At 67.3% G+C, this 113249-nt stretch carries 104 protein-coding genes, 1 tRNA gene and 1 pseudogene (1 of these 106 running past the window's edge); 48 read left to right on the forward strand and 58 right to left on the reverse strand.

Features of this window, described 5'->3' with window-relative positions; translation table 11 throughout:
- Positions 1 to 278: 278 nt before the first annotated feature.
- From CSC62_RS08365 to CSC62_RS08375, 3 genes and pseudogenes are all read left to right on the forward strand, one after another.
- A pseudogene (locus tag CSC62_RS08365) lies at positions 279 to 914 on the forward strand (TetR/AcrR family transcriptional regulator); the annotation flags it as partial.
- 176 nt (positions 915 to 1090) lie between these two features.
- The gene (locus CSC62_RS08370) at positions 1091 to 1753 is read left to right on the forward strand and encodes a protein-L-isoaspartate O-methyltransferase family protein (protein ID WP_162405729.1); all 663 of its coding nucleotides are present in this window, start codon (positions 1091 to 1093) and stop codon (positions 1751 to 1753) included.
- 94 nt (positions 1754 to 1847) lie between these two features.
- Positions 1848 to 3215: a TolC family outer membrane protein gene (locus CSC62_RS08375; protein WP_162405730.1), complete on the forward strand. Its 1368-nt coding sequence runs from the start codon at positions 1848 to 1850 to the stop codon at positions 3213 to 3215.
- A 188-nt stretch (positions 3216 to 3403) separates the two neighbouring features.
- On the opposite strand, the gene waaA is transcribed toward CSC62_RS08375, so the two are convergent.
- Positions 3404 to 4732: a lipid IV(A) 3-deoxy-D-manno-octulosonic acid transferase gene (gene waaA / locus CSC62_RS08380; RefSeq protein WP_162405731.1), complete on the reverse strand. Its 1329-nt coding sequence runs from the start codon at positions 4730 to 4732 to the stop codon at positions 3404 to 3406.
- A 60-nt stretch (positions 4733 to 4792) separates the two neighbouring features.
- On the opposite strand from waaA, the gene CSC62_RS08385 reads away from it, so the two are divergent.
- On the forward strand, positions 4793 to 5731 hold the full coding sequence (locus CSC62_RS08385; protein WP_162405732.1) for an LpxL/LpxP family Kdo(2)-lipid IV(A) lauroyl/palmitoleoyl acyltransferase: 939 nt from the start codon (positions 4793 to 4795) through the stop codon (positions 5729 to 5731).
- Between the two features lie 180 nt (positions 5732 to 5911).
- Here the strand turns inward: CSC62_RS08385 and CSC62_RS08390 are convergent, their stop codons facing one another.
- The 5 genes from CSC62_RS08390 to CSC62_RS08410 form a co-directional block, all read right to left on the reverse strand.
- On the reverse strand, positions 5912 to 7228 hold the full coding sequence (locus tag CSC62_RS08390) for an O-antigen ligase family protein (RefSeq protein ID WP_162405733.1): 1317 nt from the start codon (positions 7226 to 7228) through the stop codon (positions 5912 to 5914).
- Positions 7209 to 8327 carry a glycosyltransferase gene (locus CSC62_RS08395; protein ID WP_162405734.1) on the reverse strand — a complete coding sequence of 373 codons (1119 nt, stop codon included), beginning with the start codon at positions 8325 to 8327 and terminating at the stop codon, positions 7209 to 7211. The genes CSC62_RS08390 and CSC62_RS08395 overlap by 20 nt, the downstream gene beginning before the upstream one ends.
- A gap of 31 nt (positions 8328 to 8358) precedes the next feature.
- The gene (locus tag CSC62_RS08400) at positions 8359 to 8556 is read right to left on the reverse strand and encodes a zinc-finger domain-containing protein (RefSeq protein WP_162405735.1); all 198 of its coding nucleotides are present in this window, start codon (positions 8554 to 8556) and stop codon (positions 8359 to 8361) included.
- A gap of 382 nt (positions 8557 to 8938) precedes the next feature.
- Positions 8939 to 9517 (reverse strand): YceI family protein, encoded by a 579-nt coding sequence (locus tag CSC62_RS08405; RefSeq protein WP_162405736.1) that lies wholly within the window; start codon positions 9515 to 9517, stop codon positions 8939 to 8941.
- Positions 9518 to 9596: 79 nt separating this feature from the next.
- Positions 9597 to 10184 carry a malonic semialdehyde reductase gene (locus tag CSC62_RS08410; protein WP_162405737.1) on the reverse strand — a complete coding sequence of 196 codons (588 nt, stop codon included), beginning with the start codon at positions 10182 to 10184 and terminating at the stop codon, positions 9597 to 9599.
- Positions 10185 to 10326: 142 nt separating this feature from the next.
- Here CSC62_RS08410 and CSC62_RS08415 point away from each other — a divergent pair, with 142 nt between their 5' ends.
- On the forward strand, positions 10327 to 11307 hold the full coding sequence (locus CSC62_RS08415) for a mitochondrial fission ELM1 family protein (RefSeq protein ID WP_162405738.1): 981 nt from the start codon (positions 10327 to 10329) through the stop codon (positions 11305 to 11307).
- 119 nt (positions 11308 to 11426) lie between these two features.
- Here the strand turns inward: CSC62_RS08415 and glnE are convergent, their stop codons facing one another.
- The 9 genes from glnE to CSC62_RS08460 all read right to left on the reverse strand — a co-directional run bounded on the left by glnE (position 11427) and on the right by CSC62_RS08460 (position 22782).
- Positions 11427 to 14270 carry a bifunctional [glutamate--ammonia ligase]-adenylyl-L-tyrosine phosphorylase/[glutamate--ammonia-ligase] adenylyltransferase gene (gene glnE / locus CSC62_RS08420; protein ID WP_162405739.1) on the reverse strand — a complete coding sequence of 948 codons (2844 nt, stop codon included), beginning with the start codon at positions 14268 to 14270 and terminating at the stop codon, positions 11427 to 11429.
- Between the two features lie 354 nt (positions 14271 to 14624).
- Positions 14625 to 15701 (reverse strand): 3-deoxy-7-phosphoheptulonate synthase, encoded by a 1077-nt coding sequence (locus tag CSC62_RS08425; RefSeq protein ID WP_162405740.1) that lies wholly within the window; start codon positions 15699 to 15701, stop codon positions 14625 to 14627.
- 317 nt (positions 15702 to 16018) lie between these two features.
- Positions 16019 to 17659: a chaperonin GroEL gene (gene groL, locus CSC62_RS08430; RefSeq protein WP_162405741.1), complete on the reverse strand. Its 1641-nt coding sequence runs from the start codon at positions 17657 to 17659 to the stop codon at positions 16019 to 16021.
- 53 nt (positions 17660 to 17712) lie between these two features.
- Entirely contained in the window at positions 17713 to 18003 is a 291-nt protein-coding gene (gene groES / locus CSC62_RS08435) for a co-chaperone GroES (protein ID WP_162405742.1), read from the reverse strand.
- 218 nt (positions 18004 to 18221) lie between these two features.
- Complete coding sequence (locus CSC62_RS08440) at positions 18222 to 20600, reverse strand: hypothetical protein (protein ID WP_162405743.1); 2379 nt, start codon at positions 20598 to 20600, stop codon at positions 18222 to 18224.
- 47 nt (positions 20601 to 20647) lie between these two features.
- Positions 20648 to 21394, reverse strand: a complete 747-nt coding sequence (locus CSC62_RS08445; protein WP_162405744.1) for a PilW family protein — start codon at positions 21392 to 21394, stop codon at positions 20648 to 20650.
- Positions 21391 to 21840 carry a hypothetical protein gene (locus CSC62_RS08450; RefSeq protein WP_162405745.1) on the reverse strand — a complete coding sequence of 150 codons (450 nt, stop codon included), beginning with the start codon at positions 21838 to 21840 and terminating at the stop codon, positions 21391 to 21393. The genes CSC62_RS08445 and CSC62_RS08450 overlap by 4 nt, the downstream gene beginning before the upstream one ends.
- Positions 21824 to 22360: a prepilin-type N-terminal cleavage/methylation domain-containing protein gene (locus CSC62_RS08455; RefSeq protein ID WP_162405746.1), complete on the reverse strand. Its 537-nt coding sequence runs from the start codon at positions 22358 to 22360 to the stop codon at positions 21824 to 21826. Before CSC62_RS08455 ends, CSC62_RS08450 begins: the two co-directional genes overlap by 17 nt.
- On the reverse strand, positions 22357 to 22782 hold the full coding sequence (locus CSC62_RS08460) for a type IV pilin protein (protein WP_162405747.1): 426 nt from the start codon (positions 22780 to 22782) through the stop codon (positions 22357 to 22359). Before CSC62_RS08460 ends, CSC62_RS08455 begins: the two co-directional genes overlap by 4 nt.
- Before the next feature lie 243 nt (positions 22783 to 23025).
- On the opposite strand from CSC62_RS08460, the gene cutA reads away from it, so the two are divergent.
- The 14 genes from cutA to CSC62_RS08530 all read left to right on the forward strand — a co-directional run bounded on the left by cutA (position 23026) and on the right by CSC62_RS08530 (position 35472).
- Positions 23026 to 23349, forward strand: coding sequence for a divalent-cation tolerance protein CutA (gene cutA, locus CSC62_RS08465; RefSeq protein WP_162405748.1), 324 nt, complete (start codon positions 23026 to 23028; stop codon positions 23347 to 23349).
- 7 nt (positions 23350 to 23356) lie between these two features.
- Positions 23357 to 25657, forward strand: coding sequence for a protein-disulfide reductase DsbD family protein (locus tag CSC62_RS08470; protein WP_162405749.1), 2301 nt, complete (start codon positions 23357 to 23359; stop codon positions 25655 to 25657).
- The gene (locus CSC62_RS17775; RefSeq protein WP_170298359.1) at positions 25654 to 26247 is read left to right on the forward strand and encodes a TlpA family protein disulfide reductase; all 594 of its coding nucleotides are present in this window, start codon (positions 25654 to 25656) and stop codon (positions 26245 to 26247) included. The genes CSC62_RS08470 and CSC62_RS17775 overlap by 4 nt, the downstream gene beginning before the upstream one ends.
- A 114-nt stretch (positions 26248 to 26361) precedes the next feature.
- Complete coding sequence (gene aroQ / locus CSC62_RS08480) at positions 26362 to 26802, forward strand: type II 3-dehydroquinate dehydratase (RefSeq protein WP_162405750.1); 441 nt, start codon at positions 26362 to 26364, stop codon at positions 26800 to 26802.
- A gap of 63 nt (positions 26803 to 26865) precedes the next feature.
- Positions 26866 to 27354 carry an acetyl-CoA carboxylase biotin carboxyl carrier protein gene (gene accB, locus CSC62_RS08485; RefSeq protein WP_162405751.1) on the forward strand — a complete coding sequence of 163 codons (489 nt, stop codon included), beginning with the start codon at positions 26866 to 26868 and terminating at the stop codon, positions 27352 to 27354.
- Between the two features lie 27 nt (positions 27355 to 27381).
- Positions 27382 to 27831, forward strand: a complete 450-nt coding sequence (locus CSC62_RS08490) for a four helix bundle protein (protein WP_162405752.1) — start codon at positions 27382 to 27384, stop codon at positions 27829 to 27831.
- Positions 27821 to 29188, forward strand: a complete 1368-nt coding sequence (gene accC / locus CSC62_RS08495) for an acetyl-CoA carboxylase biotin carboxylase subunit (protein ID WP_162405753.1) — start codon at positions 27821 to 27823, stop codon at positions 29186 to 29188. The genes CSC62_RS08490 and accC overlap by 11 nt, the downstream gene beginning before the upstream one ends.
- A gap of 7 nt (positions 29189 to 29195) precedes the next feature.
- Entirely contained in the window at positions 29196 to 30113 is a 918-nt protein-coding gene (gene prmA, locus CSC62_RS08500) for a 50S ribosomal protein L11 methyltransferase (protein WP_162405754.1), read from the forward strand.
- A gap of 63 nt (positions 30114 to 30176) precedes the next feature.
- On the forward strand, positions 30177 to 30959 hold the full coding sequence (locus CSC62_RS08505) for a DUF3426 domain-containing protein (RefSeq protein ID WP_162405755.1): 783 nt from the start codon (positions 30177 to 30179) through the stop codon (positions 30957 to 30959).
- Positions 30960 to 31063: 104 nt separating this feature from the next.
- On the forward strand, positions 31064 to 31339 hold the full coding sequence (gene fis / locus CSC62_RS08510; RefSeq protein WP_162405756.1) for a DNA-binding transcriptional regulator Fis: 276 nt from the start codon (positions 31064 to 31066) through the stop codon (positions 31337 to 31339).
- Positions 31340 to 31430: 91 nt separating this feature from the next.
- Entirely contained in the window at positions 31431 to 33017 is a 1587-nt protein-coding gene (gene purH, locus CSC62_RS08515; RefSeq protein ID WP_162405757.1) for a bifunctional phosphoribosylaminoimidazolecarboxamide formyltransferase/IMP cyclohydrolase, read from the forward strand.
- Between the two features lie 87 nt (positions 33018 to 33104).
- Positions 33105 to 33614, forward strand: coding sequence for a GNAT family N-acetyltransferase (locus CSC62_RS08520; RefSeq protein WP_162405758.1), 510 nt, complete (start codon positions 33105 to 33107; stop codon positions 33612 to 33614).
- Between the two features lie 57 nt (positions 33615 to 33671).
- Complete coding sequence (gene purD / locus CSC62_RS08525; protein WP_162405759.1) at positions 33672 to 34967, forward strand: phosphoribosylamine--glycine ligase; 1296 nt, start codon at positions 33672 to 33674, stop codon at positions 34965 to 34967.
- Positions 34968 to 34977: 10 nt separating this feature from the next.
- The gene (locus CSC62_RS08530; protein ID WP_162405760.1) at positions 34978 to 35472 is read left to right on the forward strand and encodes an acyl-CoA thioesterase; all 495 of its coding nucleotides are present in this window, start codon (positions 34978 to 34980) and stop codon (positions 35470 to 35472) included.
- A gap of 13 nt (positions 35473 to 35485) precedes the next feature.
- On the opposite strand, the gene CSC62_RS08535 is transcribed toward CSC62_RS08530, so the two are convergent.
- The gene (locus tag CSC62_RS08535) at positions 35486 to 36802 is read right to left on the reverse strand and encodes an amidohydrolase (RefSeq protein WP_162405761.1); all 1317 of its coding nucleotides are present in this window, start codon (positions 36800 to 36802) and stop codon (positions 35486 to 35488) included.
- A gap of 55 nt (positions 36803 to 36857) precedes the next feature.
- On the reverse strand, positions 36858 to 37715 hold the full coding sequence (ygiD, locus tag CSC62_RS08540; protein ID WP_162405762.1) for a 4,5-DOPA-extradiol-dioxygenase: 858 nt from the start codon (positions 37713 to 37715) through the stop codon (positions 36858 to 36860).
- Between the two features lie 125 nt (positions 37716 to 37840).
- On the opposite strand from ygiD, the gene CSC62_RS08545 reads away from it, so the two are divergent.
- From CSC62_RS08545 to CSC62_RS08560, 4 genes are all read left to right on the forward strand, one after another.
- Positions 37841 to 39766: an MFS transporter gene (locus tag CSC62_RS08545; protein ID WP_162405763.1), complete on the forward strand. Its 1926-nt coding sequence runs from the start codon at positions 37841 to 37843 to the stop codon at positions 39764 to 39766.
- Between the two features lie 93 nt (positions 39767 to 39859).
- A complete protein-coding gene (locus CSC62_RS08550) occupies positions 39860 to 40153 on the forward strand; it encodes a CD225/dispanin family protein (protein WP_425502002.1) in 294 nt (97 codons plus the stop codon).
- A 61-nt stretch (positions 40154 to 40214) separates the two neighbouring features.
- On the forward strand, positions 40215 to 40562 hold the full coding sequence (locus tag CSC62_RS08555; RefSeq protein WP_162405764.1) for a CD225/dispanin family protein: 348 nt from the start codon (positions 40215 to 40217) through the stop codon (positions 40560 to 40562).
- Positions 40563 to 40569: 7 nt separating this feature from the next.
- Entirely contained in the window at positions 40570 to 40983 is a 414-nt protein-coding gene (locus CSC62_RS08560) for a DUF2752 domain-containing protein (protein WP_162405765.1), read from the forward strand.
- A 45-nt stretch (positions 40984 to 41028) separates the two neighbouring features.
- On the opposite strand, the gene CSC62_RS08565 is transcribed toward CSC62_RS08560, so the two are convergent.
- From CSC62_RS08565 to CSC62_RS08585, 5 genes are read right to left on the reverse strand one after another with little or no spacing between them, the layout of a single operon-like run.
- On the reverse strand, positions 41029 to 41919 hold the full coding sequence (locus CSC62_RS08565) for a hypothetical protein (RefSeq protein WP_162405766.1): 891 nt from the start codon (positions 41917 to 41919) through the stop codon (positions 41029 to 41031).
- A 49-nt stretch (positions 41920 to 41968) separates the two neighbouring features.
- Positions 41969 to 42907: an NAD(+) diphosphatase gene (gene nudC / locus CSC62_RS08570; protein WP_246194299.1), complete on the reverse strand. Its 939-nt coding sequence runs from the start codon at positions 42905 to 42907 to the stop codon at positions 41969 to 41971.
- 22 nt (positions 42908 to 42929) lie between these two features.
- Positions 42930 to 43301: an iron-sulfur cluster insertion protein ErpA gene (gene erpA / locus CSC62_RS08575; RefSeq protein ID WP_162405767.1), complete on the reverse strand. Its 372-nt coding sequence runs from the start codon at positions 43299 to 43301 to the stop codon at positions 42930 to 42932.
- A gap of 31 nt (positions 43302 to 43332) precedes the next feature.
- Complete coding sequence (locus CSC62_RS08580; protein WP_162405833.1) at positions 43333 to 43770, reverse strand: bactofilin family protein; 438 nt, start codon at positions 43768 to 43770, stop codon at positions 43333 to 43335.
- Positions 43771 to 43772: 2 nt separating this feature from the next.
- The gene (locus CSC62_RS08585; protein WP_162405768.1) at positions 43773 to 44501 is read right to left on the reverse strand and encodes a DUF6776 family protein; all 729 of its coding nucleotides are present in this window, start codon (positions 44499 to 44501) and stop codon (positions 43773 to 43775) included.
- 113 nt (positions 44502 to 44614) lie between these two features.
- Here CSC62_RS08585 and CSC62_RS08590 point away from each other — a divergent pair, with 113 nt between their 5' ends.
- From CSC62_RS08590 to CSC62_RS08600, 3 genes are read left to right on the forward strand one after another with little or no spacing between them, the layout of a single operon-like run.
- Positions 44615 to 45226 carry a DUF4126 domain-containing protein gene (locus CSC62_RS08590; RefSeq protein ID WP_162405769.1) on the forward strand — a complete coding sequence of 204 codons (612 nt, stop codon included), beginning with the start codon at positions 44615 to 44617 and terminating at the stop codon, positions 45224 to 45226.
- 58 nt (positions 45227 to 45284) lie between these two features.
- Positions 45285 to 47162, forward strand: a complete 1878-nt coding sequence (locus tag CSC62_RS08595; protein WP_162405770.1) for an EAL domain-containing protein — start codon at positions 45285 to 45287, stop codon at positions 47160 to 47162.
- 3 nt (positions 47163 to 47165) lie between these two features.
- Positions 47166 to 49646, forward strand: a complete 2481-nt coding sequence (locus tag CSC62_RS08600) for a hybrid sensor histidine kinase/response regulator (RefSeq protein ID WP_162405771.1) — start codon at positions 47166 to 47168, stop codon at positions 49644 to 49646.
- Here CSC62_RS08600 and bfr read toward each other — a convergent pair.
- From bfr to CSC62_RS08615, 3 genes are all read right to left on the reverse strand, one after another.
- Positions 49619 to 50089, reverse strand: a complete 471-nt coding sequence (gene bfr, locus CSC62_RS08605) for a bacterioferritin (RefSeq protein WP_162405772.1) — start codon at positions 50087 to 50089, stop codon at positions 49619 to 49621. The two genes, CSC62_RS08600 and bfr, sit on opposite strands and share 28 nt — an antisense overlap.
- Positions 50090 to 50201: 112 nt before the next feature.
- Complete coding sequence (locus CSC62_RS08610; protein WP_162405773.1) at positions 50202 to 50399, reverse strand: (2Fe-2S)-binding protein; 198 nt, start codon at positions 50397 to 50399, stop codon at positions 50202 to 50204.
- 101 nt (positions 50400 to 50500) lie between these two features.
- The gene (locus tag CSC62_RS08615; RefSeq protein ID WP_162405774.1) at positions 50501 to 51103 is read right to left on the reverse strand and encodes an RNA pyrophosphohydrolase; all 603 of its coding nucleotides are present in this window, start codon (positions 51101 to 51103) and stop codon (positions 50501 to 50503) included.
- A 112-nt stretch (positions 51104 to 51215) separates the two neighbouring features.
- Here CSC62_RS08615 and CSC62_RS08620 point away from each other — a divergent pair.
- A tRNA-Met gene (locus CSC62_RS08620) sits at positions 51216 to 51292 on the forward strand.
- Positions 51293 to 51468: 176 nt separating this feature from the next.
- Positions 51469 to 52725, forward strand: coding sequence for a tyrosine-type recombinase/integrase (locus tag CSC62_RS08625; protein ID WP_162405775.1), 1257 nt, complete (start codon positions 51469 to 51471; stop codon positions 52723 to 52725).
- A gap of 36 nt (positions 52726 to 52761) precedes the next feature.
- Here the strand turns inward: CSC62_RS08625 and CSC62_RS08630 are convergent, their stop codons facing one another.
- From CSC62_RS08630 to CSC62_RS18170, 4 genes are all read right to left on the reverse strand, one after another.
- A complete protein-coding gene (locus tag CSC62_RS08630) occupies positions 52762 to 53874 on the reverse strand; it encodes an IS30 family transposase (protein WP_162405776.1) in 1113 nt (370 codons plus the stop codon).
- A 134-nt stretch (positions 53875 to 54008) separates the two neighbouring features.
- Positions 54009 to 55304: an ATP-binding protein gene (locus CSC62_RS08635; RefSeq protein ID WP_162405834.1), complete on the reverse strand. Its 1296-nt coding sequence runs from the start codon at positions 55302 to 55304 to the stop codon at positions 54009 to 54011.
- 35 nt (positions 55305 to 55339) lie between these two features.
- Positions 55340 to 56002 carry a response regulator transcription factor gene (locus CSC62_RS08640; RefSeq protein ID WP_162405777.1) on the reverse strand — a complete coding sequence of 221 codons (663 nt, stop codon included), beginning with the start codon at positions 56000 to 56002 and terminating at the stop codon, positions 55340 to 55342.
- Complete coding sequence (locus CSC62_RS18170) at positions 56002 to 56304, reverse strand: PepSY domain-containing protein (protein WP_162405778.1); 303 nt, start codon at positions 56302 to 56304, stop codon at positions 56002 to 56004. The genes CSC62_RS08640 and CSC62_RS18170 overlap by 1 nt, the downstream gene beginning before the upstream one ends.
- A 159-nt stretch (positions 56305 to 56463) precedes the next feature.
- Here CSC62_RS18170 and CSC62_RS08650 point away from each other — a divergent pair, with 159 nt between their 5' ends.
- The 4 genes from CSC62_RS08650 to CSC62_RS08665 all read left to right on the forward strand — a co-directional run bounded on the left by CSC62_RS08650 (position 56464) and on the right by CSC62_RS08665 (position 59205).
- On the forward strand, positions 56464 to 57132 hold the full coding sequence (locus CSC62_RS08650; RefSeq protein ID WP_162405779.1) for an OmpW/AlkL family protein: 669 nt from the start codon (positions 56464 to 56466) through the stop codon (positions 57130 to 57132).
- Positions 57133 to 57194: 62 nt separating this feature from the next.
- The gene (locus CSC62_RS08655; RefSeq protein ID WP_162405780.1) at positions 57195 to 57548 is read left to right on the forward strand and encodes a NirD/YgiW/YdeI family stress tolerance protein; all 354 of its coding nucleotides are present in this window, start codon (positions 57195 to 57197) and stop codon (positions 57546 to 57548) included.
- Between the two features lie 301 nt (positions 57549 to 57849).
- Positions 57850 to 58431: an NADPH-dependent FMN reductase gene (locus tag CSC62_RS08660; protein ID WP_162405781.1), complete on the forward strand. Its 582-nt coding sequence runs from the start codon at positions 57850 to 57852 to the stop codon at positions 58429 to 58431.
- A gap of 54 nt (positions 58432 to 58485) precedes the next feature.
- Positions 58486 to 59205, forward strand: coding sequence for an SDR family NAD(P)-dependent oxidoreductase (locus CSC62_RS08665; protein WP_162405782.1), 720 nt, complete (start codon positions 58486 to 58488; stop codon positions 59203 to 59205).
- Positions 59206 to 59693: 488 nt separating this feature from the next.
- Here the strand turns inward: CSC62_RS08665 and CSC62_RS08670 are convergent, their stop codons facing one another.
- The 5 genes from CSC62_RS08670 to CSC62_RS08690 all read right to left on the reverse strand — a co-directional run bounded on the left by CSC62_RS08670 (position 59694) and on the right by CSC62_RS08690 (position 66592).
- A complete protein-coding gene (locus CSC62_RS08670) occupies positions 59694 to 60443 on the reverse strand; it encodes an SDR family NAD(P)-dependent oxidoreductase (protein ID WP_162405783.1) in 750 nt (249 codons plus the stop codon).
- Between the two features lie 399 nt (positions 60444 to 60842).
- Entirely contained in the window at positions 60843 to 61403 is a 561-nt protein-coding gene (locus CSC62_RS08675; RefSeq protein WP_162405784.1) for an acyloxyacyl hydrolase, read from the reverse strand.
- A gap of 92 nt (positions 61404 to 61495) precedes the next feature.
- On the reverse strand, positions 61496 to 62158 hold the full coding sequence (locus CSC62_RS08680; RefSeq protein ID WP_162405785.1) for a TetR/AcrR family transcriptional regulator: 663 nt from the start codon (positions 62156 to 62158) through the stop codon (positions 61496 to 61498).
- Between the two features lie 105 nt (positions 62159 to 62263).
- Positions 62264 to 65407: a multidrug efflux RND transporter permease subunit SmeE gene (gene smeE / locus CSC62_RS08685; RefSeq protein ID WP_162405786.1), complete on the reverse strand. Its 3144-nt coding sequence runs from the start codon at positions 65405 to 65407 to the stop codon at positions 62264 to 62266.
- A 12-nt stretch (positions 65408 to 65419) separates the two neighbouring features.
- Positions 65420 to 66592, reverse strand: coding sequence for an efflux RND transporter periplasmic adaptor subunit (locus tag CSC62_RS08690; protein WP_162405787.1), 1173 nt, complete (start codon positions 66590 to 66592; stop codon positions 65420 to 65422).
- A 141-nt stretch (positions 66593 to 66733) separates the two neighbouring features.
- On the opposite strand from CSC62_RS08690, the gene CSC62_RS08695 reads away from it, so the two are divergent.
- The gene (locus tag CSC62_RS08695; protein WP_281353295.1) at positions 66734 to 67489 is read left to right on the forward strand and encodes a TetR family transcriptional regulator; all 756 of its coding nucleotides are present in this window, start codon (positions 66734 to 66736) and stop codon (positions 67487 to 67489) included.
- 142 nt (positions 67490 to 67631) lie between these two features.
- On the opposite strand, the gene CSC62_RS08700 is transcribed toward CSC62_RS08695, so the two are convergent.
- The 7 genes from CSC62_RS08700 to CSC62_RS08730 all read right to left on the reverse strand — a co-directional run bounded on the left by CSC62_RS08700 (position 67632) and on the right by CSC62_RS08730 (position 76906).
- The gene (locus CSC62_RS08700) at positions 67632 to 68927 is read right to left on the reverse strand and encodes an MFS transporter (protein WP_162405788.1); all 1296 of its coding nucleotides are present in this window, start codon (positions 68925 to 68927) and stop codon (positions 67632 to 67634) included.
- Positions 68924 to 71095 carry a TonB-dependent receptor gene (locus CSC62_RS08705; RefSeq protein WP_162405789.1) on the reverse strand — a complete coding sequence of 724 codons (2172 nt, stop codon included), beginning with the start codon at positions 71093 to 71095 and terminating at the stop codon, positions 68924 to 68926. Before CSC62_RS08705 ends, CSC62_RS08700 begins: the two co-directional genes overlap by 4 nt.
- A gap of 233 nt (positions 71096 to 71328) precedes the next feature.
- On the reverse strand, positions 71329 to 72225 hold the full coding sequence (mmsB, locus tag CSC62_RS08710; RefSeq protein WP_162405790.1) for a 3-hydroxyisobutyrate dehydrogenase: 897 nt from the start codon (positions 72223 to 72225) through the stop codon (positions 71329 to 71331).
- Positions 72222 to 73403 carry an enoyl-CoA hydratase/isomerase family protein gene (locus CSC62_RS08715; RefSeq protein ID WP_162405791.1) on the reverse strand — a complete coding sequence of 394 codons (1182 nt, stop codon included), beginning with the start codon at positions 73401 to 73403 and terminating at the stop codon, positions 72222 to 72224. Before CSC62_RS08715 ends, mmsB begins: the two co-directional genes overlap by 4 nt.
- Positions 73400 to 74197, reverse strand: a complete 798-nt coding sequence (locus CSC62_RS08720; RefSeq protein ID WP_162405792.1) for an enoyl-CoA hydratase — start codon at positions 74195 to 74197, stop codon at positions 73400 to 73402. The genes CSC62_RS08715 and CSC62_RS08720 overlap by 4 nt, the downstream gene beginning before the upstream one ends.
- Complete coding sequence (locus CSC62_RS08725) at positions 74194 to 75351, reverse strand: acyl-CoA dehydrogenase family protein (protein WP_162405793.1); 1158 nt, start codon at positions 75349 to 75351, stop codon at positions 74194 to 74196. The genes CSC62_RS08720 and CSC62_RS08725 overlap by 4 nt, the downstream gene beginning before the upstream one ends.
- A gap of 19 nt (positions 75352 to 75370) precedes the next feature.
- Complete coding sequence (locus CSC62_RS08730; RefSeq protein ID WP_162405794.1) at positions 75371 to 76906, reverse strand: CoA-acylating methylmalonate-semialdehyde dehydrogenase; 1536 nt, start codon at positions 76904 to 76906, stop codon at positions 75371 to 75373.
- Between the two features lie 131 nt (positions 76907 to 77037).
- Between CSC62_RS08730 and CSC62_RS08735 the strand changes: the two genes are divergently transcribed.
- Positions 77038 to 78453: a short-chain fatty acyl-CoA regulator family protein gene (locus tag CSC62_RS08735; protein WP_162405795.1), complete on the forward strand. Its 1416-nt coding sequence runs from the start codon at positions 77038 to 77040 to the stop codon at positions 78451 to 78453.
- A gap of 83 nt (positions 78454 to 78536) precedes the next feature.
- On the opposite strand, the gene CSC62_RS08740 is transcribed toward CSC62_RS08735, so the two are convergent.
- From CSC62_RS08740 to CSC62_RS08750, 3 genes are all read right to left on the reverse strand, one after another.
- On the reverse strand, positions 78537 to 79235 hold the full coding sequence (locus tag CSC62_RS08740) for a dienelactone hydrolase family protein (RefSeq protein WP_211368957.1): 699 nt from the start codon (positions 79233 to 79235) through the stop codon (positions 78537 to 78539).
- A gap of 78 nt (positions 79236 to 79313) precedes the next feature.
- Positions 79314 to 80246 carry a fumarylacetoacetate hydrolase family protein gene (locus tag CSC62_RS08745; RefSeq protein ID WP_162405797.1) on the reverse strand — a complete coding sequence of 311 codons (933 nt, stop codon included), beginning with the start codon at positions 80244 to 80246 and terminating at the stop codon, positions 79314 to 79316.
- A 3-nt stretch (positions 80247 to 80249) separates the two neighbouring features.
- Positions 80250 to 80750 carry a VOC family protein gene (locus tag CSC62_RS08750; protein WP_162405798.1) on the reverse strand — a complete coding sequence of 167 codons (501 nt, stop codon included), beginning with the start codon at positions 80748 to 80750 and terminating at the stop codon, positions 80250 to 80252.
- A gap of 369 nt (positions 80751 to 81119) precedes the next feature.
- Between CSC62_RS08750 and CSC62_RS08755 the strand changes: the two genes are divergently transcribed.
- A complete protein-coding gene (locus CSC62_RS08755) occupies positions 81120 to 81668 on the forward strand; it encodes a gamma carbonic anhydrase family protein (RefSeq protein ID WP_162405799.1) in 549 nt (182 codons plus the stop codon).
- 44 nt (positions 81669 to 81712) lie between these two features.
- On the opposite strand, the gene CSC62_RS08760 is transcribed toward CSC62_RS08755, so the two are convergent.
- The 4 genes from CSC62_RS08760 to CSC62_RS08775 form a co-directional block, all read right to left on the reverse strand.
- Entirely contained in the window at positions 81713 to 83377 is a 1665-nt protein-coding gene (locus CSC62_RS08760; protein WP_162405800.1) for an AMP-binding protein, read from the reverse strand.
- Between the two features lie 66 nt (positions 83378 to 83443).
- Positions 83444 to 84484, reverse strand: coding sequence for a 2Fe-2S iron-sulfur cluster-binding protein (locus tag CSC62_RS08765; protein WP_162405801.1), 1041 nt, complete (start codon positions 84482 to 84484; stop codon positions 83444 to 83446).
- A gap of 15 nt (positions 84485 to 84499) precedes the next feature.
- On the reverse strand, positions 84500 to 84874 hold the full coding sequence (locus CSC62_RS08770; protein WP_162405802.1) for a nuclear transport factor 2 family protein: 375 nt from the start codon (positions 84872 to 84874) through the stop codon (positions 84500 to 84502).
- An 8-nt stretch (positions 84875 to 84882) separates the two neighbouring features.
- Positions 84883 to 85377: an acyl-CoA thioesterase gene (locus CSC62_RS08775; RefSeq protein WP_281353296.1), complete on the reverse strand. Its 495-nt coding sequence runs from the start codon at positions 85375 to 85377 to the stop codon at positions 84883 to 84885.
- Between the two features lie 545 nt (positions 85378 to 85922).
- On the opposite strand from CSC62_RS08775, the gene CSC62_RS08780 reads away from it, so the two are divergent.
- From CSC62_RS08780 to CSC62_RS08790, 3 genes are all read left to right on the forward strand, one after another.
- On the forward strand, positions 85923 to 87137 hold the full coding sequence (locus tag CSC62_RS08780) for a CaiB/BaiF CoA transferase family protein (RefSeq protein WP_162405804.1): 1215 nt from the start codon (positions 85923 to 85925) through the stop codon (positions 87135 to 87137).
- A 15-nt stretch (positions 87138 to 87152) separates the two neighbouring features.
- On the forward strand, positions 87153 to 88082 hold the full coding sequence (locus tag CSC62_RS08785; RefSeq protein WP_162405805.1) for a hydroxymethylglutaryl-CoA lyase: 930 nt from the start codon (positions 87153 to 87155) through the stop codon (positions 88080 to 88082).
- 217 nt (positions 88083 to 88299) lie between these two features.
- Positions 88300 to 89220, forward strand: coding sequence for a TetR/AcrR family transcriptional regulator (locus CSC62_RS08790; RefSeq protein ID WP_211368958.1), 921 nt, complete (start codon positions 88300 to 88302; stop codon positions 89218 to 89220).
- 27 nt (positions 89221 to 89247) lie between these two features.
- Here the strand turns inward: CSC62_RS08790 and CSC62_RS08795 are convergent, their stop codons facing one another.
- From CSC62_RS08795 to CSC62_RS08810, 4 genes are all read right to left on the reverse strand, one after another.
- Positions 89248 to 90426: an FAD-dependent monooxygenase gene (locus CSC62_RS08795; protein ID WP_162405806.1), complete on the reverse strand. Its 1179-nt coding sequence runs from the start codon at positions 90424 to 90426 to the stop codon at positions 89248 to 89250.
- 4 nt (positions 90427 to 90430) lie between these two features.
- A complete protein-coding gene (locus tag CSC62_RS08800) occupies positions 90431 to 90685 on the reverse strand; it encodes a hypothetical protein (protein WP_162405807.1) in 255 nt (84 codons plus the stop codon).
- Positions 90682 to 91281: a VOC family protein gene (locus tag CSC62_RS08805; protein WP_162405808.1), complete on the reverse strand. Its 600-nt coding sequence runs from the start codon at positions 91279 to 91281 to the stop codon at positions 90682 to 90684. Before CSC62_RS08805 ends, CSC62_RS08800 begins: the two co-directional genes overlap by 4 nt.
- 107 nt (positions 91282 to 91388) lie before the next feature.
- The gene (locus tag CSC62_RS08810; RefSeq protein WP_246194303.1) at positions 91389 to 92660 is read right to left on the reverse strand and encodes an alpha/beta fold hydrolase; all 1272 of its coding nucleotides are present in this window, start codon (positions 92658 to 92660) and stop codon (positions 91389 to 91391) included.
- 227 nt (positions 92661 to 92887) lie between these two features.
- Between CSC62_RS08810 and CSC62_RS08815 the strand changes: the two genes are divergently transcribed.
- The 6 genes from CSC62_RS08815 (at position 92888) to leuD (ending at position 100795) form a co-directional block, all read left to right on the forward strand.
- Complete coding sequence (locus tag CSC62_RS08815; RefSeq protein ID WP_162405809.1) at positions 92888 to 93190, forward strand: antibiotic biosynthesis monooxygenase; 303 nt, start codon at positions 92888 to 92890, stop codon at positions 93188 to 93190.
- 91 nt (positions 93191 to 93281) lie between these two features.
- Positions 93282 to 95972, forward strand: a complete 2691-nt coding sequence (mdeB, locus tag CSC62_RS08820) for an alpha-ketoglutarate dehydrogenase (RefSeq protein WP_162405810.1) — start codon at positions 93282 to 93284, stop codon at positions 95970 to 95972.
- Positions 95973 to 96034: 62 nt separating this feature from the next.
- A complete protein-coding gene (locus tag CSC62_RS08825; protein WP_162405811.1) occupies positions 96035 to 97336 on the forward strand; it encodes a dihydrolipoyllysine-residue acetyltransferase in 1302 nt (433 codons plus the stop codon).
- A gap of 187 nt (positions 97337 to 97523) precedes the next feature.
- Positions 97524 to 98711: an acetyl-CoA C-acyltransferase family protein gene (locus CSC62_RS08830; RefSeq protein WP_162405812.1), complete on the forward strand. Its 1188-nt coding sequence runs from the start codon at positions 97524 to 97526 to the stop codon at positions 98709 to 98711.
- A gap of 3 nt (positions 98712 to 98714) precedes the next feature.
- Positions 98715 to 100181 carry a 3-isopropylmalate dehydratase large subunit gene (gene leuC, locus CSC62_RS08835; protein ID WP_162405813.1) on the forward strand — a complete coding sequence of 489 codons (1467 nt, stop codon included), beginning with the start codon at positions 98715 to 98717 and terminating at the stop codon, positions 100179 to 100181.
- A complete protein-coding gene (gene leuD, locus CSC62_RS08840; protein WP_162405814.1) occupies positions 100178 to 100795 on the forward strand; it encodes a 3-isopropylmalate dehydratase small subunit in 618 nt (205 codons plus the stop codon). Before leuC ends, leuD begins: the two co-directional genes overlap by 4 nt.
- 36 nt (positions 100796 to 100831) lie before the next feature.
- Here leuD and gltS read toward each other — a convergent pair whose 3' ends face one another.
- From gltS to CSC62_RS08870, 6 genes are all read right to left on the reverse strand, one after another.
- Positions 100832 to 102061 carry a sodium/glutamate symporter gene (gene gltS / locus CSC62_RS08845; protein ID WP_162405815.1) on the reverse strand — a complete coding sequence of 410 codons (1230 nt, stop codon included), beginning with the start codon at positions 102059 to 102061 and terminating at the stop codon, positions 100832 to 100834.
- Entirely contained in the window at positions 102058 to 104085 is a 2028-nt protein-coding gene (locus tag CSC62_RS08850; protein WP_162405816.1) for an esterase/lipase family protein, read from the reverse strand. Before CSC62_RS08850 ends, gltS begins: the two co-directional genes overlap by 4 nt.
- An 8-nt stretch (positions 104086 to 104093) precedes the next feature.
- Positions 104094 to 105131: an Lnb N-terminal periplasmic domain-containing protein gene (locus tag CSC62_RS08855; protein ID WP_162405837.1), complete on the reverse strand. Its 1038-nt coding sequence runs from the start codon at positions 105129 to 105131 to the stop codon at positions 104094 to 104096.
- A gap of 144 nt (positions 105132 to 105275) precedes the next feature.
- Positions 105276 to 105704: an organic hydroperoxide resistance protein gene (locus tag CSC62_RS08860; protein WP_162405817.1), complete on the reverse strand. Its 429-nt coding sequence runs from the start codon at positions 105702 to 105704 to the stop codon at positions 105276 to 105278.
- Positions 105705 to 105760: 56 nt separating this feature from the next.
- Positions 105761 to 106450 carry a DsbA family oxidoreductase gene (locus CSC62_RS08865; RefSeq protein WP_162405818.1) on the reverse strand — a complete coding sequence of 230 codons (690 nt, stop codon included), beginning with the start codon at positions 106448 to 106450 and terminating at the stop codon, positions 105761 to 105763.
- An 18-nt stretch (positions 106451 to 106468) separates the two neighbouring features.
- Positions 106469 to 107584: an alkene reductase gene (locus CSC62_RS08870; RefSeq protein WP_162405819.1), complete on the reverse strand. Its 1116-nt coding sequence runs from the start codon at positions 107582 to 107584 to the stop codon at positions 106469 to 106471.
- Positions 107585 to 107708: 124 nt separating this feature from the next.
- Here CSC62_RS08870 and CSC62_RS08875 point away from each other — a divergent pair, with 124 nt between their 5' ends.
- From CSC62_RS08875 to rbbA, 4 genes are all read left to right on the forward strand, one after another.
- Positions 107709 to 108113, forward strand: a complete 405-nt coding sequence (locus CSC62_RS08875; RefSeq protein WP_162405820.1) for a winged helix-turn-helix transcriptional regulator — start codon at positions 107709 to 107711, stop codon at positions 108111 to 108113.
- Positions 108114 to 108544: 431 nt separating this feature from the next.
- Entirely contained in the window at positions 108545 to 110137 is a 1593-nt protein-coding gene (locus CSC62_RS08880; protein WP_246194305.1) for an efflux transporter outer membrane subunit, read from the forward strand.
- A 10-nt stretch (positions 110138 to 110147) separates the two neighbouring features.
- On the forward strand, positions 110148 to 111239 hold the full coding sequence (locus tag CSC62_RS08885) for an HlyD family secretion protein (RefSeq protein ID WP_162405821.1): 1092 nt from the start codon (positions 110148 to 110150) through the stop codon (positions 111237 to 111239).
- A gap of 3 nt (positions 111240 to 111242) precedes the next feature.
- Positions 111243 to 113249, forward strand: the 5' portion of a protein-coding gene (gene rbbA, locus CSC62_RS08890; protein ID WP_162405822.1) for a ribosome-associated ATPase/putative transporter RbbA. The gene runs 750 nt beyond the window's last position; 2007 of the gene's 2757 nt are visible here — the first part of the coding sequence; its start codon is at positions 111243 to 111245; the stop codon falls past the right edge of the window.

The raw sequence follows: 113249 nt of genomic DNA on the forward strand, positions 1-113249 counted from the left end.
TCGTCGCCCTCCTCTCTTAGCACTCGTGACCTTGCCCTCCGTCGTTACTGTCGATACCCATCTCTGTCCTCTTTTTTTTTTTTCAAATACCGCGCCCACCAGGAACACCCCCGTTTTTTTTTGGGCGGCGGCGTCAGGTGTGTAAAAGAGACACCCCTTCTTCATTGGCCGGCTCCCCGTTGCCGTTTTGGAAAAAAAGTGAACCGCCCGGTAGGGTATAAAAAGAAACCCAAGTAGTATAGTATGCCCGCAGGACCCGCAGGCCTCCCGCCCCAGCCCCCCGCCAGGAGCCCCAGAAGAGCGCCGGACCCGGCCGCCCGAAGGACCTGGGCAAGCGCGCGTCGATCCTCGATGCGGCCAAGCGTCTGTTCCTGGAACAGGGCTACCAAGGCGTCAGCATGGACCAGATCGCGGCCGCCGCCGGCGTCTCCAAGCTGACCGTCTACAGCCACTTCGGCGACAAGGAGACCCTGTTCGCCGAGGTCATCAGCGCCAAGTGCCAGGAGGTGCTGCCGGACGAGCTGTTCGTGCGCCCGCCCGAAGGCCCGCTGCGCGAGCAGCTGCGCACCATCGGCCATGCCTTCTTCGCGCTGATCACCAGCGACGAAGCGATCAACATGCAGCGGATGATGAACACCCCCGGCACGGCGGAAAGCGGCTTGCGCGAGCTGTTCTGGAACGCCGGCCCGCGCCGCCTGCAGGAGGTGTTCGGCCAGTTCCTGCAGGCCCGTGCCGACGAGGGCAAGCTGCGGATCGAGGACGTGCCGCTGGCCGCCTCGCAGTTCTTCTCCCTGCTCAAGGGCGAACTGCACCCGATGCTGGTCTGCGGCCTGTGCCTGGACCACAGCGAGGCCGAGGTCGCCCGCCACATCGACAACACCGTCGAGTTCTTCCTGCGCGCCTATGCCCGCTGACCGCCCCACGGCACGGTCCATGCCGGCGCCGAGCGGCCGGCACCGGAGGTCGCGGTGACTTCCGGCACTGCGCCGGCCGCGACCGCCACGGCGATCCTGTGCGCCTGCCCGGAGCCGTGGGGGCCGAGCGCCCCGGTAGTAGAATGCCCGGTCCCCCGAGCCCGATGACCGAAGCCATGACGATCGATTACGCCCGCGCCCGCGAACTGATGGTGGAACAGCAGGTCCGCCCCTGGGACGTGCTGGACATGGCCGTGCTGGACGTGATCGGCCGGCTGCCGCGCGAGGCGTTCGTGCCCGAGGCGCAGCGCGCCCTGGCCTATGCCGATCTGGAACTGCCGCTGGGCCACGGCGCACGGATGATGAAGCCGGTGCTCGAGGGGCGCATGCTCCAGGCCCTGCAGCTGCAGCCCGGCGACAGCGTGCTGGAGATCGGTACCGGCAGCGGTTACGCCGCCGCCTGCCTCGCCGCCCTGGCCCGGGAAGTGGTCAGCCTGGAGATCGTGCCGGAGCTGGCCAGCGCCGCGCGCGCCCGGCTGGACGCGACCGGCCTGGGCGTCAACGTCCGGATCGAGACCGCCGACGCCCTGCAGTACGAGCCCGGCCGCCAGTTCGATGCGGTCTGCGTGACCGGTGCGGTGGCGCAGGTGCCGGCGCGGTTCCTGTCCTGGCTGCGTCCGGGCGGCCGCCTGTTCGTGGTCCGCGGCCAGGCCCCGGTGATGGAGGCCGTGCGCCTGGGCGCCGGCGACGGCGTCAACCCCGGCGCCGCCGAATCGTTGTTCGAGACCGGGCTGGACTACCTGCAGGGAGCCGAGCCGGTCCCGCAGTTCCGTTTCTGACCGCCGTGCCCCGCGGCGCGGCATCCCATTCCTGAAAGCCCCACGTCGGCCCGGATCGCGATCCGGGTCCAACCCGAAGATAAGGAAGCCGCTGATGATCCGCCGTACCCTCGCCCTGGCCCTGGCGGCCGCCCTGGTCCCCGCCTCCGCGGGCGCCGCCGACCTGCTGCAGACCTACGAGATGGCGCGCAACGGCGACCCGACGCTGGCCATCGCCGAGTCCAACAGCCTGTACACCAAGGAAGGCCAGGTCCAGGCCCGCGCCGCCCTGCTGCCGCAGCTGTCCGGCGACGCCAGCCTGCGCCGCAGCCGCACCGAGATCGAGGGCATTTCCGGCACCCGCGAGAGCACCGCGCGCAGCTACGGCCTGAGCGCCAGCCAGACCCTGTTCAACTGGGGCCAGTTCTCCTCCCTGCGCGCCCAGCGCTCGCTGAGCGCGGCCGCCGACCAGACCCTGGACGCGGCCAACGACGACCTGATGGTGCGCACCGCCGCCGCCTACTTCGACGTGCTGGTGGCGATCGAGTCGCTGGCCGCCGCCGAGACCGCCGAGGCCGCAGGCAAGCGCCAGTTCGACTACGCCGACAAGCGCCTGGAAGTGGGCCTGGCTCCGATCACCGACGTGCACGAGGCCCGCGCCCAGTACGACGACGCCCGCGCCAGCACCATCCTGGCCCGCAACGCCCTGGACGACGCCTACCGCGCGCTGGCCGAGCTGACCGGCCAGCCGGTGCAGGAACTGCGCGCCTTGCCGGCCGACTTCCGCCCGGAACTGCCGACCGTGCGCACCGACGCCAACGCCTGGGTGGCCGCGGCGATCGACCAGAACCCGTCGCTGCAGGCCACCAAGCTGCAGGCCAACGCCGCCGAGACCAGCGTGGAGACCGCGCGCGCCGGCCACTACCCGACCCTGTCGCTGGGCGGCAGCTGGGGCAAGGACGCGGCCTGGGGCGACACCGTCGCCACCAGCGGCGGCAGCAACGGCGAGACCACCGGCAGCAGCATCGGCCTGACCCTGAGCGTGCCGATCTTCGCCGGCGGCGCGACCCAGTCGCGCGTGCGCCAGGCCATCGCCCAGCGCGACATCGCCCAGGACCAGTACGAGCAGCAGCGCCGCGCCCTGGACCGCAACACCCGCAGCATCTACCAGGCCCTGGTCGCCGGCGTGAGCGAGGTCGAGGCCCGCCGCCTGGCGGTGGTCTCGGCGCAGAGCGCGTACGACGCCTCGCAGGTCGGCCTGGAAGTGGGCACCCGGACCGTGCTGGACGTGGTCCAGAACCAGCGCACCCTGTTCACCGCGCAGGTCGCCTACGCCCAGTCCAAGTACAACTTCCTGCTCAACCGCCTGCTGCTGTCGCAGGCCACCGGCGAGCTGGACGTGGACGCCCTGCGCCAGGTCAACGCCCTGCTGACGGTCGAGGCCGAGGCGCAGCTGGCCAATCCGGCGGGCAGCGCGCAGTAACGGCGGACCGCCAATCGCTGCTCCAAGCTGCCATGGTACAGGGCCGCCTTCGGGCGGCCCTGTCGTTTCCGGCCATCGCTGCGCCCTGTAGGAGCCGGTCTTGCCGGCGACCGCGGAGGCGGACGAATCACTGGCAACCGGTTCCGCGCAGGCGCCCGCGTCATGGCGGTCGCCGGCAAGACCGGCTCCTACAACGGCGTGCCCGCGGAGGGTGCCGGCAGGTCCACGTCGATCAGCTCCAGCGTGCGCCGCAAGGCGCCACGGCCCTGCTCCACCAGCTCGCAGCCGGCGCGCACCATCGCCCGGCGCGCATCGGCATCGGCCAGCAGCGTCTCCAGCGCATCGCCCACCGCGGCCACGTCGGCGCCGACCCGCAACGCCCCGGCCTCGTCCAGCCGCCGCGAGATCTCGGCGAAGTTGTGCAGGTGCGGCCCGGTCACCATCGCGGTGCCGACCGCCGCCGGCTCGAGCAGGTTGTGGCCGCCGATCGGCTGCAGGCTGCCACCGACGAAGGCGACGTCGGCGCAGGCGTAGAACGCCATCAGTTCGCCCAGGGTGTCGACCACGAACACGGCGTCGTCCGGCCGCGGCCAGCCGTCGCGCTGGCGGGTGCCGACCTGCCAGCCGGCATCGGCGGCCAGCGCCTGCACCCGCGCGAACCGCTCCGGATGGCGCGGTGCCCACAGCAGCAAAAGGTCGGGCCAGCGCGCGCGCAGGCGCCGGTGCAGGGCCACCACGTCGGCCTCCTCGCCCTCGTGGGTACTGGCCGCGATCCATACCGGGCGCGGCCCGCCCAGCGCATCGGCGAATCCCGCACGCAGAGCCTCCAGGCCGTCGGGCACGGTCACGTCGTACTTGAGGTTGCCCAGCACCCGCACCTGCGCGGCACCGGCGCCCAGCATCTGGAAGCGGCGCCCATCGGCCGCCGACTGCGCGGCCACGCAGGCCACCGTGCGCAGGGCGCGGCCGATCAGCGGCCGCAGCAGGCGGTAGCCGCGCAGCGAGCGCGCCGACAACCGCGCGTTGAGGATGTACACCGGGATGCCCAGGTCGCGGCAGCCGAACAGCATGTTCGGCCACAGCTCGGTCTCCATGATCAGCGCCAGGCTGGGACGGAAGTGCTGCAGGAAGCGGACGACACTGCCGGGCAGGTCGTAGGGCAGGTAGACGTGCTCGACCCGCTCGCCCCACAACGCCCGCACCCGCTCCGAGCCGGTCGGAGTGATGGTGGTGATGACCCAGCGGATGTCGGGCCGCTGCTTCATCAGCGCGTTGACCAGCGGCGCGGCGGCGTTGACCTCGCCCACCGAGACCGCGTGCAGCCAGATGCACGGCCGCCCGGGCTGGGCACCGTAGGCGGCGTAGCGCTCGTCCCAGCGGCGGAAGTACTCGCGCACGCGGAACCCGCGCGAGACCAGGTGGTAGAGGGTGAACGGTGACAGCAGGTACAGGGCCAGCGAATACAGCGCGCGCACCGCGGTTTCGCCCAGGTCCCTGCGCTTGGCTTGGTTGCGCATCGGCGGAGCATAGCCGAGGCCGCGGCTCGCGGCGGTGGACGAGGCCTTAGAATCGGCGGCATGACCGCGCCCGATGCCGTCCCGCCGCGTCCTCCCTTCAGCCCGCGCCTGTGGCCGGCCTGGCTGGGCCTGGGCGCCGCCCTGCTGGCCGCACGCCTGCCGTGGACGTGGCAGCGCGCGCTCGGCCTGGGCGTGGGCCGGATCGCCCTGCGCCTGGCCGGCACCCGCCGGCGCGCGGCGCAGGTGAACATCGCGCTGTGCTTTCCGCAGGAATCGCCGCAATGGCGCGCACGGTTGCTGCGCGACAGCTTCGACGCGCTGGGGATCGGCCTGTTCGAGTTCGCCCGCGCGTGGTGGGGCGACGACCAGCCGATGCGCCGGCAGATGCAGATCGAGGGCGTCGAACATCTGCAGGCCCTGCAGGCCCAGGGCCGCGGCGTGCTGCTGGTCTCCGGCCACTTCATGACCCTGGAGATGTGCGGCCGGCTGATGTGCAGCCGGGTGCCTCTGTCCGGGATGTACCGCCGCCACCGCAACCCGGTGATGGAGTGGGCGGTCAAGCGCGGCCGCCTGGGCTACGCCGACGCGATGTTCGGCAACGGCGACATCCGCGGCGCGGTCCGCCACCTCAAGCGCGGCGGTTTCCTCTGGTACGCGCCGGACCAGGACATGCGCGGCAAGGACACGGTGTTCGCGCCGTTCTTCGGGATGCCGGCCTCGACGATCACCGCGACCCACCAGCTGGCGCGGCTGACCGGCTGCGCGGTGGTGCCGTTCTTCCACCGCCGCGAGGGCGGCCGCTACGTGCTGCGGGTGGCGCCGCCGCTGGCCGATTTCCCCAGCGAGGACGCGGTCGCCGACACCGCCAGGGTCAACGCCGCGATCGAGGCGATGGTGCGCGAGGCGCCGAGCCAGTACCTGTGGATCCACCGCCGCTTCAAGCGCCAGCCGCAGGGGCGCAGCGACTACTACGACCGAGGGCGAGCGCCTTCCCCGTAACTCCGGCGCGAACCGCCATGTAGGGCCATGCACTTGTGCTGTAGGAGCCGGTCTTGCCGGCGACCGCCATGGCGATGCGTCTGCGTGAAACCGGCTGCCAACGATGCGTCCGCCTCCACGGTCGCCGGCAAGACCGGCTCCTACAAGGAAGCGGCATCAGAGTCTGGATGGAACACCGCGCTAGGCGTCCTGCCCGTCGCGGCCATGCAGCGCGCCGGCATACAGCCCCGCCAGCAGCAAGGCCAACCCGCCCCAGAAGGTCGAGTAGAACGCCAGGTGGGTGTTGAACGGGAACACCGTCGCCGCCAGCGCCAGCAATGCCGGCCTGGCGCGCGCGCGCGCCGCGGCGTCCGCCCGCCGCCATTCGCGCCACACCACCCACGCCGCCGCCAGCCACAGCAGCAGGCCGACGATGCCGGTCTCGCTCAGCAGCTCCAACACCAGCTGGTGCGCGTGGTAGGCCTCGCCTCCGCCCCAGGCCGGTGGTCGCTCCGGCGCGGGATCGCACTCCGGCCAGGCCACCCGGAAACCGCGCACGCCCACCCCGTTGAACGGGTGCGCAGCGGCCATGCAGGCCGCGCCGCTCCAGATCCGCCCGCGCCCGGACAGCGCGCCATCGACCCCGGCGGCATCGCCGCGCAAAGCCAGCGCCGTGCGCCCTACCCTCTGCTGCAGCTGCGGCGAGACCGCCACCAGTGCCGCCAGCGCGACCACCGCCGCCAATGCGAAGGCCAGCAGCCGGCGCGCGCCCAGCACCCTCCAGCCGGACACCAGCGCCACCAGCGCGAATACCAGCCAGGCCGCGCGTGCGCCGCCCAGCAGTACCGCCACGCCCAGCCCGGCCGCGGCCAGGATCCAGCCGGACGCGCCGCCGCGCCGCGCCGCCGCCTCCAGCGCGAACGGCGACAGGCTGGCCAGCACCAGTCCCAGCTTGAGGTTGCAGGGGCCGAACACGCCGCCGAGGCGGTCAGCCGCCAGCATCTCGGCCGCGCTGCAGAAGCCTTCGCCGCCGGCCGCGCGCTTGAGCGCATCCAGGCTCCAGAACAGCGGACTGGTGCCCAGCGCAGCCTGCAGCAGGGCATCCACGGTCCACGCCGCCACGATCACGGCCAACCCACCCATGACCATGCGCCGCCCACGCGGCGCGCTCACCGCGATCGCCACGCCCCACAGGAACGGCAGGTAGCGCAGGTCGGCGGCGACCTCCTTCCAGGCCCGGCCACGGTCAAGCGCGTCCGGCGCCGACAGCAGTTCCGGCAACCAGTAGGCAACGAACAGCGCGCTCGCCAGCCCGGCCGCGCGCCGGTCCAGCGGCATCGTCCGGCCGCGCGCCAGCACGAGCAGGAGCATGGCCGCCACCGCCAATGCGCCCAGGGCCAGTACGCCCTCCGCCGGTCCCGGCAGCGGCCACAGGGCCACGAACGCCAGCACCCAGGCCGGCGTCCAGGCGAAGGCGCGCGCAGGCACGCAGGCGTGCTCAGCCGGCCAGTTCGGCATACAGCTCCAGGGTCGCCCGCTGCATCGCCTGCAATGTATGGGGGACGGTTTCCGGCATCCGCGGCCGCACCCGCAGCAGGTCGGCCGCGGTGGCGGCCAGCGCCTCGGCATCGAATGGCGCGACCGCGCCGCGCGGCTGCAGCCCGGCCAGCAGTTCGCCGACCCCGCCATGGTTCCAGCCCAGCACCGGGCGGCCGACCGCCAGCGCCTCGACCACGGTCCGGCCGAAGGCCTCGGGCTTGCGCGACAGCTGCAGCACCAGGTCGCTGGCGGCATAGGCTTCGGCGATCCGCGCGGTCGGCGCGGTGAACAGCACCGCGTCGGCGATGCCGAGCGCGGCGGCTTGCGCCTCGAGTTCGGTGATGTAGTCGCCACGGGACGCCTCGCGCGCACCCGGTAACCACAGCTTGGCCTGCGGGAATCCATCCGCCCGCAACCGGGCCAGCAGCCGCAGCGCATCGGCATGGCCCTTGAGCCGGGTGCCGCGCCCGGGCAGCAGCAGCAAGGGACCGTCGCCGGCCAGCGAAGGATGCTCGCGCACCAGCGCCGCGCGTGCCTCAGGATCCGGCCACGGCCGGCGCGGGAACTGCGCCGGGTCGATCCCGCGCGGGATCACCCGCAGGCGCCACGGATCGACCCGCGGGTAATGCCGCAGCACGTACTCGCGCACGGTGGCGGAGACGCAGACCACGCGCTCGCCACTGGCCATCACCGCGCTGTAGCGGCCCGGCGAGTTGAGCCCGTGCACGGTGGTGACCCAGTGCGGGCGCGAAGCGGCCGGCAGGCTCGCCAACGCCATCCGTCCCAGCCAGGCCGGCAGCCGCGAGCGGGCGTGGACGATGTCCGCGCCTGCCTCGCGCAGCAGCCGGCGCAGTGCGGACACATGGCGCAGCACCGCCGGCGACTTGCGGCCGATGTCCAGGGCGACGTGCTCGGCACCGGTGGCGGCCAGCGCCGGCAGCAGCCGGCCGCCGGCGGAGACCACGATGGCGCGGTGGCCGGCGGCGACCAGGGCCGCGGCGATCTCGAGGGTGGAACGTTCGACCCCGCCCGATTCCAGGGCCGGCAACAGCTGGACCACGGTCAGGCGGCGGGTCACCGGGAAGCCGGTCGGCGCGCGCCGGGCAGGCTCAGTCAACCAGCTGGTAGACCGCGCCGCAGTAGGGGCACTGGGCCTCCAGGCCCGGCTCGTCCTGGATCGGCAGGTACACCCGCGGATGCGAGTTCCACAGCGCCATCTCCGGGGTCGGGCAGCTCAGCGGCAGGTCGCTGCGGTGCACGGTGTAGCGCTTCTCGGCGTTGGCGGGCGCGGCGGAGGTGGTGGTCATGGCGGGCGTGGGGCTGGCGGAATCAGGCCGCGATTCTAGCAGCGCGGCCGTGTCGTGGCCGGCGCCCTGCCCCGCTGGCCACGACAGGTTCTTCGCTCACCTGAGGGGACGCATGCCGTCTGCCGTCGGCGGAAAGCAGGGGGCGGGAGGCTAGGTCGAGGCGGTGCGGCACGATGCCTGCTGCCGCTCATGTCCCCCGGCATCGGCCGCTGGCCGATGCCTCCTCCTTTACTTCCCGTCAGCAGGCATCGCACCGCACCGCTTCACGGTCATCGGCCACCGAGCGAAAGTCCAAGGCCGACGCATAGATCACGGGCCGGCGCGCGGGGATCGGGGGAGGAGCATCCCCGCGGGTCGGGTCGGGCGGGCCGGGCGGCCCGGCTTACTTGGCCTTGGGCACCGAGCCCTCGGTGGTGATGCGCAGGGTGACCTCGTCGCCCACGTTCGGCACGTAGGCGCCGACCCCGAACTCCGTGCGGCTGATGGTGGCGGTGGCGTCGAAGCCGATCGCCGCGGTCTTCAGCATCGGGTGGTCGGCGGCCTTGTTCAGGGTCACGTCCAGCACCACCGGCTTGGTGACGTCCTTGATGGTCAGGTCGCCGGTGACGCGCAGCTTGCCCTCGCCGGCGGCCTCGACCTTGGTGCTCTTGAAGGTCGCGACCGGGTACTTGGCGGCGTCGAAGAAATCGGCCGCGCGCAGGTGCTCGTTGAACTTGGCGCTGAACGCTTCCAGGCCCGACAGCGGCAGGGTCACCTGCACGCTGGAGGCGCCGACGTTGGCGGCGTCGTAGACCAGGGTGCCGTCGACGTCGCCGAAGTTGGCGAACGGATGGGAGAAGCCGAAGTGGCTCCACTGCGCCAGCACGTTGGTGTGGGTCGGGTCGAGCTTGTAGGTGACCGGGGCGGCGAAGGCGGTGCCGGCAAAGGCGAGCAGGACGGCGGCGAGCAGGGTCTTGCGCATGGTGGGACTCCTCTTGGGGATGCCGGGGTGGCGGCGTGGGTGCGGGCGAAGCGTGCGGGATGGCCGTGGCGGCCGGGCGTCACTCGACCCGGGCGGCCTCGTCGAACGGCAGCCGCGGCGAGCGCGGGTACAGGCTGGCCGGGTCGCCGTGGCCGAGGTTGATCAGGATGTCGGACTTGATGGAGGTGCCGGCGAAGAATGCCGCATCCACCTTGGCCGCGTCGAAGCCGGTCATCGGGCCGGCGTCCAGGCCCAGCGCGCGCGCGGCCAGGATCAGGTAGGCCGCCTGCAGCGAGGAATTGCGCAGCGAGGGCTGGCCGCGGCCCTCGCGAGGGCCGTCGAACCAGGCCTTGGCGTCGACGTGCGGGAACAGGTACGGGAGCTTTTCGTGGAAGTCCTCGTCGCGGCCCACGATCACCGTCACCGGCGCGGCCATGGTCTTGGCGTAGTTGCCCTCGGCCAGCGCCGGGCCGAGCTTGGCCTTGGCTTCGGCCGACTTCACGAACACGAAGCGCGCCGGCGTGGTGTTGGCCTGGGTCGGCCCCCACTTGAGCAGGTCGTAGAGCTGGCGCAGGGTGTCCTCGCTCACCTCGCCACCGAAGGCGTTGTAGGTGCGGGCGGTGCGGAACAGCTGGTCGAGCGCGACGTCGTTCAACGGATGCGGCATGGTCGAGGGATCCCCGGGTTGGCGTGGTCGCGGGCCGTGCGTGGATCGGAGGAACTGGATCCTTCGTCGCCGGCCTCGCGGGCAGGGCGCCAGTGTAGAGTGTTGCAGTTATGGTTTTGCAAACCCATTCCGGAACGAATTGATGTCGTTTCCGCAACAAAATGCCGGCCTCTCGGCTTGGCTGCTCACCGACGGCCATGCCGGCAACCTGCGCCAGGCCGAAGCCCTGGCGCGGGCACTGGGGATTATCGATGCGCGGATCCCGGAGCTGACGCCGGCCGCGCCCTGGCGCTGGCTGGCGCCACGGCGCCTGCCCGGCGCGTCGCAGGCCTTCGGCCCCGGCTTCGCCCGCCTGCTGCAGCGATCGCCCCCGCCCCCGCCCGCGCTGGCGATCGGCTGCGGCCGCCAAGGTGCGCGGGCCACCCGCCTGCTGCGCGCCCGCGGCGCGCGCGCAGTGCAGATCCTCGACCCGAGGATCGACCCGCGACACTGGGACCTGATCGTCGCGCCCACGCATGACGGCCTGCGCGGGAGCAACGTCGTCCCCGTGCTGGGCAGCCTCAATCCGGTCGACGACGCCTGGCTGGCCGATGCCGCGGCCCGCTTCCCGACCGTGCTGGCCCTGCCCCGCCCGCGCGTGGCGCTGCTGGTCGGCGGCCCCACCCGGCATGCGCCCTGGAGCGCGGCACGGATGGGCGAAGCGGCCGCGGCGCTGCGACAGCAGGTCCTGGCCGAAGGCGGCAGCCTGCTGGCGACGGTGTCGCGGCGGACCCCGGCGGAGGTCCGCGAGGGCCTGCGCGACCAGTTGCGCGGCCTGCCCGGCCTGTTCTGGGCCGGCGACGGCGCCAACCCCTACCCGGCCCTGCTGGCCGCGGCCGACCGGCTGGTCTGCACCCCCGACTCGGTGAACATGGTCTCCGAGGCCTGCGCCACCCCCGCGCCGGTCTTCGTCCTGGACCCGGACCGCGCCGGCGGCCGCATCGCCCGCTTCCTGCAGGCCCTGGTCGAGCGCGATCGCATCCGCGCCTTCGATGGCGGACTGGATGCCTTCCCGGTCACTCCGCTCCGAGAAACCGCCCGGGTCGCGGCCGAAGTCCGCGCGCGCCTGGACCTGCCTTTGTAGGAGCCGGTCTTGCCGGCGACCGCCATGGCGGAAACGTCTGCGTGAAACCGGGTGCCAGCGATCCGTCCGTCTCCACGGTCGCCGGCAAGACCGGCTCCTACAGGACAGCGGGCCGCGGGTCAGGCCGGCGGCGGCTCGAAATCCAACCTGTGGCCCAGCACCGCGGCGGTCACCGCCGCGCGCGCGCGCTCCACCGCCTCGTCCGGCGGCGCCAGCCGCGGACGCCGGTCCAGGGTGCAGGCCAGGCCGACCTCCAGCAGGGTCGCGTGCGCCTGCTGCAACGCCTGCCCGGTGGCCGCGTCCAGCCAGCCGCAGGCCGCCAGCGCGGCGACCAGCCCCGGGGTGTCGCGCGGCTGCAGCAGGGCCGGCTCGACGGCGGCCGTCGCCAGCACCCCGTACTGCAGCAGGAACTCCAGGTCGACCAGGCCGCCGGCGCCTTGCTTGAGGTCGAAGCGCGCCGCGTCGCTGCGGTCCAGCTCGGCGCGCATGCGCCGGCGCATCTGCGCCACGTCCGCGGCCAGCGCCTGGACGTCGCGCCCGCGCCACAGGGTCTCGGCCCGGACCCGCTCGAAATCGCCGCACAGCGCCGCGTCGCCGGCGACCGCGCGGGCCCGCACCAGGGCCTGGTGTTCCCAGGTCCAGGCGCGCTCGCGCTGGTAGTCGGCGTAGCCGGCCAGCGAGGACACCAGCAGGCTCTTGCCGCCGTCCGGGCGCAGGCGCATGTCGGTTTCGTACAGGCGCCCGGCGCTGGTCACCGCGCCGAGCAGGGCGACCACCTTCTGCGCCAGGCGCGCATGCCAGCGCCCGGCCTCCAGCGGCCGCGGCCCGTCCGAGACCGCCGCGGCGTCGCCATCGAACAGGAACACCAGGTCCAGGTCCGAGCCGAACCCCAGCTCGCGCCCGCCCAGGCTGCCGTAGCCGACCACCGCGAAGCGGCCGTCCGGCAGCGGTCCGTGCGCGGCGGTGATCTCCGCCTGCGCCATCGCCAGCACCTGCTCCACCACCGCGTCGGCCAGCGCCGCCAGCTGGCGCGCGCTGTCCTCCGCCGGCTGGCGGCGGTCCAGGGTGGCCAGGGCGATGCGGAAGCTCAGCGCCAGCCGCACCTCGTTGAGCGCGCGCAGAGCGCCTTCCGGATCGTCGCCTTGGGCCCGCACCGCGGCCGCGCAGGCCGCGCGCATCGCCGCTGCGTCCGGCATCGGCCCGGCCACGCGGGTGTCGAGCAGTTCGTCCAGCAGCAGCGGATAGGCGGCGATCCGCTCAGCCAGCAGGGCGCTGCGGGCGAGCACGTCCACCAGCCGGGCCAGGGCGCTGGGCTGCTCGTCGAGCAGGGCCAGGTAGCTGGCCCGGCGCAGGACCGCCTGCAACAGGCCGAGCAGGCGCCGCAGCGCGGCATCCGGCTGGGCCGAGCGCGCCGCCGCGCCGAGCAGCGCCGGCACCACCCGGTCCAGGCGCGCGCGCGCGGCATCCGACAGCGCGCGCACGCCGTTGCCGCGGGCGAAGTCGCGCAGCGATGCATCGGCGCCCTCGGCATCGCCGAAGCCTGCCTCGGCCAGGACCGTCGCTTCGCCTCCCTGCGGCAGGGCACGCCAGTAGCCGCTGAGCGCGTCCGGGGCGGCCTGGCCGCGGCGCGGCACCAGCAGTGCGTCGAACTCGGCCGAGACCTCGGCCCGCCGCGCCGCCAGTTCGCGCTCCAGTTCCGGCCAGCCGGAACAGTCCAGGGCCAGCGCCAGGCGCTCGCGCTCCTCCGGATCGCCGGGCACGGCGTGGGTCTGGGCGTCGCCCAGCATCTGCACCCGGTTCTCCAGCCGGCGCAGGAACCGGTAGGCGTCGGCCAGCGCCCTGCCGTCCTCCGCCGCGACCTGGCCGGCCTGCACCAGCGCGGCCAGTGCCGGCAAAAGGCTGCGCCCGCGCAGGGCCGGCTCGCGGCCGCCGCGGATCAGCTGCAGCGACTGCACCAGGAACTCGATCTCGCGGATCCCGCCCGGACCGCGCTTGAGGTCGTCGATCATGTCGCGGCGCTGCATCTCGGCCACGATCGCCGCCTTCATCGCGCGCAGCCCGTCCAGCGCGGTGTAGTCGAGGTAGCGGCGGTAGACGAACGGCCGCAGCGTCTCCAGCCAGGCTTCGCCGGCCTCGACGTCGCCGGCCACCGCGCGCGCCTTGAGCCAGGCGTAGCGCTCCCAGTCGCGGCCTTCGCGCTGGAAGTACTGGTCCATCGCCGCGAACGACCACGCTACCCGCCCGGCATTGCCGAACGGGCGCAGGCGCAGGTCGACGCGGTGGCAGAAGCCGTCGCCGGTGACCTCATCCAGCAGCCGCGCCAGGCGCTGGCCGAGGCGGGCGAAGTAGTCCTCGGCGGCCAGCGCGCGGCGGCCGTCGGACTCGCCGTCGTGCGGATAGGCGTAGACCAGGTCGATGTCGGAGGAGAAATTCAGTTCGCCGCCGCCAAGCTTGCCCAGGCCGAACACCACCAGCCTTTGCGCGGCGCCGTCGGCACCACGGACCACGCCGTGGCGCTCGGCGAATTCGCGCTCGACCGCGTCCAGGGCGATGCGCAGGCAGTCCTCGGCCAGCCGGGTGCTGCCGTCCAGGGTCGCCTCGACCGCATCCAGCCCGAGTACGTCGCGCCAGACCAGGCGGGTGGAGCCGGCACTGCGGTACAGGCGCAGCTGGGTCGGCCAGGCCAGGGGCTGCGAAGGATCGAGCACCGGTTCGGCGACGGGCGGCGGATCGGCGACGGCCAGATGTTCGAGCAGGGCCGGCTGCCGGCGCAGGGTGTCGATGGCGAAGTCGCTGGCCAGCGCCACCCGCGCCACCTTCGCGGCCAGCGGCGGATCCTCGAGCAGCTGCGCATGGCGCGGCGATGCGCTGCGCAGCGAAGACAGCGCGCGTGCGGCGATGCGTTCGCGCAACGCGTCGCCGGCGACGTGGTCATGGGGGTGGAGCGGGTCGGGCGTGTCCATCGCAGGATTGTGGCACGCGCTTCGCGGGGCGCTGGCGCGTTGCGCCGTCCGCGGCCGGCTGCGGATCGACGGCGATGCTTCGCGCCGTCGCCCCGCCGGGTAAAGACTCGCAGGCACAAAAAAGCCCGCTTGCAGCGAACTGCCAGCGGGCCTGCTCCCTCCCCCACGTCGGGATGCGGGGCCATCGTGAAGAGCCTTCCGGGGCTTTGCACGCTGCACTGCAAAACAGCACCGGAAGGTTCAATTTCTGCGGCTTTTCCGGCAAAAACTGAATACGCGGATTCGCGGATTGACACCGGTGACAGGTGACGCAGGAAGAGGGGCCCGACCGGTGAACCAGCAAACCGGCTGCGTTCAGGCCGCCACGACCTCGCGCTTGTGCGCACGGCGCGTGCGCACCGCCGCCGCCAGCCGCTCCAGCACCTCCACCGAGCGCTCCCAGCCGAGGCAGCCGTCGGTGATGCTCTGGCCGTAGGTCAGGGCGCAGCCGTCGACCAGGTCCTGGCGTCCGCCGACCAGGTGGCTCTCCACCATCACCCCGATGATGCGCTCGTCGCCGCCTTCCACCTGGCGGGCGATGTCGTCGACCACCGCCGGCTGGTTGTCAGGGTTCTTGCCGCTGTTGGCGTGGCTGGCGTCGATCATGATCCGCGCCGGCAGGCCGGACTTGGCCAGCACATCGGCCGCGGCCTGCACGCTGGCGGCGTCGTAGTTGGGCGCCTTGCCGCCGCGCAGGATGACGTGGCTGTCCGGGTTGCCGCGGGTGGCCACGATCGCGGTGCCGCCGCCCTTGGTGACCGACAGGAAATGGTGCGGATGCGAAGCCGCGCCGACCGCGTCGGCGGCGATCTTCACGTCGCCGGTGGTGCCGTTCTTGAAGCCCACCGGGCAGGACAGGCCGGAAGCCAGCTCGCGGTGCACCTGGCTCTCGGTGGTGCGCGCGCCGATCGCGCCCCAGGCCACCAGGTCGGCGATGTACTGCGGCGAGATCACGTCGAGGAACTCCACCCCGGCCGGCAGGCCCAGGCGGTTGATCTCCTCCAGCAGGCCGCGGGCCACGTGCAGGCCCTTGTTGATGTTGAAGCTGCCGTCCAGGTCCGGGTCGTTGATCAGGCCCTTCCAGCCCACGGTGGTGCGCGGTTTCTCGAAGTAGACGCGCATCACGATCTCCAGGGCGTCGCCGAGGCTGTCGCGCAAAGGGCGCAGGCGACGCGCGTACTCGATCGCCGCGCCCGGGTCGTGGATCGAGCACGGGCCGATCACCACCGCCAGGCGGTCGTCCTGGCCGTGCAGGATCCGGTGCAAAGCGCGCCGCGAGTCGGCCACGGTCTCGGAAGCCTGCTCGGTGCAGGGAAGCTCGGCGATCAGCTGCGCCGGAGGGACCAGCGCGTCGATGCGGCGGATGCGGAGGTCGTCGGTATGGGGGGCCATGGGATGGTGCTCCTTTGAGCGTTGTGCGTGTCCCCGCCCGGAATCCGGCGACAAAAAAGCCGCCAGGTTCGCTGGCGGCTTTCGGGGGTGTCTCGTTGCTCTCGAACTGCTAGAGCGCGCCTACCCCTTCCTCCGCCTGTGGCTTCGGAAAGTAGTACCAAAAGTAGAAAGCGGCGCGCTGCGTGTTCACGGCGCCATTGATACCAGCCGATTCCGGGGCGCGCAACCGTTTCAGCGGCAACGTGGAACGGAGGCCCAAAAGGAAACCCCGCCATGCGGCGGGGTCTCCTGTGTTGCGGTGTCGCGTTGGCGCCGGATCAGAAATCCATGCCGCCCATGCCGCCCATGCCACCGCCCGGCGGCATCGCCGGCTCGTCCTTCTTCGGGGCCTCGGCCACCATCGCTTCGGTGGTGATCATCAGGCCGGCGATCGAGGAAGCGTTCTGCAGCGCGGTGCGGGTCACCTTGGTCGGGTCCAGGATGCCGAACTCGACCATGTCGCCGTACTGGCCGTTGGCCGCGTTGTAGCCGAAGTTGCCCGAACCGGCCTTGACCTGGTTCACCACCACCGACGGCTCTTCGCCGGCGTTGGCGACGATCTCGCGCAGCGGGGCTTCCATGGCGCGCAGGGCGATCTGGATGCCGTGGTTCTGGTCCTCGTTGGCGCCCTTCAGGCCCTCGATGGCGGCCTTGGCACGGATCAGGGCGACGCCGCCGCCCGGGACCACGCCCTCTTCCACCGCCGCACGGGTCGCGTGCAGGGCGTCTTCGACGCGGGCCTTCTTCTCCTTCATCTCGATCTCGGTCGAAGCGCCGACCTTGATCACCGCCACGCCGCCGGCCAGCTTGGCCACGCGCTCCTGCAGCTTCTCGCGATCGTAGTCCGAGGAGGTCTCCTCGATCTGGGCCTTGATCTGCTTGATCCGCGACTCGATGGCCGAGGTGTCGCCGGCGCCGTCGATGATGGTGGTGTTCTCCTTGGAGACCTGCACCTTCTTGGCACGGCCCAGGTCCTTGATCGTGGCCTTCTCCAGCTGCAGGCCCACTTCCTCGGAGATCACGGTGCCGCCGGTCAGCACGGCCATGTCCTCCAGCATCGCCTTGCGGCGGTCGCCGAAGCCCGGGGCCTTCACGGCGACAACCTTGACGATGCCGCGGATGGTGTTGACCACCAGGGTCGCCAGGGCCTCGCCCTCGACTTCCTCGGCGACGATCAGCAAAGGCTTGCCGGCCTTGGCCACGCCCTCGAGGACGGGCAGCAGGTCGCGCACGTTGGAGATCTTCTTGTCGTGCAGCAGGATGAACGGATCATCCAGGTCGGCGCTCTGCGACTGCTGGTTGTTGATGAAGTACGGCGACAGGTAGCCGCGGTCGAACTGCATGCCCTCAACCACATCCAGCTCGTTGTCCAGGCCCGAGCCTTCCTCAACGGTGATCACGCCTTCCTTGCCGACCTTCTTCATCGCCTCGGCGATGATGTTGCCGATCGACTCGTCGGAGTTGGCCGAGATGGTGCCGACCTGGGCGATCGCCTTGTCGTCGGCGGTCGGCTTGGACAGCTTCTTCAGCTCCTCGACGGCGGCCTTCACGGCCTGGTCGATGCCGCGCTTGAGGTCCATCGGGTTCATGCCCGCGGCCACGGCCTTGGAGCCTTCGCGGATGAAGGCCTGGGCCAGCACGGTGGCGGTGGTGGTGCCGTCGCCGGCGTTGTCGGAGGTCTTGGAAGCGACTTCCTTGACCATCTGCGCGCCCATGTTCTCGAACTTGTCGGCCAGTTCGATCTCCTTGGCGACGGACACGCCGTCCTTGGTGATCGTCGGGGCGCCGAAGCTCTTCTCGAGCACGACGTTGCGGCCCTTCGGGCCCAGGGTCGCCTTGACGGCGTTGGCGAGCACGTTCACGCCGCGCACCATGCGCGAGCGGGCGTCTTCACCGAAACGGATTTCCTTGGCAGCCATTGCTGAAATACCTCAGTAGTTGGATTCGTTGGGGATGCGGCGAAGCGGCGGGCTCAGCCCAGCACGGCGAAGATGTCGTCTTCCTTCACCACCAGATACTCGGTGCCGTCGAGCTTGACCTCGGTGCCGCTGTACTTGCCGAACAGCACCTGGTCGCCGACCTTGACCTTCGGCGCGCGCACGCTGCCGTTGTCCAGGACCTTACCCTCGCCCACGGCGACGACCTGGCCCTTGATCGGCTTCTCGGTGGCCGAATCCGGAATCACGATGCCACCGGCGGAGACCTTCTCTTCCTCGGTGCGCTTGATGACGACGCGGTCGTACAGCGGCTTGATGTTGCTCATTTCAATCCCTCTTAAGTGATTGATTGGGTTGGAAAACGGGCGGCGATTCTAGCACTCGCCAATGGCGACTGCCAGCGCCCCGGGCAGGAACCACCCCGGACCGGCCGGGGGGGGATGGCACTCAGGTTGGGGCGGCTGGACGGCTTTCAAGGGGCCCGAATGCGAAACGGCCGCCCGGGGGCGGCCGTTTCGGACCACTGGCCGAGGCGGCCGCCAGGTCAGAGATAGCGGCTCCAGCGCACCGTCGCCGTCGGGACGCCCACCACCACCGGCGCAGGAGGCTCGCAGACCGGCAGGGGCGCGAAGCCACCGCTCCCGGTGGGAACGCTGACCTCGATGCCGCCCGCATTGATATTGGTATCGCTGAACTGGTTGCTGCCCACGGTAACGCTGCCCTGCACGGTGACCTTGGAGCCGCCCGAGCTGATGCTCCCGCCCAGCAGGACGTTGCCCTTGATGCTCCAACCGTGGGCCTGCATGCCGCCTTCGGTGAGGACAGCCGAGTTTCCGATGGGCATTCCGGTGTGTGTGTTGCCGTCCCCGTCCTCCCAGGTCGCGAAGGCGGTGGGGCTGTCGCACAGGTTGGCCGGGTAGTAGTCGGCGCCACACACGGTGGCCACCGGGCCCATGTTGGGAGCGACAAGACTCTTGCTTCCGCCGCCCTCGCCGAGCTCGACATTGCCGCCCTTGTTGACGATGGTGTTGTAAAGCACCGCCGGGTTCTGCCTCACGACCACCGGGCCATTGAACCAGACCACTCCGGGCGGGAATTTCACCGGCGTGAGCTCCCAATAGCTGCCCTTCCACACTTTGGTACAGCCCTTGTCGCCACCCCAGTCGCAACTCATCAAGGCAGCCAGAACGGCCGCCTGCGCCGTGCTGAGCGAGGTGAGCGGGTAGACGCCATCGATGGAAACCCCTGCCTTGCTCTTGACGTTCTGGATGGTCAGCTGGGGTTGGCCGCCAATCATCTCGTAGATGTAGTTGGCATCGGGCTTGAAAGCCTCGGCATCGATCGGCTTGGGGCGCACGTCGCAGTAAGGCAGGCCAGGCAGGCCCGGCGAGGTCGTGACCTGCTGGGTCGTCACGTTGACGCCACTCGGACTCGGACCCGAATAGACGGTCTTGGAAACGCCGTAGTACAGCCGGCCGGCCAGCCGGCCGGTCGCCTTGGGGAAGCCCGAACCATTGGCCTGCCCCGAACGCGCCCAATAGTCACCACCGCCTTCCAACTGGCCGATGGTCACGCCCTGGTACTGGAAGTTGAGATGGCCATTGGCACGCACGTTGTCATAGGTGCGGCTGTCATTGAGCAGCGACACAGCATGCGCCCAGACCTCCTTGGCGTTGACCGTGGCTCCGGAGTTCTGGGTGAATCCTCCCCCATGGATGCCGGTAGCACGGAACGTCAGGGTGGCGCTGGCCAGCGACGGGTACGCCTCGCCGTCCAGGAACTCCAGCGCAGCGCCCAGCCCGGACACGGCCCCACTGGATGCGATCGTCACGCCCGATGCCCCCAGGTCGAGCAGATAGGTGGCCGCGTTGGCAGCGCCCTTGTTGATCTGGAGCTGCACCGGATAGCCATTGTCCGCCGGCACGAGCTGGCCGGTGGTACGCGGCAGCGCCGTGATCGAAGCATCAGGAACCAGGGTGCCTGCGACGATCGCTTCGCCGATCTTGTTGCCGCCGCTATAGATGTCGGCCTGGAACCCACCGGCCTTGATGCTGGCGAACGGACCGCCGCTGCCTCCGTTGAGGGTGACGGCCTTGCCCCACAGGCGCGTATTGGCCGGGAACGCGATGCTGCCGAAGGTGATGTCGCTTTCGGAGTAGATGTGGCCGCCGTTGGTGATGCCGCCGCCGGTGATGTTCACCGTGCCCTTCACGCAGCCGGACACCTTGGACTGCCCACCGGTCACCGACAGGTTGCCCGCCACCAGGATGTGTTCGTAGTCGCCGGCGTAATCGACCACGCCCGTGCCGCCACCGGTCAGGTTCACGTTGCCGTTGAAGACCATCGGCGCCGCGGGCTGGGAGGCACACGTGCCCGGGGTCCCGGACGAAGTCGAGGTGGACCCCACTTCGTAGACGACCTCGAGCACGGAAGTGGCCAGCGGCTCGATGACGCTGCCGGCGGCCTGGCCGGTGACCCTGACGGTCACTTCGTACGCATGCCAGGTGGCGGTGCGGCGGACATTGGTGATGGCCGCACCGAATCCCAGCTGGGAATCGAGGTCGAGGACCTGATCGCTGGACAGGGGAGAGGTGCCCGGCTCCCAGTCGGCGGAGGCGTCCCAGGAGGGCAGCTCGTCGAAGACGCCACCACAGGCGCCCTCGCCGCTGGCCGGGATGCAGCCTCCGCTCGGCGGTGCGCCGTAGGACAGGCTGTAGAGCACCTTTTTGCCATCATCGGTCTGGACCATGCCTTCCAGCACGTCGCGCACGAATTCCACGCCGCGCCAGGCCGAGGCCTGAGCGGTGGTCACCGAATGCGTCGCCAGTTGGCGCTGCTGGTTGCTGCGCAGGCTGTAGGCGACCGCCAGCGCGGTGACGACCACGGCCAGGCCCACCAGCAGCAGGATCAGCAGGGTGGCCACGCCGCGCTGGCGCGCCCGTGGGCTTCTGGATCTCGGCATGGTTCCGCTCATGTGCCACTCCCGCTGGCTGGCGCGCCGGCCTTGCGCATCGCCACGATGTTGGACAGGCAGGCGGAGAACAGTTCGCGCCCGCCGCTCTCGAGCACGATCCGAGGCGACTCGGTCAGGCTGTCCGCCTTGGCCTGCTGGGCATACGGCAGGGTGCAACGGTCACCGTCGGTATTCACGATCCGGAAGCCGGAATTGCTCGCATCCGCGGCCATGTCCAGGTACGTGCCGCTGGCGGCATCGGTCGCCGCGTTGCCGTCGCGTTCCTTCCAGGGCTGCCCGTAGGCGACGAGGACCTGCTTGCCTTCGGCCCAGCTGGCGGACGGGATGTCCGCGCAGGGTTCCGGCTTCTGGTAATACACCGTCACGCTGCGGTCGTTCCCCGGCGCGATCTCCAGGCGCGCGCAGCCTTCGGAGCTGCGCCAGGTCACGTTGCGCTTGTCCGCCGCATCGACGGCGATGGCGTACAGCCCGATCTGGGCGGCGTCGGCGGCCTCGCCCTCGGAGAGCTCGGGCAGCTCCAGAACGCCGTAGCCGGCTTCGTGGAGTTCAATCTGCGCCGCCAGCAGGCCGGATGCGACCTGGCCGTCGCGCAGCGAATCGGCCGAGGCGCGCCCGGACACCTCCACCACCATCTTGTAGACCGCAAGCATCGCCGCGATCGTCAACAGCGAGATGACCAGCCCGACCATCAGGCTGATCAGTGTGTAACCGCACTGGCGCGCCTTGAGCTTCGCGCTTTTCATTCGCCGTCCTCCATCGGGGCGACGACGCTGCTGACCGCGAGCACCTCGGCATCGCCCTTGGACGCGGCCAGCTGAACCACCGGAGGCAGCGTGCCTTGGAAGGACACCCCGCCGATCTGGACCGATGCGTCAGTCGCCGCCTCGCACGACCCGCTCCCGGACTTCGCGCTGAGCGTGACGTCGCTCTTGAGCGCGGCCGGCAGTCCATTCTTATGGTCCAGCGGCGTGGCGTCGACGCACAGGTCGACGCCGGAAAGCTGCATCACGTTGCGCAGCTCGTTCACCACCAGCGTATCCACGGCGGTGTCGTGCTGGTTGTTAACGATCCGCGCGGTGACATGCGCCATCCCGGCGCCGATGAGGGCGGTGATCACCACCCCGACCAGCGCCTCGAGCAGTACGTCACCGCGCTGGGCGTTCCCGGGATTGCTAGAGAAGGGCGACATCCATGGCCTCCTGGCTGCCGACTTTGATGAATACCGTCGCGGCCGAGCCGGCCGACGGCGCGATGCAGGCCGATCCGCCGAAGCTCGAGGCCACCAGTATGCCGCGCGTGTCGTAGGCGGCGCAGACGAACGTCTCGGCGGCGTCGTCGGCGCCCGATTCCAGGCTCAGGTCCCCAGGATTGGCGATCTGGCCGCGCCAGTGGCCGGTGCCGCACATGTTCCAGGCTGTGCCGTCGGCATTGCGCGGCACCACGCACAGGGTATGGGTGGCACTGTCGTAGACCACCGCGGCGGCGCCCTGCGCCGCCTCCGCCGCAGTCAATGCCTGCGGATTGCGCATCGCCAAGGCACGCGCCTGACCGACAGCCTCCAACAGGTTGCTGCGCGCGCGTACCTGGCGGGTGCCGTCGACCCAGCTCTGGGTGAACGGAGCGGCGGCCAGCAGCAACAGCGCCATGATCGCGATGGCGATCATCAGCTCGATCAGGGTGAAGCCGCCGGCGCGGCGGTCGGAGGTCACCATGTGACGTCGCCGAAGCTCTTGCAGCCATCGCCGGTGGTCCGGGTGTTGTCCGCAGTGAGGGTCAGGGTGCAGCTGCTGAGCTTGCCGCCGGCTCCGGTCGCGGTCACGGTGTAGCCCGAGGCATTGGAATACGAAAAACCGAAGTCAGCCGCCTTGGAAGCGGGGCTCCAGCCGGGGAACGCGGCCTTGACCGCGCTGGTGTCCGCGGCCGCGGACGACGGGAAGCTCAGCGTCCGCTGCCGGTGGTTTTCCACCGCCGCGCTCAACGCCTGCAGATCGGCCTGCGCGGTGCGGATCTTGCTGCGCACGACGTAGTCCAGATAGGAAGGCAGCGCGATCGCGAGCAGGATGGCGACCACGGCGACCACGACCATCAGCTCGATCAAGGTGAAGCCTGTTGCGGTTCGCGCGGTGCGCATGGTTGTGCTGTTCCGTGTTGTCTCACCTGCCGGCCTGTCGTGGGCCGGAGGTCCTAAGCGGATATCGGCCCGGGGGCCTTCGGCCTTCAGGAACGAAGCCATGACGTTTTCGCCTTGCAGGTATTACATAAAGGAATGTAATTGCACGGGAATTATACCTCTGGTGGATAAACCACACACGTTCAAGACGCGCAAGACAACGATGTCATCAGATATCCTGCAGTCATTTCCCGGAATCGCGCCATGAATATCCACCTGGTCTTCTGCAGCTGCCCCGACCGCAACCAGGCCGACCGCCTGGCCCGGGTCCTGGTCGAGGCAAGGCTGGCGGCCTGCGTCAGCGTGGTACCCGCGGTCGGCTCGGTCTACCGCTGGAGGGGGCAGGTCGAGCGGACGGAGGAGGCCCTGCTCCTCATCAAGACGGAAGCAAGTCGCGTGCCAGCACTGGCCGCACGGATCCAGGCACTGCATCCTTACGAACTCCCGGAAGTGCTGGCGGTCGAAGCGGCCGGCGGCCTGCCCGCCTATCTGGCCTGGGTGGCCGAACAGACCCGCGAGAACGACTGAGAATCCGATGCCAGCACCGCACCGCCCCTTCCTGACTGCCCTGCTGGGGCTGTTGCTGACCTGCCTGGTCACTCCGGCGGCCCACGCGGTTAACAAGGCCGACCTGCTTCCGGTCGACCAGGCCTTCGTCCTGGAAGCCAGCGCCGCGATGCCCGACCGGATCGAGGTGCGCTGGAAGATCGCCGACGGCTACTACCTGTACCGGCACCGCACCGCGGTCAAGGCCACTGCCGGGTTCGAAGCCGGAACCCTGCAGCTGCCGGCCGGCGACCGCCACGTGGACGAGTTCTTCGGCCCGGTGGAAACCTATCGCGGCGCCCTGCTGGCGACCCTGCCCGGTCGCACCACCGGCACCGCCGCCTCGCTGGAGATCCGCTACCAGGGCTGCGCCGACGCCGGCATCTGCTACCCGCCGCAGACGCGCAGGCTGCAGGTGGCGCTGCCCGCGGACGGCGCCCCGGAATCGCCGGGCGGACTGGCGGGCCTGGCCGGGTTGCCGGCCGCGAACGGCAAGGGCATCGCCGGCCTGCTGCAGGGCCGGCAGGCGCTGCCCGAGCAGCAGGCTTTCGCCGTCGACGCCATCGCCGACGGCGGCAACCGCATCCTGGTGCGGCTGCAACCGGCGCCCGGCTACTACATCTACCGCGACCGCGCCCGTTTCGAGCTGGAAGGGGATGCGGGCACGCAGCTGCTCGCCCCACGCTGGCCTGCCGGCACCCGGCACCGCGACGAGCACTTCGGCGAGGTCACTGTCTACTTCCAGACAGCCGAGGTCCATCTGCCGGTGCGGCGCAGCCATGACCGGCCGGTACGGGGGACCCTGGTGGCCACCTTCCAGGGCTGCCAGGACGGCGGGATCTGCTATCCGCCGCTGACCCGCCGGGTGCCGGTCTCGCTGCCGGCCGGCGAAGTCGCGACGGCCGATGCGCCGGCCCCGAGCTCTACGCCACCCGTCACGGCGGACGCCAGCAGCACGACGGCCGTCGAGGATGCGGCAGGCGCAAGTCCGGACCTGCAGGCACCGCCACCCGCGGTCGCCGCCCCGCCGCCTCCGGACGCCTCCGCCGGCAACGCCCTGCGCAGCACCGCACCGCCGTCGGGAGGGTTTTCCGGACTGGCCGGCGCCCTGTTGCTGGCCCTGCTCGGCGGCCTGGTACTGAACCTGATGCCCTGCGTGCTGCCGATCCTTTCGCTCAAGGCCCTGGGCCTGGCCCAGAGCGGCGAAAGTCGGCAGCACGCGCGCAGCCATGCGCTCTGGTACACCGCCGGGGTGCTGGTCGCCTTCGCCGCGGTCGGCGCGCTGGTGGTGGCCTTGCGCGCGGCCGGGCAGGCGGCCGGCTGGGGCTTCCAGCTGCAGCAGCCGTGGTTCGTGGCGGGGCTGGCCTACCTGATGTTCGCGGTGGGCCTGAGCCTGTCGGGGGTGTTCACCCTGGGCGCCGGCGTTGGCGGCGGCCTGGCCGCCAGTCGCCAAGGGCCGGCCGGCGATTTCCTCACCGGTGTGCTGGCGTGCGTGGTCGCCAGCCCGTGCATCGCACCGTTCATGGGGCCGGCGCTGGCCTATGCCTTCGCTGCGCCGGCCGCGGCCGGGCTGCTGGTGTTCCTGGTGCTGGGTCTGGGACTGGCCCTGCCGTTCCTGCTGATCGGCTTCGTCCCGGCGCTGGCGCGGCGGCTACCCAGGCCGGGGGCATGGATGGAGACGCTCAAGCAGCTGCTGGCCTTCCCCATGTACCTGACCGCGGTCTGGCTGCTGTGGATCCTCGGCCGCCAGCGCGGAGTGGACGCGATCGCGCTGTTCCTGGCTGGTGCGGCCTTGCTGGCGCTGGCCTTGTGGTGGTTCGAGCGCAACCGCTGGCAGGGACAGCGGACCGGACGCGCGCTGGCGCTGCTGCTGGCGGTCGCGGCCCTGACGCCCGTCTGGGCGGTGACCCGGCTGGCGCCTTCGGCCGCCGCCGCGCCGACCGAGGGCGCGCTCGCCTATTCGGCCGAGGCGCTGGACCGGCTGCGCGCCGAGGACCGGGTGGTGTTCGTCAACATGACCGCCGACTGGTGCGTGACCTGCAAGGCCAACGAGCGCAACGTGCTGGCCCGGGACGATTTCGCCGCCCTGCTGGCGCGCACCGGGGCGGTGTACATGAAGGGCGACTGGACCAATGCCGACCCGGCGATCAGCGCCTTCCTCGAACAGCACCAGGCCGTGGGCGTGCCGCTGTACGTGGTCTACGGTCCCGGCGCGCCGCCGGCAGTGCTGCAGCCGGTGCTGACCCAGGCGATCGTCGAGGACGCTTTGCTGCGGGCGGCCGCGCGTTGAAGCCGGCGACGCGACTGCTGCTGGTCGCGGTGGCCGCCGGCGTCCTGGGCGCGCTGGCCGGGCGCTGGTACGGCCACAACCACGATCGGCTGGCGGACGAGGCGCCCGCGGCCGGCGCGCTGCCGCAAACCTCCCCCGCGGCCTCCGCTGGCGCCATCCCGGCGCGCCCGGGCGATCCGCTGGCGGACATCCGTGTGGCGGACCTGGACGGAACCCTCGTCGAACTGGCCGGCATCGCGCCCGGGCGGCCGTTGCTGGTCAACGTCTGGGCCAGCTGGTGCGGGCCCTGCGTCGAGGAGATGCCCGAGCTGCAGCGCTACGCCGCACGCCAGGGCGAGACCGGGATCCAGGTGGTCGGCCTGGCGCTGGATACGCCGGAAGGCGTGCGTGCCTTCCTGGAACGGGTACCGGTCGGCTATCCGATCCTGCTCGACCAGCCCGGCCCGGCCGATGCCAGCGTCTGGCTGGGCAACACCCAGGGCCTGCTGCCGTACACCGTCCTGATCGATGCGCAAAGGCGGGTGGTGCGGCAGAAGCTGGGGCCGTTCGCGGCCGGGGAGATCGAGGCCTGGGTGGGCCAGCCCCTGTAGAATCGGGGCCGGACGAAATTCAAGCAAATGCTTGAAACGCTGTCATCTTCGCCGAACTGGACAGTAATGAAGCCATCGCGCAGACTGCCGCCCTTTCAGGCTGCACCCGCTCCGATGGCCAAACTGCTGGTCCTGCACGGCCCCAACCTCAACCTGCTCGGCACCCGCGAGCCGGAGGTCTACGGCCATACCACCCTGGCCGACATCGATGCCGCCCTGGCCGCGCAGGCCGCGGCCGCCGGGCACGCCCTGGAGTCGTTCCAGTCCAACGCCGAGCATGCCCTGGTCGACCGGGTGCAGGCGGCCCGGAGCGACGGCACCGCCTTCGTCCTGATCAACCCGGCCGCCTTCACCCACACCTCGGTCGCCCTGCGCGACGCGCTGGCGGCGGTGGCCATCCCCTTCATCGAGATCCACCTGTCCAATCCGCACGCCCGCGAACCGTTCCGCCAGCACAGCTACTTCAGCGACAAGGCGGTCGGCGTGGTCTGCGGCTTCGGCGCCGACAGCTACCGCTATGCCCTGGATGCGGCGCTGGCACGGCTGCCGGGCTGACCCCTTCCCACCCTTCCCATGAAACCGCGTCCGCCGCGACGGACACCCATTCCCGGAGGCCCCATGGACCTGCGCAAGATCAAGAAGCTCATCGACCTGCTGGAAGAATCCAACCTCGCCGAAATCGAGATCAAGGAAGGCGAGGAAAGCGTGCGCCTGTCGCGCATCCCGACCGGCGTGGCCGTGGCCGCCCCGGCCGCCGCGCTGGAAGTGCGCGGCCCGGTGGCCGCCGCCCCGGCCGCCGCGCCGATGCCGATGAGCTCGCCGACCGAATCGGCCACCGGCGGCAGCGCCAAGGCCGGCGCCGACCTGCCCCCGGGCCACGTGGTCCGCGCGCCAATGGTCGGCACCTACTACTCGGCCCCGGGCCCGGACAAGCCGGCCTTCGTCAGCGTCGGCCAGGCGGTCAAGGCCGGCGAGACCCTCGGCATCATCGAAGCGATGAAGATGTTCAACCCGATCGAGGCCGACGTCGGCGGCACCGTGGTCGCGATCCTGTGCGAGAGCGGCCAGCCGATCGAGTTCGACCAGCCGCTGTTCGTGATCGGCTGACGCCGGTTACGAAGGGATTGGTGATTCGTGATTGGTGATTCGAAAGAGCGGCCGCATCAACGCCTGGAAGTTTGGCGCGATGCGATGGACCTTGCCGCCCTGGTGTACGCACACTCGGCGGCGTTCCCCGCCGAGGAACGGTATGGCCTGACGTCGCAGATGCGCCGGGCCGCTGTCAGCGTGCCGTCGAACATCGCCGAAGGCGCCGCGCGCCGATCCCCTGCCGAACTCGTCCGCTTCCTGCTCATCGCGCGTGGGTCGCTGGCGGAGCTGGACACGCAGCTGGCCCTGGCCTCCCGACTCGGCCTGGCCGAGGCAAACCCGGCCTTGGCGGAGTTGCTCGACCGCACCTTCGCCCGCCTCAACGCATTGATCAAGTCGAGGGAAGGCACGGCCCCCGCGGTACGCGAGGAACCCGCCCCCTACGGATCACCAATCACGAATCACGAATCACGGCCCTTATCCCATGCTCGATAAAGTAGTAATCGCCAACCGCGGCGAGATCGCCCTGCGGATCCTGCGCGCCTGCCACGCGATGGGCATCCGCACCGTCGCCGTGCACTCCACCGTCGACCGCAACCTCAAGCACGTGGCCATGGCCGACGAGTCGGTCTGCATCGGTCCTGCGCCGTCGTCGGACAGCTACCTCAACATGGCCTCGATCATCGCCGCGGCCGAGGTCACTGACGCCCAGGCGATCCATCCCGGTTACGGCTTCCTCTCCGAGAACGCCGACTTCGCCGAGCGGGTGGAGCAGTCCGGCTTCGTCTTCATCGGCCCCAAGGCCGACACCATCCGCCTGATGGGCGACAAGGTCGAGGCGATCCGGGCGATGAAGGCCGCCGGCGTGCCCTGCGTGCCCGGCTCGGGCGGCCCCCTGGGCGAGGACATCGTCGCCAACACCAAGATCGCCCGCGAGATCGGCTACCCGGTGATCATCAAGGCCGCCGGCGGCGGCGGCGGCCGCGGCATGCGCGTGGTCCACGCCGAGGCCGCGCTGAAGGCCGCCATCGAGACCACCAAGACCGAGGCCAAGGCGGCATTCGGCAACGGCGAGGTCTACATGGAGAAGTTCCTGGAGAACCCGCGCCACGTGGAGATCCAGGTGCTGGCCGACGGCCAAGGGAATGCCATCCACCTGGGCGAGCGCGACTGCTCGATGCAGCGCCGCCACCAGAAGGTGGTCGAGGAGGCGCCGGCGCCGGGCATCAGTGTCGAGCAGCGCGCGCAGATCGGCAAGGTTTGCGTGGAAGCCTGCATCCGCATCGGCTACCGCGGCGCGGGCACCTTCGAGTTCCTGTACGAGGGCGGGCGCTTCTACTTCATCGAGATGAACACCCGCATCCAGGTCGAGCATCCGGTCACCGAAATGGTCACCGGCATCGACCTGGTCGCCGAGCAGCTGAAGATCGCCGCCGGGCAGAAGCTGTCGATCCGGCAGGAGGACGTGGTCCTGGAAGGCCACGCGATCGAATGCCGGATCAACGCCGAGGACCCGGAGACCTTCATCCCCAGCCCCGGCCTGATCCAGCACTTCCACGCCCCGGGCGGCCCGGGCGTGCGCGTGGACACCCACATCTACGAAGGCTACCGGGTGCCGCCGAACTACGACTCGATGGTCGGCAAGCTGATCGTCTACGGCCCGGACCGCGAGACCGCGATCTGCCGCATGCGCGTGGCCCTGAGCGAGATGGTGGTGGACGGGATCAAGACCAACATCCCGCTGCAGCAGCGGATCATGCGCGACAAGGGCTTCCAGGCCGGCGGCCAGAACATCCACTACCTGGAAAAGCGCCTGGCCGAGCGCAAGAACAAGTCGATCGCGCTGGGCTGAGGAACGCATGCCCTACCTGGAACTGAGCCTGCGCAGCACCGAGGCCGAACAGCCGCGCTACGAGCGCGCGCTGGAGGATGTCGGCGCCTTGTCGGTGACCCTGCTCGACGCCGACGCCGACACGCCCAACGAGCGCGCCATCCTCGAACCCGGCGTCGGCCAGACCCCGGTGTGGAAGTCGCTGGTGCTGACCGCGCTGTTCGACGCGCAGGCCGACGCACTGGCCCTGCTGGCCGCACTGGAGGCCTTCGACCCGGAACTGGACTGGGCCGGCGCCTCATTCCGCCAGGTCGAGGACCAGGACTGGGAAAGGGTGTGGCTGGACCAGTTCCAGCCGATGCGTTTCGGCCAGCGCACCTGGATCGTGCCCTGGAACCACGAGCTGCCCGCCGAGGCCGACGTGCCCGGCGCGGCGGTGGTGCGGCTGGACCCGGGCCTGGCATTCGGCTCGGGCACCCATCCGACCACCGCCCTGTGCCTGCGCTGGCTCGACGGCCTGACCGGCGCCGGCATGCTCCAGGGTGCGCGCGTGCTCGACTTCGGCTGCGGCTCGGGGATCCTCGCCCTGGCCGCGCTCAAGCTCGGCGCCGATGCCGCGGTGGGCGTGGACAACGACCCGCAGGCCCTGCAGGCCAGCGTCGACAACGCCGGACGCAATGCGGTCGGCGCACGCCTGGCGGTGTACCTGCCGCAGGACGAGCCGCAGGCCACCTATCCGGTGGTGGTGGCCAACATCCTGGCCTCGGCCCTGGACACGCTGGCCGAGACCCTGGCCACGCGCGTGGCCTCCGGCGGGCGGATCGCCCTGTCCGGGATCCTGCGCGGGCAGGAAGGCGAACTGCTGCAGCGCTACGCGGCCTGGTTCGACGAGCTGCAGGTAGATACCGAGGAAGACTGGGTGCGGATCGAGGGCGTGCGCCGCTGAGGGCGGCACGACGCCGCGGTCGACGGCCTGCGCGGCGGGCGCGGCTCATGCTTGAATAGCGCCATGTTCGTTCCCTGCCCGCACTGCCAGTTCCTCGTAGCCCACCATCCGCAGCTGCGGCCGCTGCCGGACGCCTGCCCGCGCTGCGGCCGGCCGTTGCAGGAAACCGACGATGCCGGTGGCGACGATGCGCCACCGCCGGCAGCGGCTCCCGATGGAAGCGCAGCGGTCGAAGCGGTCGCCGTCGATCCTGCGGCGCAGGACGTCCCGGCGATCGCCGAAGCCGCTTCCGCCGCAACCGCCGTTTCCACGCCCGGGAACAGCGAACCACCGCCGGCCCTGCAATCGCCGGCGACGTCCGCGCCCACGCGCGCGCCTGCGCCGGCGCGCGACCTCGCACGCTGGCGCTGGCCGCTGGTCGCATCGCTCGCGGCGTTGCTGGTCCTGCAGATTCTGCTCGCCGACCGCGACCGCCTCGCCGCCGATCCGCGCTGGCGGCCGTTGATGGAGAACGTGTGCGCGCTGGTGCGCTGCGACCTGCAGCCCTGGCGCGAGCCGTCGGCGTTCAGCATGCTCGATCGCAAGGTGCGCCCGGCGACGCCCGGCACCCTGCGCGTGGACGCCACCTTCCGCAACGACGCACGCTGGGCGCAGCCCTGGCCCGCGCTGCAGCTGGCCCTGGCCGACGCCGACGGGCGCATCCTCGGCAGCGGCGTGTTCGCACCGCAGCAGTACCTGGGCCAGGCCCCGGGAACTTCGCTGTCGCCGGGACAGAGCGCGCAGGTCACCTTTCTGGTGCAGGAGCCGGCGCCGGGCACGGTCGCGTTCTCGTTCGAGTTCCGCTGAACCGCGGACCGGGCGGCGAAGCATGCTGGCGGCCATGGCAGCGGTCCGGATCCCGCGCTAGACTCCCCTGCCCGCTCGAACGCGGCGCACCTTCCGGATCCCCCGTGCAGCAGAACGCCACTTCCCGCGCCGATACCGCGCGCACCGCTTCCCGTCCGCCGCTGCGCGAGCACGTGGCCCAGTCGGTGCGCCGCTACCTGCGCGACCTGGACGGCGTGGACGCCAACGACGTGTACGAGATCGTGCTGCGCGAGATGGAGATCCCGCTGTTCGTGGAAGTGCTCAACCACTGCGAGGGCAACCAGAGCCGCGCCGCCGCACTGCTCGGCATCCACCGGGCGACGTTGCGCAAGAAACTGAAGGACTACGGCCTGGCCTGAGCCGGCCGCACCGCCGCGGCAGCGGCCGCACCTCCGGGGAAGTAGCGCCGGGCGGCTATAATTCCGCCTCTTTCCGCACCGCCCTGTTCCCATGACCGCCGATTTCCTGCCCGTGCGCCGGGCATTGCTGTCCGTTTCCGACAAGACCGGCCTGATCGAACTGGCCCGCACCCTGGCCGCGCGCGGCGTCGAGCTGCTCTCCACCGGCGGCACCGCCAGGGCGATCCGCGAGGCCGGGCTGGCGGTGAAGGACGTGTCCGACGTCACCGGCTTCCCGGAAATGATGGACGGCCGGGTCAAGACCCTGCACCCGCTGGTGCACGGCGGCCTGCTTGGCCGCGCAGGTGTCGACGACGCGGTGATGGCCGAGCACGGGATCGGCGCGATCGACCTGCTGGTGCTCAACCTGTATCCGTTCGAGTCGGTCACCGCCAGGGCCGATTGCAGCCTGGCCGAGGCGGTGGAGAACATCGACATCGGCGGCCCGGCGATGCTGCGCTCGGCGGCCAAGAACTTCGCCCGCGTGGCGGTGGCGACCGACCCGGCGCAATACGCCGGCCTGGTGGCCGAACTCGACGCCAACGACGGCGCGCTGTCGGCGAAGACGCGTTTCGCGCTGTCGGTGGCCGCGTTCAACCGCGTGGCCCAGTACGACGCCGCGATCAGCAACTACCTCTCCGCGATCACCGACGCCAGCGGCGACGTGCCGGTGCGCGCGGATTTCGCCGCCCAGGCCAACGGCAGCTTCGTCAAGGTCATGGACCTGCGCTACGGCGAGAACCCGCACCAGAAGGCCGCGTTCTACCGCGACCTGCATCCCGCGCCCGGCTCGCTGGCGACGTTCGAGCAGCTGCAGGGCAAGGAACTGAGCTACAACAACATCGCTGACAGCGACGCGGCCTGGGAATGCGTGCGCCAGTTCGACGCGCCGGCCTGCGTGATCGTCAAGCACGCCAATCCCTGCGGCGTGGCGGTAGGCGCGGCCTGCGGCGACGCCTACGAGCAGGCCTACGCCACCGATCCGACCAGCGCGTTCGGCGGCATCATCGCCTTCAACCGCACGCTGGACGCGGCCACGGCGAAGGTCATCCTCGACCGCCAGTTCGTCGAGGTGCTGATCGCCCCGGACTACGCGCCGGACGCGCTGGACTACGCACAGAAGAAGGCCAACGTGCGCGTGCTGCGCATCCCGTCGGCACCGGCGTCCCGGGGCTTCATCGACACCAAGCGCATCGGCTCCGGCCTGCTGATGCAGACCGCCGACGACCGCATCGTGACCCGCGATGAGCTGAAGGTGGTGACCCGGTTGGCGCCGACCGAGGCCCAGTTCGCCGACCTTCTGTTCGCCTGGAAGGTGGCCAAGTTCGTCAAGTCCAACGCCATCGTCTACGCGAAGGACAACCGTACGATCGGCGTGGGGGCCGGGCAGATGAGCCGGGTGTACTCGGCCCGGATCGCCGGGATCAAGGCCGCCGACGCCGACCTGGTGGTCGAAGGCTCGGTGATGGCCTCCGACGCCTTCTTCCCGTTCCGCGATGGCATCGACGCCGCCGCCGCCGCCGGGATCAAGGCGGTGATCCAGCCCGGCGGCTCGATGCGCGACGCCGAGGTGATCGCCGCGGCCGACGAGCACGACATCGCCATGGTGTTCACCGGCGTGCGCCACTTCCGCCACTGAGGCGTGGGCGTGATGGCGTGCGGCCTTGATCCCGCCCGCACGCCGGCCGTGCCAGGCTTGCGGCCAGTCCCGCAGGAGGAGACGGCCATGTGGATCCGCGAGGAAGGCCCGGACGACGTCGACGCCATCGGCGCCGTGGTGCTGGCCGCGTTCGCCGGCGGCGTGCCCGGCGATGGCCGGCTGGAGACCCGGATCGTCGACGCCCTGCGCGCCGACCGGGCGCTGGCGGTATCGCTGGTGGCCGACATTGACGGCCGCATCGCCGGGCATATCGCGTTCTCGCCGGCGAGGCCCTCGCGCGACGGCGACGGCTGGTATGTGCTGGGCCCGGTTTCGGTGGATCCGGCGCACCAGGGCCATGGCGTCGGCTCGGCCCTGGTCCGCGCCGGCCTGCGGTTGCTGCAGGAACAGGAGGCCAACGGCTGCGTCGTGCTCGGCGACCCGGCCTGGTACGGCCGCTTCGGCTTCCGCGCCGAGCCGGCGCTGACCCTGCCGGGCGCCCCGGCGGAGGCCTTCCAGGCTTTGCGCTTCACCGACGCAGCCTCGGCCGGCGTGGTGGTGCTGCATCCGGCGTTCGGGCACCACGAGAAGGGATGACGCTCGCGCGGGCAGGCTAGAATCGCGCTCCCGTCCGCACTTCCCATTGCCCCAGCCATGTCGAAAGTCCTTGTGATCGGTTCCGGCGGCCGCGAGCACGCCCTGGCCTGGAAGCTCGCCCAGTCGCCGCGCGTGAGCGAGGTGATCGTGGCCCCGGGCAACGCCGGCACCGCCACCGAGGCCGGTTGCCGCAACGCGCCGGTCAAGGTCACCGACCTCGACGGCCTGCTGCAGCTGGCCCGCGACGAAGGCGTGGCGGTCACCGTGGTCGGCCCGGAAGTGCCGCTGGTGGCCGGCGTGGTCGACCGCTTCCGCGCCGCCGGCCTGCGCATCTTCGGCCCCACCGCCGCGGCCGCACAGCTGGAAGGCAGCAAGGCCTTCGCCAAGGACTTCCTCGCCCGCCACGGCATCCCCACCGCGTTCTACGCGGTGCATACCGGGATCGACGCCGCGCTCGCCTACATCAGGGAGAAAGGCGCGCCGATCGTGGTCAAGGCCGACGGCTTGGCCGCCGGCAAGGGCGTGATCGTGGCCATGACCCTGGAAGAAGCCGAGGCCGCCGTGCGCGACATGCTCTCCGGCAACGCCTTCGGCGACGCCGGCGCGCGGGTGGTGATCGAGGAATTCCTCGAAGGCGAGGAGGCCAGCTTCATCTCCATGGTCGACGGCCGCACCGCGCTGCCAATGGCCACCAGCCAGGACCACAAGCGCGTGGGCGACGGCGACACCGGCCCCAACACCGGCGGCATGGGCGCGTATTCGCCGGCGCCGGTGGTCACGCCGGACGTGCATGCGCGGGTGATGCGCGAGGTGGTGGAGCCGACCGTGCAGGGCATGATCGCCGACGGCGTGCCGTTCACCGGCTTCCTCTACGCCGGGCTGATGATCGACGCGGCCGGCGCGCCCAGGGTGATCGAGTTCAACGTGCGCTTCGGCGACCCGGAGACCCAGCCGGTGATGCTGCGCCTGCAATCCGACCTGCTCGACCTGGTCGAGGCGGCGATCGACGGCCGCCTGCACGAGACCGAAGCGCAATGGGATCCGCGCCCCTCGCTGGGCGTGGTGATGGCCGCCCGGCCCTATCCGGAAGCGCCGGTCACCGGCGAGGTCATCTCCGGGCTCGACGCTGTGCCCACTACGGCCAAGGTGTTCCATGCCGGCACCGTGCTGGACGCGGACGGCCGCGTGCTCAGCGCCGGCGGCCGGGTGCTGTGCGTGGCCGCGCTGGGCGCCAGCGTCTCCGAGGCCCAGCGCAACGCCTATGCCGGGGTCGACGCGATCGGCTGGGAGCACGCGTTCCACCGCCGCGACATCGGCTGGCGCGCGATCGAGCGCGAGCGCGCCGCAGGCTGAGCCACCGGCCATGACCCCCGGCAACGCCCAGCTCACCATGTCCCTGCTGATGACGCCGGACATGGCCAACTTCTCCGGCAACGTCCACGGCGGCGCCCTGCTCAAGCTGCTCGACGAGGTCGCCTACGCCTGCGCCAGCCGCTACGCCGGCGGCTACGTGGTGACCCTGTCGGTGGACCAGGTGACCTTCCGCGAGCCGATCCACGTCGGCGAACTGGTGACCTTCCTGGCCTCGGTCAACTACACCGGGCGCACCTCGATGGAAGTCGGGATCAAGGTGGTGACCGAGGACATCCGCGGCCGCGCGGTGCGCCACACCAACAGCTGCTTCTTCACCATGGTCGCGCTGGGCGAGGACGGCCGGCCGGTGGCTGTGCCGCCGCGCGAACCGCAGAATTCCGAGGAGCTGCGCCGCTTCGAGCAGGGCCGCCAGCGCCGCCAGATCCGTCAGGAACTGGAGCAGCGCTACCGGGCCCTGCGCACCGACGCCACCGCCGCAGGCTGAAACGCCCCGGCGCTCAGCTGCCGGAGCCGGCGCCGCCCTGCAGATAGTCCAGCGCCACCTGCAGCATCGCCCGGGCACCCACTTCCAGCGCCGCCTCGTCCGGGGCGTACTTCGGCGAGTGGTTGATCGGCATCGCCGCCGGGTCCCGGTCCGCCGGCGTGGTGCCGACGAAGAAGTAGGCCCCCGGCACTTCGTTGGCGAACCGGGAGAAATCCTCGGCCACGGTCACCAGCGGCATCTCCAGCGCGTTGTCCGCGCCCCCCGCCGCCTGCAGCGAGGGCCACACCCGCCGCGCCAGCGCCGGGTCGTTGACCGTGGCCGGCGCGTTGTCGAGCACCTCCAGCGCGGCGCTGCCGCCGGCGGCGTGGGCGTAGTCATCGGCGATCCGGCGGAAGCGCGCGATCACGTCCTTCCGCACCGCCGGGTCGAAGGTGCGCAGGGTGCCGACCAGCCTGGCCTCGTCGGGGATGATGTTGAAGCGCACGCCGGCGTTGAACTGGCCGGCGGTGAGCACCACCGGGGTGTCGGCAATGTTGACCTGGCGCGCGACCAGGCTCTGGGTCGCCAGCAGGATCTGTGCGCCGATGGTGATCGGGTCCACCCCGTCCCAGGGCCGGGAACCGTGGGTCTGGCGGCCGCGCACGCTCAGGCTCCACTCGTCCGCGCTGGCCAGCGAAGGGCCGCTGCGGAAGCCGACCTGGCCGGTGCGCAGGCCAGCCCACACGTGCAGGCCGAACACCGCCTCGGGCCGGAAATCCTTCCACACGCCCTCGTCCAGCATCATCTTCGCCCCGAACGGCGCGCCCGGCTCGTCCGGGCCCTCCTCGGCCGGCTGGAACACGAACATCACCTCGCCGTGCAGGCTGTCGCGGCGCGCAACCAGGGCCCGGGCCACGCCGAGCAGGATCGCCATGTGCATGTCGTGGCCGCAGGCGTGCATCACCCCGACCGGCTGGCCGCGGTAGCTCGAGGTGGCGGTGGAGGCGAACGGCAGGCCGGTCTCCTCCTTCACCGGCAGCGCGTCCATGTCCGCGCGCAGGGCGATCCGCGGGCCGGGCAGCACGCCCTTGAGCACCGCGGCCACCCCGGTATGGGCGATGCCGGTGCGCGGCGACAGGCCCATCGCCCGCAGCTCGCGGGCGATGGCCTCGCCGGTGCGGACCTCGTGGCTGCCCAGTTCCGGATGGCGGTGGAAATCGCGGCGCCATTCCACCATCGCCGCCCTTTGCGCGGTGGCGGCCTCGGCGACGGTGGCGGGCGCGGCAAAGGCCGCGCAGGGGATGGCCGCGAGCAGCAAAGGCAACAGGCGGCGAAGGGCGGGGGAACGCATCGGCGACTCCGTGAGGGATGCAGGGGACGATCCTAGCGCGCTCCTACAACCTCGTTCAGACGTTGGCCTGCTCCGGTGGCATTCCTGTCTCCAGCGGCGCCGCACCGGGGCCGTCCTGGACCTGCGGGCAGCGCGCGCCCAGGCCGTAGGCGGTCATCGACAAGGAGCCGTAGGCGTAGCCGTCGACCAGCACCTCGGGCGGCCGCTCCGCCACCGAGGCCAGCCCGGCGATGTAGAGCAGCGGCAGGAAATGGTCGGGCGTGGGCACCGCCAGGCGGAAGTCCGGGTGCGAAACCAGCGCCGGGATCTCGTGCGGACGCTCCAGCATCAGCGCGCGCGCGTCCTCGTCGAAGCGCCGCGCCCAGTCGAAGCCGCCGTCGGGCCGCTGCCAGTCGATCGCGCGCAGGTTGTGCACGACATTCCCGCTGCCGAGCACCAGCACCCCGCGCTCGCGCAGGGCCGCCAGCTTCGCCCCCAGCTGCAGGTGCCAGTCCGGCGACCGGCGCGCGTCGATCGACAGCTGCACCACCGGGATGTCGGCCGCAGGGAAGGCGTGGACCAGCACCGACCAGGTGCCGTGGTCGATGCCCCAGCCGTCGACGTCGGCGCCGACCCGGTCCGGACGCACCGCGTCGGCCACCTCCTCCACCAGCTCCGGCAGGCCCGGGGCCGGGTAGTCCATCGCGAACAGCTCCGGCGGAAAGCCGTAGAAGTCGTGGATGGTGCGCGGCCGGGCCATCGCGGTGACCGCGGTGGCGTTGACGTACCAGTGCGCGGACACCGCCAGGATCGCGCGCGGCCGCGGCGCGGCGGCGCCGAAGCCGCGCCAGGCCTCGGTGTAGCGGTTGCGCTCCAGCGCGTTCATCGGGCTGCCGTGGCCGAGGAAGGCGGCGGGCATCAGCGGCGCGTCCATCGCGGTTCTCCGGTGGGGGTGTTGGAAGGACCGCCACAGCCTAGGCCAATCGCGGCGCGGGCGGATGGAACGCAACGTTGCCACCGCCGTCTGCTAGGCTCCGCGCCAGTCCCGCGGAGACCCGCATGTCCGGCCACAGCCAGTTCGCGCTGCTGACCCAGCGCCGCTTCCTGCCCTACTTCATCGTGCAGGCGCTGGGCGCCTTCAACGACAACGTCTACCGCCAGGCGATCATCGGCCTGCTGTTCTTCCTCGGGGTCGGCACCGCCGAGCGCTCGCTGTACGCGATCCTGGCCCCGGCGATCTTCATCGCGCCCTACTTCCTGTTCTCGGCCATCGCCGGCCAGGTCGCCGAGAAGCTGGAGAAGCAGCGCCTGATCGTGATCACCACCACCATGGAGATCGCGATCATGTCGCTGGCCGCGGCCGGCTTCCTGCTCCAGAACATGCCGGTGTTGCTGGTGGCGCTGTTCTGCACCGGGGTGCAGTCGACCCTGTTCGGCCCGGTGAAATACTCGGTGCTGCCGGCGATCCTCAAGCCGGAGGAACTGACCGGCGGCAACGGCCTGGTCGAGATGGGCACCTCGATCTCGATCCTGGGCGGGATGATCTTCGGCGGCCTGATCTTCCAGCTGGCCGGCGCGCACGGGCCGGAAGTGGCGGCCACCGCCATCATCGCGCTTGCGGTCGCCGGCAACCTGGTGGCGCGCCGGATCCCGCGGGTCGACGCCGGCGCGCCGGAACTGAAGGTCAACTGGAATCCCCTGCCGGAGACCGTGGCGGTGCTGCGGATGGCCAGGCGCCAGCCGGCGGTGCGCAACGCCATCCTCGGCGTGTCCTGGTTCTGGTTCTTCGGCACCATCCTGACCTCGCAGCTGCCGGTCTACGCCGAGCTCAACCTGGGCGGGGCCGCCGGCTCGGCTACGCTCTACATCTTCGTGCTGGCGCTGTTCTCGGTCGGCACAGGCACCGGTTCCTTGCTGTGCGAGAAGCTGTCGGCGCGCACGGTGGAGATCGGCCTGGTGCCGCTGGGCGCGTTCGGCATGAGCGCGTTCCTGCTGGACCTGTACTTCGCCCGCTCCGGGCTGGCACCGGCGACGGGGCTGGACGTGGCCGGATTCCTGCGCCAGCCGGGCAGCTGGCGGATCGTGCTCGACCTGCTCGGCATCGGCGTGTTCGCCGGCTTCTTCGTGGTGCCGCTGTTCGCCCTGATCCAGAGCCGCAGCGCCAACTCGGAGATGTCGCGGGTGTTCGCCGCGCTGAACATCCAGAACTCCGGCTTCATCGTCCTGGCCGCGCTGACCGCCCTGGTCGCGCAGCAGGGGCTGGGCTGGAGCAGCCCGCAGCTGTTCCTGGCCCTGGCCATCGGCAACGTGCTGGTGGCGGCCTGGATCTTCGCGCTGGTGCCCGAGTTCCTGATGCGCTTCCTCAGCTGGCTGCTGGTGCGCGCTTTGTACCGGCTGCGCATCCGCGGGGTGGAGGCGCACGTTCCCGACGAGGGCGCGGCGCTGATCGTGTGCAACCACGTCAGCTACATGGACGCGCTGATCCTGGCCGCCAGCATTCCGCGGCCCGTGCGCTTCGTCATGTACTACCGGATCTTCAACATCCCGGTGATGAGCTGGATCTTCCGCACCGCCAAGGCGATCCCGATCGCCGGCGCGAAGGAGGACCCGGCGCTGATGCGGCGCGCCTTCGACGAGATCGACGCCACCCTGGCCGAGGGCGAGCTGGTCTGCATCTTCCCCGAGGGCGCGCTGACCCGGGACGGCGCGATCGCCCCGTTCAAGTCCGGGGTGGAGAAGATCCTCGAGCGCGCAGCGGCCGCCGGCCGGCCGGTGCCGGTGGTGCCGATGGCCCTGCGCGGGATGTGGGCCAGCATGTGGAGCCGGCGCGACTCCCGGCTGGGCCGAATGCGGGTGCCGCGGCGCGTCCGTGCCCGGGTCGAGGTGGTCGCCGCCCCGGCCGTCGCCGCATCGCCCGCCAGCGGCCCGGTCACCGCCGAGGCGCTGGAAGCGCAGGTGCGCGAACTGCGCGGCGACGACGCCTGAGCGGGACGCCGCGGGCCGACAACCCCGCATCGGCTATGCCGTGGCCGCCGCGTCGGTTAGGCTTGCCGCGAGCTACAGGGGAAGCGCACCACCATGAACGCCATGCCGCCCGCGGGCGGTTCCACCGCCTATGTGCCCAACAACCTGGTCTGGGCGATCCTGACCACGCTGTTCTGCTGCCTGCCGCTGGGCATCGTCTCGATCGTGTACGCCAGCCAGGTGGACGGCAAGCGCGCCGCCGGCGACGTCGCCGGGGCCCGCGAAGCCGCGCGCAAGGCCGGCCTCTGGGCGATGTGGTCGGCGCTGGCCGGCCCGATCCTGATCGCCCTGTGGTTCTTCCTGTTCGGCGGCCTGGCGGTGCTGGGCAGCCTGGCCGGCGCGCACTGACCGCCGGCCGCGCCGCAACGTTTCCATCCCCGTCGCACGTCCTTCTCCAAGGAGACACGCAATGAGCTACGTCCCGCCCCCGCCGCCGGTCTCGTCGCAGCCGCAGGTCCATGGCCCGGTCCCCAACCACCTGGCCTGGGCGATCATCTCCACCGTGCTGGCCACCTGCCTGTGCTGCCCGCTGGGCCTGGTCGGCATCGTCGCGATCGTGTTCTCCTCCAAGGTCAACACCCTGCTCAACCAGGGCGACTTCGAGGGTGCGCGCCGCGCCTCGGCCAACGCCAAGACCTGGTGCTGGGTCGCCACCGCGCTGGCGATCATCGGCCTGCTGATGAACGTCTACTTCTTCAGCACCGGCGGCATGGCCGAGTACCAGCAGATGATGGAACAGATCCAGCAGGCGCAGTAAACCGCGCATGGCCCTTTCGCGTCCGCTGCGGATCGCGGCGCTGGCGTCGGCCGCAGTGGCGGCCGGCGCCGGGGTGTGGCTGCTGCGCACGTACGATCCGAACGTTGCCGGCAGCCCGTTCCCGCCGTGCATGTTCCGCGCCTTCACCGGTTGTTACTGCATCGGCTGCGGCCTGACCCGCGCCCTGCACGCGCTGGTCCATGGCGACCTGCAGCGGGCCCTGTCGATGAACCCGCTGGCGGTTTTGTTGATGCCGCTGATGCCGTTGATGGCCGCCTGGTCCGGCGGCTGGCAGCCGCGGTGGCTGGCGCCGCTGATGAAGGTATTGCTGGAGCCCAGGCTGTGGCTGTGGCTGCTGCCGGGGTACTGGATCGCGCGCAACCTGCCCTGGTTCCCGTTCAACCTGCTCGCGCCGGGCTGAGGCGGGCCGGGACTGCACGGCGCGGCCGCAGGAGAGAGGCGTGCCTCAGCCGACCCAGCCGGCGATGACCAGCAAGGCCAGCAGCGCCAGCCACAGCAGCAGCATGCGCCAGACCAGGCTCATCGCGTCGCGCAGCTCGGGCAGCTCGCCCGGGATCACCGGATAGCCCTCGCGGCGGTAGTCCTCCGCTTCCTCGGCCAGCTCGCCCGAAACCGCCGCCCGCGCCGCCGCTTCCAGGAAACCGCTGTCGGCCTGCGCCCGGTTGCCACCGGCCGCGCGCCAGGCCCGGAACACCCGGTCGAAATCGCCGGCCAGGGCCAGGGCCAGGGTCATCAGCTGCGCCACCGGCCATTCCAGCCACCGCAGCAGGCGGCGGGCGCCGGCCGCGTTCTCCGCCGGCAGCAGGGCGGCATCGGCGGCCACCGCGCGCTCGCACAGCCGGTACAGCACCGCCCCGGCCGGGCCCAGCAGCAGGAACCAGAACAGCACCGCGAACCAGCGCCGCAGGGCGCTGCGGGCGACGGTGCCGGCCAGCGCCGGGCCCTCGGCCACCGCCTGCCCCGCCTCCGGCGCCAGCAGGTCCAAGCGCGCGCGGCGAGTCGCCGGATCGGAGGCGTCCAGCGCCGCTTCCACGTCCACGTCCAGGTCGCGCGGGCCCCAGGTCCAGACCAGCACCAGCACCCCGTACAGCAGGCCCAACAGGCCGAGCAGGGGCGCGGCCAGCAGCAGCTGCAGCAGCAGCGCCAGCAGCACCGGCGGCAGCAGGGCCAGCCAGAGGCCGTAGCGGCCGCGCCAGAAACCGCCGTCGCCGGCCTGCAGGCCCAGCCACTCCAGCACCTGCCGGTACCAGCGGAACCGGCGCAGCGAGCCGACCAGCGCCGGGGCGACATGGCCCAGCGCCAGCGCGGCGATGACGGCGACCAGGGTTGTGAACATGGGCCCTCCCTCTGCCGGGGATTCTAGCCACTGCCCGGCGCGCGGGGCGCTAAAGCGACGTGAGTCCGTCGACGCCGCGGGCGTACCAGTGCTCGATCAGGGCCCGGGCGATGGAGATCGGCGGCGCCAGCAGAGGGCCGTCGGCCGCGTGCTCGTCGCGCGCCAGGGCCTGGCCGACCTCGTCGCGGGTGAACCAGCGCGCGGCCTCCAGCTCGCCGTCCACGCGCGGCTCGTCGGCTTCGGCCAGGGCGTGGAAGCCGAGCATCAGCGCGCCCGGGAACGGCCACGGCTGTGCTCCCAGGTAGCGGCAGGCGCGGACCCGCACCCCGGTCTCCTCGTGTACCTCGCGGACCACGGTCTGCTCGGGCGTCTCGCCCGGCTCGACGAAGCCGGCCAGCACCGACCAGCGCCGCGGCGCCCAGCTCGCCTGCCGGCCCAGCAGCAGGCGCTCGCCGTCGCCCACGGCCACGATCACCGCCGGGTCCACCCGCGGATAGTGATCCGCGCCGCAGCCTTCGCAGTGGCCGACGTAGCCGGCGCGAAGGAACTCGATCCGGCCGCCGCAGGCGCCGCAATGGCGGTTGCGCGCGTGCCAGTACAGCATCCCGCGTGCATGGGCGAAGGCCGCCGCCTGCGAGGCGGGCCAGTGCGCGGCCGCGCGGCGCAGGTCGATCCACTGCGGCGGCGCGGGCAGGGCCAGGGTGGCCGCCTCGAGCGCGAACCAGGCCTGGCCGTCACGGTCCAGGCCCAGCAGCACCGCCAGGCCCGGCCCCGGCCCGAGTTCGTCGCCGCGCAGGGTCAGGGCCAGGCCGTCGGCGCCGGCCGCGGCACGGCCCTCGGCGTCGAGCACCATCACCCGCGCGCCGCTCCAGGCCACGCGCAGGGCGTCGGCATCGGCGCGCAGGGCGTCGGCGCGGTCCAGGCCGGGATCGACGAAGGCGAAGCCGGCCAGCACGGGCGCGGCGGACGGGGATGCGGATGCGTTCACGGCCGCTCCGGACGCCGGCGGCTCAGACGGTGAAACTGCTGCCGCAGCCGCAGGTGGTCTTGGCGTTGGGGTTGCGGATCACGAACTGGGCCCCGCTCAGGCCCTCGCTGTAGTCCACCTCGGCGCCCATCAGATATTGCAGGCTCAGCGGGTCGACCAGCAGGGTGACGCCGTCGGTGGCGACCGCCAGGTCGTCGTCGGCCCGGTTCTCGTCGAACTCGAAGCCGTACTGGAAGCCGGAGCAGCCGCCGCCCTGGATGTACACGCGCAGGGCCAGGTCGGCATTGCCTTCCTCGGCGATCAGTTCGCGCACCTTGGCCGCGGCCGCATGGCTGAAGCGCAGCGGCTGGTCGAGTTGCTGGTAGCTGGGGGCGGCGGTCGGAAGCGGGATCATGCGGATGTCATGGGGGCGGAAGCGGCGCGGATCAAGCCTTGGCCGCGGCGGACGCGCGCGCGCCGGCCGGCCCGGCGGCATCGGGTGCCGGCAGCGCCTTGGCCTGGGCCTGGGCGTGCACCAGGCGACCGGTCAGCTGGGCGCCGGCGCTCATCTCCACCACCGCGTAGTGGACGTTGCCCTGGACCCGGGCCTTGGGCGCCAGTTCGATCCGCTCGCTGGCGTGCACGTCGCCGGTGAGTTCGCCGTTGATCACCACCACCGGGGCGTGGATCTCGCCCTCGATCACGCCGTTCTCCGACAGGATCAGGCTGGCGGGCTTGCCGGCCGCGGCCTGGACCTTGCCCACGATCCGGCCTTCCACGTACAGGCCGCCGCTGAATTCCAGGTCGCCGCGGACCACCACGTCCGGGCCGATCAGGGTGTCGATGGCGAAGCCGTCGCGCTGGGTGGACTTGCCCTTGAACATGCTCACTTGCCCTCCCCGCCGGCGGCGGGCTTCCAGTCGAATGTCTGTTCCACGTTCCCCCCGTTGCCACGCAGCGAGACTCGCACATGCTGCGGGGTGAAATCCTTGGGCAGCATCACGCTGCCGCCCAGTTCCTGGAAATAGCGGAACGAATAGGCCTGGCCGGCGGCGTCGGCGCGCTGGTGCAGTTCGTTCCAGCCGATGCTGGCCAGCTTGCCGGCGCGCACACCCTCCACCGAGAAGCGCAGCTGGCCCTGGCTGATCGCGCCGCGGTTGAGGTTCTGGGTCAGCACCGCGCGGTAGCGCCAGGTGCCGGCCTCCTCGGGCGCGAACTCGATCGAGTGCACGTTCAGGCCCTTGCGCTGGGTGGTGGCGCCGACCAGGCGCTCGTAGAAGGCCACGTCCGCGCGCAGCCCGGCGATCTCCTCGTCGCGCTCAGCCAGCGAGGACTGCAGCTCGCCGTTGGCGGCGCGGCTGATCTGGTCCGAGCGCTGCAGGGTGACCAGGCGCTGGTTCAGTTCGTCGACCTGGCCTTGCAGCTGGGCGGTCGAACGCCCGGCGGCGCGCAGCCCGGCCTGGGCCTGGCCGAGGCCGGGGGCGGCCAGCCAGGTCGCCAGCAGCCACGCGCCGGCCAGGCTCAGCAGCCAGGCCACGGCGATGGCCGCGATCCAGCCGCGGCTGGGCACGGCGTTGCGCGGAACGATGCGGAAGCGGGGCGCGGGATCTGTCATCGGCGGGCGGCAGACCGTTTCTGCCTATACTGCGGACCAGGCCGGGTCGGCTAGTGTAACCGCCGCGGCCGGCACCATCGCCGCGCGCAGCGACGCCCTGGGAGACCCGCGCCATGACCGAAGCGCACCTGTTCGTGATCGGCCTGCTGCTGGCCTGGATGGCCGGCATCCGCGCCTACCTGACCGTGTTCGGGGTCGGCCTGGCCGGGCTGCTGGGCTGGGTGGAGTTGCCGCCCGCGCTGCAGGCGACCCAGTCGTGGTGGGTGCTGGGCACCTCCGGGGCGCTGGCCCTGGCCGAATTCTTCGCCGACAAGATCCCCGGGGTCGATTCGGTCTGGGACCTTTTGCAGACCCTGGCCCGGGTCCCGGCCGGTGCCTTCCTCGCCGCCGCCGCGCTCTCGCCCGACGGCCAGCTGGGTGCCGGCGCGCTGGCGGTCGGGGCCGGCGCGGCGCTGACCAGCCACGCGCTCAAGTCCGGCGCCCGCGCCCTGCTCAACACCTCGCCCGAGCCGGCCAGCAACTGGGCCGCCTCGGTGGCCGAGGACACGCTCGTGGTCGGCGGCCTGGCCCTGGCGATGGCCCACCCGTGGATCGCCCTGGTCGTGGTGGTCGGTTCCAGCCTGCTCGGCGCCCTGCTGATCTGGTGGATCTGGCGGACCCTGGCCCGCGGGGTGCGGCGCCTGTTCGCGCCGGCCGGCGACCGCGCGGACGCGTCGCCCACGTAAGCTTGTCCGGATGAGCGCAGTTGGTCACATAATGCGGTCCCACCAGGGGGGAAGACTGATGGCCGTTAGAGATTCCGCGCCGACGCCGGAGGAACCGGCCGCGCGCCAGCGGGTGCGCGCCGAGACCCCGCCGCCGCACTACTGGCGGCGCTGGACCCAGGATGCCGCCGAAGCGGCCGAGGCCAAGGCCGCCGCCGCTCCGGGCGAAAGTCCGGCACCGGCGGCTTCCGCGCCTGCCGCCACGGCGGCCGCGGCCACGCCCGGCGACCCCGGCACCGGCCAGGACGAAGCCCCCTACCGGGTCCTGATCGTCGAGGACGACCGCGCCCAGGCCCTGTTCGCGCAGAGCGTGCTGCACGGCGCCGGGATGCAGGCCGAGGTGCAGATGCAGCCGGACGGCGTGATCGAGGCGATCGGCCGCTTCCAGCCGGACCTGATCCTGATGGACCTGCACATGCCCGGCCTGGACGGCATGCGCCTGACCACCCTGATCCGGCAGCAGGCCGGGTTGCCGCTGCTGCCGATCGTGTTCCTCAGCGGCGATCCGGACCCGGAGCGCCAGTTCGAGGTGCTGGAGAGCGGCGCCGACGACTTCCTGACCAAGCCGATCCGTCCGCGCCACCTGATCGCCGCGGTCTCCAACCGGATCCAGCGCACCCGCGCCCAGCTGCGCCTGGCCGCCGCGTCCGCGCCGGCGCCGATGCGCAGCCATCCGGAGACCGGCCTGTCCACCCGCGCCTGGCTGCTGCAGCAGATCGACGCGACCCTGGCCGGCGACCGCCGCGGCGGCCTGTACTTCATCGAGATCGCCAGCGCCTTGAGCCTGCGCGAACGCTACGGCTACGCCGCGTTCGAGCGGCTGATGGCCGAGGCCGGGCGCCGGCTGGCGCAGATCGTGGCCCCGGCGCCGCTGGCCCGCCTGAACGACAACAGCTTCCTGGCCCTGGCCCTGGAGACCGCGGAAGCCGCCCTGGAAGTCGAGGCCGCCGCCATCCGCAACCGCCTCGCCGACGAGGTGTTCCTGGTCCGCGACGAGGAACGGGTGCAACTGCGCAGCGCGATCGGCTACACCGCCCTGTCCCTGGACTTCGAGGACGCGGGCACCGCGCTGGAGGCCACCGAGCGCAGCGCCCTGCAGGCGCGCCTGCGCGCCGAGGGCGTGGCCGCCTACGTGCCGCCCAGCGACCACGAGGCCCAGGAGCGCCTGGCCCTGCTCGAAGGCCAGATCGAACTGGCCTACCAGCCGATCGTCTCGGTCGCCGGCAACGACCAGGCCCAGTACCAGGTGCTTCTGCGCCTGCGCCAGGCCGACGGCACCCTGCTCTCGGCCGGCCAGGTGATCCCGGCGGCGGAGGCCAGCGGCCGCATCGCCGACCTCGACCAGCAGGTAATGGAGCACGCGCTCAACCTGATCGCCCAGCGCGCCGCGCAGGGCACGCCGCTGCGCCTGTTCGTCAGCCAGTCGCCGCGCACCCTGGCGCGCGAGGCCTTCGCCGAGTGGCTGCTGCAGGCGATCGCCGAGCGCGGGATCGACGGCACCTCGGTGGTGATCGACCTGCGCCTGGCCGACGCCCTGATCCACAGCGTCACCCTGACCGAGTTCTGCCGCCGGCTGATGCCGGCCGGGGTGCAGTTCTGCCTGGGCCAGTTCGAACCCGGCGACGAGGCCGACGCCCTGCTCGGGCAGATGTCGCTGGGTTACGTGCGCATGGCCGGGCGCTTCGCCGGCGCGCACGCCGACAACGCCCTGCGCGACCAGCTGCGCACGGTGATCGACGCCGCCCACCGCCAGGGCCTGCAGGTGATCGGCCAGCAGATCGAGGATCCGCAGGCGGCCGCGGCGATGTGGGTGGCCGGGATCGACTTCGTCCAGGGCAACCTGGTGCATTCGGTCGGCAGCGACCTGGACTTCGACTTCCAGAACGCGGTCCTGTAGCGCATGGCCACGCACGGGCAAGGCAACGTCTGGCCCGGGGTCAACGCCGCCGCGGTGACCGCGACCCTGGTCGCCCTGGGCCTGGCCCACGCCGGCTTCGAAGGCCCATGGCTGGCGATCGCCGCCGGCCTGGCCCTGCTGTCGATGGCCGCCGCCTGGGTCGCGGTGGCCGCCGCCCGGGGCCAGGTCCGGGCGCTGGAGGACGCGCAGTCGCGCGCGGCCACCGCCGAGCACGAGCGCAACCAGCTGCAGCGCGACGTCAGCCGCCACGACCAGCTCGAGCAGCAGCTGGTCCAGGCCAAGCAGGCCGCCGAGGCCGCGGCCCTGGCCAAGGGCGAGTTCCTGGCCACCATGAGCCACGAGATCCGCACCCCGCTCAACGGCATCATCCCGATGCTGGACCTGGTCGCGCGCGGCAACCTGGCGCCGGAGCAGCGCGAGATGCTGCGCACCGCGCACGAGTCCTCCTTGCAGCTGCTGCGGATCGTCGACGACATCCTCGACTACTCCAAGCTGGAGGCCAACCGGCTGGAGCTGGAGATCACCAGCTTCAACCTGCGCGAGCTGCTGGAAGCGGTGCTTCTGCTGATGCAGCGCCCGGCCGAGAGCAAGGGCCTGCGCCTGGAGCTGCAGATCGACCCGAACGTGCGCCTGCCGGTGCGCGGCGATCCGGTGCGCCTGCGCCAGGTGCTGACCAACCTGATCGGCAACGCGGTCAAGTTCACCGAGCGCGGCGGGATCGCGCTGTCGGTGCGGCGGCTGGGCGAGACCCCGGTCCAGCACCAGCTGCGGATCGAGGTGCGTGACACCGGCATCGGCATCGGCCACGAGCAGCAGGCGCGGCTGTTCCGCGCCTTCAGCCAGGCCGACGCCTCCACCACCCGCCTGTACGGCGGCACCGGCCTGGGCCTGGCGATCTGCAAGCGCATCGTCGACCTGATGGGCGGCCGCATCGGGGTCCAGTCCGAACCGGGCCAGGGCTCCACCTTCTGGTTCGAGATCCCCTTGCTGAAGGTGATCGGCGACGTGCAGACGCGCCCCGGCGCGCAGGACGGATCGCGCCGGATCCTGGTGGTCACGCCCGACCTGCGCCTGCGCCAGCGCATGGCCCTGTTGCTGCCCAACTGGGGCATTACCGTCAGCATCGTGGAGACCACCCAGGAGGCGCTGGAACGGCTGCGCGGCCAGACCGCGCCGGGCCAGGCCGCCGGCTATGCCGCGGTGATCGCCGACCATGACGGCCTGCGCCACAGCGCGCGCGCGCTGCATCGCGCCCTCACCCGGACCGCCGCCTACGCCGACGTGCGCCTGCTGTGGCTGTACGGCGAGGAGGAGATCGCCGACGAACTGCGCGAGCGCGCGGCCCTGCTGCCGCGCCTGGCCCCGGATGCCGACCTGCGCGGCAGCCTGCTGCCGGCGCCGCCGGTCGTGGTGGAGGAAGCGCCGGTGGCGGCGCCGGCGGACGACACGGACGACGCCCCTGCCCCGCCCCTGGCCGGACCGCCGCCGCGCCTTTTGCTGGTCGAGGACAACCCGGTGAACATGCTGGTGGCGCAGAAGCTGCTGGCCGTGCTCGGCTACGAATGCGACACCGCGCCCAACGGCGAGGTCGCGCTGGCGCACATGGCCGGCGGCGACTACGACCTGGTCCTGATGGACTGCCAGATGCCGGTGCTGGACGGTTATTCGGCCACCCGCCGCTGGCGCGCGCACGAAACCGGGAACGCGCCCGGCCGACGCCTGCCGATCGTGGCCATGACCGCCAACGCCATGGCCGGCGACCGCCAGCGCTGCCTGGACGCGGGCATGGACGACTACCTCTCCAAGCCGGTGGCGCGCGAACAGCTCGACGCCTGCCTGCGGCGCTGGCTGCAGGCGGCGCGGCCGGCGCGCGTGCACCAAGCCGTGCCTGCCCGCGGCACGGCGGAACCGGCCCCGGCCCGGGACCTGCCGGTGGCCACCGCCGGCCTGGCGGCCGCCGCGGCCCAGGCCGCCGGCATCCCGGTGTTCCCATCGTCGCCGGCCACCGGCCCGGAGCGGCACCCCGCGACCGAGCCCGCCCGCGCACAGCCCCCCGTCGACCCGGCCGCCGCCCAGTCGCCACCGGCGCCGGTGCTGGACCTGGCCACCCTGGACGAACTGCGCGAGATCGCCGGTCCCGAGGCGCTGGCCATCGTCTCGCTGTTCCTGGACGACGCGCCGCGGCTGGTGCGGCAGATGGAGCGGGCCTCGGCTACTCCGGACCTGGACGCGATGCGCGAGGCCGCGCACGCGCTCAAGTCCTCCAGCGCCAATGTCGGCGCCCTGGCCCTGTCGGCGGCGGCCAAGCGGATCGAACTGGGCGCTCGCGCCCATGCCCTGGACCGGCCCGCGGTCGCGGTGGCCCTGCTGATCGCCGAGTTCGCCCGCGCCCGCGTCGCCCTGCAGGGCTGGATGTCGGCCAATGCCGCCGGGGCTCAGTCCTCGAGCTTGCTCAACAGGTAGTTGGGCTCGCCGATCCGCTCGATCAGGTCCAGCTGGGTCTCCAGCCAGTCCACGTGCTCCTCCTCCGAATCGAGGATCTTCACGAACAGCTGGCGGCTGACGTAGTCGCCGATCGAGTCGGCGTAGGCGATCGCCTCGCGCAGCAGCGGGATGCCGTCCATCTCCAGCGCCAGGTCGCACTGCAGCAGCTCGCGCGGGTTCTCGCCGATGCGCAGCTTGCCCAGCGCCTGGAAGTTCGGCAGGCCCTCGAGGAACAGGATCCGCTCCGACAGCCAGTCGGCGTGGCGCATCTCGTCGATTGATTCCTTGTACTCGTGCTCGGCCAGTTCCTTCAGGCCCCAGTTCTTCAGCATCTTGGCGTGCAGGAAGTACTGGTTGATCGCGGTCAGCTCGTTGTAGAGCGCCTTGTTGAGGTATTCGATGACCTTGGCGTCGCCCTTCATGGCACGGCTCCGGCTGCGGAAGACCGGCGCACTCTAGCGCTTCGCCGACGGAGGCGAAGTAACGCGAATCGTGATCATTGCCGCCTGCGGACGGCGGACGTGGAAAGCAGCCTCAGGCCGCGGCGGCCAGGATCGGTAGGGGCAGCTCGGCGCGCATCTCGGCGACCATCGCCGCCGCCATGTCCAGGCAGGAACCGCAGCTCGCGCCGCAGCCGGTGCGCATGGTCAGCTCGGACACGCTGGCGCAGCCGTTGTCGACGGCTTCGCGGATGTGGCGGTCGGTGACACCGTTGCAGATGCAGACGTACACGGCAGGAAGGCGGATCGGGAGAATGCCGCCATTTCACTACGGATGAGAAAGGGTGTCAATTGAGAACGACATTCATCCGGGGCAAAACCGGCCGCCATGGTTCAGGCGGATGAACGCCGCCCTCCGGACGGGCGCGGGCGCTTGCGCGGACGCTCGTGCCCGGCCGCGGCGCTGCCCGGCAGCCAGGCCTCCTGGGCCCGGGCCGGCATCTGCCGGACCAGCGCCCCGATGCCCTCGGCCAGCGGCGCCAGGTGGCGCAAGGCGCGGGCGTAGACCCCGCGCTTGAAGGTCACCACGTGCTCGACCGGGTACCAGAAGTCGACCCAGCGCCAGTGGTCGAATTCCGGGGTCTCGGTCAGGTCGAAGCGCACCAGCGACTCGTCGCCGACCAGCCGCAGCAGGAACCAGACCTGCTTCTGGCCGATGCACACCGGGCCCTCCCCGCCACGGCGGATCGCCCGCCCGGGCAGGCGGTAGCGCAGCCATCCGGGGGTGGCCCCGAGCAGTTCCACATGCTCGGGCAGCAGCCCGGTCTCCTCGCGCAGCTCGCGGTACATGGCCTCGACCGGAGTCTCGTCGCTGTTCATCCCGCCCTGCGGAAACTGCCAGCCGTCCCGGCGCACCCTGCGCGCCCAGAACACCTGTCCGTCCCCGCGCATGAGCACGATGCCGACGTTCGGCCTGTATCCGTCCGGATCGATCACGATGCGGACTCCAGAAAATTCGACTGCCCCGACTCTGCCATGGCCCCGGCGGGCCGACAAGCGCCGATTGACACGGCGCCCGGGAACGTGAAAAATCCGCGGTTCTCCGCGTGGCTATGTAGCTCAGCCGGTTAGAGCACAGCACTCATAATGCTGGGGTCGGTGGTTCGAGTCCACCCATAGCCACCACGCGGTAGTACAGGCAAGTCCAACTAAGGCCGGAAAGCCCAGAAAAACCAAGGCTTCCGGCCTTTTTTGTGCCCGACGTAGTCCGAGGGAATCCATTGCAAGCCGGCGGTAAGGGGCGGTAACTTTGACGGTAAGCGACCTACCGCCAAAACTGTTACCGCCAAGGCCGTTTTCGCATGCCTCTGACCGACACCGCGATTCGCAAAACAAAACCTGAACAGAAGCCGCTTAAATTGCGCGACGGCGGCGGTCTCTACCTGATTCTCAGGCCCGATGGCGCGCGCTGGTGGCGATTGGACTACCGCCGTCCGGTCTCCGGGAAGCGAAATACGCTCAGCCTGGGGACCTATCCCGATACAAGCCTCGCGGAGGCGCGCACTGAGCGGGATCTTGCTCGTAAACAACTGGCCAAGGGGATCGATCCAGGGGAACACCGGAAGGCCGAGCAGTCGGCGGGGATCGAGCGAGCGGCAAACAGCTTTGAGGTCATCGCACGCGAATGGCTGGCCGTAAAGGCTCATGGCTGGACCGACAGCCACCACGCCAAGCAGCGGATGCGTCTTGAAGGCCATGTCTTTCCCTGGATCGGCAAGAAGCCAATCGCAGAAGTAGGTGTGTCCGATCTTCGCCCCCTACTCGGCCGTATGGTTGAGCGCAGTCATCATGAACAAGCTCACCGGGTCATGGCGGCCATAAGCAGCGTATTCAAATACGCAGTGGCTACCGAGCGCGCCGAGCGCAATCCGGCTGCGGACTTGGGTGCTGCCCTACCGTCACGCAGGAAGCGCAGCTTTCCAACCATCACCGACCCGAAGCTCGTGGGGGGACTTCTGCGAGCCATGGACGGATATCGCGGTGAGGCCGTAACGGCGGCGGCACTGAAGTTGGCACCGATGACCTTTGTGCGTCCGGGCGAATTGCGCGGCGCACGCTGGGCTGAGTTCGACCTGGACCATCCAGAAGGCGCGCGCTGGGTCATCCCTCCCGGCCGCAGGAAGCTGCCCAAGGCCGAAAAAGAGAATCCGAGCGCCGAGCCGCATGTGGTACCGCTTGCGGAGCAGGCCGTAGCCATCCTCCGAGACCTACAGCCACTAACCGGACACAGGGAGTACGTCTTTCCCGGAGTCCGTGATCCCAAGCGCTGTATGTCAGAAAACACCGTGAACGCGGCCTTGAGAAACCTTGGCTACGATGGCGACACCATTGTCGGCCACGGCTTCCGCCATATGGCCTCCACACTACTCAATGAGCTCGGATTCAACCCCGACGCGATTGAGCGCCAACTCGCCCACAAGGGACAAGGTGTGCGAGCGATCTATAACCTTGCAAAGCATCTCCCCGAGCGCAAGAAGATGATGCAGGCTTGGGCGGACTACCTGGACGCATGCAAGGCAATGGGAACTGACGGGCAATTGGCTTCCAAAGCGGCTTGATTGTCTGCATTAGCAAGTCCGCTAACGGCCTTGGATTCAACCGATCGACGCAACAGTTTGTCGGTATCGCTCTGCCGGTGTCTCGTAGCCCAGCGTCTTGCGTGGCCGTTCGTTGAGCTGGCGTGCCACGGCATCCAGCTTGGCTTGGGAGACATCGGCCAGATTGATGCCCTTGGGGAAGGGCTGCCGCAGTAGGCCGTTGGTGTTCTCGTTGGTTCCGCGCTGCCAGGGATGATGCGGGTCGCAGAAGTAGACCTGAATGTCGGTGGCCAGGGGGAAGCGACGGTGCGCCGCCATTTCCTTGCCTCGATCCCAGGTTAGTGATCGGTACAGCTGCTTCGGCAGGCGGCGTGCGTTCTTGATCAGTGCATTGACCACGGTCTCGGTGTCCTTGCCTGCCACCTTCACCAGCATCAGGTAGCGAGTCTGTCGCTTCACCAGCGTGGCGATCTGACTATTCCGATCACCGAACAACAGGTCGCCTTGCCAGTGTCCCGGCACGGCCCGATCTTCGGCGCTGACCGGCCGTTCGCTGATCGAGACAGTGTCGGTGATCCGACCGTGGCTCTCTGTCTTCTGGGTGTGATGTCGTGAACGACGCATCGCCCGCGTGCGCCTGAGGTGCGCGAGCAACTCCTGTTTCAGGGCTCCGCGCGACTGGATGTAGAGCGTGCGATAGATCGTCTCGTGGGACACCTGACGGCTCGCATCCTCGGAATAGGTGCGTTTGAGCCAGCCGGCCACCTGCTCAGGCGACCATTGCCGCTGGATCTTCTCTGCCACACGAGCGGCCAAGGCTCGATGCAGCGCCAGCTTACAGGGCTTGGGGCGCCGCGTCCGGTCCCAGGCGGCATGGTCGGCCTGGCTGGCTCGATAGCCTTCAGCGCCTTCGTTGCGCCCGATCTCGCGACTGATCGCGGAAGGCGCCCGCCCCAGTGACGCGGCGATCATGCGGATCGCTCGTCCCGCCGCCGGCCCACGGGAGGTCTCTTCGCGCTCTGCCAGGCTCAGCACCCTCGGAGATCGCCGCCTCACTGGCGGACGAATGCCGCCCTGCTCGGCCAGGATGTTCCGGACTGAGCTGTGGTGCTGATCGAACAGCGAAGCGATCTGGTGCAGCGACTCGCCCTGCTGCCAGCGATCCCACATCAGTGCCTTCTGGGCATCGGTGTAGTAGATCCTCTTCCTGCGCTTCGTCCGCAACACTCCTGCTGCCTTTGCAGCTATCCGTGTGTTACGTTGATCATATGAATCCGCGGCCGGAAGCTGACATCAACATGGGGCTAGTTGCCCGAAGGTAGATCGAGCCGCGCGCACAGCCCTGATTGGCGATTCGTGAGCGTCACTGTTCCGCCGTAGTTCCCAGCGATATCTTCGACGATAGCCAGTCCCAAGCCATTGCCCGGTTCGCGTTCATCGAGACGCACGCCTCGGCCCAAGACGTGCTCAAGCTTTTCAGTCGGCAACCCGGGGCCATCGTCAGCGACATCAATCACGACGCGGCCTTCGCTTTGGGTGACAGCTACATTGATGGTCGACGCAGCCCACTTGCACGCATTATCCATGAGGTTGCCGAGAATCTCTTCCAGATCCTCCTTGGCGCCGGCAAAGACTGCTGTCTCGCTACCGTGAACACTGATCACGAGCTGGCGGTCGCGATAAGCGCTTCGCATCAGCGCAGACAGTGCCATGGCAACCTGATGGACCTTTGTGCGTTGATGCATGTCCGCGGTGGCGCCCACGGCAAGATAGCGTTCGATGCTGGCATGCATCCGGCGGGATTGCTCACGCAGGACGACGCGCCATTGGCGATCGTCTCCTTCGCTTTCCGCGACGAGGATCGACAATGGCGTCTTCAGGGCATGTGCGAGATCCGCGGCGCTGTTGCGTGCCCTGACCACCATGCGGCTGTGGTAATCCAGCAACTCGTTGAGATGACGCGCCAACGGCCGCACCTCGCTGGGCAAGCCTTCGGTGGGGAAACGGGCGTCCTCGCCTGCACGAACACGGGCCGCGGTCTCTCCAAGCTTGTCCAAGGGACGTAGTCCGAAATGGATCTGCGTGATGAGCACCGCCAGCCACAGCGCGGTCAGCACCGCCAATGCCACCGCCGTGTGCCGCCGGAAGTCCGCTACATCCTGTGCTACGCGACCACGATCGACGGCCACGACGAATACGAGCGGACCCTGGGCGCGAGGGAGCTGAACCTGGCGAACCAGCCCGCGAAGCGGTTGCTGCATGGGTCCGTTCAAATCGAAAGCATGCGAAGCTCCATCTTTGCTCTCCGCCGGAAACGCCAGCGTGTAGTCCCATAGCGAGCGCGACTGCAGTAAGGCAACGCCCTGCCCATCGAAGATCTGCCAGTACGTGCCCGAGAACACGCGGTCATAGCGAAGGTCGTCAGGTACGTGGCGCATCTGGAGGCGGCCATCATCGCCGGACTCGGTCAGCGCAAGCAGCGAGATAAGATCGTCGTCCAGCTGTCGATCAAGCGAGTCGCGAGCGGCATCAGCGAACATGCTGCTGAGCATCCAGGTCGCGGCGAACGACACCAGCAGCACGCCCAGCGCGCCTGCCATCAGCAGACGACGGCGTAACGAGAAACCGGGGCCGGTCACGGAGTTTCCGAAAGCCGGTAGCCGAGCCCACGCAGCGTGTGGATCAGGTCGACGCCTAGCTTGCGGCGGAGTCGGCCGATCAACACGTCCAGCGTATTGGAGTCCGGGTCGAAGCCCGCTTCATAGACATGCTCGCCCAGTTGCGACCTGCTGATCACCTTGTCGGCGTGATGCATGAAGTAGCTCAGGATCCGGAACTCCTGCGCTGTCAGCCGCAGGGGGCTGCCGTTGAGCTCGATCCGGCTGGCATTGGTGTCCAACCGGAGGGGACCGCACGTGAGGCAAGGGTGCGCATGCCCCGCACTGCGCCGGATCAGTGCGCGCAGGCGGAGCACCAGCTCGTCGGCGTGAAAGGGCTTGGTGAGGAAGTCATCGGCTCCGGCGTCAAAGCCGGCCAGCTTGTCATGCCAGCGCGAACGCGCCGTCAGCACCAGCACCGGCAGGGATTTCCCGGCCTTGCGCCACCGCTCCAGTACGCTCAGACCATCCAGGCCGGGCAGGCCCAGGTCGAGCACCGCCGCCTCGAAGTCCTCGATATGGGCCGCCTCCTCCGCATCGGTGCCGTCCGTGCAGTGGCGTACAAGGAAGCCAGCCTCCTCCAGCGTCATGCGGATGCGGCCCGCAAGGGTCACGTCATCTTCGGCTAGCAGGATGCGCATCAGTCATCGACTTCGATCTTGAGCAGGCGACCAGTCACGGCGTCGTACTCCAGTTCCATCACCACGCCATCCGGGCCGAGGATCTCGATCTCGTACTCGTCGTCCTCGAGCTCGACCTCCACCAGTTTCCCTGGGTAGCGCCGCATGGCATCGGCCATGACCTGCTCGAGCGGGACATAGCGCCGTTCACTCACAGCTTCGCGCACCTCAGACTGCTGGGATGCGGATGTAGGGTCCTGCTGGGTCCCCGGCGAGGCCAAGGCAAGGAAGAGCAACGGGGTGGCGGCAAGCACGGTGATCATGACGTTGCAGGGGCTCGGAATTATGGCCAATAGCAATGGCCAGTGATATCGCTTCCGCCTAAACGGTACCTAACAACGCGCATCACCCGGCGATTAGGAGCGGGGAGGAGATTGCAATGCATCAGCCCAACGGGCATTCCTCCCCCAAGGACGTACCTAGTGAAACCATTGTTGCTTACCGTTGCACTCTTCTCCCTGTCCCAGGCGGCTATGGCGGCCGATGGACCCGAGCAGCGCTTCGCTGCCACGCTGGGCTACTCCGCCCATCAACTCGGTGGCGACAATCCCGTGCCCGTCCAACTGGGGAATGCCTACCCGCCGGGGACGGATGTGGAGACCAGCGATGACGGCAGCAGCGCATCACTGGGTCTGACCTGGTATCTCACGCGCAACGTCGCGCTGGAGCTGTGGGGCGCCAGCGGTGCCGACGGCGACGTGGAGATCGATGTAGAGAACGGCCCGGACATCGGTGTCGCCAGCTACAAGACGCGTCCGATCGCACTGAGTGCCCAGTACCACTTTGTCGACGCCGCCCAGATTGTCGGTGCGCGAATCACGCCCTTCGTCGGGCTGGGATACCACCATACCGAAATCAGCGACGTGCGTAGCAACGCAGCACTACCCAGCTACGCGGGCTTGACGATAGAAAGTGGAAATGGACTGGCGGCATCAGCGGGTGTGGACGTGGCACTGGGGCAGCGCTGGTTCGTTCGTGGCGATGTTCGCTATCTGCGCTGGAGCAGCGAGTCCAAGGTCGGCGGACAGCCGTTGGCAGACAGCGACATGGATGCCGTCATCTACGGCGCGAGTGTCGGCATGCGCTTCTGAGTGTGTTGCATCGCGCGCCGCCCCGGCGGCGCGCTCCCCTTCGTACCTTCTGGAGAAGCTCCATGAAATACAAGCTCGCAGCTATTGCCTTGATGGTCGCCATGGGCGGCAGTGCCCACGCGTGGCAGGTCAACACTGGCGGTTATACAGGCCCGGGCGTCGCGGTGACGCGCGTTGCCGACGCGAAAGAGTCCGGCGACGACGTCCATGTGCGCTTGCGCGGCACGATTCGTCAGCACCTGGGTGGCGACCGTTACATCTTCGCCGACGCAACGGGCAGCATCCACGTCGACATTGATGCGGACCTGTGGATGGGCCAGACCGTGGGTCCCAAGGATGAGGTCGAGCTGGAAGGCGAAGTGGACAAGGACTGGACGTCGATCGAGATCGACGTGGACCGTATCCGGAAGATGTAGCAATCCCGTATCTGCACCTACTGCTAGCCGGAGGCCGACGTCGCATGCCTGACGTCGGCCTTCGAACAGAGAGATGAATGCACTTGCATCGACCCAGCTGCCCGCTTGCCCGCCCGCTTGCGAGGGCTGCGCGCTGCTGCCTTCTATGTGGCAATGACCATCATTCATCAGTCGAGGGCCTTGAGCGGCGCCGATGCGGTTCCCTCCAGGTCACCTGGTATCGTCAGGGTGCCTTCTTGCCGAAGCCAGTCACCAGAGGCAGTCTGCTTGCTTGAAATTTCCAGCAAGCATGAGGACACCCGTGGCAGCTAAACCTCGCATCGCTCTTATTATCGGCTCGACCCGGCCCAGCCGCTTTGCCGACACGCCAGCCCAATGGATGTTGAAGCAAGCACAAGCTCGGGATGATATGGACGTGGAACTAATTGACCTCCGTGACCACCCCTTGCCCTTCTTCGATGAGGTCTCATCCAACCTCTACGTGCCCAGCCAGAACCCGGAAGCGATCCGTTGGCAGCAGAAGGTAGGCCAGTACGATGGCTATATCTTTGTCGTCGCTGAATACAATCACTCGATCACCGGCGTACTCAAGAATGCGCTTGATCAGGCCTACAACGAATGGGTTCGCAAGCCATTCACTGCCATTGCCTATGGCGGTACGGGTGGAGCACGAGCTCTGGAGCACTTGCGCGGCATTGGTATCGAGCTGCAGATGGTCTCGACCAAGTCAGCTGTCCATATCGGCGGCGGCGACTTCTTCTCGATCCATCCCTTCATGGGGAATCAGCCAATCGAAACCATCGAGGCAAATTTGACCGCGTCCGCGACTGCGGCACTCGATGAACTCGCTTGGTGGGCGAAAGCAACGATGGCAGCACGCTGAATCACCGCCTGAAGCCCAGATTCCACATGATGTTCTTGCTGGAACAGTAATCACATGACCAAAGTCATCGCAATCTTCGGGGCCGGCACCGGTCTTGCTGCGTCTGTGGCGCGACAGTACGGCCGGAATGGTTACGCCGTCGCGCTGGTGGCACGCAACGCCGACAAGCTACGGTCTCTCGCCGATTCTTTCAGCTCCGACGGCATCGAAACCGATACATTCATTGCAGACGTGTCGGAGTCCGGCGCCGTCGAAGACGCCATTTCGGCAATCCGTGGAAAATTTGGACGGATCGACGCTATCTATTACGCCCCAAATGGGCTGGACTCCTTCACGCCCGCAAACCAGTTGACTCCAAAGATCCTCCAGCCGTTGATTGACCTGTATTTTTACGGCCTTCTGAATGTTGTCAGTGCGGTCCTGCCCGAATTTCGTGCCCGAGGCGAAGGCGTCATTCTTTCAGCCTTTGGAGGGTCCGCTCAGTCTGGCTTTGCGTTCATGAGCGGCATAGGGCCGGCGATGTCGGCGGCCAGGAATTATCTCCAGTCGCTCCAACGTGAGCTCGTTTCGGAGAACATTGGCGTCGGCTTCGTAACGATTACCGCGATTGTTCAGAACAGCGCCTATCATCAAGGCATGTTAGCTGCAGGTGGCAAGACTGGCCTGCCGGATGACATGGCCTTCCCCGTGGTTGATCCCGATCATCTTGCCGCCCTGCTAGACGACGCTCTGAGGGATCCCTCACGCGTCGAAGCCAGCTATCCGGCGACCTGATCGAGAAAGGCCACTCTTGAGATCATGACGAGCCGTCGGCCGCCTGAGGGCGGTCGGCTGCTCGCGTCATTGCCTTGCTCCAGGAAGACCGATCGCGCGTTGGAAATCGCCGCGTTCTTGTGTCGAAGGCAACGTGCTGACTGGCAAGCGGCTGCGCCGTCAATTCTGGGGCGGGGAAGGATCAACGCTGGGATGTAGGGGACTGGGTGGTGCGCCGCAGGCTAGCCCTGGGTTCCAGGGTTGACGACACATCCTCGCCCCAGCACCCGCAGCAACGATAGGACCTACGCCTCTGAAGGTCGGGCCACAATTTGCTTCGTGACAAGTCGTAGCAGCAGCTTTGACAGCATGCAGCGTGGGTAGAACGAAGATGCCCTGATCCCCGCTTTCCCGAGAGCGGGCATTGACCAGAATAGAGCCCAATGCATTGTCCGTGGTGGCGGTGGGGCTTGTTGCGATCGCCCCACCCACGCACTGCCGCCTCGATCCTATTCGCCAAATTTGATGATGGCGCCGCCGTCCATGACCAGATGCGCTCCGGTGGCGTACGAACTGTCCTCTGATGCCAGGAACATGACGGCCTTTGTAATTTCGATGGGCTTTGCAATGCGTCCCAGCGGAATGGTCTGCTTGAGGGCCGCCATCAGCTCCTTGACGTCGTCTTGCATCGTCATGGGCGTTTCTACAGCGCCCGGACAGATGGAGTTGACCCTGATGCCCAGCGGCGCCCATTCCTGTGCCGCCAGTTCGGTCATGCCCCTTACTGCGAACTTCGACGCCGAGTAAGCAACGCCGCCTTTCGAGGTCTTGATGCCCGCGATGGAGGCAATGTTGACCACTGAAGGGCTTCTTCCTCTCTTCAGCAACTCGAACGTGTGCGTGAGTCCCAAGAAGACGGAGACCTGGTTGATGTCGACCACTTTCATGTAGGTCTCCAGGCTCATCTTGCCGATAGGCTGCTGGATGGCGACGCCTGCGTTGTTGACCAAGACGTCCAGCCTTCCGTAGGCCTCATCGATCAGCGCGACTAGGCTCTTCCAGTCTTCTTCTTTGGTCACGTCCTGCCTGACGAACCGAGCCCTGCCGTCCAGTTCGATCTCCAACTGCTTGCCTTCGTCCTCGGAAATATCCGTGAAGAATACGAAAGCACCTTCTCTCACAAACTCCTGGACGTGGGCCCTTCCCATGCCTCTCGACGCTCCGGTGACGACGACTACTTTGTCCTTGAACCTATCCATTGCACACCTGCCTTTCAGTGGTTGTTGAAGTGTTCTCGAGGGAGTGGCCTGGTCACCCTGCTCTCGTCAAGCGAAAAACAGCGGACCGATCATGCAAGAACGCTGCTCGCAATACAGGATTCCGTGTCCGTACTCGGCTCGGACGTACCGCATCTGCGCGACTTGCCCATCACGTACTACTTCATGCCCACCTCCGGCAGGAGCACAGAGAGACGCGAGCTCCGCATCTCGGAGCTCGAGAAGCTGATGGAGCAGACCGACCATCGCGCACCCAAGACGAAACAGATGGCGCGTGGCAAGCCCCTCACTACGCCGGCGCTCATCTGGAGCCCGGCTCATTGCGGGAACTTGGCTGTTCCTGCCGATGCCCTTGAATGGAGCTATGAACTGCGGGCAAATCTAGTTCCAACGTTTTGCATAGCGCACTTGCAGAAAGTTCTCGCCGGGGTTGGGTCTTTCAATGCGTGCGTTGGAGTAATGCGCGATACGCAACGTCAGCTCGCTTGTCCCGTCCACCCCTATGTGGCGTCCTATCCCAGCATGGGTGCCGAAGTTGAAGGTCGTGCTGAAGCGCTTCTTCTCTGGGTGGTACTTGGGAAAGATAGCGTTTGCACCGGTTCCGAAATCGACGAACCAGCGATCGCCCCACGCGGCCGGATGGAATCTGAAAGCTGGTGTCAGGCCAACAACGGTGCTGTCCTCGCGCTTCGTCATCCATCGTCCCACCTCGACCTGCCACTGGCCTGACAGTCGGCCACTGTTGAAGGTCTTGCTCCAGTTCCAATCCTTGTGTAACCCGAGGGATAGCGCATTGCTTCCTTCCGAGTAGCCGATCTGCGAGAAGACTGCCGTCGCGGGCTCTTCTGCCATGGCGACGCTTCCCAGACATAAGGCCAGCACGCCGAGGAACACGCGCGCCATTGAGTGAGTCGAGGCGCGATGGGGGCGGATCATGGTCATGTTCAGTTCCATTTCTCGGAGTACTTACAGTGCGGAACGACGTATCGCTTTCCGTCGCACCCGATAGCCGAAGTGCGCCGTGACAACTACTTTCATGAGGTACGGATTGGCTGTCGTTCCGGCGCATGCCCCTTGGCGAAGAGACGGGATATCATCGCGGCATGGATCAGCTGCGCGTCCGCCGACATGGGCAGCGACGCGCTCAGCAACACGCTTAGCGTCGGCCCGCCCAAGACGAGGCCGAGGAACTGCGACGCGCTTTCTTCCGGCGCCGGAACATGCAACTCGCCTTTCCGGTCGGCCTCGCTCAACACCTGGCAAATGACGTTGCGGTAGGGCAGGACGATCTCTTCCCAAAAGGTCCGCCCCGCATGCGGGGCGGAAGGCATCGGCACGATCAACATGCGATAGAAGCCTCGCGTCTGCGGCTGCAGCGCAAGGCCCAGCAGCCGGGTTGCGATGGCGTTCAACTGCGCTTCCGCACCCAGAGTGGACGTGGGCACCAGATCCTTCGATGAAGGAAACTCGCGCAGGAGATGCGCTATCGCCGCCACGTACAAGTCATGCTTGCATCCGAACTTCGCGTAGACCGTTGCCTTGGTCACGCCCGCGACCGACGCGATTTGGTCGACGCTCGCGCCATCGAAACCAAGGCGGGTGAACTGGCGGCACGCCGCTTCAAGCACTGCCGCCGACGTCCCCCGATCCCTGTAGTTTCCGCGACGGCGACCTTCGCTGGGTCTCGTGTCGTTCATGCTCGCCCCTCCACCCGCTAAGCACAGTCCACCGCCCGCAATCGGCGGGCCTGTCCACGAAGCAATCCGGCGGCGACGCCGGACCCGGCGTCATCCCGCGGAGCATCAGGCCTCGCCCTCTCTTCCCGGCTGATCATGCGTCTGACGCTTGAACACGCGCTGCACGATGACAAAGAACAGGGGGATGAAGAACACGCCCAACAACGTGCCGACGATCATTCCGCCAAGCACGCCGGTACCGATGGCTTGCTGTGCGCCGGAACCGGCACCAGAGGCGATGGCCAGCGGCAGCACGCCCAAACCGAAGGCCAGCGACGTCATGATGATCGGACGCAGGCGGTCGCGCACCGCATGCATCGTCGCCTCGATCAGGCCGGTGCCCTTCTCAAGGTTTTCCTTGGCGAACTCCACGATCAGGATCGCGTTCTTCGACGTCAGTCCCACCGTGGTAAGCATGGCCACCTGGAAGTAGATGTCGCGCTCCATGCCGCGGAACGTGTTGGCCAGCACCGCACCCAGGATGCCCAGCGGCGCCACCAACAGCACGGCCGTCGGCACGGTCCAGCTCTCGTAGAGCGCGGCCAGGCACAGGAACACGATCAACAGCGACAAGGTGTACAGCAGCGGCGTTTGAGAGCCTGCCTGCCGCTCCTGGTAGGACAGCGCCGTCCACTCGATCTCGAAGCCCGGGGGCAGCGCACTGGCGATGCGCTCGATCTCGTTCATGGCATCGCCGGACGCCACGCCCGGGGCAGGCTCGCCCTGGATTTCCATCGCCGACACGCCGTTGTAACGCTCCAGGCGCGGCGAACCGTAATCCCAGCGCGTGCTGGCGAATGCACTGAATGGCACCATCTCGCCCTTGGCATTCTTCACCGACCACGCCTGGAAGTCCTCGGGCGCCATGCGGAAGTCCGCATCCGACTGCAGGTAGACGCGCTTGACCCGGCCACGATCGATGAAGTCATCGATGTAACGGCTGCCCCACGCGGTCGACAGGGTGCTGTTGATCGCGCCGATCGACAAGCCGAGTGCGCTGGCGCGCGCAACGTCCACGTCCACGCGCAACTGCGGCGTGTCTTCCTGGCCGTTCGGGCGCACGTTCGCCAGCAGCCCGCTTTGGCCGGCCGCGCCGAGCAACTGGTTGCGTGCCGCCAGCAAGGCCTCGTGACCCTGACTGCCGGCGTCCTTCAGGAAGAAGGTATAGCCCGAACCGATGCCCAGTTCCGGCATCGCCGGCGGCGGGAACGCGAAGATGAAGGCGTCCTTGATCTGGCCCAGCGCCATCATCGCGCGGCCGGTCACCGGACCGACGCCCTGGTCAGGGTTGCGCTCCTTCCAGTCCTTGAGCTTGACGAAGGCCATGCCCGCGTTCTGGCCCATGCCCGCGAAGCTGAAGCCATGCACCGAGAACACCGATTCGATCGCATCGGCCTCGTTCTCCATGAAGTGGCGTTCCAGCTTGTCGATCGCCTCCAGCGTGCGCTCCTGGGTGGCACCCACCGGCGTCTGCACCAGCGCCATCAGCACGCCCTGGTCCTCGTTGGGGAGGAACGCGGTGGGCAAGCGAATGAAGAGAACGCCCATCACCGCGAACAGCACGGCGGTAATGCCCATGAAGCGCCACGGCCGCGCGATGATGCCGCGCACGCCGCGCTGGTAATGACCGCTCGAACGCTCGAACCCACGGTTGAACCAACCGAAGAAGCGGCCCATCGGCCCGCGCGCGACATGGTGCTCACCCTTCTTCAGCGGTTTGAGCACCGTAGCGCATAGCGCCGGCGTCAGCACGATCGCCACCAGCACCGACAACGCCATCGCCGACACGATGGTCGCCGAGAACTGCCGGTAGATGACGCCGGTCGCCCCGCTCATGAAGGCCATGGGCACGAAAACCGCCGACAGCACCAGGCCGATGCCGACCAGCGCGCCGGTGATCTGATCCATGGACTTGCGAGTGGCCTCGCGGGGCGACAGTCCTTCCTCGGACATGATGCGCTCGACGTTCTCCACCACCACGATGGCGTCGTCGACCAGCAGGCCGATCGCCAGCACCATCGCGAACATGGTCAGCATGTTGATCGAGAAACCCAGTGCGGCGAGCACGCCGAACGTACCCAGCAGCACGACCGGTACCGCGATGGTCGGGATCAGTGTTGCACGGAAGTTCTGCAGGAACAGGTACATCACCAGGAACACCAGCACGATCGCCTCGACCAGGGTCTTGACCACGCCCTTGATCGATACGCGCACGAAGGGGGTGGTGTCGTAGGGCAACACGGCCTCCAGTCCGGCGGGGAAGTTGGCCTTCATGTCCTCCAGCGCCGCGCTGACGCCTTCGGCCGTTGCAAGCGCATTGGCGCCCGTCGCCAGGGTGATCGCGATGCCGGTGGAAGGCTTGCCGTTGTAACGGGTGGAGAACTCATAGCTTTCCGCGCCCAGTTCCACGCGCGCCACGTCGCGCAGGCGCAGTTCGCTGCCGTCGACGTTGGAACGCAGCAGGATGTTGCGGAACTGTTCCGGCGTCTGCAGGCGATCCTGTGCATTGATCGTGGCGTTGAGCTGCTGCCCCTTGACCGACGGTGCGCCGCCCAGCTGACCGATCGCCACTTGCGCGTTCTGCGCCGTGATCGCGGCGGCGACCTCATCGACGGACAGCTGGTAGGTGTGCAGCTTGTTGGGGTCCAGCCAGATGCGCATGGCGTACTTGCCGCCGAACACCTGAATGTTGCCCACGCCGGACACGCGACTGAGTGGGTCGACGACGTTCGACCCCACGTAGTCGGCGATGTCGGTGGCGTTCATGCTGCCATCCTTCGACACGAAACCGATGACCTGCAGGAATCCGCTGCCGGCCTTGGCGACGTTGACACCCTGCTGCTGCACCACTTGCGGCAGCAAGGGCATGGCCAACTGCAGCTTGTTCTGCACCTGCACCTGCGCGATGTCGGGATCGGTGCCGCTCTGGAAGGTCAGTTTGATCGTGGCCATGCCGTTGGCCGAACTATTGGACGAGAAGTAGATCAGACCGTCCAGGCCCTTCATGTTCTGCTCGATGATCTGCGTCACCGAGTCTTCCACGACCTTGGCTGAAGCGCCGGGATAGGTCGCCTGGATCTCGACCGACGGCGGTGCGACCTCCGGATACATCGAGATGGGAAGCTGGAACACGGCCAGGGCGCCGGCCAGCATGATGATGATGGCGATCACCCACGCGAAGATGGGTCGATCAATGAAGTAGCGCGCCATGAAATTCTCCGCTTACTGCTGGGCGGCAGCGGGGGCCGGAGCCGCCGGCTTGGCGGGGGCCGCCCCTGCTTCGGTGGCCTCCACGGGCATGCCCGGCTGGATCTTCTGCAGGCCTTCGACGACCACGCGGTCGCCGACACTCAGCCCTTCCTCGACCAGCCACTTGTCGCCCACGGTCCGGCTGACCTTGACCGGCCGCACTTCGATCTTGCTGTCCTTGCCGACCACCATCGCGCTGGTATTGCCCTTGGGGTCGCGGGCGATACCCTGCATCGGCACCAAGATCGCGTTGTCGCGCACACCGCCACCGACCACGGCGCGGACGTACATGCCCGGCATCAGGACGTGTTCGGGATTGGCCACTTTCACCCGCAACGCGTAGCTGCCCGTGGTCGGATCGACGCTGACTTCCGAGAACTCCAGCGCGCCCTTGTGCGCAAACTCGCTACCATCATCGAGCAGGATGGTCACCGGCAGCCCCTGGTTGTCCTGCAGCCGTCCATTGGCGAGGTCACGCCGCATCTGCAGCAACTCGCTGGCGGACTGGGTGAGATCCACGTAGATCGGATCCAGCTGCTGGACGGTCGCCAGCGCCTCGGCCTGGCCCGCGTTGACCAGTGCACCCTGCGTCACGGTGGACTTGCCGACGCGCCCGCTGATGGGCGCGGTGATGCGCGCATACCCCAGCGTGACGTTGGCCGCATCCAGCGACGCGCGGGCGGCACCTACATCCGCTTCGGCCTGCTTGAGGGTAGCGATCGCGGTCTCGTTGTCCTGGGTACTGACCGCCTGGACCTTGGCCAGTTCGCCGATCCGGCGAGTGCTCAAGCGTGCCGCGTGCAGCGTCGCCTCGGCGCGCGCCAACTGCGCACGGGCGCTGTTGGCCTGCGCGCGGTAGCTGGCGTCATCCAACTGGTAGAGGGCCTGCCCGGCCACGACCTGGCCGCCTTCCGAGAACAGCCGCTTGGCGACGATACCGTTGACCTGCGGGCGTACCTCCGCGATGAGGAAGGCATTGGTACGACCAGGCAGCTCATGGGTAAGGCCAACCCGCTCAGCCTTGAGTGTCGCTACCGTGACGTGGCCTCCCCCCGGAGGCGCGGCAGGCGCACCGTCACCGCAAGCGGACAGGGTCAGAGCGATGGTCAGGGACAGTGCAAGCAGCGAGGGGGCGTGTCGGAGCATGGCAGTGAGGACTTGAGTTGGAGCGAAGGAGGCAGACCTGTCGCTGGGCCTCGCGGGATCGAACAGACGAGACTCATGGGACGAGGTAACGGAGGCCAAACCGGACCAGGGCGATAGCGCACGGGCGAACGCACCAGCCGGATGCTGACCAAGGCCAATATACATACATTCATGTTTGTTTGTAAAGTAGTGGCGCTCCCCGTGCTGCACCCTGAAAATGGACCGCGTATGGCAAGAAAGACAAAAGAAGACACGCTGGCCACGCGCGAGGGCCTTCTGGACGCAGCCAAGGCCTGTTTCCATGAGTACGGCGTCGCCAGCACTACCCTGGCGATGATTGGCGCGCGCGCCGGCTACACGCGGGGCGCGGTCTACTGGCACTTCAAGAACAAGACCGAAGTACTCGAAGCAATGATCAGCAGGGAGCGGGTGCCCTTCGTTCAACGCCTGCGCCGCACCTCCTCCTCCAGGCGCAACACGCCGGTGCTGGACCTGCGCTCAGCCCTGTTGGTGTCGTTCCAAGAACTGGCCGAGGACGAACGGTTGCGTAGCATGATGGAGCTCATGCTGCGCAACGACATGTCGGCAGAAAGTCACGCCATGCAGGAGCTCCAGCGCGACAGCACGCGTGAAGAACTTGATGTCATCGGGTTGGCATTCGGGCGCGCCCGCGAACTGGGTCAGCTTCGTGACGGCGTGGAGGTGTCTACCGTCTCGCGTATCGTGCACGCCTGTATCACGGGCGTTCTCTACAGCGCGACGCTGGAACCCGACTTGTTCGACCTGAAGCGCGATGGCATGGAGGCCCTGGACGCCGTCTTCAGTGCATACGTCAATCCGGGCGTATTCAAGCTCGGCGCCCCAGCGCAGCCCCTGCCTACCCAGGATGACGATTGATCACGTTCGACTTCCCAGCCACGTAAAACGCTGTTGGCGCCACTCCGTTCAACGCAAGCATCCAGCACCACGACCCCATGCCTTCCGCGATCCAACGGAGATACATCGGTAGCGCGTAGCTCAACAACGGCCATAGCCGCCATTAGTTCACTGCACGACCATCTTCCCAGCGAGGAATGCGTCGCAGCCTGGCAAGATGGAATATGGCCCAGGGGATCGCCACGACGATCGCAATCAGTGCACCGTAGCGCAGCGATTCGATCCCGGCGCTCGGCTTCAATGCATCACTCAGCATGCCGATCGCCAGAGGGCCTGCGCCCAACCCGATGATCGAGGCCGCCATGATCGCTGCCGCCGCTGCCGTGGCTCGCTGCGACGCATGCACCGATGTCTGCATGTGCGCCAGGATCAAGCCCGAAGGAGCTGACAGCAGGAAGCCGGAGATCGCCGCCAGCGCATATCCGATGGCCGCGTTGGGGGCAGCGTACAGGCTCAACACCGCAATTCCGCCCACCGCGATGCAGGCCATCGCAACTGACAATCGCTTGCGATCCTGGTCCACGAACTTTTGCATGGCGTAGGCGCCAACCAGCGCACCGGCCAGCGTGCCTCCGGCCTGCAGGAACCCCAGAGCCACGCCGACCTCGACCCGTGCTACGCCGAAACTCCGCTCGAAGAAGGCGGGCAGCCACTGCACATGCCCGAACATCAGGAAGGCGATCGCGCCCTGTGCGAACGGCAGGTGTCTGAAGTGGGGATTGGCCAGCAGTTGCTTCAGCGGTTGCGACGACACGGCCTGCGCGTCACCGGGCGTGCCCCGTATGATCTGCCGCGGCAGCATCATGAAGATCACGGCGCCCAGGATCATCCCCGGGATCAGCATCACCATGAACGTGAGCCGCCACCCCAGTGCCGCTTCGAACAGCGCGCCGCCGGCGAACGCCAGCAACAATCCGATGCTGCCCCCCGACGAGAGAATCGCGAGCGCCAGCGTTCGTTGGCGCGGCGCATACAGATCGGACACGACGGCCTGTGCCGTGGGCAGCACCCCGGCCTCGCCGGCTCCTACGCCGAATCGCGCGGCCGCCAGGTGCCAGAAACTGGTTGCCGCACCGGTAATCGCGGTCATCGCCGACCACACACCGATGGATCCGACCATCACGGCGCGCCGGTATCCCTTGTCAGCAAGCCGCGAGATGGGCAGCCCCAACAACACGTAGAACACGACGAAGGCTAGCCCGGTCAGCAGACCGATCTGGCTATCGGAAAGACCAAACTCAAGCTTGATCGGCTGAATCAGGACCGCAAGCAGGTACCGATCGACGTAACTCAGGGAAATGGTCGCGGTAAGCACGACCAGTAGCCATGCCCTTCTTGAGTCCGATACGCCGGCTGTTACCCCAAGCGTACCGTCCGCATTGCCGTCTGCCGTGCTCAATTGAGTTTCCACTCCACAGAGATTCCATACGTCCTGGGTGCGGCGGGCACCAGGGTGTCACCGTAGGCCTGCTGGGACAGCGACGTCAGGTACTTCTCGTCCCCCAGGTTCTTCCCCCACAAGCGCACGCTCCACGCACTGTCCGCCGGCTGAAAGGCGACGGATGCATTGAACAGCGAGAAAGATGCCTGCGGCGTCTCGTTCTGCGGATCGAAGAAGTAGCCATCGTTGTATGCATAGCTGGCGGCCAGCGTCAGGTCACCGACACTCATCGGAATCACGTAATCGGCGCCGAGAGAAACAGCAACGTCCGGCGTATGAATGGTGTCGCGCCCGCTGGCATCGCCAACATACGCGCCCAGCGTCTGGTGGTCATCGCGCAGGTAGAAGGATGCGCCCGGATACCGGCCGTACTCGCCCTTGAGAAACGTCGCCGCCATGCGAATGGTCAGGTAGTCCACCGGCACAAGCAGGGCTTCCAGATCCAAGCCATAGGTCCTGGCACTGGCGGCATTGTTCAGCCGGATGCCACCCAGGACCTGGCTCTGTACCTGCACGTCCTTGAAGTCGTTGTAGAACACCGAGGCGTTGAACCGGAGGTGCCTGTCAGGGAACTCGCTCTTCAGGCCGATCTCGTAGGTATCCAGCGTCTCCGGCAACGCAGGGGCATCCAGGTACGAAACCGCACTGTAGACGCCGCTCTTAAAGCCTCTGCTCGCCGCCGCAAAACCCATGATATTGGGCGTGAAACGGTGATCGAGGGAAAGACGCCACGTTGCCTTGCTGAAATCCTTTTCCTGCGCGCCAACCGTGGCCGGGGCCAGCACGCCATTGCGGTAGTCGCGACCTTCGATGTCCCGCGTATCCTGCGTATACCGCAGACCGGTGGTCAATTGAGTGGCGTCAGTCAGATTGAACGATGCCTGTCCGAAGATCGCGTACGACTCAGCCCCCATCTCCGAATACCTGTCCACCCGGAACGGTAGCCCGGAGCCATACAGGCTGATGGGGCCATAGCCGGCCTTGTTGTTGAAGTAGTAGCCGCCCAAGATCCAGTTGAAGCGAGCGTCCTCAGGCGAGAGTAGTTGGAACTCCTGGCTCCAGGACTCGGCATACTCGTGCGCAAGCGCGCTAACGACCTGGGCTGGACCTCCGTCCTGGTCGAACAGCATTCTCGTCGTGGCATCCCGGTAGCTGGTGATGCTGACGAACTTGAACGCATCGAACGCATGGCGAACCTGGATGTTGGCGCCCGTCTGCTCGCTCTTGATGTTGACATCGTTGCTGAGCGAGACATCGTAGTAGCCGTAGAACGGTGTTGAACCAGCGAAGAGCGGCGGACCGCTCGTCAGGATGCGATCCTCGTAAGGTCGGAAGGCAGGCGCCGTGTTTGGCTCGACATCGCTGTAGTCGACCGTGAATCGCACCTCCGTGTCCGGCGACACATCGACGATCCACTTCGATCGGACCGAGAGATCGGAACCCTTGTGCACGTCGTTACCCGTATTGATGTTCTTGCCCCAGCCTTCGCCCTGGTCACGCGCAAAGATCGAAAAATCAGCGCGGACGCTCGGCGAAATGGCACCCGCCAGATACAGGCCACCCTCGACGGTGTCGTAGTTCCCGTAGCCGAGCCTGGCCTCGGCGGTGAACTCCTCCGTGGGGTCCCGCGTCACGATCTGAATCACGCCAGATGTCGCGTTCCTGCCAAACAAGGTGCCTTGGGGGCCCTTGAGTACCTCAATCCGCTCGACGCCTGCTAGTTCGAAGAGCCCCGCCGTCAACGTCGGCACGTACACGCCGTCGATATAGAGGGGCACAGCCGATTCTTCGCCGGGTGCCGTGCTCTTGTTGCCAATACCGCGGATGAATGGTGCGATCGCACCGTTCTGCCGACCAAGATCGAGCCCAGGGACCGCCATTGCCAAGTCGTTGGTACTCGTCACGCCCATCTTTGCCAGTGTCTCGGCACTTACGGCAGTGATCGCGATGGGGACGTCCTGAATGCGCTCTTCGCGCCGCTGGGCGGTGACCACGATCTGGTCGAGATTGGTCGCGGATACTTCTTTCTGCTCAGGGCCCTCCTGAGCATTGGCGACAGATGAAAGGGCAAGCAGAATCGAAGAAACGAGAATCCCACGGACCAACGGGTGGCTACATTGCGACATTTCTTACCCCTCCCAGAGTAGAAGCGATCGACTGGCTATAATTTACACTGATATCAATTAAATCACTTTCTGTCAACGCACTTTTTCGGCTTCAAATAAAGGTCGCGTGGCACCTACACGCGATCTAAAAGAGTGCCTACTAATAGAAAAATGACACCCATGAAAAAAGCAGCACATCGAGATATGTTTCAGATGAAACCTATTCCGATATGCTGCTGTGCTCCGGGCACCATCTACGTCAGCTCTGGCCGCTTGAAGACCTTGACCACGCTTGAGAAGTCGAGCGCGCCGTTACCTGCGTTGCTGTTGAGCGCATACAGGTTCCTGGCCAGCTCTCCCAGGGGAATGGTCGCTCCCGTGCCTGCCGCCGCCTCAGCCGCGAGGTTGAGATCCTTGAGCATCAAGTCATTCCCGAATCCGCCGGTGTAGCCACGGGACGCCGGTGCGTTCTCCAGTACGCCGGGCCATGGATTGCAGACCTCGGTGGCCCAACTCCGGCTGGTGCTCACCGCCATCATCTGGGACAGCACTTTCGGATCCAAGCCGTGGGCTGCACCCAGCGCGATCGCCTCGCCGGTGACCGCCATGATCACGCCCAGTGCCATGTTGTTGCACAGCTTGGCCACCTGGCCGGCGCCGGCATCGCCCATGTGGAAGATGTTCTTGCCCATCGCCTGCAGGATCGGCCGCGCGCGCTCCAGCGCAGCGCCGTCACCGCCGACGATGAAGGTCAAAGTACCCGCCGCTGCACCCGCCGTGCCGCCGGACACCGGTGCATCGATCAACTGCAGCCCGCGTTCCGCAGCGGCGCCGGCCACCTTCTTGGCGGATGCCGTTGCGATGGTGCTGCAGTCGATGATCAGGGCACCGGCCGGAATCGCCGCAAGCAGACCGTCCGTGCCCAAATAGAGCGCCTCGACATGCCGGCTGGCGGGCAGCATCGAGATCACTACCTCCGCCGCTTCCACGGCGTCCATGGCGCTGCCTGCCGCTCGCGCGCCGGCGGCAACCGCAGCTTCCACTGCAGCGGGCACCAGATCGAACACGCGGAGCTCGTGGCCGGACTTCAGCAGGTTGGCGGCCATCGGACCGCCCATGTTGCCCAGACCGATGAAGGCGATACGGCTCATGCGTGCGCTCCTGTGGTTCGGCCGAGGTCAGCCAGCGGGTGTTGGTCTTCCGGCCAAGGGGCGTGGAAGAACGTCGCGGCCCACGTGCGGTCGGCCTGACGAAGGTGGGACGGGTTCCATTGGGGATTCCGGTCCTTGTCGATCAGCAGGGCGCGGATGCCCTCGGCAAAGTCGCCATGCGCTGCGCAGTGCAGCGCGACCGTGTATTCCAGGCGAAACACGTCAGCCAGCGAGAGCGAAAGCGTCCTGCGCTGGAGTTCGTGCCCCAGGCGCGCCGAGCCGGGCGAGCCTGCCGCCAAGGTTGCCTTCGCGGTCTGCAGCCAGGGATCCTGATGCTCGATGGCAGCGACAGCACTGACGACATCGGCCAGTTCGTCATGCGCGCAGAGCGAGGCGATCAGTTCGGCATGTTGCTGCAGCGGACCTGCAACTGTCTCCGGTCCGAACCCCTGTAGCAGTGCGCTGAGCTGGCGATGGTTGTCCTCGGCGCGATCGCTCCACACCGTGTCGCAGGCTGCCGCCATGACATCCGCACGCTGCGTCTCCGCGATGAGATGGTCGGCCATGCCCGCGTACAGTGCATCGCCCGCTGACAGCGGCGCGCCTGTCAGTGCAAGGAACAGTCCGGCACGCGCGGGCACCCGGTTCAACACCCAGCTGCCACCCACATCGGGGAACAGGCCGACGGTGATCTCGGGGAAGGCGAGTCTGGAGCGTTCACTGACCACCCGATGGCTGGCACCCGCCATCAGACCTATGCCACCGCCCATCACGATCCCATGACCCCAGCACAGGATGGGCTTGGGATACGTATGGATCCGGTAGTCCAGTCGGTACTCGGTCTCGAAAAATGCCTCCGCATGGACATTGCCACGCGGATCCAGAAAGGGATCGCCCGACCAACCACCACGCACCTGATAGTCCAGCATGCCCCGGTAAAGACCCTGAAGATCGCCGCCCGCGCAGAAAGCTTTCTCGCCCGCCCCTTGCAGCACGACAACGGCAATGGCTTCGTCCTTGGCCCAGGCGACCAACTTTTCGTCCAGCAGGCGCGCCATATCCAGCGACAGGCCATTGAGCGCCCGCGGCGCATTCAGTGTGGCGATGCCGATGCGCCTGCCTCGGCGCGCAGCTCGCTCCTCGAACAGCACCGGCGCTTCAATGAGGATGTCGTTCATGCGTTCTTCCATGCCGGCGCGCGCTTCTCGAGGAAGGCATTGACGCCTTCGGCCTGGTCGGCGGTATCGAACAGGTCCACGAACAGCTCGCGCTCGGCGATCAGGCCCGCCGTCGCCGGCTGGCTGCGCGTCACCTGCACCAGCGTCTTGCAGGCCGCGACGCTGGTCGGCGACTGCTTGGCCGCCTTGGCCGCCCATTCCAGCGCCTTTGACTTCGCCTCGCCCTTGCCGACGACCTCTTCCACAACGCCTATGTGCAGCGCGGTCGCCGCGTCGATGCGCTCGCCCAGCAGGATCATCCGCTTGGCCCATCCTTCACCGGCGAGTCGCGTCAGGTTCTGCGTGCCGCCGGCGCAGGGCAGCAGGCCCACCGTCGCCTCCGGCAGCGCCAACTGCGCATGCTCTTCGGCGATGCGCAGATCGCAGGCCAGCGCGCACTCCAGGCCGCCTCCCATGGCATAGCCGTTAATCGCAGCGATCGAGACGCCACGGAATGCCGCCAGCGCCTCGAACGCCTCGCCGAAGCGGCGTGCGGCCTCGCGCGCGAGCGCCTTGTCGCCACTGGCGAACTGCTTGAGATCGGCACCGGCGGAGAAGAACTTCTCGCCCTCGCCTGTGACCACGAGCGCATAGATCTCACGGTCCGCATTGAGCTCGGCGACCAGGTCGCGCAGCGCGGCCAGGCTGTGGACCGTCCAGGTATTGGCGGGAGGGTTGGCCAGCGTCAGCACCGCGGCGTGTCCGTCCACGTCAAGCGTCAGTCCGGTCCAGGCGTGGCTTCGGTAGTCGCTCATCTCAATTCCTCTTCGGTATTCAGCAGGTGCCGCGCGACGATCACGCGCATGATCTCGTTGGTGCCTTCCAGAATCTGGTGCACACGGCTGTCGCGGAGCAGACGCTCCACCGGATACTCGCGGATGTAGCCATAGCCACCATGCAGCTGCAGCGCATCGTTGCAGACCGAGAAGCCTGCGTCGGTCGCGAAGCGCTTGGCCATCGCACACCAGACGGTCGCGTCCGCGCATCCTGCATCCAGCTTGCGGGCACCGGTATGCACCATCTGGCGTGCGGCGACCAACTGCGTCGCCATGTCCGCCAGCTTGAACTGCAGCGCCTGGAATTCGCTAAGCGCCTTGCCGAACTGCCTCCGCTCGCGCATGTAGGTTCTGGCGGCATTGAGCGCTCCCTGCGCTGCGCCAAGCGAACAGGCTGCGATGTTCAGACGACCGCCATCCAATCCTTTCATGGCGATCTTGAAGCCCTCCCCTTCCACACCGAGCAGATGGTCCGCCGGTACGCGTACGCCCGAAAAGCCTATCGCGCGCGTGGGCTGGCTGTTCCAGCCCATTTTCTCTTCCTTCTTGCCGTACTCGATGCCGGGCAGATCAGCCGGAACCGCGAAGGCGCTGATTCCGCCAGGCCCTTCGCCGCCTGTCCTGCAGATCACGATAAGCATGTCGGTGGCGCCAGCGCCCGAGATGAACGCCTTGGAACCATCAAGGACGTAATGGTCGCCATCACGGATAGCACGCATGCGCAGCGACGCCGCATCGGATCCCGCACCGGGCTCGGTGAGGCAGTACGAGCCAAGCTTCTCGCCGAGGGCCATAGGTGCGGCCCATGCATCGCGCACCCGTGGGCTTGCCCATGTAGCCAGCATCCACGTCGCCATGTTGTGGATGCTGATGTAGGCCACCGTCGATGGATCTGCCGCAGCGAGTTCTTCGAAGATCACCGCCGCGTCCAGTCGCGACAGCCCAATGCCACCGCACACCTCCGGCGTGTAGATGCCGCAGAATCCTAGCTCACCTGCCTTGCTGATGGCCTCACGGGGAAAGATGCCTTCGGCATCCCAATGCGCGGCATGGGGAGCCAGCTCGGCCGCGGCAAAGTCCCGCGCGGCTTCGCGGAACGCCGCCTGCTCCTCGGTTAGGGACGTGGGATCCATGGACGTATCCGTTGGCGGCCTATTTCAAGCTGATGGTGGTGTTGACGCCGTGGTGGGCGGTGTCGTCGTCAAACCAACGCGCCGTCACCGTCTTGGTCTGGGTGTAGAACGTGATGACTTGCTTTCCGTAGGGCCCGAGGTCGCCAAGCTTGGATGCGCGCGACCCGGTGAACGAGAACATCGGTACCGGCACCGGAATCGGCACGTTGATACCGACCTGACCGACGTCGATCTCTTCCTGGAACCGCCGCGCCGCTGCGCCCGACTGCGTGAAAACGGCGGTGCCGTTTCCGTTAGGATTCGCATTGATCAGGGCGATGGCTTCGTCGAGGTTGTCGGCTCCTGCGACCACCATCACCGGTCCGAAGATCTCCTCGTCATAGATGCGCATGCCCGGCCTGACGTTGGAAAAGATGGTCGGCCCGACAAAGTTCCCACGCTCGAAGCCTGCGACCACCGGGTTCCGCCCGTCCAGCTCAAGGTGGGCGCCCTGATTGATGCCGGACGCGATCAATGCTTCGATCCGTTCGCGGGCTGCGCAAGAAATCACGGGTCCGACATCGGTGCCTGCCTCCGTGCCCGCATTGACCCTCAGCGACTTCGCTTTCTCCACCAGTTCCGGGATCCACTGTCGGGCTCCACCCACCAGCACCACGGTCGAGGCCGCCATGCAGCGTTGCCCCGCGGCACCGAATGCCGCGCCGGTCAATGCGTTGAGTGTCTGTTCCTTGCTCGCATCAGGGAGCACTACCGCGTGGTTCTTGGCACCCATCATGCATTGCACTCGCTTGCCGGCCGCCGAAGCACGGTTGTAGACATGAGTGCCGACGCCGGTGGAGCCTACGAACGAGATTGCCTTGATGTCCGGATGGTCGCAGAGGGCATTGACCACATCCGCGCCACCGTGAACGACGTTGAGCACACCCTTGGGTACGCCAGCTTCGATGGCCAGCTCGACCAGCCGCATGGTCACCAGCGGATCCTGCTCGGACGGCTTGAGCACGAAGGTGTTTCCTGTCGCGATCGCCATTGGGAACATCCACAAAGGGATCATCGCCGGGAAGTTGAACGGCGTGATGCCTGCACATACCCCCAGCGGCTGCAGCAAGGTGTAGGTGTCCACGCCACCGGCCACGTTGTTGGCCATCTCGCCAAGCTGAAGATTTCCGATCGCCGCCGCGTGCTCGACCACCTCGAGGCCACGGAACACGTCGCCCTCGGCGTCCGGCAGGGTCTTGCCCTGCTCGCTGGTCAGCACGACGGCAAGCTCCTTCAGATTGTCGCGGATGAGCTGCTGGTACTTCAGGAAGATCCGGGCGCGCACACCGATCGGCGTCTTGCGCCAGGTCTTGAACGCGTGTGCCGCCGCCGCCACGGCAGCCTCCACTTCGGATGCAGTCGCCATTGGTACGCGGGCCAGCACGTCCTGGGTGGCGGGGTTGATCACATCCCTCCATTCAGTGCTCGCCGACTGCAGGAACTCGCCGCCGACGAGCAGGGGCACGGTCGGGACGGCAAGACGTGCGCCAGCCGAGGAAGAAATCGCAGCGTTCATCTTTTGCCTTGCTCAGCCGCCACCTTGGGGCTTCGCATTATTCGCAAATAACGATAAATTGATAGGGGTGATAATGCTGTAATCCGCGAAGCAGGAGCGGCCATTCTGCAAATTTTGCAAAGGGAGCCACGGTGACCAAGGCCTACATTGGCGTCCGCCTCAGGCGGCTACGTGAGGAGCATGGGTTGACTCAGACGGCGCTCGCCAAGGCGCTGGACATTTCCTCCAGCTATCTCAACCAGATCGAGAACAACCAGCGCCCCCTGACCGTACCCGTCCTGCTGCGCATCAATGCCCATTTCGGGATTGACGTGCAGATGTTCTCCGACAATGACGAAGCTGCACTCGTGAGCGGGCTTCGCGACATGTTGGTCGACATTGGCCACGCACCGTCGTCGATGGCCGAGGTCCGCGCCATCGCCAGCAACATGCCCGAACTCGGCCGCGCACTTCTACAGCTCCATGGCGACTATTGCGATGCACGTGAACGTGCCGACATGCTCGCCGAGCGCCTCAGCGAGCCCGATATTGTTCGCCTGGCCAGGTTGCCGCACGCAGGCGACCAGGTGCGTGACTACTTCAACCGGCGACACAATCATGTCGCCGAGCTGGACCATGCCGCCGAGCGCCTCCATCAGCAGGTCGAGCTCAGCCACGGTGATGTGCACCGGTTCTTGAGGGAACACCTGCTCAAAGCTCACGGCATGACGGTCACCACCAGCACGGGGCCCTCAACCGCCTCGCGTGGCGAGCATCGATTCGAGGCTGAGCGGCAGAGCGTTGTGCTGGCGCCACACCTCACCCCGGGACAGCAGGCTTTCCAGATGGCCGTCGAGCTTGCGCGGCTCGAGCACGGCGAGACGATGGATCGCCTGATCGCGGACGCGGGCTTCGACGGCGATGAGCAGCATCGCCTGGCGCGTATCGGCCTGGGCAACTATTTCGCGGGCGCGCTGCTGATGCCCTACGGCCCGTTCCTCGCCGCAGCGGAAGCATCCGGCTACGACATCGAATGGCTCGCGCAGAGGTTCGGTGTCGGCTTCGAAAGCGTCTGCCATCGCCTGAGTACTCTGCAACGCCCCGGCGCCCACGGACTTCCCTTCTGCTTCATCAGGGTGGACAGGGCGGGCAATGTATCCAAACGGCACTCTGCCACCGAGTTCCAGTTCTCTCGTGTTGGCGGATCCTGCCCGCTCTGGATCGTCTACGAAGCCTTCAACCAGCCGGGACGCGTACTCACTCAGATCGCGGCAATGCCCGACGGGCGCCATCACTTCTGGATATCGCGCCAGGTCTCGAGTGGCCCTTCCTTCCATGGCAGCCAGCGCAAGACTTTCGCCGTCAGCCTTGGTTGCGAACTGCGCCATGCCCAGCGGCTGGTCTACTCTCGGGGGCTGGATTTGCGCCCGGGCAACGACGCCACCCCCATTGGTCCCGGTTGCCGCGTCTGCGACCGACACGTGTGCATACAGCGCGCCTTCCCGGCGCTCTCATCGGCATCTCGCGCAGACGTTGCCGAATCGCGTCTGAGCGCCTCCGGAACGTAGCGCCACGCTGCGCGCTCGGCTGCTCCAGCATGGGCGGTGGCGCGCTTCGCCGATCGCCCCTCATGGCCGGCCCGCCTGCCGGTCTACTGCGGCTTGCCCAGTGCGTTCTGCAACGCCGCCAGCGTCCGCCGATGCGCCAATTCCGCCGCCGCCTCATCGTAATGGTCGCCACCCACACGGGCGAACGCGTGATCCACACCGGGATAGCGGTAAAGCTCGGCATCTGGAAGCGCGCCGAGCACGGGAAAGATCTTCTCGATCGCATCCGTTCCGGCAAATCGATCCTGTTCTGCGAAGTGCAGTACCAGCTTGCATGAGATGTTGGGGGCTTCATGCAGGAGATTCTCGATGTTCACCCCATAGAACCCTACGGCACATGCCACGCCAGTGCGACTGGCAGCGAGATAGGCCAGGCGCCCTCCGAGGCAGTAGCCGACGAAGCCCGTGGCAGGCGTCGTGACCTGCGGTAGCGCCTGCAAGGCATCAAGACATGCCGCGATGTCGACCATCGCCTGATCCTGGTCGAACTCAGCCAGATAGCCGAAGGCTTTCTCGAACTCCTCCTGCGTGTAACCAAGCTCGATGCCTGGCTGCAGCCGCCAGAACAGGTCCGGCACCAAGGCAACATAGCCATCCTCGGCGAACCGGTCCGCCACCGCGCGCATGTTCGCGTTGACGCCGAAGATCTCCTGACCGATCACGATTCCCGGCCCCCGTCCCGAGGCAGGCAACGCCAGATAGGCGCGGAACACGCCGCCATCCTTCGCCGTGACTTCCATCATCTGTCCCATCATGTCTCCCTGGTAACGCTTGAACTATCCGGTGCGCGCGACGTGGCGCGCTGAACGCAGCGTGCTGCGCTAGGGCGAACGGATCCCGTGCGACAACTCGCCGATCCCTTCGATCCACAGGCTCACCTGATCGCCCGGCGCCAGAAAGCGTTGATACGGCATGCCCACGCCAGCCGGCGTCCCCGTCAAGATCAGGTCCCCCGGCTGCAGCGTTACGCGCGACGAGAGCCACGCGATCTGCTCTGCGATGTCGAAGATCATGTGCCGCGTGCTGGAGTCCTGGTGAAGCTGGCCGTTGACGGACAACTTCATGGCCAGGTTCTGAGGTTCCGTGATCTGTGCTGCCGGAACGACCCATGGCCCTAGCGGACACGAGCCGTCAAAACACTTCATCGTGATCCAGTCGTAGTGAAACGGCGACCCGGCGGGCGAAGCCGCTCGACCCACTTCGCGGACCGACAGATCGTTGGCAATGGTGTATCCGGCGACATGACCGATGGCATCCTCGATGCTCACATCCCTCGCCTCGCGCCCTATCACTACCCCCAGCTCGATCTCGTGATCGAGGCGCGTGGAGAAGCGAGGGATCGCCACCTGCGCCCCATGCCCCACAACCGCGCTCCGTGACGTCTTGATGAAGTGCCAGGGATTGTCGCCCAGTTGCTTGGCATTGAGGGCGACGGGCGCGTTCATCACGCGCGCCATCTCCTCGACATGGTCCTGGTAGTTGGCACCCGCACAGAAGATGTTGCCGGGGATCCAAGGGGCAGCAATCTCGAGCGCCGCCAGAGGCTTGATGACCGCTGATTCCAAGCTGCCACTATCGGCAGCCAGTTGTCGGCACAGAGATTCAGTCGTGCCCCAGGTCCGGAACACCTCGCCCAAGGCGCTGAGTTCCGGCCGCCCGGTGGCCTTCGCGATGTCGATGACGGTATCGCCAACCGACACGCCGGCTCGAGGCGCTCCCTCTTCCGAGAAAGACAGCAGTCGATAGGCTGACATGGATCACGCTGCTCCGGACAGCGGCTTTCCATCCGGGTCGAAACGGTCTCCGAAGTCGAAGAAATCGTCGTGCAGGAAGCCGTCGTAGTACTGGATCTCCCACCACGTATGGTTCATGTCCTCGAAGTAGAACGAGTACACCCCATGCTGGAACTCGATGGGCATGATCTGCTTGATCTTGTACGTGTCCTTGTACTCGTGCGCCTTCTTCCAGGCTTCGTCGACCTCTTCCTTCGAGCCTACATCCAGGCCCCAATGGTGCATGAGAGTCTTCGGCAACACCTTGTCTCCCACTTCAAGGCAGACGACATGAAACTTCATGCCGAGCCGGAACACCATGCCCGGGGGCGCGTGGCGCACCACCTCCAGCCCGAGGAACTCCTCGTAGAACTGGCGCGTCTCCTTCAGGTTGTAGACGTCGTTGGTACCGTGCGTCAGGGCATAGGCCTTGACGATCGACTGGCGATCCTCTCGCGGCGGCGCCGCGGCATCTTCAAGAATCATTTCGTGTCTCCACTTGCATGATGGGCGTTGCACGGGATGGAAGCGCGGCTTCCACGGTTCGGTGCGAGTCGTGGCGTTCGCCACATTGCGTGATGCAGACGGTTTGGCCGGGCTGCGCCATTGATGTTTGCTGGATCTTCCGGTCACCGCCCTCCGCGCGGCGCATTGAGCTTCACGAGGCTATCGGCGTGGGGCGCCCACTTTCGCGCTTCCGCCATTCCCCCGCCAACATCGATCGACGGCAGATATGTTGCGACACACAATATTTGATATAGATATTAATTCGAAGCCTACCCAGAGCCCTGATACGCGTCAAGGCCCGCATGTCCGGCAGGACAGCCCCGCACGACGATGGAACGGTGCCCCTCAATGAACCACGTACTTCAGACATTTTCCGGAATCGAACCTCGGATCGGCCAGCGGGTCTACCTGGCACCCGGAGCTACCCTGATCGGCGACGTCGAGATCGGAGATGACGCCTCGATCTGGCCCAACACCGTGATTCGTGCCGACGTCAATCGCGTCTGCATCGGCGCACGCAGCAGCGTGCAGGACGGCACGGTCATCCACGTCAGCGGAAGCGCGCTCGAAGGTGGAGGCGATGGCTATCCCACCCTGATCGGCTGTGATGTCACCGTGGGGCACAGGGCCATTCTCCACGGTTGCCGGATTGCCGACTTTGCCCTGATCGGCATGGGTTCCATCATCCTGGATGGCGCCACCATCGGCTGCGCGGCCATGATCGGCGCCGGCTCGTTGGTACCTTCAGGACGGGTCGTGGGAGACGGCGAACTGTGGTTCGGCAACCCAGCGCGTTTCGTACGCCATCTGAACGCGGAGGAGATCCAAGCACTGCATCGCGGCGCGGCCCACTACGTGGCCATCAAGGACAGGTACCTCACCGAGCCCCACCCATGACGTGCGCTGCCGGTGCATCGGTGACGCATGCACAACGGTGCGATTCACGATGTAGCGGACTTGGCGAGCTTCTCCCGGATGTCTTCGCGCAACGCAGACTTGTTCAGCTTGCCGACCTTCGTCAACGGCAAGGCGTCCACTAATTCAATGCGCTCTGGCCACTTGAACTTGGCGAATCCAAGCTCTGCCAGATGCACGCCAAGCTCTTCCACCGAAGGAGTGATCGCACTCTCCTTCGTCACGATGTAGACGCATGCACGCTCGCCAAGGACAGGATCCGGCATGCCGACGACCGCGCACGTGGAAACCGCCGGGTGCGTGAGCACGCCGCCCTCGAGTTCCTCGCAGTTGATTTTCTCGTGCCCCCGGCTGACAACGTCTGCGGTCCGGCCCGCGAACGCGAAATAGCGCTTGCCATCGATCTCTCGCTGGATCATCAGGTCGCTACTGCGATAGAAGCCCTCATCGGTGAATGCTTCCGCGTTCCGCTCTTCGGCGTCGTAGTAGCCGCACAAGGTGTACGGCCCCCGGCAAGTCAACAAGCCGACTTCACCGAGCGCGGCTTGTTGCCCCGTCTCGGGGTTGATGAGGCGCACTTCGTCCAGCGCGGACAGCGGGCGTCCCACGGTCCAATCGCGGGCCTCCTCCGGGTCGTCCGCGCGGCAGTAGAGATTGAGGCCCTCGCTCATGCCGAACATCGGCAACGCGGTGACGCCGTACTTCTCCCTGATCACCTTGGCACCATCGGGAGCCCACGCGCCGCGAACCCGCTCCAGCGTGCCGTGCCCGCCCTCGATCATTGAGTCCAGGCGCGGCAGCAGCGACCGGATCATGCCGATGAATGTGGGTTTCTTGTGGGTGAAGATCCAGCCCCAGGCTTCCGGCGTCATAGCCGAAGGGATGGCAAATGTCGCCCCTGTCAGCAGGCTCGGCAGCAGAAAGCACACCATCGCCGCGTTGTGGATCATGGGCATCGGCATGAACAACACTTCGCCGTTGCCGAAGCCCATCACTTCGGCACCCAGTTCCGCGTTCAACAGGTAGTCGTTCTGTATCCTCGGGATGATCTTGGGAACCCCCGTGGTACCTCCCGACAGCTGGAACACAGCGACCTGGAAGGGATCCCGGGGAACCGCCGCCACCACCGCCTTCGCGGCGTCTGGCGCGATCCCCAGGACGAGATCCTCCGCTCGATGCACGCCATCCCGAACATCGCCACGAAGGGAGATCACGTGCTCCATTGTGGGGATGCGATCCTTCATCCTGAGCGCGAATGCCGGCAGATCGAACTTCGTGTCATCACCCTGGACGATATGCGCCCTGGCAGCGGCATGCACGCCCAGGTACTCGATCTCCATTTCGCGATGCGCCGCAAGCGTGCATACCGGTATCAATCCCGCCTTGAAGCAGGCGATCAGCGCCTCGATGAGCTCCACCGAGTTTCCGGACTGGAAGATCACGCGATCGAGGGGGCGCAGTCCGAGTCCCAGCAGGGACGCCGCCAGCGTATCGGTCCGCGCAGCGAGCTGCGCGTAGGTGATGTCCCCCTGCTCGGTCGCGAGCGCAATACCCGTCGCGTTCCGCTCGAAGGAGGCGATCAAGGCTTCCGCAAGGGTGATCTGCTTGAGCTCGCCACTCTCGACATATCGCTGCAAACGTTCGGGCGGTGCGTAAGACACGCCCGGAATCGGATCTTTCACGCTGTACATGGGTACTCCACTGAGTTCGTCCCACGGCACATCCATGCGTTCACACGGCGCGCGGTGGGTGGCACCTTATAGGTCTTTCGAAATGCCGCCATCGGCACTGGAAACAAAGGAGTCTGCAAAGAACTCGGCCTCCTGCAAGCCACAGTTGCTTGCAAAGTCGGTCCGCGCCGAGGACACCATCACCGGGGCGCCACAGGCGTAGACCTGGTGCCCTGACAGATCAGGATGATCCTGCATCACAGCGGCGTGCACGAAGCCGGTGCGCCCTGACCAGGCATCATCAGGCAGAGGTTCCGACAGTACCGGCACAAAGCGGAAGCAAGAGTATTCCTCGGCCCATCCAGCCACCTCATCCATGGCATAGATGTCCTTCCGGCTTCGGCCGCCCCAGTAGAGCGTGCACTGGCGCGGATTCTTCCGCGCAAACATGTCGAGCAACATCGAACGGATCGGCGCGTATCCCGTACCGCTGGCCACCATGATGATCGGCTTGTCCGAGTCGCGCAGGAAAAAGGTACCCAGCGGCCCCTCAAGGCTGATCTTGTCTCGCTGCTTCACGTCCCCGGCGAACAGCCTGTCGGTGAAAAGACCGCCGGCCAAATGACGCACGTGGAGCTGCAGGTCAAGTACCCCCATCGGCAGTGCGGAGGCGTTCGCTATCGAATAGCTCCGGCGCTCACCGCCGGGAAGCACTATATCGACGTACTGTCCAGGCAAGAAGATCAGGGTCTGGTGGAGCGGAAGCCGAAGATTCATCACTATCACGTCATCGGCCACGCGATCGAGCTTCTTGACTATCGCCACCGACGATCCTGGCTGCGGCAGCGGCGGCAGCTCCTCGATCTCGATTTCGAGATCGCTGCATGCTGTCGCCTGGCACAACATCGCCATGCGTCCCGCGCGATGCGCGTCGGTCAGGTAATGAGGGTTTGCGTTTCCAAAGTCGAAATCGCCCTCTTTGATGACGCCCATGCAGGTACTGCAGGTGCCCATCAGGCAGCCATAGGGCAGACTCAAGCCCTTGCCCAGCGCGGCGCGCAGGATTTTCTCTCCTGGCTCGACTTCGAATGTCTTCCCGCTGGGGATCAGTTTTACGTTGTAGCTCATGTTCCTGGCCGATCCTCAATCAGTAGCGGGCAAGGGGGTCGATTGCCAATGCACGAGGCGCCACTCGGCACCCTCTAGGTTCCAGACCGTGGTAAAGCCACTCTGTACACGATGCTCCCTGCCGCCGGCCTGCACCTGGAGCTTGACCTTCCCGTGCAGCACCGCGATGTCGCCATACAGTCGCACGGTAGTGCCCGATGTCTCCGCTGAGAGGAACGTGAACTTCCTACGCTCGAGCCCCTCGATCAGCGAGGCCTTACTGTCGACGCTACCGGACGAATGCATGTAGACGAGATCGTCGGAGAGAACGCGATCCAGCTCCGCCAGATTCACGTCGATCATCGCCCGATAGCGCCTATCATCGGCCGTCAGCACCGTGTCGTTGTACATGGGGCTCGTCAAGACTTCACTCCTCGCGTTACGCCAACATCATCAGGTGCATCCGCCGGCACCGGATACCGCTCACGATGCTCGCAAAGCAGCTTCCGCACTGGCGGGGGAATTTCCCTAGATTTCCTTACATCATGATGAACACACACCAGCCCGAGCTTTGCAGAGAACACGCCCTGTCCCGCTTCGTCGAAGGCGTCGACCGCGATGTCGAAGCTGCGCCTGCGGACGTCCCTGACCCGCACATGTAGAACGATCTCCTGGTCGGGCCAAAGCGATCGTTCGAACAGGATGCGCAACTCTTTGGCAGGCGTTCCCAGGTCATGGGAGATCAGCGCCTGTTGCAGCGGGAGCCCCAGAAGCTGCCCAAGGAAGTCGTGATAGGCGTCGATGACGTAGTCGCCGAAGCGCGGGGTGTATACCACGCCGGCGGGATCACACTCACCCCAACGTATGCGCCTTCGATATCCTGGCGGCAGTGCAGCCTGTCGACCCTCATCCATTGCACCCCCTCAATCGTCCGCCGGCACGTCCGTCTCCGGCCAAGTCGCGTTGGCTTCACCCGCCGCTGAATGCGCCGCCGGCAAAAAACTCCGGATCGGCGATTAATTTATACCCGTGATAAAATTACGCTGTCATTTTGCAGTGCAGCACGCCGTCCCTTCCAACTCCTCCCGCGACTCGAGGCTGGCACAGCCGCGGACTCCAAGCGGCAATGGCACGCAGGCCAGCATTCGTGCCGAATGAACCCCTAGAACTTCTGGTGCGGCGTAGATGCGCGAACGGGCAGTCATCGCGCTCCATTGCCGCCGCGGTCAATCGATCTGGCAGAAATGCCTGGATGACACAACCTCATCCACGTATTGATTGGGGTGTTAATATTTGGATATTATCGAGCGCTACCCGCCCCCAAGGCGGGAGGTTGAAGCAGAGCGCCCCCAACGGAAGTCCAGGACTCGACGCTCGAAGGAAGGCCCGGCGCCCAAGGCGGGCAGTGTCCACGCGACGTACAGCGGTGCTTCTTGCCCGGCATTGAAGGAACATCACGATGGAAAGCGAGCCCAATAACACTCCCATGCCGCTGTCAGGTATCCGCGTGATCGAGCTGGGATCCTTGATCGCCGGCCCCTACGCCAGCGCGATCCTTGCGCAATTCGGCGCGGAGGTGATCAAGATCGAGCCCCCGGAAGGAGGTGATCCGCTGCGAAAATGGCGCAAGCTGCATACCGACGGAACGTCCCTGTGGTGGCGGTCGCAGAGCCGCAACAAGAAATCCGTGACCCTCGACCTCAAGCATGAGGAAGGCCAGCAAATCGTGCGCGAGTTGGTCGCCGGCGCCGATATCGTGATCGAGAATTTTCGTCCGGGCACGCTTGAGAAGTGGGGATTGGGCTGGGAGCAACTGTCTGCCGTCAATCCCCGCCTGGTGATGCTGCGGGTCTCGGGCTACGGACAGAACGGCCCCTACCATCAGCGGCCAGGGTTTGCGGCGATCGCCGAATGCATGGGCGGCCTGCGCCACGTGACCGGATTCCCAGATCTGCCGCCAGTGCGCACGGGCGTGAGCTTGGGCGATACGCTCGCTTCGCTGTACGGCACCATCGGCGCGCTCATCGCGATGCATCATGTCAAGAGCGGGGAAGGCAAGGGCCAGATGGTCGACATGGCCCTCTATGAGAGCGTCTTCTCAGTCATGGAGAGCCTGGTGCCTGAGTACGCCGCGTTTGGGCACATCCGTGGGCGCTCTGGCGCCAGCCTGCCCGGCATATCACCCTCCAACACCTATGCCTGCCGTGATGGCGGCTACGTCGCGATTGCCGGCAACGGCGACAGCATTTTCAAGCGACTCATGGCCGCAATCGGACGCAGCGATCTGGCCGACGATCCACAGCTGGCACAGAACGACGGGCGCGTGAGCCGCAACGATGACCTCGATCGCGCGATCGGGGACTGGACAGCGGCGCGCACCCAGTCGGAGGTGCTGCAGGCGCTGGAACCGGTCGGCGTACCCTGCGGCAAGGTCTACACGGCCGCCGACATCGCCAGCGACCCGCACTATCGCGCGCGGGAGATGATCGAGCCACACCACCTGCCCGATGGGACGCCTGTCGATCTTCCCGGCATCGTACCCAAGCTCAGCGCCACGCCGGGCCGGACGACCTGGGTCGGTCCAGACTTGGGGGCGCATACGCAGGAAGTACTTGGGACGCTCGGCATTACCGCTACCCGGCTGGCGCAGTTGCGCGCCGCCGGCGTGGCATGACTTGGAAGATCGGCCATGAACAGCCCTCGCAAGCGGCTCTACATCCAGGAAGTCTCCGTCAGGGACGGCTTCCAGATCGAGCCCGCATTCGTCCCGACCCTAGACAAGATCGCGTTGATCAATGCGCTTTCCACAACCGGTATCAGCAAGATCGAAGTGACCTCGTTCACTTCGCCGAAGGCCATACCGAGCCTCGCGGACGCCGAGGCGGTGATGCGCGGCATCAAACGCAATCCCGACGTCGAGTACACCGCCCTGGTTCCCAACGTCCGCGGCTGCGAGCGCGCGCTCACCTGCGGCGTTGACGAAATCAATCTCGTGATGTCCGCCAGCCGCAGCCACAACCTTGCCAACCTGCGGATGGACAATGAGGCCTCTCTGGCGCAGTTTGGAGAAATCGCAAAGCTCGCGAGCCCGCACATCAAAATCAATGCGTCCCTGTCCACGGCATTTGGCTGCCCATTCGATGGCGAAATCGCGCCATCGCGGGTTCTGGATTTCATCTCACGCTTTGTGGACATCGGCATCGGTAGGGTCACGCTTTGCGACACGACGGGCATGGCGAATCCGCAACAAGTGGAAGCGTTGTGCTCGGCTGCAGTGGCGCGATGGCCAGGCATTCAACTCACCGCCCATTTCCACGATACCCGTGGAATGGGACTGGCCAACGCACTGGCTGCGCTTGGCGCCGGCGTTGTGCACTTCGATGCGTCCCTGGGCGGATTGGGCGGCTGTCCGTTCGCACCCGGCGCTAGCGGCAATGTCTGTACAGAGGATCTGGTGCACATGTTCGAGGCCATGGGCCTCAATACCGGCGTGGATCTCGAGGCCTTGCTTGCATGTTCCCGCATGCTTCCCGCCCTTGTGGGTCATGATGTTCCCGGACAGGTCGTCAAGGCAGGCCCGTGGAACCGCCGTTACGCACTTCCGGAAGCCGCCAGGTAGCATGCTCCCGAATGGGCGGTACGCTGCCTATCTCCCGCTCTCGCCCCCCCCAAGGCGCGTACCGGACGCAAGTGATCTGCATGCGTCGTCGCGAAGAATTCGCGCAGGCATCCTGCATGGACGAGCGACCATCGGGCAGTGCGGTCCCGCCGTCGACAATTTACATACAGGTCAATTGCGACGATGATCAGGCTGCCGGACACCGCGCCGGAGTAGAATGCCGCGCCGCGCCGCACTCAGAACCTGGCATCAGGACCTGCTGGCGCGCTCTTTCACCAACGGACGGTTGCTACTTGACGCCATGTCGAAGTCCAAGAAATCGAACACGCCCGCTTCCACCGCCACCAAGAAGGCAGCCACGCCCCGCAGGACGTCGGGAAGAAGCCCGGGTCGCCCGACCGGCACTGCCGCCAGCGCATTGAATCGCGAAGCGGTCCTGGCCGTTGCTTTCAGCTTGACGAAGACCGTCTCCGTCACCGAACTTTCCATTGTTCGTGTTGCGCGCGAGCTTGGCGTGACGCCGGCACTGATTCATTACTATCTCGCCGGCGGCGGGCGCGACATGTTGACCTCCGGCGTCATGAACGCCTTCTATCGCGAGGTCGTTGAACAATGGCCGCAGACCACAGGTGAGTGGCGGCACGATCTCGAGGTGATGCTCGAGACGATCTATCGTGCTTACCTGCGCTATCCCGGCATCTCGATTTACGCGGCGTCCCACAATCGCTATCAACTCGTCCAAGACGTGGATGGCGGCGAGATAGACTACGGCCTGCTGGTGCTGGAGAAGTTCGTCGGAACAGTACGCCAGATCGGCCTGGATCCAGGCCGTACCGGCTCATTGGCGCACCAGTTGATGATGTTCGTCCAGTCGTACTCATACTCGACCGTGGCCCGGCGCTGGCCAGGGCAACATGCCGCATTCCTTCGCGCGAAGCTGTCCGAACTGGATGCTACCAAGCATCCTAACTGCCACTTCATCCAGGAAAGCCTGGTCACGTTGAACGCTGCCGAGGCATTCGCGAGCGGTATGCAGCTGTTCCTGGATGGCGTTGCGCAGGAAAGGATGCGCTGCTTGCCTGACACTTCAGAGGGCAAGAAGGGAGCACCGAGCAAGCGTAGCCGCTCCGCCGGATAGCGGACGCGCACAGCCGGCAGGGTCCGACTACGTCGCGACGAGAACCCTCTCGCTGCCTTGCCCCGAAGCCCAAGCGCTCCACCGCTCCTTGTGGGACTCCATGAAGGCGGGATACTCCGCCCACAGGCGCCGCTCGTCCACGCGCCCAGTGCGCGTCATGAAGTCGAACGCAAGGTCCACGGCATCGAGCGACGCCAGTTTCGGGCCGATGTCCTCGTACCAGGCAAAGCTCTTCTCCGCCGCGTGTACCAGCTTGTCGGCATGAGGCGAGTGGACCCTTTGGTACTCGGCACACGCTTCGCGTGCATTCGCCGGGTTCGCCACGATCGCATTTGCCAGCCCGATGGAGTCCTCCATAGCAATCAAGGTGCCTGAGCCAATGGAAGGATGCGGACTGTGCAAGGCGTCCCCCACGAGCACGCGGTGGTCGACAGACCATTGCGCGCATCGCGTCACTGGCAGGCTCATCCAGTTGGACTTGTTGTTCAACAGGGGGTGGCCTTCCAGCTCATCGGCAAAGATCCGCTCGGTGAAGGCCTGCCGCTCGATGTCGGTCATCTTGTTCATGCCGGAACGGCACCATGCGTCTGCGTCGCACTCGGCAACGAACGTGCTCATGTCCGCGGCATGCGGATAAGCGGCCGTCCAGAAGTTCCCGAACTCGGTCGTCTTGAAGATCAGCACCGGCTGCGGAAAGTGCTTGGTGGTGCCGTACCAGGCCAGCCTGTTGGTCAAGGTCCAGGTGGAACTGGCGAACTGCCCCTCGTAGGCACGGCGTACAATCGAGTTGACACCGTCCGCTCCCACCACCAGGTCCGCATCCAGTTGGTCCGGGTTCTCGATCCTCGCCTCGTAGGTGACCGGGACACCCGCCTTGACACAGACATCCAGCAACACATCGAGCAGCTTCAGCCGTGCAATGGCGTAACCATCGGCGCCCCCCTCGATGTAGATCGATTTGCCGCGGTGCGCGAAGACGCGATTGCGCGTCAAGTACGACGCAGCAATGATTGCGTCAGCAGTTTCGCGATCGGCCAGGCCGATCCTCCTCAGACCTGTCTGACTCAGGATGATTCCAAAGCCGAACGTCGCGTCCTGTCGATTCTGCTCGAACACCTCGACTTGTACGGAAGGCAGCTTCCGCTTGAGGAGGATCGCCAGAAAGAGTCCGGAAGGACCTCCGCCCACAATGGCAATTCGCTTCACCTGTTCAGCCCTCGCTCTCGAGCGTCATGACGTCGTCCGTGTATTCGACGAGCTTCCCGCAGAATCCTCCGGCCAAGGCCGAATTCCACAGGGGCCGCCTGAGCCTAAGTTCCTTACGCGAGAACGATATCCGCCGCTCTGCCTGTATCCGCCAGTACCCCCGGACGGGCTGCCGCACGGTAACGCTCGCGACGTTTGCCGCGGCATCCACCAAGGGCCTGAACTCGGCCAGATCCAGGACGAAGAGAGTGACACTCATGCGTCATCTCCCAGCTCGGCCTTGAGCATCCGTCCTTTCGCCACGTAGATCGATGCGATCTTCTCGAGTCCAGGCTTCCCTTCCTGCCGGAGTGCCCGCTCGGCCTCGATGGCAGCACGCATGGTCACCTCAGCGTCGCTCAGGTCGAGCGGCACGATGTCTCTGACGGGGGTTCCTATCTCGATGTAGTAGCCGTTCGGATCGCGGAAATAGATGGATTCCACGATCTCGTGCTCGATCTGGTACATGATCTCCACGCCAAGATCCTCGAGCCTCTTCCGCCATGCCTGCAGTTCCTCGCGCGTCTCCACGCGCCACGCGGTATGGCTGGCGTCACTGTCATAGTGGGGGCGATGGACCAGATGCTCGGGCTGCTCCGTCCCCAAGTAGAAGAAGAAGGCGATCGTGCTTCCGTTGCCGCTATCGAAGAAGAAGTGCAGGAAGTCCGGATGGTCTTCCGGACCCCATCCTCGCGCGGAAACGCAGTGAATCAAGGGAAGCCCCATCACCTCGCCATAGAAGCGGAAGGTCTCTTCCAGCTTCCAGGTCGGGCGTGCAGTGTGATGGACTCCGTTCAGCCTTAGTGCCGGCGTCATGACCCACTCCTTTATTTACATGGGTATTAATATAAAGACGATGCTACTGCCGAACGCATGCGTATGCAAGTCGGGCGACCAGGCGCGCGCCGGCCACCGTCCGTGCGCTATCGGCCAAACCGTTCTTGCAGCCAGGTTGTGACCGCCGTACCCGCGATCCCTTGGGGAAGGGCGTCGCCAGCATCGAGGACGTGGCCGTGGTGGTTTCCCTTGATATCCAGGCGCGTCTTGTCTGCCGCCGCGATGGCGGCATGGATCGCGTCGGCGTCGCTGGGAAATACCGTGTTGTCGCCGGTGTAGTACAGCATCAGGACCGGCTGCTCGATGCTCGCGCCGCAGCGCTCGAACGAGGCGTTCGAGGACAGGCCGGACCACGTAGAAAGCCAGCTCTCCGGCGTGCACACGCGACCGAAGCCGACCGCGCCAAGGTTGGACGCAACGGGATCGCTCCCCCAGACGGTACCCCAACGGCGGCTGGAAGGGTCCAGCGTCAGATCGAATGCACGGAGGTCGGCATCCGTTCTCCACACCTGGAAAATCGCGTTGAAAGCACCCTGCATCACGTCCTCGCGCCCGCCTTGTCCCGACTTTGCGCGCGCGCGCGCCGCTTGCCGCTCCGCCAGCAAAGCCTTGGCCAACGCGTCAATCTTCTCCACACGCAGGTGCTGCGCGGCGCGGTAGCGCTGGACGAAGGCGGCGGGATAGCTTGAGCTTGCCGGACGCGGCCTGAATCCATTCTCCTCATTGAACGGATCCAGTTCCGGATCGATGCGAAACGGGTCCGACTCATCACAAACCGACGGGTCGATGCTGTTCATCAGCAACGCCCCTTGGCCCGCGTGCGGGGCGATGAAAACGAAACCATCCGGTGCCGGCATGGCAGCAGACGCCAACCCCACCGGTCGGCCACCGGGTGTATTGCGCAGGCGCTGCGCAGGCTCGAGCAGTGCCTGCTGGTTGTAGAACGCAAACAGGGGTGCGCCGCCGGAGTTGCCCAGCAACACGACCTTGTCGAAGTCCAGCGCGCGCAATTGCGACACCCCCGCCGCCACATCGAGCAGAGCGACCTCATGCTCGAGACGCAGATCGTTGCCCACCGTTCTCGGTCCCTGCACCCAGCAGGCGTAACCGGCAGCCACCAGATGGGGCACCAGGTAGTGCGTTACCAGCAATTCTCGCGGGTGCATGATCATCACGACGTTGCGCTCGCCGCCACGGGCGTGCAGGTATCCGACGATCTGGGCACCATCCGCCGTCGGCACCGGGAAGACACGGGTGTTCAGTCCGTCCGGCACCAGCGACGGGTCCCACGAGGCGCCCCGGAGACCGGCGGTGGGACGGGATTCGACTCGCTCCGTGTTGCCTGCTGCTGACGCCATTCCTGCCACTCCTCAGTTGCGATGTACTCGTGAGGGCGATGTCTCGGGACCCGCCCACAGGCGCACCGCGCAGGGCGGCATGCTTCACGGCTTTCATTTAGCGCCTATATTTACATCCATGTCAATATGTGCGGAAGTATGCGCCGCCGGGCGAAGTCTCGCCTCGTCGCCGCGATGCGTTGCTGCATCGCCACAAAGTCCACACCACGAGGTGAGAGGAGTACGCAATGGCCATCATGATCAGCCGCAGAAAGCTGGACGCAGGTGACTACGATGCATGGAAGGCACGCTTCGAAGAGGGCGCGTCGGCACGGGCCGCGGCCGGCTGTCGCGGCGCGCGCCGCTTCCGCAACCTTGCCGACCCGGACGAGGTCATCGTGATCTTCGACTGGGACTCGCTTGAGAACGCTCGTGCCTATGTCGGTATCAAGCTGAGCGAGAACGCACGATTGAGTGAAGAGCGCAGCCCGGGCGGGCCACCCAAGCTCGAAAACATTTTCGTTGAAGAGCTTCCGCTCTTGCCCAGCTGACCGTTTCCGATACCCGCAGGAGTGCCTCTTTCCTGCCCCGCGCTGCCGGTACGCCATGCCGCCCGCGCCTGCCACCGACGACCCAACGCCCATGTCACCGTCTTCAGCACATTCAAGCACCGCAATCGCCATCGATCCGGATCCGCAAGAAACCGCAGAGTGGCGCGACGCCCTGCATGCCCTGCAACAGGCCAACCCGTCCGAGCGCGTTCACCAGATCCTCGATCTTCTCGACGGCATGGGACGCGATCCGGCGATTGGCTGGCAGCCGGCCCGGGGAACGCCGTACGTCAATACGCTGCCAGCCAGCCATCAGGCGGCATTCCCGGGTGACCTCGCCGTCGAAGAGCACCTAGCGTCGCTGATGCGATGGAACGCATTGGCGATGGTCGTGCGTGCCAACAAGGCCTATGGCGAACTGGGTGGGCATATCGCCAGCTACGCCAGCGCGGCGGACCTGTTCGAAGTGGGCTTCAACCATTTCTTCCGCGGCGGCGGCGACACGTCCGGCAGCGACCTGGTGTTCTACCAGCCCCACTCCGCGCCCGGCATCTATGCGCGTGCGTTCCTGGAAGGCCGCCTCGATGCCGAGGACCTCGCACACTTCCGGCAGGAAATCACCGCGGGCAAGCGCGGCGTCCGCGGCCTGTGCAGCTATCCACACCCGTGGCTGATTCCCGATTTCTGGCAGTTCCCGACCGGATCCATGGGTATCGGGCCCATCAGTTCCATCTACCAGGCCCGCTTCATGCGCTACCTGCAACATCGGGGCTTGCTGGATACGTCCGCGCGCAAGGTCTGGGGCGTGTTCGGCGACGGCGAGATGGATGAGCCCGAGAGCATGAGCGCGCTGACCCTGGCTGCGCGCGAGAAGCTGGACAACCTGATCTGGGTGATCAACTGCAACCTGCAGCGCCTCGACGGACCGGTGCGCGGCAACGGACGCATCATCGATGAGCTGGAAGCGCTCTTCACCGGCGCCGGCTGGCGCGTGATCAAGCTGGTCTGGGGCTCGGATTGGGACGGCCTGTTCGCGCGGGACCGTAACGGTGCGCTGGCACGCGCGTTCGCCCAGACCGTCGATGGCCAGTTCCAGACGTTCGCCGCCAAGGACGGACGTTACAACCGCGAGCACTTCTTCAACCAGAACCCCGAGTTGGCGGCGCTGGTCCAGGGAATGACCGACGAACAGATCGATCGGCTCAAGCGTGGCGGCCACGACCTGGTCAAGATCCACGCCGCCTACCACGAAGCAGCACGCACGAGCGGGCAGCCGGTGGTGATACTGGCCCAGACGAAGAAGGGCTATGGCATGGGAGACGCCGGCGAAGGCCGGATGACCACGCACCAGCAGAAGAAACTGGAACGCGAGGACCTGCTTGCGTTCCGAAATCGTTTCAATCTTCCGCTCAACGACGAGCAGGCAGCGGGGCTTGAGTTCCTCAAGCCGGCCGACGACAGCCCGGAGATGCAGTACCTGCATGCACGCCGTCGCGCACTGGGCGGCTATGTCCCGGCGCGTCGCAGCCAGGCCGATGTGGTGCCGGTGCCTCCGCTGGAAAAATACGGGAAGTTCGCCATCGAGGCGGATGGGAAGGAAATGAGCACGACGATGGCCTTCGTGCGCATGCTCACCGGCCTGCTCAAGGATGCATCGCTGGGATCCCGCATCGTGCCGATCGTCGCCGATGAAGCGCGCACCTTCGGCATGGCCAATCTCTTCAAGCAGATCGGCATCTATTCCTTTTCCGGCCAGCACTACGAGCCCGAGGATATCGGCTCGCTGCTCAGCTATCGCGAAGCGACCGATGGCCAGATCCTGGAGGAAGGCATCAGCGAAGCGGGCGCGATCAGCAGTTGGGTGGCGGCCGCCACCAGCTACTCGGTGCATGGCCTGGCGATGCTGCCGTTCTACATCTTCTATTCCATGTTCGGCTTCCAGCGCATCGGCGACTTGATCTGGGCCGGTGCCGACCAACGTGCACGCGGCTTCCTGCTCGGCGCCACCGCCGGGCGCACCACGCTGGGCGGTGAGGGCCTGCAACATCAGGACGGCAGCAGCCTGGTGCAGGCGGCACTCGTCCCCAACTGCCGCGCCTACGACCCCTGCTTCGCCGGCGAGCTCGCCGTGATCGTCGACCGCGGCATGCGCCAGATGATGGAAGCGCAGGAGGACGTCTTCTACTACGTCGCCCTGATGAACGAAAACTATGCGCAGGACTCGCTGCCGGCAGGCGTGGAAGACGACGTCATCAAGGGACTGTATCGCCATAGCGTCCATGGCAAGGGCGGCGACGTGCGCCTGGTCGGATCGGGCGCGATCCTGCGCGAGGTGATCGCGGCGGCCGCGCTGCTGGCACAGGATTGGCAGGTCGAAGCCGAGGTCTGGAGCGCCACCAGTTTCAGCGAACTGGCCCGCGATGCGCGCGAGACCGAACGCTGGAATCGCCTGCATCCACAGGAAGCGCCACGCCAGAGCCATGTCCAGCATTGCCTGCCCGGCGAAGCCCCCATCGTGGCTGCCAGCGACTACGTACGCGCGTGGCCACAGCTGATGGCCGCCGGCGTGCGTGCGCCCTTCGTTTCCCTGGGCACCGACGGATTTGGCCGCAGCGATACGCGCGTCGCTCTGCGGGAGTTCTTCGAGGTAGATCGCCACCACATCGTGCTCGCCACGCTGACTACCTTGCGCGAACAGGGAAGGGTCGACGCGAAGACCTGCGCCGATGCCATCGCGCGTTACGGTATCGCCACCGACAGCCCGGCGCCCTGGACATGCTGACGAAGGCGGGCCGTGGGGCGCATCGGGTTGCCGCGCGCGCGCGCGCCACAGGACACTGAGGCATGGGGACGCTCATGGACGTGCTGGTTCCCGATATCGGCGACGCCGCCGACGTGGCCGTGATCGAAATCCTGGTCGCGGTCGGCGAGCGCATCGATGCCGGCCAACCGCTACTGGTGCTGGAAGGCGACAAGGCGACGCTTGAAGTCCCTGCTCCCAGGGATGGAAGGCTGGCCGGGATCAAGGTCGCAACAGGCGACAAGGTCAGCCGGGGCAGCGTGATTGCCGTTCTGGACATCGACGTCGGGATGGATGCTGGAAGCGCCCGTCCCGCCTCCACGACATCGGCCTCGCCCACGCCTCGCGAAGCACCCATCTCCCTCGCACCATCGAAGCCGTCTAGTACCGCCTCATCTGCACCGACAATCACGCCGGCCGCAACCGGTCGACTCCCCTACGCCTCGCCCACCATTCGCCAGTTGGCGCGTGAACTCGGCGTGCCGATGGATCAGGTCGCCGGCACCGGCCCACGCCAACGCATCATGCGCGAAGACGTTCTCCGCTTCGCCAAGCATGCCCTCGCCCAACGCGCGACAACCACGACGCAAGCGTCGGCGCACAACACGCCGCTGCCCGGCTTGCTGGCCTGGCCCACCGTGGATTTCGCGAAATTCGGCCCGGTCGAATCCCAGCCGCTCACGCGCATCAAGAAACTCTCCGGTGCCAACCTGCATCGCAATTGGCTCAGCATCCCGCATGTGACCAACCACGAAGAGGCCGATGTCACCGACCTCGAAGCCTTGCGGGTGCGCCTGAATGAAGAGCATGCCAGCACGGGCAGCAAGATCACCCTGCTGGCGTTCCTCATGAAAGCCGCCGCCGCCACCCTGCTGCGGTTCCCCGCGTTCAACGCCAGCCTCGACGGCGACCAGATCGTGCTGAAGCGCTACGTGCATATCGGCTTCGCGGCCGATACGCCACAGGGCTTGGTGGTGCCGGTCATCCGCGACGTCGACCGCAAGGGCCTGCTGGCGATCAGCACGGAGATGGCGGCACTGGCCGCCAAGGCGCGTGATGGCAAACTGAGTCCTGTCGACATGAGCGGCGGCTGTTTCAGCATCAGTTCGCTCGGCGGCATCGGCGGCACCGAGTTCACCCCGATCATCAATGCGCCCGAAGTCGCCATCCTGGGCGTCGGCAAGAGTCGCGTGCAGCCCCGCTGGGATGGCGCGGCATTCCAGCCCCGCCTGATCCTGCCGATGAGCCTGAGCTGGGACCATCGTGCGGTCGATGGTGCGGCGGCGGGTCGCTTCAACGCCCACCTCGCGGCGCTGCTGGCGGACTTCCGGCGATTGACGCTGTGACGGCGTCGCAAACGCGCTTCATGACCCTCCCCGGCAACGCCGCAGGCCAGCACGGGGATGACCTCGCCGCCATGCGGTGGCTGCTACGACGAACCACACGCGCACCGGCGGCTATGGCCGCGTCGCCGTTCCCACGTCTCCCGGTCCGCACGGCCGGAAAAACCCCTTCCCGTCAGGAACACGCCCCATGAGCCAACCCGAGATCTTCGTTGCCGCCGCCGTCCGCACCGCCATCGGAAGCTACGGCGGCACGCTGAAGGACATCCCCTTGCATCGCCTCGCCACCCACGTAGTGTCGGCGGCGCTGGCCCAGAGCGGCGTGCCTGCCGATCGCATCGGCCATGTGGTGTTCGGCAACGTGATCCCGACCGAGCCGTCCGATGCCTACCTGAGCAGGATCGCCACGATCGACGCCGGTATCCCGCAAGAAGTACCTGCCTTCAACGTCAATCGGCTCTGCGGATCGGGCCTGCAGGCCATCGTATCGGCGGCGCAGTCGATCCTGCTCGGGGATGCCGACGTGGCCATCGGGGGCGGCGCCGAATCGATGAGCCGCGGTCCCTACCTGTTGCCGACGGCCCGCTGGGGCGCGCGCCTGGGCGACACGCCACTGCTGGACTACATGAACACGATCCTGCACGACCCGTGGAAACACACCCACATGGGCGTGACTGCCGAAAACGTCGCCGCGCGCTACGGCATCAGCCGTGAGGCCCAGGACGCGCTGGCGCTGCAAAGCCAGCACCGCGCCGCGCGCGCCATCGCGGAAGGACGCTTCGCATCGCAGATCGTGCCGTTGGAGATCCCTGCCCGGAAGGGTGCGGTGATCTTCGATACCGACGAACACGTCAGACCGCAGGTCACGGCGGAGCAACTGGCGGGCATGAAGCCGGTGTTCAAGAATGACGGCGGCACGGTGACCGCCGGCAATGCCTCGGGTCTCAACGACGGCGCCTCGGCGGTGGTCCTGGCCAATGGCAATGCAATCAAGGAGCTGGGACTCGCGCCGCTGGCGCGCCTGGTCGGCTACGCCCATGCCGGCGTCGATCCGGACTACATGGGCATCGGCCCGGTCCCTGCCACGCGCAAGGTGCTGGAGCGCACCGGGCTGCGACTGCAGGACCTGGACGTGATCGAGGCCAACGAAGCCTTCGCCGCCCAGGCGGCGGCGGTGATCCAGGAACTGGGACTGGATCCCGAACGGGTCAATCCGAACGGCTCCGGCATTTCACTCGGCCATCCGGTTGGCGCCACCGGTGCCATCATCGCGACCAAGGCCATCCACGAGCTGCACCGCAGCGGTGGCCGCTACGCGCTGGTCACGCTGTGCATCGGGGGCGGCCAAGGGATCGCCGCAATCTTCGAACGCGCCTGAAACATGACGACGCCATCCACCACCACGCGTGCCGATGCCGTGCCAGGAGCGTCCTCCGCGCCGCGTACCCTGTTCCGCAAGATCTGGGATGCGCACGTTGCCGCGGATCTGCATGACGGCGCGGTCCTGTTGTACATCGACCGCCATCTGGTCAACGAAGTCACCAGTCCGCAGGCGTTCGACGGACTGCGCCTGGCCGGTCGCCGCGTGCGCCGGCCGGATCGCACGATCGCCGTTGCCGACCACAACGTGCCCACCGACCATCGCGCGGGTGGCGTGGCCGCCATCGCGGACCCGGAAAGCCGCCTGCAGGTCGAAACGCTGGAACGCAACGCAGCCGACTTCGATATTCCCTATGTGCCGTTGCTGAGCCGACGACAAGGCATCGTGCACATCATCGGCCCGGAACTGGGCCTGACCCTGCCCGGCACCACCATCGTCTGTGGCGACAGCCACACGTCAACGCATGGTGCATTCGGCGCACTGGCGTTCGGCATCGGCACCTCGGAAGCCGAACACGTGCTCGCCACGCAGACGCTGATCCAGCAGCCGGCACGCGCCATGCTGGTCCAGGTCAGCGGTCAACTGCGCGCGGGCGTCACCGCCAAGGACCTCATCCTGCACATCATTGGCCGGGTCGGCACGGCCGGCGCCACCGGCCACGTGATCGAATACGCCGGCCCTGCCATCCGCGACCTCGACATGGCCGGGCGCATGACGGTCTGCAACATGTCCATCGAGGCGGGCGCGCGCGCCGGTCTGATCGCGCCGGACGAAAAGACCTATCGCTGGCTGCAGGGCCGGCCGTGGGCACCGGCGGGCGAGGACTTCACCCGTGCACGACTCCACTGGGAGACCTTGCACACCGATCCCGGCGCGTCCTACGACAAGACCGTGCACATCGACGCCGCCTCCATCGCGCCGATGGTGACCTGGGGCACCAGTCCGGAAGCCGTCACCGGCATCGACGGCCATGTCCCCGACCCGGCACACGTCAGCGACCCCGCCCGGCGGCAGCAGATGGACGCCATGCTGGCCTACATGGGGCTGGCAGCGGGCACGCCGCTGCGCGGCCTGCCGATCGACATGGTGTTCATCGGCAGCTGCACCAATGGACGCATCGAAGACCTGCGCGCCGCCGCCGCCGTCGTTGGCCCGCGGCGCATCGCCGCGGGCGTGCGCGCACTGGTGGTGCCCGGCTCCGGCATGGTCAAGGCGCAGGCCGAAGCGGAGGGACTGCATCGCATTTTCCTGGACGCCGGCTTCGAATGGCGCGACGCCGGCTGCTCGATGTGTCTGGGCATGAACCCCGATCGCCTCGCGCCCGGCCAGCGTTGTGCATCGACCTCGAACCGGAATTTCGAAGGCCGACAGGGGCCGGGAGGACGCACGCACCTCATGTCGCCGCAGATGGCCGCCGCCGCCGCCATTGCCGGCCGGATCGTCGATGCGAGGGACTACCTGCCATGATGCCTTTCACGCGCCTTGACGCTGTGGCGGCGCCGCTGCCCCTGGTCAATGTCGACACCGACAAGATCCTGCCCGCGCCGTTCCTGAAGACCATCAGCCGTACCGGGTTGGGAAAAGGCCTGTTCCACAGCCTGCGCAGCGAGCCCGACTTCATTCTCAACCACGCGCCCTGGGACCAGGCCGGCATCCTGGTCGCGCTGGACAACTTCGGCTGCGGCTCCAGCCGCGAGCACGCGCCGTGGGCACTGCTCGATTTCGGCATCCGCTGCGTGATCGCGCCCAGCATCGCCGACATCTTCTACAACAACTGCTGCAAGAACGGCATCCTGCCCATCGTGCTGCCGCACACCGACATCGACCGGCTGATGGCGCTGGCAACGGACCCGGCAACGGCCACGCTGTCGGTCGACCTGGCGCAACAGACGGTGCGAGCCACGACAGGACTGGCCCTGCCTTTCGTCATCGACGCCCAGCGCAAACAGGATCTCCTGCAAGGCGTCGACGATATCGCCCGATCACTCACGCGCGAAGCGGACATCGCTGCCTACGAACATGCCATGGACAGTCGGCAAGTCGGCGTGCGGGCGATCACGCAAGCCGGGCTGGATGGCTGACGCCCGTCCGGTCGACGGGGTATCGACGCTTCCCCTTCAGTTCGCCAGCATCCCGACAATCACTGCGTTGACCAGGTCGATGAAGAAGCCGCACACCAGCGGGACGACGATGAAGGCGCGTGGCGCGGCGCCGTACTCGCGCGTCACCGCGCTCATGTTGGCGACCGCCGTCGCGGTCGAACCCAGCGTGATCCCGCCAAAGGCGGAACACATCACCGCCGCTTCATAGTCGCGGCCCATCGCGCGGAACACCACCAGCACCGTGAACGCCACCACCAGTGCGATCTGCACGGCCATGGTGACGGTAATGAACCCCAGGATCGGCTGCAGTTCCCACAGCTTCAAACCCATCAGCGCCATGGTCAGGAACAGCCCCAGGCAGATGTCGGACAGCAGGGCCAGCCCGGGCTTCATCTCGTCGTAGCGCCAGAGCCTGCCGCCGCGCGGCATCACCAGGTCACCCACTGAGCGCAGGACGATGCCCGCGAGCAGGCAGCCCACGAAGGCCGGCAGGTTCAGGCCGCTCATCGCGATCAGCGTGCTGACGCCCTGCCCCAGCAGCAGCACGACGTTGAGCCAGAACAGCGCCAGCAGCACGCCGTAATAGTCGAGCTGCGCGCGCGAGTCATCGCCGTACAGCGTGCCGACTTCAAGCTCGGCATCGGCCGATGGCATCACCGGATGGCGACGGATCAGCCAGCCGGCGATCGGGCCACCGATCACGCACGCTGCTACCAACCCGACCATATTGGCCGCCATTCCCAGTTCTGCCGCGGCCGTGATGCCGAGCACATCGCTGAAATGCGGCGCCCAGGCCAGCGTGGTACCCACGCCCCCGGTCAGCGAGATCGACCCCACCATCAAGCCAGCGCGCGGGTCCATGCCAAACACGGTGGCCAACAGCATCCCCACTCCGTTTTGCATCACGATGAACCCCGCCGCCAAGGCCAGCAGCACGACCAGGGCACGGCCACCACTGAACAGCATGCGCACGTTGGAGTTCAGGCCCAGCGCAGCGAAGAAATACAGTAGAAGCATGTCGCGCGCATCGAGATGCAACTGCACGTACACGTCCGCCACGTAGTACAGCAGGCAGATCACGACAGCACACAGCACGCCGCCCACCACGGCCTCGGGAATGCCGTACCGGCGCAACGGCCCGATCCGGGCCGCCAACCCCTTGCCGACGAACAGCAGCAGGATGGCGAGGGTGAAACTGACGAACGCATCCAAGGGGAGTTCACGCACCGCGCCCACCGCTGTCACCGGGGCACGTCCTGGCCACTCTGGCGCTCCTGTCGCGCCTCGGTTTCGTCCAGGTCCTGGTGCAGGATCCGGCGGATTTCCAGGATCGCTTGTGCAGTCTCCTGCACGCTGTGCCCGGAGATCACGACCTTCTCTGACAGCGCGCCCGCAAGATGCGAGCTGCGATAAGGCACCAGGCCATCATCGGAGTCCTGCAGCGCGACCGCCGGGTCCGCCTGCGCAATGATGGAGTGGTAAGACACGTCGGGCGAGATGGGCAAGGTCGCCGCCGCCCGCACGAATCCATCATGTTCATCCAGGTTGTCGATGCTGTTGGGCGCGCGCGCAGCACCCTTGGGCGCACGATCCTGATCCGGGCCATTCTGCAGAACGTCGCCGAAACTCTCGAGCAACGTCAGTGGCATCCGTACCAGTCCCGACACCCACCTGCCAAGACGATGGCCAGCCACGGCCGTCCCCTTGTGCGGCGTCGCAATGAAAATGGCCCGCTCGACGCCAGGGAACGGCTTGAACCGCAGCATCGGATCCAACCGGGGACGCATGCGTTCCAGGCGATCCGCCGGGATCCTGTCTTCCTCGCGGATCCAGCCCCAGAGTTCCTGTTCGGCGGAGGACACCATCAGCCGGGTGATGAAGCCGCCCATGCTGTGCCCGACCATCACCATGTCCCGCGAAGCGACCTGTGTGCGCTCCGGGTCGTAGTGCTTCAACGCATCCTCCACCACGCGACGGATGGCGGCATGGTTCATGGCGACCGGCAGGTTGGTGGGGTAGTAGACCTGCCAGATCTGGAACTCCCGCCGCAGTTGTTCGTCGCCCATGATCTCGTTGGCGACGTTGACCCAGGCTTCCGGACTGCTGGCCAGTCCGTGCACCATCAGGATGATCCGGCGATCAGGGTCGAACGGCTGCATCAGGTACAAATGCGGGCGATCAATGCCACGCTCTCGACCAAACAGCGTACGCAACGACTGCTGGCTGAATCCCGAGCGCGCCAACCACAGGCCATAACCGGCGGTAAAGTTGGCCGCCAATGGCACTCGCTGGCCACGCAGGTTCACTTCGTTGTCGCGCAACGGATCGTGGGCCTGGACGCGGATATCCCTGGTCTTCAGAACAGTCGCCAGATCGGCACCCTCGAAGTGGAACAGGACGGTCAGATTGGGCGACGGCATCTCGCTCCATGCTGGCGCACGCAATGAACGTCGGTCCAGTTTGACGATCGCTTCTTCCGGTTCGACTTGCACGCTGACCGGGTCGTCCTCCATCACGGCGACAAGTTCGGCACCCAAGCCATCGCGTCGATAGGTACTCTGGAAACCGTGGAATGCCAAGGCGGCGGCAGGCACTAGCTCCCGTGGCATATCTACGCCTTCGGGAAGGCGCACCTCGTCCAGTTCGAGTCGCAGCCGCCAGTCGCCGCGCTGGATGGCATGGCCGGCGCCGGCTATCACTGCGTCTTGCGATACCGGCTCGAGCGAGGACTCGAACATCTGGATGACCGCCTGCTCCACCGCATAGTTGTACCAACTGCGCACCTGGGTCTGCCGATCCTCGAACGCACGCTCCCCCGGGCCCCGCGAGGTGAAGAACAGGTACGCGTAGGCGTGCCGTGCAGCCTCAATCCATGGACTGAAGGTGTCTGTCTCGCCCGTTACACCACCCTTCCCTTGCGCCTTGGCGTGCTCCTGTGCCCGCACCATCGCCAGGTGCAGCCACATTTCGGATTGTGCGGACAGGCGTTGCTCGTCGGTCAGCTCCGCGATGGCGTCGATGTCCGCGATGCAGTCACTGGCGGCGGCCAGGCAGCCGTGCGGATCCAGGCCGGCAACCCGCAGGGTCTGCGTCGTGGTCGCACTGAGTCCTTGCGTGGTCAGGATATCGCCTCGCTGTTGCGCGATGTACTCGCCGGGCGTCATCGGATCGATCACCACCGACGGGCGAAACTCCCTAACGATGGAACAACCGGAGGTCGCGCAGAGCAGCAGCACGACGACAAGATGACGGACAAGGATCGTGGACATGGAAACTCTCATGGATGGTCGTGCTTCAAGTAAACGTCGCCGCCTGGGACGCCGGTGCGGATCCAGGCGGAATAGTCGCCCGGCGGCCCCGTAAAGGCGCGCGAGCGCGCGGTGATGTCGCCCTTCTGTTCCAGTTCGGCGTAATCGTGGCCCTCGGCAAGGCCGCCACGCTCCTGCACATAGCGCGCAAGATATCCCGACAACAGCAGGCGATAGTCGAAGGGAAGTCCCGGCTCGATCTTCCTGGCCAGATCGAACACGATGCTCGTGCAGTTGCTGGTCAGCGTATGGTAGAAGCGTGGCCGGGTGCGGATCTGCTCGGCTTCGCGCACGTAGCCCAGCAGCATGGTGCGCAGTTCAGCCGACGGAAGCGACAGTCGGTAGAGATGCACGTCTTCTCCCCGCGCGTTGGCGCGCACGCGGACGATGTCGTTCTCGTCGGCCGCCACCAGCACCGCTTCGTACTGCCGGAACAGGCCGGCGAGCGCAGAGAACGACTCGTGCCGCTCCTTGCGGATCTCCAGCGAGAACACCAGGTGGCGGCCGTCGGCGAAGCCGAAGGACACCAGGGTGTGGGCAATGGCCGGCCCCATCCAGTACGACAGGACCAGGTCACCCGACACCAGTTCGTCCAGGTCGTACGTCCTGTCTTCCCAGTGGACGGTGTAGTCGCCGTCATTGCGCCAGTCGAAGTTCCGCACATTGCGCAGCTGCAGGCGATCGCCATCGACCTGCGCCTCCAGCAGCCGGCCGACGTCATCCGCCCAGGCGCGGTCATGCGACGGCGACATCGCATGGAACCACCCGAACAATCCGAGCACAGCGACCGTCGCCACGATCCTGACTCGGCGTCCGCCGCGCAAGCGCCGGGACATGCCGGCCGCCGTGACGAGCAGGCCCCAGCCCACCATGAGCGGCCACCGCCACCCGACAGGCGCGTTGAACCAGATCATGCCCGCGCCCCACAGAGCCGTCAGGCACGCCAGCAGCGCCAGAGCGCCGATGCCGACTCCCTTGATCAGGCGCTTGACCACCCTCCCATCCATCGCGTTCACTCGCTTCTCCGTGCACGGTCGATGCCCTGCACGCACAAGGGTGGCACGCAAGCATTCAATGACGACGGATGTGGGGCAACCATTGAGTCACGCACGAGCAAACGACGTTCCTGGAACCTGTTGACGCGGGCGGCTTCAAGGACGGATCCGTACCGAGAAAGCAACGTCGATGTTGCCCTTGATCGCATTCGAGTAAGGACAGATCCGGTGCGCGGCGGCCACGATCGCCTCGGCCTCGGCCTGGTCGACGCCGGCGAGCGTCACCTCCATCGCCACGGTCAGCGCAAAGCCGCCGTTGGCGTCGGGCACCAGCCCGACCGTGGCGGCGACCTCTACCTCATCATCGCGGATCTTCTTCTGCTGCCCGCGGGTGCCATGGATCACCGCGTTGCCGAAGCACGCCGCATATCCTGCAGCAAACAACTGTTCGGGATTGGTCGCCGCGCCCGCGCCGCCCAGCGCCTTCGGCAGGGCCAACGGGAGTTCGAGGAGGCCGTCGTCGCTGCGCACGCTGCCACTGCGTCCGCCGATGGCGGTAATGCGGGTCGAGTAAAGGGGATTCATCGGGTTTTCCTTGTCGGGTGAGGGTTCGGTGGGGTCGAAGCGCGCGCGCCGCGTTGTCAGGGCGTCACGTCGCAGCCGGCAGGCGAGCACACCGCCACGTCCGCCGTTGCCGGCCCCTGCGATGCCCAGGCGCCTTGCAAGGCCTGCAGGAACACCGCCAGCGGCTGTCCTCCGGAGACCGCCTGGCGCCCGTTGATCAGGAAGAAGGGCACGCCCTGCTGACCGCGCGCCAGCAGGGCCTGCTGGTCCTGCTCGACCTCGGCCGCGTACGCGTCGGTCGTCAGCACTGTGTCGATCTCGTTGCGCTCCAGACCCACTTCGCGCATCAGGCGCACTTGGGTGGCCGGTTCGAACACGGCCTCATTGTCGGTGAAGCCCGCCCGGTAGAAACGCTCGATGGCCGCATCACCCACACCCCGGGAGGCCGCCAGCTTCACCAGTCGGTGCAGGTCGACGGTATCGCCGATCCAGGTGTCGGCAAGACGGTACGCAAGCCCAACCTTCGCCGCCTCAGCCTCCACGTGCGCCAGCATTTCGTCGGCCCGCTGTGGTGAGCCCAGGCGGGCCAGCAGCATCGTCCTGGACGGTTGCGCCCCCAAGCCCGGCATCAGGCGGAAAGCGCGATGTTCCACCTGCACACGGTCCGCGTGTTCGAACGTCGTCAGCGCCTGTTCCAGCTTGCGCTTGCCGATCCAACACCAGGGACAGACAAGGTCCGACCAGATTTCAATGATGATCCTGTTCAAGGTTCCAGTCCCCACTACTCAATTGCCGCCGTCTGCCAGCGACGGATAGTCGGTGTAGCCACCTGCATCTCCCCGCCCGGTCATGTAGAACGTCGCATAGTCGGGCTCGTTCAGCGGCGCTCCCTGCCTGAATCGCGCCGGCAGGTCGGGGTTGGCGAGGAAGGGAACGCCGTAGGCGACCAGATCGGCGTCGCCAGACGCCACCGCGCGCGCGCCGGACGCCGCGTCGTAGCCCCCGTTGACGATCAACGGGCCATGGAAGGCCGTGCGCAGCAGCGGCGTCAACCGCTCGGTGCCTTCGGGTAGAGCCAGCGGGCCGGCGATGGGTTCGAGCACGTGCAGGTAGGCAAGCCGCAGGCGGCCCAGCTCCACGGCCAGCCACGAAAAGGTTTCGGCGGCATTGCTGTCCGACATCGCGTGCAGGGACGCATTGGGACTGACGCGATACCCCACGCGCTGCGCGCCGAACACCTCGATGGCGGCTGCCGTCACTTCCAGCGGGAACCGCACGCGGTTCTCGATGCTGCCGCCATAGCGATCGGTGCGCTGGTTGGCGCTGTCCTGCAGGAACTGGTCCAGCAGGTAGCCATAACCGCCATGGAGCTCGACGCCGTCGAAGCCGGCATCGCGGGCATGGCGCGCCGCCTGGCGGAACTGATCGACGACGCCGCTGATCTCGTCGGTCTCCAGCGCGCGGGGCACGCCCAAGGGCGTCATCCCGTGCGAAGTGAACACCTGACCCTCCGCCTTCAGGGCAGACGGCGCCACCGGCAACTCGCCGGCGTGGAACTCTGGATGCGACACGCGTCCCACGTGCCACAGCTGCGCGAAGATCACACCTCCGGCGGCGTGGACTGCATCGGTGACCTGCCGCCAGCCCGCCACTTGCTCGGCCGAGTGGATGCCCGGCGTGCGGACGTAGCCGACGCCCTGCGGACTGACCTGGGTGGCCTCCGCGATGATGAGTCCTGCCGACGCACGCTGCGCGTAATAGATCGCTGCGAGCGGGTTGGGGACCTTGCCGTCCCCCAGCGCGCGGCTGCGCGTCATGGGCGCCATGATCAACCGGTTCTTGAGTTCAATCTCCCCCAATCTGCAGGGAGTGAAAAGGGCGCCCACGTCAACGCTGGCCATACGGAAACTTCCAAGGGAAAAGGGATTGGCCTGCAATGCGTGGCCGCCGGATGCAACTTGGTCTACATTAGAGACCACGTCGCATTTCGATAAGTAGGCACTTTTCGGTGCCCTGGAAACACGCATGTCGCCCCACCCCAAGCTCGCTGACACCTTCCAGATCCTGGAGACTCACGGTGACCACCCCATCGAGTGTCCGGTGCGCGACGTGCTGGCAAGGATCGGTGACAAATGGAGCGTGCTGCTGATTGCGGCGCTGGCAGGAGAGCCGAGGCGATTTGGCGCGCTTGATCGCGCCATCCCGGACATCTCCAAGCGAATGCTGACGCAGACGCTACGCGGTCTCGAGCGTGACGGCCTGGTCGAGCGAAATGTGTTTCCGACAAAGCCACCAAGCGTCGAGTACCGACTGTCCCCGCTTGGACAACGACTGCTCGATCCGCTTTGCGTACTGATCGAGTGGGCTGACGAGCACCACGCATCCATTGCCATGGCACGCGAACGCTTCGATAAGCCCCCGCGCCCCTGATCCCTGCCTTTACGCAGGCCTCGCAACAGCGCCGACCATCGCGCCGGGGTTGGATCGACTCGTTTTGCGCGAGCAAAATGAACGCCGATGACGTAGCGCAAAGAGCGCACCGACGCACTGCTCGTCGCGCGCTGCACCCGGCCGGCAGTGCGGTTGATCAGGATCAAGGTCATCGCAGGGTCGCGGCAATACGCTGACTGCCTGCGTCATGTAGTCGCACGCCCTTCCGCGCATCGAGCGCGCCGACCGACCCGAAACTTTCCGCCTCCGTTGCATCTGCCATTCCAACAGCCTCGCCGAGGCGCTGTTTGCGCGCCCAAAAATGATCCTTAATTGATTATTTTGAATCATTTGTGATTCAATATCCACAGAAAAGAACGATCACTTCCGCGGGAAACCCCGCATCCGCACGCGGATCAAGGCATTCACGCATGACCTCCATGTCATTGAAAAAAAAGGCTTGTCGGCAGCCCGCCATCGACGAACACCGTGATGGCCATGCGCAGGCAGCCGCAGTACCCAGCACCGTCGGGCCCTTGGCGATGGGAGGCGTCCGACACCTCCCGCGACTGCGTCTTCGTCCTCGCCTGGCGCTTACGTGCCTGGCCGTTGCGACGCTGAGTGGCTGCCTGTCGCTGGAACCCCGCTATACCCAGCCGCAGGCCCCTATTCCCGCCAGTTTCCCCGTCGTTGCGCCCGCGGATACCGACAGCGCGAGCCAAGATCTGGCGTGGCGCACCTATTTCACCGATCCGCTGCTGCAGACACTCATCCAGTCGGCCCTGGACAACAACCGCGACCTGCGGAAAGCCACGCTCCGCGTCGAAGAGGCGCGCGCGGCGTTCCGGATCCAGCGCAGCGACCGAGTCCCGACTGCCACGCTGGGGGTGCAGGGCGCTCGTTCACGCGTGCCTGGCGACCTGAATGCCAGCGGGGCATCGATCGTGGCCGGCGAATACCGCGGCGAAGTCGGGCTGAACTCGTGGGAGCTGGACCTGTGGGGCCGCGTCCACAGCCTGGAGACCTCTGCCCTCGAAACCTGGCTGGCCACGGATGCTGCGCGCCAGGCCGTGCAGGTGGCGCTGGTCTCCCAGGTGGCGGAGGGCTACCTGGGTTTGCGCGAACTGGACGAACGCGTGCTGATCGCGCGCAAGAGCGTGTCGGCGCGCGAAGCCTCGTACCGCATCTTCCAGCGCCGTTACGAACTGGGCGCCACCTCGAAGCTCGAAGTGATGCAGGTCAAGACCCTGCTGACGCAGTCGCAGACCCTGCACGCGCAATTGGCGCAGCAGCGCGCGCAGCAGGTCAACGCCTTGCAGCTGCTGATTGGCGGTAATCCCGGCATCCTGCCCGACGAGGCGCCGTTCGATGACAACGCGATCCTGGCCCCACTGGCGCCCGGACTGCCGTCGGATCTGCTGGTGCAGCGCCCGGACATCATCGCGGCCGAGCACAGGCTGCGCGCCAGCCACGCCAACATCGGCGCGGCGCGGGCGGCGTTCTTCCCTCGGATCGCGCTGACCGGGTCGTACGGCTCAGCCAGCGCCGAGCTGGATGGACTGTTCGATTCCGGCAGCCGTGCGTGGGCCTTCATGCCGACGATCTCGCTGCCGATCTTCGATGGCGGACGGCGAAGGGCCGGGCTGGCGTTGTCGGAAGTGCGGCGCGACATCGCCGTGGCCGACTACGAACAGTCGGTGCAGATCGCCTTCCGCGACGTCGCCGACGCGCTGGCGGCCCGCCACTGGACGACCGAGCAATCGGACATCGCGCGCACCGCACGTGACGCCCAGGCCGAGCGCGCGCGGCTGGCGCAACTGCGCTACGACAACGGCTCTTCGGCGTACCTGGAAGTCCTGGACGCCCAGCGCGACCTGCTGGAGGCCGAGCAACACCTGATCAGCACGCGCCGCGCCCAGCTGTCCAGCCAGATCGCCCTCTACAGCGCCCTGGGCGGCGGCACCGAACCGGCGGACCACGCCATGACCGGCCCCGACGCGGCCGACACTCGCCCCATTCCTTGAGATTCCACCCATGAATCCTGCATCCCTGACTTCATTCTTCAAGAAAAAAGGCGTCGGCCTGGCCGTTGTCGTGGCGGGCGTGCTCCTCGTCGGCTGGTGGGGCTGGTCGCGGCTCTCGGACACCGGACCCGGTGACGGCTTCGCCAGCGGCAACGGCCGCATCGAAGCCACCGAGATCGACATTTCCACCAAGCTGCCGGGACGGATCAACGAGATCAAGGTCGTCGAAGGCGACTTCGTCACCAAGGACCAGCCCTTGGCCACCATGCAGGTGGATACGCTCGATGCGCAGCGCGCCGAGGCCGAGGCCGGTCGCCAGCAGGCCGAACACGGTGCCAGCGCCGCCGAGGCGCAGGTGACCCTGCGCCAAAGCGACGTGGCGGCTGCAAAGGCACTTGTCGCCCAGCGAGAGGCGGAAGTCGATGCCGCCCGGCGTCGCCTGGCGCGCTCGCAGACGCTGGCGGCCGAAGGCGCGGCATCTGCCCAGGAACTGGATGACGACCGCGCACGCATGCGCGGCACCGAAGCCGCGTTGGCGGCAACCCAGGCACAGGTCGCGGCAGCAGAGGCGGCCGTCCTGGCAGCGCAGGCGCAGGTGGTCGGGGCGCGCTCCAGCGTCGATGCCGCCACCGCCACCATCGCCCGCATCGAGGCCGACCTGCGCGACAGCGCGCTCAAGAGCCCGCGCGACGGTCGCGTGCAATTCCGCGTGGCCCAGCCCGGCGAAGTGCTGCCCGCGGGTGGTCGCGTGCTGAATGTCATCGACCTGTCCGACGTCTACATGACCTTCTTCCTTCCCAATGAAGTCGCGGGCAAGGTAGCGATCGGGACCGAAGTCCGTATCGTCCTGGACGCGGCCCCCGATGTACCGATTCCGGCCACGGTTTCCTTCGTCGCCAGCCAAGCACAGTTCACCCCCAAGGCGGTGGAGACATCGTCGGAGCGGCAGAAGCTGATGTTCCGCGTCAAGGCCCAGATCGCACCGGACCTGCTGCGCAAGCATCTCAATCAGGTGAAGACCGGTCTTCCGGGCGTGGCATGGGTGAAGCTCGACAGGAACGAGCCCTGGCCAGCCTCCCTGTCCACCCCGCTGGCGAAGTAACCCATGCCCGCGACTCCCACCCGGCCGCATGCCGTCGCGCACGCGCGCGGTGTGACGCTGCACTACGGCAAGACGCGAGCCCTTGATGCCCTGGATCTCGAGGTGCCTGCAGGCTGCATGGTGGGTCTCATCGGGCCGGACGGCGTAGGCAAGTCCAGCCTGCTCGCGCTGCTGGCCGGCGCGCGCGCCATCCAGGACGGCATCATCGAGGTCCTGGGCGGCGACATGCGCGACAAACGCCATCGCGACAAGGTGTGCCCGCGCATCGCCTACATGCCACAGGGCTTGGGAAAGAACCTCTATCCGACCCTGTCGGTGGAGGAAAACCTGCAGTTCTTTGCCCGGCTTTTCGGGCACGACGCGACCGAGCGCCGCCGCCGCATCGACGACCTGACCCGCAGCACGGGCCTGCATGCCTTCCTGCAACGTCCGGCGGGAAAACTGTCCGGCGGCATGAAGCAGAAGCTCGGCCTGTGCTGCGCGCTGATCCACGATCCGGACTTCCTGCTGCTCGACGAGCCGACCACGGGCGTGGATCCGCTCGCGCGCGCGCAGTTCTGGGACCTGATCGATCGCATCCGCGGCGAGCGCCCCAGCATGAGCGTCATCGTCGCCACGGCCTACATGGACGAAGCGCAGCGCTTCGACTGGCTGGTGGCGATGGATGCCGGGTGCATCCTGGCCACGGGCACACCCCGCGAGGTGCTTGAGCGCACCGGCAGCGCCTCGCTCGAAGAAGCCTTCATCCGCCTGTTGCCCGAGGAAAAGAAGCGCGGCCACGAGCCCGTGGTGATCCCCCCTCTGGAGACCGCCGACGACGACATCGCGATCCAGGCCGAAGGCCTGACGCAGCGCTTCGGCGACTTCACCGCGGTGGATAACGTGTCTTTCCGCATCCGCCGCGGCGAGATCTTCGGCTTCCTCGGCTCCAACGGCTGCGGCAAGTCGACCACGATGAAGATGCTGACCGGCCTGCTGCCGGCCACCGAAGGCCGCGCCTGGCTGTTCGGACACGAAGTCGACCCCAACGACATCGATACGCGACGCCGCGTGGGCTACATGTCGCAGGCGTTCTCGCTGTACGGCGAACTCACCGTGCAGCAGAACCTGGTGCTGCATGCGCAGTTGTTCCACGTGCCGGAGGCCGAAGTCGCCGGGCGCGTGGACGACATGGTCGAACGCTTCGGCTTGCGCGAGGTGCTGGACCGGTTGCCCGAGGCGATCCCGCTGGGCATGCGGCAGCGCCTCTCGCTGGCCGTGGCGACGGTGCACAAGCCCGACCTGCTGATCCTGGACGAACCCACCTCGGGCGTCGATCCGGTGGCACGCGACAACTTCTGGCGACTGCTGGTGGAGCTCTCGCGCCGCGACAAGGTCACGATCTTCATCTCCACGCACTTCATGAACGAAGCCGAGCGCTGCGACCGCATGTCGATGATGCATGCGGGCAAGGTGCTGGACAGCGACAGGCCGGCCGCACTGGTCGAAAAACGCGGTGCGGCGAACCTCGAGGATGCCTTCATCGGTTATCTGGTGGAGGCCAGCGGGCAGGCGGCGCCCGCCCTGGACGACACCGCCAAGCGGGCCGCGCCTGCGACCGGAGCCGGTGCATCGCCGATGCACGCCACCAAGCACCAGGCCTTCAGCTTGCAGCGCCTGCTCAGCTACAGCTGGCGCGAAGCGCTGGAGCTGCAGCGCGACCCCGTGCGCGCCACGCTGGCGCTGGCGGGATCGCTGCTGCTGATGTTCGTGATGGGCTTCGGCATCTCGCTGGACGTGGAAGACCTGAGCTATGCGGTGCTGGACCGCGACCAGACGACCGTCAGCCAGAACTACGCGCTGAACCTGGCCGGTTCGCGCTACTTCACCGAACAGCCGCCGCTTTCCGATTACGACGATCTGGACCGGCGCATGCGCCGCGGCGATATTTCGCTTGCGATCGAGATCCCCGAGGGGTTCGGGCGCGACCTGATGCGCGGGCGCGAGGTGCAGGTTGGCGCGTGGATCGAC

Origin of the sequence: Pseudoxanthomonas jiangsuensis, assembly GCF_010093185.1 — a bacterium.
GTDB lineage: Bacteria > Pseudomonadota > Gammaproteobacteria > Xanthomonadales > Xanthomonadaceae > Pseudoxanthomonas > Pseudoxanthomonas jiangsuensis.

Excerpts from the sequence above, each read along its gene's own strand:
- erpA (WP_162405767.1), bottom strand. The coding sequence starts at position 43,301 with ATGATCCCGCTTCCGACCGCCGCCCCCAGCTACCAGCAACTCGACCAG.
- CSC62_RS08425 (WP_162405740.1), bottom strand. The coding sequence starts at position 15,701 with ATGGCCCCCCATACCGACGACCTCCGCATCCGCCGCATCGACGCGCTG.
- CSC62_RS08535 (WP_162405761.1), bottom strand. The coding sequence starts at position 36,802 with ATGCGTTCCCCCGCCCTTCGCCGCCTGTTGCCTTTGCTGCTCGCGGCC.
- CSC62_RS08760 (WP_162405800.1), bottom strand. The coding sequence starts at position 83,377 with ATGTACAGCGTGAAAGATCCGATTCCGGGCGTGTCTTACGCACCGCCC.
- CSC62_RS08720 (WP_162405792.1), bottom strand. The coding sequence starts at position 74,197 with ATGAGCGACTACCGAAGCCACGCCTGGACCGGACTGACGCTTGACGTG.
- CSC62_RS08705 (WP_162405789.1), bottom strand. The coding sequence starts at position 71,095 with ATGTCGCAATGTAGCCACCCGTTGGTCCGTGGGATTCTCGTTTCTTCG.
- CSC62_RS08810 (WP_246194303.1), bottom strand. The coding sequence starts at position 92,660 with ATGGCGTCAGCAGCAGGCAACACGGAGCGAGTCGAATCCCGTCCCACC.
- CSC62_RS08445 (WP_162405744.1), bottom strand. The coding sequence starts at position 21,394 with ATGAAAAGCGCGAAGCTCAAGGCGCGCCAGTGCGGTTACACACTGATC.
- CSC62_RS08400 (WP_162405735.1), bottom strand. The coding sequence starts at position 8,556 with ATGACCACCACCTCCGCCGCGCCCGCCAACGCCGAGAAGCGCTACACC.
- CSC62_RS08635 (WP_162405834.1), bottom strand. The coding sequence starts at position 55,304 with ATGGCAGGCGCGCTGGGCGTGCTGCTGGTGTCGTTCGCCGCGACCTGG.
- purH (WP_162405757.1), top strand. The coding sequence starts at position 31,431 with ATGACCGCCGATTTCCTGCCCGTGCGCCGGGCATTGCTGTCCGTTTCC.
- CSC62_RS08825 (WP_162405811.1), top strand. The coding sequence starts at position 96,035 with ATGGGGACGCTCATGGACGTGCTGGTTCCCGATATCGGCGACGCCGCC.
- CSC62_RS08715 (WP_162405791.1), bottom strand. The coding sequence starts at position 73,403 with ATGAACGACATCCTCATTGAAGCGCCGGTGCTGTTCGAGGAGCGAGCT.
- CSC62_RS08730 (WP_162405794.1), bottom strand. The coding sequence starts at position 76,906 with ATGAACGCTGCGATTTCTTCCTCGGCTGGCGCACGTCTTGCCGTCCCG.
- CSC62_RS08860 (WP_162405817.1), bottom strand. The coding sequence starts at position 105,704 with ATGAATCCCCTTTACTCGACCCGCATTACCGCCATCGGCGGACGCAGT.
- CSC62_RS08790 (WP_211368958.1), top strand. The coding sequence starts at position 88,300 with ATGCCGCGCCGCGCCGCACTCAGAACCTGGCATCAGGACCTGCTGGCG.
- CSC62_RS08750 (WP_162405798.1), bottom strand. The coding sequence starts at position 80,750 with ATGATTCTTGAAGATGCCGCGGCGCCGCCGCGAGAGGATCGCCAGTCG.
- CSC62_RS08875 (WP_162405820.1), top strand. The coding sequence starts at position 107,709 with ATGTCGCCCCACCCCAAGCTCGCTGACACCTTCCAGATCCTGGAGACT.
- CSC62_RS08665 (WP_162405782.1), top strand. The coding sequence starts at position 58,486 with ATGACCAAAGTCATCGCAATCTTCGGGGCCGGCACCGGTCTTGCTGCG.
- bfr (WP_162405772.1), bottom strand. The coding sequence starts at position 50,089 with ATGAAGGGCGACGCCAAGGTCATCGAATACCTCAACAAGGCGCTCTAC.
- CSC62_RS08585 (WP_162405768.1), bottom strand. The coding sequence starts at position 44,501 with ATGACAGATCCCGCGCCCCGCTTCCGCATCGTTCCGCGCAACGCCGTG.
- CSC62_RS08780 (WP_162405804.1), top strand. The coding sequence starts at position 85,923 with ATGGAAAGCGAGCCCAATAACACTCCCATGCCGCTGTCAGGTATCCGC.
- groES (WP_162405742.1), bottom strand. The coding sequence starts at position 18,003 with ATGAGCAACATCAAGCCGCTGTACGACCGCGTCGTCATCAAGCGCACC.
- CSC62_RS08590 (WP_162405769.1), top strand. The coding sequence starts at position 44,615 with ATGACCGAAGCGCACCTGTTCGTGATCGGCCTGCTGCTGGCCTGGATG.
- aroQ (WP_162405750.1), top strand. The coding sequence starts at position 26,362 with ATGGCCAAACTGCTGGTCCTGCACGGCCCCAACCTCAACCTGCTCGGC.
- CSC62_RS08415 (WP_162405738.1), top strand. The coding sequence starts at position 10,327 with ATGTCGTTTCCGCAACAAAATGCCGGCCTCTCGGCTTGGCTGCTCACC.
- purD (WP_162405759.1), top strand. The coding sequence starts at position 33,672 with ATGTCGAAAGTCCTTGTGATCGGTTCCGGCGGCCGCGAGCACGCCCTG.
- CSC62_RS08670 (WP_162405783.1), bottom strand. The coding sequence starts at position 60,443 with ATGGATAGGTTCAAGGACAAAGTAGTCGTCGTCACCGGAGCGTCGAGA.
- CSC62_RS08855 (WP_162405837.1), bottom strand. The coding sequence starts at position 105,131 with ATGGATGGGAGGGTGGTCAAGCGCCTGATCAAGGGAGTCGGCATCGGC.
- CSC62_RS08785 (WP_162405805.1), top strand. The coding sequence starts at position 87,153 with ATGAACAGCCCTCGCAAGCGGCTCTACATCCAGGAAGTCTCCGTCAGG.
- CSC62_RS08560 (WP_162405765.1), top strand. The coding sequence starts at position 40,570 with ATGGCCCTTTCGCGTCCGCTGCGGATCGCGGCGCTGGCGTCGGCCGCA.
- CSC62_RS08815 (WP_162405809.1), top strand. The coding sequence starts at position 92,888 with ATGGCCATCATGATCAGCCGCAGAAAGCTGGACGCAGGTGACTACGAT.
- mmsB (WP_162405790.1), bottom strand. The coding sequence starts at position 72,225 with ATGAGCCGTATCGCCTTCATCGGTCTGGGCAACATGGGCGGTCCGATG.
- leuC (WP_162405813.1), top strand. The coding sequence starts at position 98,715 with ATGACGACGCCATCCACCACCACGCGTGCCGATGCCGTGCCAGGAGCG.
- CSC62_RS08680 (WP_162405785.1), bottom strand. The coding sequence starts at position 62,158 with ATGAACGACACGAGACCCAGCGAAGGTCGCCGTCGCGGAAACTACAGG.
- CSC62_RS08390 (WP_162405733.1), bottom strand. The coding sequence starts at position 7,228 with ATGCCGAACTGGCCGGCTGAGCACGCCTGCGTGCCTGCGCGCGCCTTC.
- cutA (WP_162405748.1), top strand. The coding sequence starts at position 23,026 with ATGAATATCCACCTGGTCTTCTGCAGCTGCCCCGACCGCAACCAGGCC.
- CSC62_RS08885 (WP_162405821.1), top strand. The coding sequence starts at position 110,148 with ATGAATCCTGCATCCCTGACTTCATTCTTCAAGAAAAAAGGCGTCGGC.
- CSC62_RS08600 (WP_162405771.1), top strand. The coding sequence starts at position 47,166 with ATGGCCACGCACGGGCAAGGCAACGTCTGGCCCGGGGTCAACGCCGCC.
- CSC62_RS08555 (WP_162405764.1), top strand. The coding sequence starts at position 40,215 with ATGAGCTACGTCCCGCCCCCGCCGCCGGTCTCGTCGCAGCCGCAGGTC.
- CSC62_RS08625 (WP_162405775.1), top strand. The coding sequence starts at position 51,469 with ATGCCTCTGACCGACACCGCGATTCGCAAAACAAAACCTGAACAGAAG.
- CSC62_RS08405 (WP_162405736.1), bottom strand. The coding sequence starts at position 9,517 with ATGCGCAAGACCCTGCTCGCCGCCGTCCTGCTCGCCTTTGCCGGCACC.
- CSC62_RS08805 (WP_162405808.1), bottom strand. The coding sequence starts at position 91,281 with ATGACGCCGGCACTAAGGCTGAACGGAGTCCATCACACTGCACGCCCG.
- accB (WP_162405751.1), top strand. The coding sequence starts at position 26,866 with ATGGACCTGCGCAAGATCAAGAAGCTCATCGACCTGCTGGAAGAATCC.
- waaA (WP_162405731.1), bottom strand. The coding sequence starts at position 4,732 with ATGCGCAACCAAGCCAAGCGCAGGGACCTGGGCGAAACCGCGGTGCGC.
- CSC62_RS08765 (WP_162405801.1), bottom strand. The coding sequence starts at position 84,484 with ATGAGCTACAACGTAAAACTGATCCCCAGCGGGAAGACATTCGAAGTC.
- glnE (WP_162405739.1), bottom strand. The coding sequence starts at position 14,270 with ATGGACACGCCCGACCCGCTCCACCCCCATGACCACGTCGCCGGCGAC.
- CSC62_RS08520 (WP_162405758.1), top strand. The coding sequence starts at position 33,105 with ATGTGGATCCGCGAGGAAGGCCCGGACGACGTCGACGCCATCGGCGCC.
- CSC62_RS08370 (WP_162405729.1), top strand. The coding sequence starts at position 1,091 with ATGACGATCGATTACGCCCGCGCCCGCGAACTGATGGTGGAACAGCAG.
- CSC62_RS08830 (WP_162405812.1), top strand. The coding sequence starts at position 97,524 with ATGAGCCAACCCGAGATCTTCGTTGCCGCCGCCGTCCGCACCGCCATC.
- leuD (WP_162405814.1), top strand. The coding sequence starts at position 100,178 with ATGATGCCTTTCACGCGCCTTGACGCTGTGGCGGCGCCGCTGCCCCTG.
- CSC62_RS08725 (WP_162405793.1), bottom strand. The coding sequence starts at position 75,351 with ATGGATCCCACGTCCCTAACCGAGGAGCAGGCGGCGTTCCGCGAAGCC.
- CSC62_RS08505 (WP_162405755.1), top strand. The coding sequence starts at position 30,177 with ATGTTCGTTCCCTGCCCGCACTGCCAGTTCCTCGTAGCCCACCATCCG.
- CSC62_RS08580 (WP_162405833.1), bottom strand. The coding sequence starts at position 43,770 with ATGTTCAAGGGCAAGTCCACCCAGCGCGACGGCTTCGCCATCGACACC.
- CSC62_RS08470 (WP_162405749.1), top strand. The coding sequence starts at position 23,357 with ATGCCAGCACCGCACCGCCCCTTCCTGACTGCCCTGCTGGGGCTGTTG.
- CSC62_RS08375 (WP_162405730.1), top strand. The coding sequence starts at position 1,848 with ATGATCCGCCGTACCCTCGCCCTGGCCCTGGCGGCCGCCCTGGTCCCC.
- CSC62_RS08655 (WP_162405780.1), top strand. The coding sequence starts at position 57,195 with ATGAAATACAAGCTCGCAGCTATTGCCTTGATGGTCGCCATGGGCGGC.
- CSC62_RS08755 (WP_162405799.1), top strand. The coding sequence starts at position 81,120 with ATGAACCACGTACTTCAGACATTTTCCGGAATCGAACCTCGGATCGGC.
- groL (WP_162405741.1), bottom strand. The coding sequence starts at position 17,659 with ATGGCTGCCAAGGAAATCCGTTTCGGTGAAGACGCCCGCTCGCGCATG.
- smeE (WP_162405786.1), bottom strand. The coding sequence starts at position 65,407 with ATGGCGCGCTACTTCATTGATCGACCCATCTTCGCGTGGGTGATCGCC.
- CSC62_RS08770 (WP_162405802.1), bottom strand. The coding sequence starts at position 84,874 with ATGTACAACGACACGGTGCTGACGGCCGATGATAGGCGCTATCGGGCG.
- CSC62_RS08595 (WP_162405770.1), top strand. The coding sequence starts at position 45,285 with ATGGCCGTTAGAGATTCCGCGCCGACGCCGGAGGAACCGGCCGCGCGC.
- CSC62_RS08410 (WP_162405737.1), bottom strand. The coding sequence starts at position 10,184 with ATGCCGCATCCGTTGAACGACGTCGCGCTCGACCAGCTGTTCCGCACC.
- accC (WP_162405753.1), top strand. The coding sequence starts at position 27,821 with ATGCTCGATAAAGTAGTAATCGCCAACCGCGGCGAGATCGCCCTGCGG.
- CSC62_RS08675 (WP_162405784.1), bottom strand. The coding sequence starts at position 61,403 with ATGACCATGATCCGCCCCCATCGCGCCTCGACTCACTCAATGGCGCGC.
- CSC62_RS08850 (WP_162405816.1), bottom strand. The coding sequence starts at position 104,085 with ATGTCCACGATCCTTGTCCGTCATCTTGTCGTCGTGCTGCTGCTCTGC.
- CSC62_RS18170 (WP_162405778.1), bottom strand. The coding sequence starts at position 56,304 with ATGATCACCGTGCTTGCCGCCACCCCGTTGCTCTTCCTTGCCTTGGCC.
- mdeB (WP_162405810.1), top strand. The coding sequence starts at position 93,282 with ATGTCACCGTCTTCAGCACATTCAAGCACCGCAATCGCCATCGATCCG.
- CSC62_RS08530 (WP_162405760.1), top strand. The coding sequence starts at position 34,978 with ATGACCCCCGGCAACGCCCAGCTCACCATGTCCCTGCTGATGACGCCG.
- CSC62_RS08545 (WP_162405763.1), top strand. The coding sequence starts at position 37,841 with ATGTCCGGCCACAGCCAGTTCGCGCTGCTGACCCAGCGCCGCTTCCTG.
- CSC62_RS08690 (WP_162405787.1), bottom strand. The coding sequence starts at position 66,592 with ATGCTCCGACACGCCCCCTCGCTGCTTGCACTGTCCCTGACCATCGCT.
- CSC62_RS08880 (WP_246194305.1), top strand. The coding sequence starts at position 108,545 with ATGACCTCCATGTCATTGAAAAAAAAGGCTTGTCGGCAGCCCGCCATC.
- CSC62_RS08740 (WP_211368957.1), bottom strand. The coding sequence starts at position 79,235 with ATGATGGAAGTCACGGCGAAGGATGGCGGCGTGTTCCGCGCCTATCTG.
- CSC62_RS08460 (WP_162405747.1), bottom strand. The coding sequence starts at position 22,782 with ATGCGCACCGCGCGAACCGCAACAGGCTTCACCTTGATCGAGCTGATG.
- CSC62_RS08745 (WP_162405797.1), bottom strand. The coding sequence starts at position 80,246 with ATGTCAGCCTATCGACTGCTGTCTTTCTCGGAAGAGGGAGCGCCTCGA.
- CSC62_RS08565 (WP_162405766.1), bottom strand. The coding sequence starts at position 41,919 with ATGTTCACAACCCTGGTCGCCGTCATCGCCGCGCTGGCGCTGGGCCAT.
- CSC62_RS08695 (WP_281353295.1), top strand. The coding sequence starts at position 66,734 with ATGCTGACCAAGGCCAATATACATACATTCATGTTTGTTTGTAAAGTA.
- CSC62_RS08550 (WP_425502002.1), top strand. The coding sequence starts at position 39,860 with ATGAACGCCATGCCGCCCGCGGGCGGTTCCACCGCCTATGTGCCCAAC.
- CSC62_RS08450 (WP_162405745.1), bottom strand. The coding sequence starts at position 21,840 with ATGTCGCCCTTCTCTAGCAATCCCGGGAACGCCCAGCGCGGTGACGTA.
- CSC62_RS08630 (WP_162405776.1), bottom strand. The coding sequence starts at position 53,874 with ATGTGGGATCGCTGGCAGCAGGGCGAGTCGCTGCACCAGATCGCTTCG.
- ygiD (WP_162405762.1), bottom strand. The coding sequence starts at position 37,715 with ATGGACGCGCCGCTGATGCCCGCCGCCTTCCTCGGCCACGGCAGCCCG.
- CSC62_RS08870 (WP_162405819.1), bottom strand. The coding sequence starts at position 107,584 with ATGGCCAGCGTTGACGTGGGCGCCCTTTTCACTCCCTGCAGATTGGGG.
- CSC62_RS08385 (WP_162405732.1), top strand. The coding sequence starts at position 4,793 with ATGACCGCGCCCGATGCCGTCCCGCCGCGTCCTCCCTTCAGCCCGCGC.
- CSC62_RS08775 (WP_281353296.1), bottom strand. The coding sequence starts at position 85,377 with ATGGATGAGGGTCGACAGGCTGCACTGCCGCCAGGATATCGAAGGCGC.
- CSC62_RS08640 (WP_162405777.1), bottom strand. The coding sequence starts at position 56,002 with ATGCGCATCCTGCTAGCCGAAGATGACGTGACCCTTGCGGGCCGCATC.
- CSC62_RS08800 (WP_162405807.1), bottom strand. The coding sequence starts at position 90,685 with ATGAGTGTCACTCTCTTCGTCCTGGATCTGGCCGAGTTCAGGCCCTTG.
- prmA (WP_162405754.1), top strand. The coding sequence starts at position 29,196 with ATGCCCTACCTGGAACTGAGCCTGCGCAGCACCGAGGCCGAACAGCCG.